102 protein-coding genes and 5 pseudogenes (2 of these 107 cut by a window edge) are annotated in these 115,343 nt (G+C 66.2%); 60 read left to right on the top strand and 47 right to left on the bottom strand.

Translation table 11 applies throughout. The annotated features are described in order from the left end of the window. From V9E98_05605 to V9E98_05570, 8 genes are all read right to left on the bottom strand, one after another. Nucleotides 1-1,350, bottom strand: partial view of a sugar-binding domain-containing protein gene (locus V9E98_05605; protein ID MEI2716458.1) — the 5' portion only. 432 nt of this gene lie to the left of the window's left edge; only the first 1,350 of its 1,782 coding nucleotides appear in the window; it begins with the start codon at nt 1,348-1,350; the stop codon falls past the left edge of the window. Between the two features lie 54 nt (nt 1,351-1,404). After that, a complete protein-coding gene (locus V9E98_05600) occupies nt 1,405-2,763 on the bottom strand; it encodes an MFS transporter (GenBank protein MEI2716457.1) in 1,359 nt (452 codons plus the stop codon). Nucleotides 2,764-3,104: 341 nt separating this feature from the next. After that, nucleotides 3,105-5,297 carry a catalase/peroxidase HPI gene (gene katG / locus V9E98_05595; protein MEI2716456.1) on the bottom strand — a complete coding sequence of 731 codons (2,193 nt, stop codon included), beginning with the start codon at nt 5,295-5,297 and terminating at the stop codon, nt 3,105-3,107. A 25-nt stretch (nt 5,298-5,322) separates the two neighbouring features. Continuing rightward, complete coding sequence (locus V9E98_05590) at nt 5,323-5,805, bottom strand: Fur family transcriptional regulator (protein ID MEI2716455.1); 483 nt, start codon at nt 5,803-5,805, stop codon at nt 5,323-5,325. 73 nt (nt 5,806-5,878) lie between these two features. Beyond that, on the bottom strand, nt 5,879-6,286 hold the full coding sequence (locus V9E98_05585) for a VOC family protein (GenBank protein MEI2716454.1): 408 nt from the start codon (nt 6,284-6,286) through the stop codon (nt 5,879-5,881). Between the two features lie 189 nt (nt 6,287-6,475). Continuing rightward, the gene (locus V9E98_05580; GenBank protein MEI2716453.1) at nt 6,476-7,132 is read right to left on the bottom strand and encodes a TetR/AcrR family transcriptional regulator; all 657 of its coding nucleotides are present in this window, start codon (nt 7,130-7,132) and stop codon (nt 6,476-6,478) included. A 175-nt stretch (nt 7,133-7,307) separates the two neighbouring features. Then, complete coding sequence (locus V9E98_05575) at nt 7,308-7,694, bottom strand: hypothetical protein (protein MEI2716452.1); 387 nt, start codon at nt 7,692-7,694, stop codon at nt 7,308-7,310. A gap of 63 nt (nt 7,695-7,757) precedes the next feature. Continuing rightward, the gene (locus V9E98_05570; GenBank protein MEI2716451.1) at nt 7,758-8,060 is read right to left on the bottom strand and encodes a hypothetical protein; all 303 of its coding nucleotides are present in this window, start codon (nt 8,058-8,060) and stop codon (nt 7,758-7,760) included. A 25-nt stretch (nt 8,061-8,085) separates the two neighbouring features. On the opposite strand from V9E98_05570, the gene V9E98_05565 reads away from it, so the two are divergent. The 4 genes and pseudogenes from V9E98_05565 (at nt 8,086) to V9E98_05550 (ending at nt 10,974) form a co-directional block, all read left to right on the top strand. Then, nucleotides 8,086-8,490 (top strand): hypothetical protein, encoded by a 405-nt coding sequence (locus tag V9E98_05565; protein ID MEI2716450.1) that lies wholly within the window; start codon nt 8,086-8,088, stop codon nt 8,488-8,490. A gap of 74 nt (nt 8,491-8,564) precedes the next feature. Further along, nucleotides 8,565-9,047 (top strand): fumarylacetoacetate hydrolase family protein, encoded by a 483-nt coding sequence (locus tag V9E98_05560; GenBank protein MEI2716449.1) that lies wholly within the window; start codon nt 8,565-8,567, stop codon nt 9,045-9,047. After that, the gene (locus tag V9E98_05555) at nt 9,032-9,439 is read left to right on the top strand and encodes a fumarylacetoacetate hydrolase family protein (protein MEI2716448.1); all 408 of its coding nucleotides are present in this window, start codon (nt 9,032-9,034) and stop codon (nt 9,437-9,439) included. Before V9E98_05560 ends, V9E98_05555 begins: the two co-directional genes overlap by 16 nt. After that, nucleotides 9,436-10,974, top strand: a pseudogene (locus V9E98_05550) (bifunctional 3-(3-hydroxy-phenyl)propionate/3-hydroxycinnamic acid hydroxylase). Before V9E98_05555 ends, V9E98_05550 begins: the two are co-directional and overlap by 4 nt. Before the next feature lie 224 nt (nt 10,975-11,198). Here V9E98_05550 and V9E98_05545 read toward each other — a convergent pair. Next, a complete protein-coding gene (locus V9E98_05545) occupies nt 11,199-13,028 on the bottom strand; it encodes an InlB B-repeat-containing protein (GenBank protein ID MEI2716447.1) in 1,830 nt (609 codons plus the stop codon). Nucleotides 13,029-13,050: 22 nt separating this feature from the next. Between V9E98_05545 and V9E98_05540 the strand changes: the two genes are divergently transcribed. After that, complete coding sequence (locus tag V9E98_05540) at nt 13,051-13,479, top strand: hypothetical protein (GenBank protein ID MEI2716446.1); 429 nt, start codon at nt 13,051-13,053, stop codon at nt 13,477-13,479. Nucleotides 13,480-13,777: 298 nt separating this feature from the next. Here the strand turns inward: V9E98_05540 and V9E98_05535 are convergent. The 4 genes and pseudogenes from V9E98_05535 to V9E98_05520 all read right to left on the bottom strand — a co-directional run bounded on the left by V9E98_05535 (nt 13,778) and on the right by V9E98_05520 (nt 18,823). Further along, nucleotides 13,778-15,326, bottom strand: a pseudogene (locus V9E98_05535) (amidohydrolase family protein). A gap of 240 nt (nt 15,327-15,566) precedes the next feature. Then, nucleotides 15,567-16,559: a hypothetical protein gene (locus tag V9E98_05530; protein MEI2716445.1), complete on the bottom strand. Its 993-nt coding sequence runs from the start codon at nt 16,557-16,559 to the stop codon at nt 15,567-15,569. 117 nt (nt 16,560-16,676) lie between these two features. Continuing rightward, nucleotides 16,677-18,401, bottom strand: a complete 1,725-nt coding sequence (locus V9E98_05525; protein MEI2716444.1) for an amidohydrolase family protein — start codon at nt 18,399-18,401, stop codon at nt 16,677-16,679. A gap of 11 nt (nt 18,402-18,412) precedes the next feature. Then, nucleotides 18,413-18,823 (bottom strand): metalloregulator ArsR/SmtB family transcription factor, encoded by a 411-nt coding sequence (locus tag V9E98_05520; GenBank protein ID MEI2716443.1) that lies wholly within the window; start codon nt 18,821-18,823, stop codon nt 18,413-18,415. 22 nt (nt 18,824-18,845) lie between these two features. On the opposite strand from V9E98_05520, the gene arsB reads away from it, so the two are divergent. From arsB to V9E98_05490, 6 genes and pseudogenes are all read left to right on the top strand, one after another. Continuing rightward, entirely contained in the window at nt 18,846-19,940 is a 1,095-nt protein-coding gene (arsB, locus tag V9E98_05515) for an ACR3 family arsenite efflux transporter (GenBank protein ID MEI2716442.1), read from the top strand. Further along, a complete protein-coding gene (locus tag V9E98_05510; protein MEI2716441.1) occupies nt 19,937-20,356 on the top strand; it encodes an arsenate reductase ArsC in 420 nt (139 codons plus the stop codon). The genes arsB and V9E98_05510 overlap by 4 nt, the downstream gene beginning before the upstream one ends. 40 nt (nt 20,357-20,396) lie before the next feature. Next, nucleotides 20,397-21,335, top strand: coding sequence for an arsenite methyltransferase (gene arsM / locus V9E98_05505; GenBank protein ID MEI2716440.1), 939 nt, complete (start codon nt 20,397-20,399; stop codon nt 21,333-21,335). Then, nucleotides 21,266-21,619: an arsenite efflux transporter metallochaperone ArsD gene (gene arsD, locus V9E98_05500; protein MEI2716439.1), complete on the top strand. Its 354-nt coding sequence runs from the start codon at nt 21,266-21,268 to the stop codon at nt 21,617-21,619. Before arsM ends, arsD begins: the two co-directional genes overlap by 70 nt. Next, nucleotides 21,610-22,431, top strand: a pseudogene (locus V9E98_05495) (TRC40/GET3/ArsA family transport-energizing ATPase). Before arsD ends, V9E98_05495 begins: the two are co-directional and overlap by 10 nt. 100 nt (nt 22,432-22,531) lie before the next feature. Beyond that, the gene (locus tag V9E98_05490) at nt 22,532-23,374 is read left to right on the top strand and encodes an ArsA-related P-loop ATPase (GenBank protein ID MEI2716438.1); all 843 of its coding nucleotides are present in this window, start codon (nt 22,532-22,534) and stop codon (nt 23,372-23,374) included. Nucleotides 23,375-23,506: 132 nt separating this feature from the next. Here the strand turns inward: V9E98_05490 and dnaB are convergent, their stop codons facing one another. Continuing rightward, nucleotides 23,507-27,097: a replicative DNA helicase gene (gene dnaB, locus V9E98_05485; GenBank protein MEI2716437.1), complete on the bottom strand. Its 3,591-nt coding sequence runs from the start codon at nt 27,095-27,097 to the stop codon at nt 23,507-23,509. A 741-nt stretch (nt 27,098-27,838) separates the two neighbouring features. Further along, nucleotides 27,839-29,347, bottom strand: a complete 1,509-nt coding sequence (locus tag V9E98_05480; GenBank protein MEI2716436.1) for a N,N-dimethylformamidase beta subunit family domain-containing protein — start codon at nt 29,345-29,347, stop codon at nt 27,839-27,841. A 38-nt stretch (nt 29,348-29,385) separates the two neighbouring features. Here V9E98_05480 and V9E98_05475 point away from each other — a divergent pair, with 38 nt between their 5' ends. The 3 genes from V9E98_05475 (at nt 29,386) to V9E98_05465 (ending at nt 31,420) form a co-directional block, all read left to right on the top strand. Next, nucleotides 29,386-29,871 carry a low molecular weight protein-tyrosine-phosphatase gene (locus tag V9E98_05475; GenBank protein MEI2716435.1) on the top strand — a complete coding sequence of 162 codons (486 nt, stop codon included), beginning with the start codon at nt 29,386-29,388 and terminating at the stop codon, nt 29,869-29,871. A 220-nt stretch (nt 29,872-30,091) separates the two neighbouring features. Further along, nucleotides 30,092-30,751, top strand: coding sequence for a fructosamine kinase family protein (locus tag V9E98_05470; protein ID MEI2716434.1), 660 nt, complete (start codon nt 30,092-30,094; stop codon nt 30,749-30,751). A gap of 30 nt (nt 30,752-30,781) precedes the next feature. Continuing rightward, a complete protein-coding gene (locus V9E98_05465; GenBank protein ID MEI2716433.1) occupies nt 30,782-31,420 on the top strand; it encodes a LysE family translocator in 639 nt (212 codons plus the stop codon). Nucleotides 31,421-31,590: 170 nt separating this feature from the next. Here V9E98_05465 and rplI read toward each other — a convergent pair. The 4 genes and pseudogenes from rplI to rpsF form a co-directional block, all read right to left on the bottom strand. Further along, nucleotides 31,591-32,038 (bottom strand): annotated as a pseudogene (rplI, locus tag V9E98_05460) (50S ribosomal protein L9). Between the two features lie 14 nt (nt 32,039-32,052). Next, complete coding sequence (gene rpsR / locus V9E98_05455) at nt 32,053-32,289, bottom strand: 30S ribosomal protein S18 (protein ID MEI2716432.1); 237 nt, start codon at nt 32,287-32,289, stop codon at nt 32,053-32,055. A gap of 149 nt (nt 32,290-32,438) precedes the next feature. After that, nucleotides 32,439-32,921, bottom strand: a complete 483-nt coding sequence (locus V9E98_05450) for a single-stranded DNA-binding protein (GenBank protein MEI2716431.1) — start codon at nt 32,919-32,921, stop codon at nt 32,439-32,441. Nucleotides 32,922-32,926: 5 nt separating this feature from the next. Next, the gene (gene rpsF, locus V9E98_05445; protein ID MEI2716430.1) at nt 32,927-33,223 is read right to left on the bottom strand and encodes a 30S ribosomal protein S6; all 297 of its coding nucleotides are present in this window, start codon (nt 33,221-33,223) and stop codon (nt 32,927-32,929) included. 327 nt (nt 33,224-33,550) lie between these two features. Here rpsF and V9E98_05440 point away from each other — a divergent pair, with 327 nt between their 5' ends. The 5 genes from V9E98_05440 (at nt 33,551) to V9E98_05420 (ending at nt 37,485) form a co-directional block, all read left to right on the top strand. Continuing rightward, a complete protein-coding gene (locus V9E98_05440) occupies nt 33,551-33,775 on the top strand; it encodes an endonuclease/exonuclease/phosphatase family protein (GenBank protein MEI2716429.1) in 225 nt (74 codons plus the stop codon). 13 nt (nt 33,776-33,788) lie between these two features. After that, the gene (locus tag V9E98_05435) at nt 33,789-34,331 is read left to right on the top strand and encodes an exodeoxyribonuclease III (GenBank protein ID MEI2716428.1); all 543 of its coding nucleotides are present in this window, start codon (nt 33,789-33,791) and stop codon (nt 34,329-34,331) included. Nucleotides 34,332-34,334: 3 nt separating this feature from the next. Further along, nucleotides 34,335-35,402 (top strand): hypothetical protein, encoded by a 1,068-nt coding sequence (locus tag V9E98_05430; GenBank protein MEI2716427.1) that lies wholly within the window; start codon nt 34,335-34,337, stop codon nt 35,400-35,402. 272 nt (nt 35,403-35,674) lie between these two features. Next, nucleotides 35,675-36,316: an amidohydrolase family protein gene (locus tag V9E98_05425; GenBank protein MEI2716426.1), complete on the top strand. Its 642-nt coding sequence runs from the start codon at nt 35,675-35,677 to the stop codon at nt 36,314-36,316. After that, nucleotides 36,217-37,485, top strand: a complete 1,269-nt coding sequence (locus V9E98_05420; protein MEI2716425.1) for an amidohydrolase family protein — start codon at nt 36,217-36,219, stop codon at nt 37,483-37,485. Before V9E98_05425 ends, V9E98_05420 begins: the two co-directional genes overlap by 100 nt. A 38-nt stretch (nt 37,486-37,523) precedes the next feature. Here V9E98_05420 and V9E98_05415 read toward each other — a convergent pair whose 3' ends face one another. From V9E98_05415 to V9E98_05405, 3 genes are read right to left on the bottom strand one after another with little or no spacing between them, the layout of a single operon-like run. Then, nucleotides 37,524-38,975, bottom strand: coding sequence for a glycosyltransferase 87 family protein (locus V9E98_05415; protein MEI2716424.1), 1,452 nt, complete (start codon nt 38,973-38,975; stop codon nt 37,524-37,526). Between the two features lie 45 nt (nt 38,976-39,020). Beyond that, complete coding sequence (locus V9E98_05410) at nt 39,021-41,159, bottom strand: transglycosylase domain-containing protein (GenBank protein ID MEI2716423.1); 2,139 nt, start codon at nt 41,157-41,159, stop codon at nt 39,021-39,023. Then, complete coding sequence (locus V9E98_05405) at nt 41,156-41,758, bottom strand: DUF5318 family protein (protein ID MEI2716422.1); 603 nt, start codon at nt 41,756-41,758, stop codon at nt 41,156-41,158. Before V9E98_05405 ends, V9E98_05410 begins: the two co-directional genes overlap by 4 nt. A 167-nt stretch (nt 41,759-41,925) precedes the next feature. On the opposite strand from V9E98_05405, the gene V9E98_05400 reads away from it, so the two are divergent. Beyond that, nucleotides 41,926-43,983, top strand: a complete 2,058-nt coding sequence (locus V9E98_05400) for a phosphotransferase (GenBank protein MEI2716421.1) — start codon at nt 41,926-41,928, stop codon at nt 43,981-43,983. Here the strand turns inward: V9E98_05400 and V9E98_05395 are convergent. Genes V9E98_05395 through V9E98_05375 form a run of 5 tightly spaced genes read right to left on the bottom strand, consistent with a single transcriptional unit; the run spans nt 43,962 to nt 49,928 of the window. Beyond that, a complete protein-coding gene (locus V9E98_05395) occupies nt 43,962-45,056 on the bottom strand; it encodes a family 1 glycosylhydrolase (GenBank protein MEI2716420.1) in 1,095 nt (364 codons plus the stop codon). The two genes, V9E98_05400 and V9E98_05395, sit on opposite strands and share 22 nt — an antisense overlap. Before the next feature lie 60 nt (nt 45,057-45,116). After that, nucleotides 45,117-46,517 carry an O-antigen ligase family protein gene (locus V9E98_05390; protein MEI2716419.1) on the bottom strand — a complete coding sequence of 467 codons (1,401 nt, stop codon included), beginning with the start codon at nt 46,515-46,517 and terminating at the stop codon, nt 45,117-45,119. Continuing rightward, nucleotides 46,514-47,611 (bottom strand): glycosyltransferase family 4 protein, encoded by a 1,098-nt coding sequence (locus V9E98_05385; GenBank protein MEI2716418.1) that lies wholly within the window; start codon nt 47,609-47,611, stop codon nt 46,514-46,516. The genes V9E98_05390 and V9E98_05385 overlap by 4 nt, the downstream gene beginning before the upstream one ends. Then, complete coding sequence (locus V9E98_05380) at nt 47,608-49,107, bottom strand: oligosaccharide flippase family protein (GenBank protein ID MEI2716417.1); 1,500 nt, start codon at nt 49,105-49,107, stop codon at nt 47,608-47,610. Before V9E98_05380 ends, V9E98_05385 begins: the two co-directional genes overlap by 4 nt. Nucleotides 49,108-49,109: 2 nt before the next feature. After that, nucleotides 49,110-49,928 carry a glycosyltransferase gene (locus V9E98_05375; GenBank protein MEI2716416.1) on the bottom strand — a complete coding sequence of 273 codons (819 nt, stop codon included), beginning with the start codon at nt 49,926-49,928 and terminating at the stop codon, nt 49,110-49,112. Nucleotides 49,929-50,104: 176 nt separating this feature from the next. Between V9E98_05375 and V9E98_05370 the strand changes: the two genes are divergently transcribed. After that, on the top strand, nt 50,105-52,303 hold the full coding sequence (locus V9E98_05370; protein MEI2716415.1) for a hypothetical protein: 2,199 nt from the start codon (nt 50,105-50,107) through the stop codon (nt 52,301-52,303). Nucleotides 52,304-52,395: 92 nt separating this feature from the next. Here the strand turns inward: V9E98_05370 and V9E98_05365 are convergent, their stop codons facing one another. Then, the gene (locus tag V9E98_05365) at nt 52,396-52,872 is read right to left on the bottom strand and encodes a YbaK/EbsC family protein (GenBank protein ID MEI2716414.1); all 477 of its coding nucleotides are present in this window, start codon (nt 52,870-52,872) and stop codon (nt 52,396-52,398) included. A gap of 448 nt (nt 52,873-53,320) precedes the next feature. Between V9E98_05365 and V9E98_05360 the strand changes: the two genes are divergently transcribed. Continuing rightward, nucleotides 53,321-54,871, top strand: a complete 1,551-nt coding sequence (locus tag V9E98_05360; GenBank protein ID MEI2716413.1) for a hypothetical protein — start codon at nt 53,321-53,323, stop codon at nt 54,869-54,871. Nucleotides 54,872-55,026: 155 nt separating this feature from the next. Here the strand turns inward: V9E98_05360 and V9E98_05355 are convergent, their stop codons facing one another. Together V9E98_05355 and V9E98_05350 are read right to left on the bottom strand one after the other, a co-directional pair. Beyond that, nucleotides 55,027-55,329: a helix-turn-helix domain-containing protein gene (locus V9E98_05355; protein MEI2716412.1), complete on the bottom strand. Its 303-nt coding sequence runs from the start codon at nt 55,327-55,329 to the stop codon at nt 55,027-55,029. Between the two features lie 81 nt (nt 55,330-55,410). Then, nucleotides 55,411-55,818 (bottom strand): PPOX class F420-dependent oxidoreductase, encoded by a 408-nt coding sequence (locus V9E98_05350; GenBank protein MEI2716411.1) that lies wholly within the window; start codon nt 55,816-55,818, stop codon nt 55,411-55,413. 128 nt (nt 55,819-55,946) lie between these two features. Here V9E98_05350 and V9E98_05345 point away from each other — a divergent pair, with 128 nt between their 5' ends. Together V9E98_05345 and V9E98_05340 are read left to right on the top strand one after the other, a co-directional pair. Then, on the top strand, nt 55,947-57,992 hold the full coding sequence (locus V9E98_05345; GenBank protein ID MEI2716410.1) for a fused MFS/spermidine synthase: 2,046 nt from the start codon (nt 55,947-55,949) through the stop codon (nt 57,990-57,992). 312 nt (nt 57,993-58,304) lie between these two features. Beyond that, on the top strand, nt 58,305-59,051 hold the full coding sequence (locus tag V9E98_05340) for a hypothetical protein (protein ID MEI2716409.1): 747 nt from the start codon (nt 58,305-58,307) through the stop codon (nt 59,049-59,051). A 111-nt stretch (nt 59,052-59,162) separates the two neighbouring features. On the opposite strand, the gene V9E98_05335 is transcribed toward V9E98_05340, so the two are convergent. Then, the gene (locus tag V9E98_05335) at nt 59,163-60,857 is read right to left on the bottom strand and encodes a glycerol-3-phosphate dehydrogenase/oxidase (protein ID MEI2716408.1); all 1,695 of its coding nucleotides are present in this window, start codon (nt 60,855-60,857) and stop codon (nt 59,163-59,165) included. Between the two features lie 716 nt (nt 60,858-61,573). Between V9E98_05335 and dnaK the strand changes: the two genes are divergently transcribed. The 5 genes from dnaK to clpB all read left to right on the top strand — a co-directional run bounded on the left by dnaK (nt 61,574) and on the right by clpB (nt 68,295). Then, the gene (dnaK, locus tag V9E98_05330; protein ID MEI2716407.1) at nt 61,574-63,403 is read left to right on the top strand and encodes a molecular chaperone DnaK; all 1,830 of its coding nucleotides are present in this window, start codon (nt 61,574-61,576) and stop codon (nt 63,401-63,403) included. After that, a complete protein-coding gene (gene grpE, locus V9E98_05325; GenBank protein ID MEI2716406.1) occupies nt 63,400-64,056 on the top strand; it encodes a nucleotide exchange factor GrpE in 657 nt (218 codons plus the stop codon). Before dnaK ends, grpE begins: the two co-directional genes overlap by 4 nt. A 62-nt stretch (nt 64,057-64,118) precedes the next feature. Beyond that, nucleotides 64,119-65,288, top strand: a complete 1,170-nt coding sequence (gene dnaJ / locus V9E98_05320; GenBank protein MEI2716405.1) for a molecular chaperone DnaJ — start codon at nt 64,119-64,121, stop codon at nt 65,286-65,288. Beyond that, complete coding sequence (locus V9E98_05315) at nt 65,288-65,695, top strand: helix-turn-helix transcriptional regulator (protein ID MEI2716404.1); 408 nt, start codon at nt 65,288-65,290, stop codon at nt 65,693-65,695. Before dnaJ ends, V9E98_05315 begins: the two co-directional genes overlap by 1 nt. A gap of 11 nt (nt 65,696-65,706) precedes the next feature. Then, nucleotides 65,707-68,295, top strand: coding sequence for an ATP-dependent chaperone ClpB (gene clpB / locus V9E98_05310; protein ID MEI2716403.1), 2,589 nt, complete (start codon nt 65,707-65,709; stop codon nt 68,293-68,295). 118 nt (nt 68,296-68,413) lie between these two features. On the opposite strand, the gene V9E98_05305 is transcribed toward clpB, so the two are convergent. Both V9E98_05305 and V9E98_05300 read right to left on the bottom strand, forming a co-directional pair. Next, nucleotides 68,414-69,034: a PadR family transcriptional regulator gene (locus tag V9E98_05305; protein MEI2716402.1), complete on the bottom strand. Its 621-nt coding sequence runs from the start codon at nt 69,032-69,034 to the stop codon at nt 68,414-68,416. 439 nt (nt 69,035-69,473) lie between these two features. Then, nucleotides 69,474-70,787: an FAD-dependent monooxygenase gene (locus V9E98_05300; GenBank protein MEI2716401.1), complete on the bottom strand. Its 1,314-nt coding sequence runs from the start codon at nt 70,785-70,787 to the stop codon at nt 69,474-69,476. Nucleotides 70,788-70,933: 146 nt separating this feature from the next. On the opposite strand from V9E98_05300, the gene V9E98_05295 reads away from it, so the two are divergent. Together V9E98_05295 and V9E98_05290 are read left to right on the top strand one after the other, a co-directional pair. Next, nucleotides 70,934-71,923: an SMP-30/gluconolactonase/LRE family protein gene (locus V9E98_05295; protein ID MEI2716400.1), complete on the top strand. Its 990-nt coding sequence runs from the start codon at nt 70,934-70,936 to the stop codon at nt 71,921-71,923. A gap of 257 nt (nt 71,924-72,180) precedes the next feature. Then, nucleotides 72,181-72,552 carry a hypothetical protein gene (locus tag V9E98_05290; protein MEI2716399.1) on the top strand — a complete coding sequence of 124 codons (372 nt, stop codon included), beginning with the start codon at nt 72,181-72,183 and terminating at the stop codon, nt 72,550-72,552. A gap of 161 nt (nt 72,553-72,713) precedes the next feature. Here the strand turns inward: V9E98_05290 and V9E98_05285 are convergent, their stop codons facing one another. From V9E98_05285 to V9E98_05275, 3 genes are all read right to left on the bottom strand, one after another. Continuing rightward, nucleotides 72,714-74,462 carry an IS1380 family transposase gene (locus V9E98_05285; protein ID MEI2716398.1) on the bottom strand — a complete coding sequence of 583 codons (1,749 nt, stop codon included), beginning with the start codon at nt 74,460-74,462 and terminating at the stop codon, nt 72,714-72,716. Next, a complete protein-coding gene (locus V9E98_05280) occupies nt 74,459-74,677 on the bottom strand; it encodes a heavy-metal-associated domain-containing protein (protein ID MEI2716397.1) in 219 nt (72 codons plus the stop codon). The genes V9E98_05285 and V9E98_05280 overlap by 4 nt, the downstream gene beginning before the upstream one ends. Before the next feature lie 298 nt (nt 74,678-74,975). Continuing rightward, the gene (locus V9E98_05275) at nt 74,976-76,274 is read right to left on the bottom strand and encodes an aminotransferase class I/II-fold pyridoxal phosphate-dependent enzyme (GenBank protein MEI2716396.1); all 1,299 of its coding nucleotides are present in this window, start codon (nt 76,272-76,274) and stop codon (nt 74,976-74,978) included. Nucleotides 76,275-76,521: 247 nt separating this feature from the next. Between V9E98_05275 and V9E98_05270 the strand changes: the two genes are divergently transcribed. From V9E98_05270 to V9E98_05255, 4 genes are all read left to right on the top strand, one after another. Next, nucleotides 76,522-77,409 (top strand): MaoC family dehydratase, encoded by an 888-nt coding sequence (locus tag V9E98_05270; GenBank protein MEI2716395.1) that lies wholly within the window; start codon nt 76,522-76,524, stop codon nt 77,407-77,409. Then, on the top strand, nt 77,393-77,557 hold the full coding sequence (locus V9E98_05265; protein MEI2716394.1) for a hypothetical protein: 165 nt from the start codon (nt 77,393-77,395) through the stop codon (nt 77,555-77,557). The genes V9E98_05270 and V9E98_05265 overlap by 17 nt, the downstream gene beginning before the upstream one ends. 116 nt (nt 77,558-77,673) lie before the next feature. Then, nucleotides 77,674-78,618, top strand: a complete 945-nt coding sequence (locus tag V9E98_05260) for a pyridoxal-phosphate dependent enzyme (protein ID MEI2716393.1) — start codon at nt 77,674-77,676, stop codon at nt 78,616-78,618. A 191-nt stretch (nt 78,619-78,809) separates the two neighbouring features. Continuing rightward, nucleotides 78,810-80,252: a DUF222 domain-containing protein gene (locus tag V9E98_05255; protein ID MEI2716392.1), complete on the top strand. Its 1,443-nt coding sequence runs from the start codon at nt 78,810-78,812 to the stop codon at nt 80,250-80,252. Nucleotides 80,253-80,398: 146 nt separating this feature from the next. Here the strand turns inward: V9E98_05255 and V9E98_05250 are convergent, their stop codons facing one another. Together V9E98_05250 and V9E98_05245 are read right to left on the bottom strand one after the other, a co-directional pair. Continuing rightward, nucleotides 80,399-80,959 carry a hypothetical protein gene (locus tag V9E98_05250; GenBank protein MEI2716391.1) on the bottom strand — a complete coding sequence of 187 codons (561 nt, stop codon included), beginning with the start codon at nt 80,957-80,959 and terminating at the stop codon, nt 80,399-80,401. A gap of 29 nt (nt 80,960-80,988) precedes the next feature. Further along, entirely contained in the window at nt 80,989-82,410 is a 1,422-nt protein-coding gene (locus V9E98_05245) for a sulfatase-like hydrolase/transferase (GenBank protein ID MEI2716390.1), read from the bottom strand. Nucleotides 82,411-82,578: 168 nt separating this feature from the next. Between V9E98_05245 and V9E98_05240 the strand changes: the two genes are divergently transcribed. Both V9E98_05240 and V9E98_05235 read left to right on the top strand, forming a co-directional pair. Beyond that, nucleotides 82,579-84,006, top strand: a complete 1,428-nt coding sequence (locus tag V9E98_05240; GenBank protein MEI2716389.1) for a hypothetical protein — start codon at nt 82,579-82,581, stop codon at nt 84,004-84,006. Nucleotides 84,007-84,368: 362 nt separating this feature from the next. After that, nucleotides 84,369-85,127: pseudogene (locus V9E98_05235) on the top strand (MFS transporter). 210 nt (nt 85,128-85,337) lie between these two features. On the opposite strand, the gene V9E98_05230 reads toward V9E98_05235, so the two are convergent. After that, complete coding sequence (locus V9E98_05230; GenBank protein ID MEI2716388.1) at nt 85,338-86,108, bottom strand: SDR family oxidoreductase; 771 nt, start codon at nt 86,106-86,108, stop codon at nt 85,338-85,340. 111 nt (nt 86,109-86,219) lie between these two features. On the opposite strand from V9E98_05230, the gene V9E98_05225 reads away from it, so the two are divergent. The 3 genes from V9E98_05225 to V9E98_05215 are packed head-to-tail and all read left to right on the top strand — an operon-like array spanning nt 86,220 to nt 89,630. Beyond that, entirely contained in the window at nt 86,220-88,001 is a 1,782-nt protein-coding gene (locus V9E98_05225; protein ID MEI2716387.1) for an acyl-CoA dehydrogenase family protein, read from the top strand. Further along, the gene (pyrE, locus tag V9E98_05220) at nt 87,998-88,561 is read left to right on the top strand and encodes an orotate phosphoribosyltransferase (protein ID MEI2716386.1); all 564 of its coding nucleotides are present in this window, start codon (nt 87,998-88,000) and stop codon (nt 88,559-88,561) included. The genes V9E98_05225 and pyrE overlap by 4 nt, the downstream gene beginning before the upstream one ends. A gap of 13 nt (nt 88,562-88,574) precedes the next feature. Beyond that, the gene (locus tag V9E98_05215) at nt 88,575-89,630 is read left to right on the top strand and encodes an NAD-dependent epimerase/dehydratase family protein (GenBank protein ID MEI2716385.1); all 1,056 of its coding nucleotides are present in this window, start codon (nt 88,575-88,577) and stop codon (nt 89,628-89,630) included. Here V9E98_05215 and V9E98_05210 read toward each other — a convergent pair. Continuing rightward, nucleotides 89,608-90,075, bottom strand: a complete 468-nt coding sequence (locus V9E98_05210) for a hypothetical protein (protein ID MEI2716384.1) — start codon at nt 90,073-90,075, stop codon at nt 89,608-89,610. The genes V9E98_05215 and V9E98_05210 overlap by 23 nt on opposite strands. Before the next feature lie 98 nt (nt 90,076-90,173). Next, a complete protein-coding gene (locus V9E98_05205) occupies nt 90,174-90,842 on the bottom strand; it encodes a VTT domain-containing protein (GenBank protein MEI2716383.1) in 669 nt (222 codons plus the stop codon). Between the two features lie 168 nt (nt 90,843-91,010). Here V9E98_05205 and V9E98_05200 point away from each other — a divergent pair, with 168 nt between their 5' ends. Together V9E98_05200 and V9E98_05195 are read left to right on the top strand one after the other, a co-directional pair. Continuing rightward, nucleotides 91,011-91,610 (top strand): TrmH family RNA methyltransferase, encoded by a 600-nt coding sequence (locus V9E98_05200; protein ID MEI2716382.1) that lies wholly within the window; start codon nt 91,011-91,013, stop codon nt 91,608-91,610. A gap of 78 nt (nt 91,611-91,688) precedes the next feature. Next, complete coding sequence (locus tag V9E98_05195; protein MEI2716381.1) at nt 91,689-93,032, top strand: FAD-dependent oxidoreductase; 1,344 nt, start codon at nt 91,689-91,691, stop codon at nt 93,030-93,032. A 45-nt stretch (nt 93,033-93,077) separates the two neighbouring features. Here the strand turns inward: V9E98_05195 and V9E98_05190 are convergent, their stop codons facing one another. Further along, nucleotides 93,078-94,124 (bottom strand): alpha/beta hydrolase, encoded by a 1,047-nt coding sequence (locus tag V9E98_05190; GenBank protein MEI2716380.1) that lies wholly within the window; start codon nt 94,122-94,124, stop codon nt 93,078-93,080. 160 nt (nt 94,125-94,284) lie between these two features. On the opposite strand from V9E98_05190, the gene fbaA reads away from it, so the two are divergent. Next, nucleotides 94,285-95,307, top strand: coding sequence for a class II fructose-bisphosphate aldolase (gene fbaA, locus V9E98_05185; protein ID MEI2716379.1), 1,023 nt, complete (start codon nt 94,285-94,287; stop codon nt 95,305-95,307). 138 nt (nt 95,308-95,445) lie between these two features. Here fbaA and V9E98_05180 read toward each other — a convergent pair whose 3' ends face one another. Continuing rightward, entirely contained in the window at nt 95,446-96,900 is a 1,455-nt protein-coding gene (locus tag V9E98_05180) for an NAD(P)/FAD-dependent oxidoreductase (protein ID MEI2716378.1), read from the bottom strand. A gap of 181 nt (nt 96,901-97,081) precedes the next feature. Between V9E98_05180 and V9E98_05175 the strand changes: the two genes are divergently transcribed. Together V9E98_05175 and V9E98_05170 are read left to right on the top strand one after the other, a co-directional pair. Beyond that, nucleotides 97,082-97,624: a hypothetical protein gene (locus V9E98_05175; protein ID MEI2716377.1), complete on the top strand. Its 543-nt coding sequence runs from the start codon at nt 97,082-97,084 to the stop codon at nt 97,622-97,624. Then, nucleotides 97,575-98,165, top strand: coding sequence for a polysaccharide deacetylase family protein (locus V9E98_05170; GenBank protein ID MEI2716376.1), 591 nt, complete (start codon nt 97,575-97,577; stop codon nt 98,163-98,165). Before V9E98_05175 ends, V9E98_05170 begins: the two co-directional genes overlap by 50 nt. Before the next feature lie 150 nt (nt 98,166-98,315). Here the strand turns inward: V9E98_05170 and V9E98_05165 are convergent, their stop codons facing one another. Further along, the gene (locus V9E98_05165; protein ID MEI2716375.1) at nt 98,316-98,543 is read right to left on the bottom strand and encodes a hypothetical protein; all 228 of its coding nucleotides are present in this window, start codon (nt 98,541-98,543) and stop codon (nt 98,316-98,318) included. On the opposite strand from V9E98_05165, the gene V9E98_05160 reads away from it, so the two are divergent. From V9E98_05160 to V9E98_05140, 5 genes are all read left to right on the top strand, one after another. Continuing rightward, nucleotides 98,542-99,141, top strand: coding sequence for a DUF2202 domain-containing protein (locus V9E98_05160; GenBank protein MEI2716374.1), 600 nt, complete (start codon nt 98,542-98,544; stop codon nt 99,139-99,141). The genes V9E98_05165 and V9E98_05160 overlap by 2 nt on opposite strands. Before the next feature lie 288 nt (nt 99,142-99,429). Continuing rightward, nucleotides 99,430-100,716 (top strand): adenylosuccinate synthase, encoded by a 1,287-nt coding sequence (locus V9E98_05155; protein ID MEI2716373.1) that lies wholly within the window; start codon nt 99,430-99,432, stop codon nt 100,714-100,716. Nucleotides 100,717-100,786: 70 nt separating this feature from the next. Continuing rightward, entirely contained in the window at nt 100,787-101,209 is a 423-nt protein-coding gene (locus tag V9E98_05150) for a pyridoxamine 5'-phosphate oxidase family protein (GenBank protein MEI2716372.1), read from the top strand. Continuing rightward, on the top strand, nt 101,206-102,459 hold the full coding sequence (gene purD, locus V9E98_05145; protein ID MEI2716371.1) for a phosphoribosylamine--glycine ligase: 1,254 nt from the start codon (nt 101,206-101,208) through the stop codon (nt 102,457-102,459). The genes V9E98_05150 and purD overlap by 4 nt, the downstream gene beginning before the upstream one ends. Nucleotides 102,460-102,461: 2 nt before the next feature. Then, nucleotides 102,462-103,178 carry an SHOCT domain-containing protein gene (locus tag V9E98_05140; GenBank protein ID MEI2716370.1) on the top strand — a complete coding sequence of 239 codons (717 nt, stop codon included), beginning with the start codon at nt 102,462-102,464 and terminating at the stop codon, nt 103,176-103,178. A 158-nt stretch (nt 103,179-103,336) separates the two neighbouring features. Here the strand turns inward: V9E98_05140 and V9E98_05135 are convergent, their stop codons facing one another. Then, nucleotides 103,337-104,434 carry a hypothetical protein gene (locus V9E98_05135; GenBank protein ID MEI2716369.1) on the bottom strand — a complete coding sequence of 366 codons (1,098 nt, stop codon included), beginning with the start codon at nt 104,432-104,434 and terminating at the stop codon, nt 103,337-103,339. A gap of 183 nt (nt 104,435-104,617) precedes the next feature. Between V9E98_05135 and purB the strand changes: the two genes are divergently transcribed. From purB to purQ, 4 genes are all read left to right on the top strand, one after another. Further along, the gene (purB, locus tag V9E98_05130; protein ID MEI2716368.1) at nt 104,618-106,045 is read left to right on the top strand and encodes an adenylosuccinate lyase; all 1,428 of its coding nucleotides are present in this window, start codon (nt 104,618-104,620) and stop codon (nt 106,043-106,045) included. Between the two features lie 2 nt (nt 106,046-106,047). Then, nucleotides 106,048-107,346 (top strand): phosphoribosylaminoimidazolesuccinocarboxamide synthase, encoded by a 1,299-nt coding sequence (locus V9E98_05125; GenBank protein MEI2716367.1) that lies wholly within the window; start codon nt 106,048-106,050, stop codon nt 107,344-107,346. Nucleotides 107,347-107,559: 213 nt separating this feature from the next. After that, complete coding sequence (gene purS / locus V9E98_05120) at nt 107,560-107,814, top strand: phosphoribosylformylglycinamidine synthase subunit PurS (protein ID MEI2716366.1); 255 nt, start codon at nt 107,560-107,562, stop codon at nt 107,812-107,814. Then, entirely contained in the window at nt 107,811-108,485 is a 675-nt protein-coding gene (gene purQ, locus V9E98_05115; protein ID MEI2716365.1) for a phosphoribosylformylglycinamidine synthase subunit PurQ, read from the top strand. The genes purS and purQ overlap by 4 nt, the downstream gene beginning before the upstream one ends. A 415-nt stretch (nt 108,486-108,900) precedes the next feature. On the opposite strand, the gene V9E98_05110 is transcribed toward purQ, so the two are convergent. After that, the gene (locus V9E98_05110) at nt 108,901-109,179 is read right to left on the bottom strand and encodes a hypothetical protein (GenBank protein MEI2716364.1); all 279 of its coding nucleotides are present in this window, start codon (nt 109,177-109,179) and stop codon (nt 108,901-108,903) included. 172 nt (nt 109,180-109,351) lie between these two features. Between V9E98_05110 and purL the strand changes: the two genes are divergently transcribed. The 3 genes from purL (at nt 109,352) to V9E98_05095 (ending at nt 112,680) form a co-directional block, all read left to right on the top strand. Further along, nucleotides 109,352-111,655 (top strand): phosphoribosylformylglycinamidine synthase subunit PurL, encoded by a 2,304-nt coding sequence (gene purL, locus V9E98_05105; protein ID MEI2716363.1) that lies wholly within the window; start codon nt 109,352-109,354, stop codon nt 111,653-111,655. 1 nt (nt 111,656) lies between these two features. Further along, on the top strand, nt 111,657-112,097 hold the full coding sequence (locus V9E98_05100) for an Rrf2 family transcriptional regulator (protein MEI2716362.1): 441 nt from the start codon (nt 111,657-111,659) through the stop codon (nt 112,095-112,097). A gap of 202 nt (nt 112,098-112,299) precedes the next feature. Then, nucleotides 112,300-112,680, top strand: a complete 381-nt coding sequence (locus V9E98_05095; protein MEI2716361.1) for an SHOCT domain-containing protein — start codon at nt 112,300-112,302, stop codon at nt 112,678-112,680. Between the two features lie 196 nt (nt 112,681-112,876). Here V9E98_05095 and V9E98_05090 read toward each other — a convergent pair whose 3' ends face one another. Further along, nucleotides 112,877-113,797, bottom strand: coding sequence for a sulfite exporter TauE/SafE family protein (locus V9E98_05090; GenBank protein MEI2716360.1), 921 nt, complete (start codon nt 113,795-113,797; stop codon nt 112,877-112,879). A 318-nt stretch (nt 113,798-114,115) separates the two neighbouring features. Here V9E98_05090 and V9E98_05085 point away from each other — a divergent pair, with 318 nt between their 5' ends. From V9E98_05085 to speB, 3 genes are all read left to right on the top strand, one after another. Further along, nucleotides 114,116-114,769, top strand: a complete 654-nt coding sequence (locus V9E98_05085) for a hypothetical protein (GenBank protein MEI2716359.1) — start codon at nt 114,116-114,118, stop codon at nt 114,767-114,769. Next, entirely contained in the window at nt 114,766-115,044 is a 279-nt protein-coding gene (locus V9E98_05080) for a sterol carrier family protein (protein ID MEI2716358.1), read from the top strand. Before V9E98_05085 ends, V9E98_05080 begins: the two co-directional genes overlap by 4 nt. A gap of 225 nt (nt 115,045-115,269) precedes the next feature. Then, a protein-coding gene (speB, locus tag V9E98_05075) for an agmatinase (protein ID MEI2716357.1) crosses the window boundary here: on the top strand, nt 115,270-115,343 show its 5' end (the start). Its footprint extends 1,018 nt past the window's final position; 74 of the gene's 1,092 nt are visible here — the first part of the coding sequence; the start codon lies at nt 115,270-115,272; the stop codon falls past the right edge of the window.

The following is a 115,343-nucleotide window of genomic DNA, read 5'->3' as shown; positions in this document are numbered from 1 at the left end:
CACGGCCACCTCGGCGGCGATCTCGGCGGCATCGAACTGACCCCAGCCTTCGTTGAACGGCACCCAGACTGCCAGACCCACGACGTTGTGCAGGTGCTGGATGGTTCCGCGCATTTCGGCGAGCCAATGCTCCCGACCGGCTGCATCGGTGCGGGCGAATGCGCGGTAGTGGGAGTCACTCATCCGCCAGGGAACGACAGCGGGAACCTGAACGGTCACCGGGGAGTAGCGGCCTCCGCCGTTGACCATGTCCTGCCACACGAGCATGCCGAGTCGATCGCAGTGGTAGTACCAGCGCAGCGGTTCGACCTTGATGTGCTTACGCAGCATGGTGAAACCGAGATCCTTCATCGTGGCGATGTCGTAAGCCATCGCCGCATCCGACGGTGGGGTCACCAGTCCATCGCTCCAGTAACCCTGGTCGAGGACCCCGACATGGAGGTAGGGCTCGCCGTTGAGAAGCAGTCGTGGCTGATCTCGACGATCCCGGCCGACACCGAAGGAACGCATCCCCGCGTAGCTGCTCACCGTGTCGTCACCGGCGCGGATTTCGAGGTCGTACAGGAAGGGATCCTCCGGCGACCAGGTACGGGCCGACGGGATCGGTAACCGAATCTCGTGACCACCGGCACCGAGACCGCGTGCGACTTCGCGGCTGTCCGCGGACACGACCACGGCGCACTCCGCGCTCCCCCCACGGAGGTGCACGGTGACCGCCAGCACCTCGGCCGCGAGGTCGGGGAGGATGTCCAGTCGATGCACATAGGTCGACGGGACAGCTTCGAGCCAGACGCTCTGCCAGATCCCCGAGTGCGGCGTGTACCAGATCCCCCCTGGGTCGAGGACCTGCTTGCCCCGCGAGAGCGGACCGGTGTCGGTCGGGTCACGCACCACGACACGCAAGACGTTGATGCCGTCGCGCACCGAGTCGGTCACATCGCAGGTGATGGGCAGGGACCCACCGACATGCTCGCCGCAAGGGACACCATTCACTTCGATGCGACACCACTGGTCGACAGCATCGAGGTGCAGCAGCACCCGATCGTCGGTCCGGGCGCGGAATCCCTCGGACAGCGTGAACGTGCGGCGGTACTGCAGCACCTCGTCCGGCTGCAGGATCCGCCCGACACCGGACAGTGGCGACTCCGGGGGGAACGGCACGATGATCTCGCCGTCGTAGGCGACGGGCTCATCTTCGGTGCCGCGGAACGCGTATTCCCACCGACCGTTGAGTGTGAGGTAGCTGTCGCGCACGAGTTGCGGGCGGGGGTACTCAGTCAGCGGGTGGTCGGGGTCGAGCTGCTCCCCCCAGGGGGTAAGCAGTTCAGCGAGGACGCGCGGCTTGCTCACGGATGTCTCGGGTCACCACCGACATCGGGTGTCTGGGGCTGGTCGGGACGGTACTCAACGCCTTCTCGTTGCCGCTTGCGCAGCGCGAGCACGGGGATCACCACGAGCAGCACGACGAATGCAGCCGCGAGGAAGATTCCAGGCGTGGGTACTTGCTTGATCTGTCCGAGCTCGACGTAGGTGGCATCGGCGTTCTTGATGACAGCCGCCCCGATCGCAGGCCCGATGACCATCGGGAGAGCGACGAAGAAGACCATGCGTAGGCCCTGCACGGTACCGACTCGATCCGGTGGCGTGTAGTCGCGGACCGACGCGGCGATGGCTGCCTGACTGAGCAGAAACCCACTCATCAGCACCAGGCCCGCTCCGATGAGTGGCACGAGGCCGCGCGCGAGGAAAGTCAGAACGAGCCCGGCGACGTAGATGCCCGCGGCCGGCAGCATGGCGTTGACCTTGCCGATGCGGTCGATCACCCGGCCGCCGAGGATGCCCGACCACAGAGGCGCCGATCAGTACGACCGCGAGAACCAGGGCGTAGGCGTCGATCTGCAGGTAGTTCTGGATGTAGATGAGCAGGTAGGGCAGGAAGATCTGCGAGGAGATGCCGACGATCGCCAAGGCGGCCAAGGCCACGTACAGGTCCGGGTCGGCGCGCACAGCACTGGGCCGCAGACCGTGCACCATCGCGCGCCACAGGGTGTCGTGCTGTACGGGTTCACCGGGTGCGTCGCGTACGAGCAGCCACGCGAGCCCTCCGGCGATGATCATCAGTAGTCCGGTGACGATGAAGAACAACCCCCAGTCGCCGTTCTTGGTCAGCCCGTCCAGGCCACCGAAAACGAGCAACATGGCGACGAGCGGCATGGCGGTGAGTACGGTCTCCACGCGGCCCCGGTTGCCTTCGTCGGTGACGTCGGTGACCCAGGCGTTGAAGGAGGCGTCGTTGGCACCGGCACCGAGGAAACTCATGATCGCGTCGATGACGATGACAGTCGTCGCCGCCGCGGCGGCCGCTGTGGCCACGGGGACGAAACCCGCGAGTGTCTCCACACTGGCGATGCCGAAGGTCATGGTCGACAGACCCCACAGCACGTAGCCCATGGCGATGAACACCCGGCGACGGCCCACCCGGTCGCTCCAGGCCCCGACGACAAAGGCAGCCGCGGTGGCGGAGATGGCACTGACGGCCACCATGGCGGCGATCACGGTGGGGTCGTCGGTGATGGTGTTGTAGACGAACAGGTTGAGGTACATGTTCTCGACGACCCAGGCGACTTGGCCCACGAGTCCGACAAGGACCAGCGCCCACCAGGTTCGCTTCTGAAGACCTGTCGGTTTCAGATGACTCGCCGTCGATGTTGCCACCGAACCACCCGGGTCGGCCGCGCTCGCTGACTGCTCCGCTTGCGCCATGACTCCTCCGGCCGTCGTCCTATTGGCACTGTAGTGCGGCCAGTGGTGGGACAGGTGGGAGGGAAGGCGGCGATCGTGCCGCACGGGATCCTCTCATCCCGCCGCATCCGGCGCGATAGGAGCAGCGGATGGCGGGATCACCGCGATACGGCGGCGAGGTCGGCGAAGACCATGGTGCGGATCCCCGTCGACACCGGGTTTGGGAGCCGTCGGCGGTCGGGATGACCGCCGGGAACCCAGGCGGAAGAGACGTCGGGCGGGTCAAGGTGACTGCCCAACACCCTGAGAAGAAACCGTCGGGCGGGTCAAGGTGACTGCCCGACCCGCCCGACGTTTCGGAATCAGGCCAGGTCGAACCGATCCAGGTTCATGACCTTGTTCCAGGCCGCGACGAAGTCGTTCACGAACTTCTCCTTGGCGTCGTCGCTGCCGTACACCTCGGACAGCGCGCGCAGTTCCGAGTTGGAACCGAACACGAGGTCGACCCGGCTGCCGGTCCACTTGAGTTCACCGGTCGCACGGTCGCGCCCCTCGAAGGTGAGTTCCTCGTCGGAGGTCGGTTCCCAGGTGGTTCCCATGTCCAGGACATTCACGAAGAAGTCGTTGGTCAGGGCCTCGGGTCGATCCGTGAAGACACCCAGCGACGAGCGGCCGGTGTTCGCGTTCAGGGCGCGCATGCCACCGACCAGCACCGTCATCTCGGGGGCGGTCAGCGTGAGCAACTTGGCCTTCTCGACGAGCAACGCCTCAGCCGTGGCCGTGTGGCCCTTACCCAGGTAGTTGCGAAAGCCGTCGTAAGTCGGCTCGAGCACGACAAAGGACTCGACGTCTGTCTGAGCCTGCGACGCATCGGTTCGACCGGGCGCGAAAGGCACCTGGATCTCGAATCCCGCGTTCTTGGCAGCAAGCTCAACGGCTGTGCAGCCGCCCAACACGATCAGGTCCGCCAGTGAGACCTTCTTACCGCCAGTCTGGGCGTCGTTGAACTCGGTCTGGATCCCTTCGAGCGTCCGCAGCACGGTCGCCAGCTCGGCCGGGTCGTTGACCTCCCAGCCGTTCTGCGGTTCCAGCCGGACCCGGGCGCCATTCGCGCCCCCCCGCTTGTCGGTGCCGCGGAAGGTCGCCGCCGAGGCCCAGGCTGTCGCCACCAGTTGGGACACGGACAGCCCGGACGAGTGGATCTTGTCCTTCAACGCAGTGATGTCCTGCGCGTCGACCAGTTCGTGGTCGACGGCAGGCACGGGGTCCTGCCAGATCAGTTCCTCGGACGGAACCTCGGGACCGAGGTAGCGCGACACCGGACCCATGTCGCGGTGGGTCAGCTTGAACCACGCCCGGGCGAATGCGTCCGCGAACTCCGCGGGATTCTCCAGGAACCGACGCGAGATCGGTTCGTAGATCGGGTCCATCCGCAACGCGAGGTCGGTCGTCAGCATCACGGGCGGGTGCTTCTTGCCGGGATCCTGCGGATCCGGCACGGCGTCCTGCGCGGCCGGGTCCGTGGGTATCCACTGCCACGCGCCCGCCGGGCTCTTCTCGAGATCCCAGTCGTAGCCGAAGAGGGTCTCGAAGTAGCTGTTGTCCCACGTGATGGGCGTGGGCGTCCAGGCGCCTTCGAGGCCACTGGTGATGGTGTCGTCTCCACTGCCAGTGCCGTAGCTGTTCTTCCAGCCCAGGCCCATCTGCTGCAGCGGGGCGGCCTCGGGTTCTGGGCCGACGTACTCCTCGGCATCTGCCGCGCCATGCGTCTTGCCGAACGTGTGGCCACCGGCGATCAGGGCGACGGTCTCTTCGTCGTTCATCGCCATGCGCGCGAAAGTCTCGCGGATGTCCCGGGCTGCGGCCAGCGCACTGGGGTTGCCGTCGGGACCTTCCGGGTTCACATAGATGAGACCCATCTGCACGGCAGCCAGTGGATTCTCAAGGTCGCGCTCACCGCTGTATCGCTGTGCCGCGAGCCATTCGGCCTCGGCACCCCAGTACGTGTCGTCGGGCTCGTAGACGTCGACGCGGCCGCCGCCGAAGCCGAAGGTCTCGAATCCCATCGACTCCAGCGCGACGTTACCGGCCAGGATCATCAGATCGGCCCACGAGATCTTGTTGCCGTACTTCTGCTTGATCGGCCACAGGAGCCGACGGGCCTTGTCGAGGTTGCCGTTGTCCGGCCAGCTGTTGAGCGGAGCGAAACGCTGCAGCCCGTTGCCGCCGCCGCCGCGACCGTCGCTGATGCGGTAGGTGCCGGCGCTGTGCCAAGCCATGCGGATGAACAGGGGGCCGTAGTGACCGTAGTCAGCGGGCCACCAGTCTTGCGACGAGGTCATGAGTTCGGTGAGATCGGCCTTCACAGCGTCGAGGTCGAGACTCTCGAATGCCTCGGCGTAGTCGAAGTCGGAGCCCATCGGGTCGCTGGCCGGCGGGTTGGTGTGGAGCAGCCTCAGATCCAGCTGGTTGGGCCACCAGTCACGGTTGGAGGTGCCCCCGCTGACCGCGCTGGCGCTGGTCACCGGACATTTGCTCTCGTCGGCCATAGTCATCTCTCCTTTGTGTGCAACACGGTTGTCAGGGTCGGGCCCTGGTTGTCGGGGTGGCGTTGGGGATTGGCTCTCGTCGGATTGTCCGCGCGGACTGTGTACGACGGCAGTCGGGGCACTGACCCCAGTACACGACCTCGGCTTCGTCGATCGTGTAGCCCTGATCGTCGGCTGCCGTGAGGCACGGCGCCGAGCCGACGGCACAGTCGATGTCGACGACCGACCCGCATTGCCGGCAGATCAGATGGTGGTGGTTGTCGCGCACGCGGTCTTCGAACAGTGCCGGTGAGCCCGCAGGTTGGATCCGGCGGACCAGCCCGGCGTCGGTGAGGGCGCCGAGCGCGTCGTAGACCGCTTGGCGTGAGATGGCACCGATCTCGCCGCGTGCGATCTCGGTGACAGCATCCGCGGTGAGGTGAGGGTGAGAGGAAACGGCCCGCAGGACGGCGATGCGCTGGGCGGTCACTTGGACGCCGTGCTGCCTCAGCACATCTGCGGGGGGTTCGACCATGACGCCCTCAGCCTAGGGAGCCGATCTTGACTGTGTCAATAATCAGACACGGTCAACTCCCCCGGTGACTCGGCTACTTCTTTCCCGCGATGTTGACCATCCAGGAGATGCCGAACTTGTCGATGCACATACCGAAGGAGTCTCCCCACGGGGCGACATTCAAGGGCATGAGCTCCTGGCCGGACGCGGACAGTGCCTCCCAGTAGCCGCGCAGAGCGGCATCGTCGTCACCGGACAGTGAGAGGGAGATGCTCGACCCCGGGGTGTGGTGCTGGTCGTTGGGGGTGTCGGCGGCCATCAGGGCCAGATCGCCCGAACGGATCATGCCGTGCATGACCTTCTCGCTCTCTTCTGGCGCGCCCATTCCCATGCTGGCGTAGGTGCTGATCTCGAGGTCGCCGCCGAAGACTTCGTGGTAGAACTCCAGCGCCTCCCGGGCATTGTCGCGAAATCCCAGATAGGGGTTGAGAAGGACGGCCATGGCTACTCCCGGGGATGAGCCGCACGCGGGTCGGCGTGCAGCAGTTCCGTCGAGATTAGTGGCGGCGATGCTCCGTTGGGAGTGCGTCGCCGACCTGTCACCCGTTCTCCCGCAGCCCGCCCTGGATCTCCCGCGGGCCACCTGGCTCGCCCCCGGGCGCTGGCCACTGGGATCGGAGCGGCCGGGACCTCAGGGGGCCGCGGCGATCGTGGGGAGTTCGGGCAGCGGCCGATGGGCGACTTCGTGGGCATCGTTGGCGGACAGGCCCAACATGCGCAGGAGTTGTTCGGCCAACTCGTCCGCGTCGTCCTCGGACAACTTGTCGGGCGCGTCCATCTGTACGGACACAAACGCGATCATGCAGCCGGCCGTGTTCACCAAGGCGACGTCCGTGCTCCCCACGTCGAATCGTCCCGTGGCCAGCCCCTGCTCGATGTCCCGTCGGGCGCGCGGGGCGAGACCGCTGTCGGACAACAGATACCGCGTTCCCGACACGGCGAGAATCTTCGCGACTGCCGGCTGATCGACCGCCAGGCGTGATGTCAGCCGCACGCCGATCGCATACCGTTCGGCCCAGTCGTCCGTGGACTCACTGGCGGCGTCGAGCTCGGCGCCGTAGGCATCGAGCACTTCACCCACCGCCGTGGCGAACAACTCGGACTTGGTGTCGAAGTAGTTGTAGAACGACCCGAATCCGATGTCGGCCTCATCGGTGATCTCCTGGATGCTGACGTCGGTGGTACCACGAGTCGCCAGGATGCGTTTGGCTGCATCGACCAGCGCCTGCCGGGTCCGGGCTTTGCGTCGGCCGACCCGAGTGTCGCGGGCGGGAGTCTGAACGGTCACGACCGGAACCTAACACATCAATGACGATGTCATCAGTTCTGAGGTGCCATCAGTTCACTGGCTCGTCCGCCTCCTTCACCTTCTAGACTGATGACATCATCATTATTGATGGAAGCCTTGACGATGGGTTCATCATGCTTGATACTCGCATCACCCCTGGGCATCACCGAGGGGATCACCGAGTGGTCGACAACACCGACGGAAGGCGCGAACCATGTGGCAGGCAGACGTCCAGACTGAACCGGGTGGCACCCACTCCGGTTTGCACAGCGAGAAGGGCGCCGAGTCGGGTGAGCACCCCGGCCGGTCCCGCAATCCGCTGATCAAGGTCACGGGTTTGGCGTGGCTGGAGTTCGAGAAGCCGGACCTGCAGCAAGCCGAGCTGTTCGCGCGTGACTTCGGGTTCGTCGTCCACCATCGCGACGAACGGAACCTGGTGCTGCGCGGCGCGCAGGCGGGGTCCGCCTGTGTCGTGGTCCGTAAGGCGCGGCGCAGCCGCTTCACCGGGTTGGCGCTCCAGACCGCCGACCTCTCGGACCTGGATCGTGTGGCTCGAACCCATGACCGCTCGGTGGAGCCGGCGCCCGATCCGGTCGGCGGCTCGATGGTCACGTTGGAAGATCCGTCAGGCCTTACTGTGCGAGTCGCCCATGGAAGTCACGACCTCGCCGAACTCCCCCGCCAGGCCCTGCAGACGTTCAATGTCGGCGGCCGCCACCCGCGGGTGAACGCCACTCAGCGTCCAGCCCGGGAGCCCGCCCGGGTGGAACGTCTCGGTCATCTCGCGATGTCGACCCGGGTCTTCCGTCAGGCCCTGGACTGGTACCTCGACAACTTCGGCATGATCGTCAGCGACTTCCAGTTCCTCGACGGGCAGCGCGATCGCGGCCCCGTGTTCGCGTTCATCCGATGTGACCAGGGGTCGCAACCCGAGCGATCACCACACTCTGGCCATGTTGCTGGCGCCGGAGGTCGGCTACGTGCACTCCGCCTTCGAGGTGGCCGACCTCGACACACTCGCAGCCGGCGGCGAGTACCTACGCGAGCAGGGCTGGACGAGGTCCTGGGGCGTCGGGCGACACATTCAGGGCAGCCAGATCTTCGACTACTGGCGCGACCCGGACAAGTTCCTCATCGAGCACTACACCGATGGTGACGTCTTCGACAACACCCTCGAACCAGGCTGGGCTCCGCTGCGGGCCAGCGGCCTGTCCCAGTGGGGACCGCCGCCCACCAAGGACTTCCTGGGCACCACGCCGAGTCCCGCTTTGGTGAAGAACGTGATCCAGGCATTGCGCGAGGACAACGACATCGATCCCGGCCGGATCCAGGGGCTGCTGAAAGGGCTGAACCGATGAGCCGTCAACATCCTGCGAGCCGACGATGTCCTGGTACGTGGAGCGTGAGGGTTCGGCGGTAAGGGTCGCGACAGATGCAGCGACCACGGCCGAGCTTCTGGCCGATCGCGGCGCCGTGGAACGCGCGGCCACGCGAGCCGCTGACCGACGACAGGCCCCGGGCCCAGGACTTGGCGCTGCAGTCGCCCGTCACAGCCCCCTGCCGGCTCGTGGCCCAGATGGTCAACTACCGCTCCCACGCCAGGGAGTCCGGTTTCGATCCGGCGCAGGTGCAGCCCACCTTCTTCCGCAAGGCGTCACACTCCATCAGCGGACCCACTGATCGGATCCGTCGTCCGAACCACGTGCGGCTGCTCGACTACGAGATCGAACTCGGGCTGGTGTTCGGCGCCCCACTCCCGGTCGGGACGACGGTCACGGCGGAGTCACTGCCCGACTACGTCGCCGGACTGGTCATCGCCAACGACGTTTCCGCACGGGACGTCCAACTGCAGCAAGGGACAGTTCTACGAGAGCAAGAGCTACCCGACGCTTCACCCCAGTGGGTCCGCGCCTAGTGCTGCTGGACGCGGCCGAGATGAGGCGGCTGGTCGATCTGCGGCTACAACTGTGGGTCAACGGTTCCTTGCGTCAGGACCGGACCGTGGCCGACATGATCGTCGAACCACCCGCTGCGCTGACCGCGTTGGCCCGGTTCCAGCCGATGCAGGCCGGTGACGTCCTGCTGACCGGAACTCCCGGCGGCACCGCACTGCAGGCGCCTCCCCACGTGGTGGAGCTGGTCGGCGCCCTCCTTCCCCCCGCAGTGAAGTGGAAGGTGTTCTTCGGGAAGCAGGAGAAGGTTCCGGAATACCTCCAAGCCGGTGATCTGATCACGGCGACCATCGCGACCGGTGACGATCGCATCAACCTCGGGTCGCAGGCGACGATTGTGGCGGGGGCATCATGAGCGCCCAGTACCGCGATGGCGAGGTTGTGTCCGTGCTGGTCGTCGGTGGCGGCCCCACCGGGGTGGTCGCGGCGACCACCCTCGCCCAGCGGGGGGTCGACGCCTTGGTGATCGATCGTTGGCCCGACATCTACCCGTTGCCTCGAGCCGTGCACCTCGACGATGAGATCTACCGCATCCTCCAGGGAATCGGAGCGGCGGACGCGTTCGGGCAGATCTCGGAGCCGCGTCAGGGCCTGCGGGTCGTCGATTCTCGGCTTCGCACCATGGCACAGTTCGACCGCACCCGATCGGTAGGGGATCACGGCTGGCCGCAGGCCAACTTCTTCGACCAGCCCGAACTCGAACGGGTCTTGCGCGACACTCTCGCTCGCTCGCCGGAGGCGCGTCTGGCGGGCCGAACCGAGTTGGTGTCGCTGACGCAGAACGAGACCGACGGCCCGGCGCCCGTGCGTGCAGTCGTCAAGGACCTCGATACCGGTGTCCACTCCACCATCTGGGCACATGCGGTGCTCGGCTGCGACGGCGCCAACAGCACGGTGCGGGACGCGATCGGCTCGTCGCTGTTGGACCTCGGATTCGAGGAGCGCTGGCTCGTGGTCGACGTAGTGTCCCCCGAGCCATTGGATGTGTGGAACGGCGTGGACCAAGTGTCGGATACCCGACGGCCGGCGACATTCATGCAGGTGGTTCCGGGCCGATACCGCTGGGAGTTCCGGCTCGACACTGCTGAACAGATCGACGACCTGATCGCCCCCGCCCGGCTGGCGGAGTTGATCCGACCCTGGACCAAAGATGTGCCGTTCGCGTCGTTGGAGGTGGTCCGCAAGGCGGAGTACACGTTCCGGGCTCGCATCGCTGACCGGTGGCAGGACGGCCGGGTGTTCCTCCTCGGGGATGCCGCCCACCTGACTCCCCCGTTCATCGGGCAAGGCTTGTGCGCTGCGATGCGTGATGTGTCGAACCTGACGTGGAAGATCGCTGCGGTGCTCCAGGGCCGGGCTCCGGAGGAACTCCTGGCCACTTACCAGTCCGAGCGAAGCGCCCCCGCCAAGGCGCTGATCGACAAGGCTGTGCGACTTGGTGTCGTGATGACCGGCGGTCCGAACGTCATGGGTCACGTCCGCCGGGTCGCACTCGCTGCCCTGTGCCGGATACCGGGAGCATCGACGAAGGTACTCGACAGCCCTCCGCCACCGTTGCCGACGGGACCGTTGGCTCGGCGTTCACGAGGTTCGTCGCTGCCGGGGACGCTGGTTCCGCAACCCTGGGTCGAGTGGCGGGGTGATCGGGTCCGTCTCGACGAGGTCCTCGGAAGCGGATTCGCCGTCCTGACCAACGCCGCAGTGGAGCCGGGACTCAGCGAGGTCGCGCGGCGTCTGTCGGCTCCGTTGATCGTGATCACTCCGGTGCCAGTGCCCGCCGCAGGGGTCGCCGGGGCCGACGTCGTGGTCTCGGACTCCGACGGGATCTTGTTGCCCTGGCTATCCCGGTCGGGTGCGAGTGCGGTGGTCGTCCGCCCGGACCGTGTCGTGATGGCCCAGTCCCCAGCGGGTGCCCGCGACCTCGATCCTTCGGCCCTGGGACTGGACCTGGTCGCCAACTGCGATGCCGGTGGGGGTGAGTTGATCGCGGCGACCGAGGTGACAGTGGTGACCGGCGCTGCCTCCGGAGGGGTCTGTCCAGCCGAGACCTTGCTCGCAGCCGCTCATCCCGCTCCTCGCGGGCGGATTGCCGCGATTCCGCCAAGCAGTGAGGCTTACCCGCCGGAAATGGCGACCTGCCGGCATTCGTCAGGTCGCCGGGTATCGGGTACCTGCTCCCTGAGGCGCGACCGTCCCGCTCTGGGGGTCGAGTGGGCCGCCCTCTTGATGCTCAGAGCCACCAGGCATACAGGGTCACGGCGCTGTCCGGCATCGGGAAGACGGCTCCCGGGGGGTAGCCGACGCCCGACCCGTCGGGAGCGGTGTTCCAGCCCCCGAACGTGAACCCAGCGCGAACGAGCGACCCGCTGTTGCCCGAGAACAGTCACCCCCGCACCGGGGGGGTAAGGGCTGGACGCATCGACCGGCACGGTCCCTCCGGTTGAGCCGTTCGCGTCGTAGGTGACCACGAAGGTCGGCACCCACATCGCGTACAGGGTCACGGCGCTGTCCGGCATCGGGAACGCCATGCCGGGCAGGAACGGTACGCCCGAACCATCAGCGGCGGTGTTCCACCCCGCAAAGATGAAGCCATCTCGAATCAGCAACCCGGAGTTGTCCAACACCGTCACCACAGCCCCCGCTGCATACGGACTTGACCCGTCCGTCGGTGCCGCGCCACCAGTCGACCCATTGCCGTCGTACGTCAGCGTGAACAGCGTTGGTCCGGGGGCTGGTGTTGGATTCGGAGTCACGGGGTCAGGTTGCGGCGCCGGAACTGGAGTCACGGGGTCAGGTTGCGGCGCGGGGGGCTCCGGGGCCGGAGCGGGCGCTGGAGCGGGGGGTTCCGGGGCCGGAGCGGGCGCTGGGCTGGGGGGCGAGGTGCCGGCAGGCGTCCCGATCGCTCCCACGAGCGCCGGACCGGCGTCAACGGCACCGCGCACGTCGACCCCTTCGACATAGGCGCCTTTGGCCGTCATGTTCGTGAGCTTGGCGTCGGACAACTGAACCCCGGCGAAATTGGCGTCACTGAAATCCGTGTCGGACAGGTCCTGCCTCGACAGATCTGCCGCCGCCAAGTCGCCACCGCCCTCGGAGAACGCCGCGATCAGAAGGGCGACGCCCTCACCCGCGGCGCCCGCCGCGGCTTCCTCGGACTTGGCGAACGCCTCGCGAGCCGGGTCCAGGGCACCACCCGCCAGAACGTCCCTCGCGGCAGTCGGGATGTCGTCAAGTTGGTCCAGTGACGCGATCCCGGCATCTTGCAGGTCTCGAAGCTCGACAACTGTCGCGGGATCGTGGTGGGCGACGGACGTCTTCTCGGCCAGGGCGTCGGCCAACGACTCCTTGACGTCTCGAGCCTCGCCCCGCAGAGCGCTCATCGAGTCCAGGGAATCAGCGAGGCTTTCCTGCAGGACGTCAAGACCTTCGAGTACATCCACGACGTCTTTGTGAACCCTCGCGACGGCGGCACTTGCGTCATCGGCCAGCGTCGGCGTGGACAAGTCCTCCGCCGACAACTTGTCCACCACACGGTCGATCTTCCGCAACTCGCACCTCTCTGGGGCTGAAGCGTTCCCGCCCGAGCCGCATGCGGCTTCAGCGGCCTTCTGCACCTCCACCTTGGCCCGGCCAACCGACTTCCCGAACGCATCCGTGACGGTTGCCCGCTGCTGGTCGGTGAGTGAGGTACTCGTCGCCTCACTCGCGAGCGTGGCCGCTTCATCCAGTGCCGCAGCCGTCGTGTCCACGTGTTCGGTGACTCTTGCGGACAGCTTCTGCGCAGCCGGGTTGCCGGTGGATTCGTTGAGTGCAGTCTTGAGATCGGTGGCGAGCCGTTGCACCGGTGCCTCCAATGCCTTGACCGACGCCTCCTTGGCCGGCGCCGCCACGGTCTGCCCGCCACCGGGGCTGAGGACTCGAGGGCCATCTGAGAGCCGCTGCATCGCGACCCCACCATGCTTCACGATGACCTCTGAGCTGCTCGCTGCTACGTGCGCCACACTCGAAGCCGGTACGGAGTGCGCGGTCGGTCGGCCGGCCGCTTCGGCCCTCGTATGTGAGCAGGTGTGTCGTCACGACGTCGGCGCGGGTGAACAGGCGGGCGCCTTTGCGGGCATGCTGCTGGCTGAACGACAGCACCACATCGACGGCACGGGACGCGATCCGGGCCTTGCCCGCCCCCAGGCTGATGGTCGGCGACTGTTTCCAGCCCGTGGGCCGATGTCGGCGACTCTGCTCGTAGAGCACTCGCGAGAAGTCGTCAGGGTCGTCGTTGAACGCCACCAGTCGAACGGTGAACCGGGCCTTTCCGTGGAGGTCGGCTGCCAGATGCCGACTCCAACGGATCTCGGCGCCCACCTGCCGCCAGCCGCGGCTCACGCTGACATCGCGTAGTGAGATCCCCGGCTTCTTCGCGGCTGATCCAGACCGGGTGGAGGACGATTGGCCCGCAACAGGCGCTTCACCCGAGGGAGCGACGGAGGCAATCGCGGACTGCGGGGCCACCACCGTGAGCGGCCCCAGCGCCAGGGCCGCGCACAAACCACCGGTGGCAGCCCAGCTTCTGCTCGTGAATCTCATGAGGACCTACCCGCAGGAATGGTGATTGTTCGGCCAGGCTAGGCCCGCTCGCGCCCGGATCAACTGCTCACCGCGGAATCCCCCGAATGGACGCCAAGCGCGCCAGCGTTGCTCAGCAGCTCTTCGGGGTGGTGGCGTGTTGATGCAGGTCCTGGTGCGGACTGGGGTCGATCTTCTCGATGTCCGAGAGGAATGCATCGGTGTCCACTTTGCGGCCGCCTGACCACGTTCCCAACACCGTGACGTGGTCCGTCAACGCCGCGGGATCGACACCGTAGGGGTCCGCCGACAGTTCGACGAAGTCAGCGAGTTTGCCGGCCTCGATCGATCCAAGGTCGTGGTCCCGACGCAAGTGGAACGCCGCATTGATGGTCACGCCTCTCAGGGCGTCATCAAGCGAAATCGCCTGATTCGCTCCGTGAAGTTGGCCGGACATCGTCCGGCGCGACGACATGCACTGCACGTCGAGCAGCGGTGTGACCGGAGAGACGGGACTGTCGGAGTGGAAGGACACGCGGCACCCGGCTTTGATGGCATCGGCGGCCGCCACCCATTGGCTGCCGATCTCGCTGGGGAACAGCGTCCCATCCAACAGATCCCCGAGATCCATGAACTGATAGGACGCCAGGGGCGTGGCCACACCCAGTTCGACCGCCCGCTGGAACTGGTCGGCACGCAGCCGCACTCCAGTGCTCCACCCGCCAGCGGTGATCGGTGCCCAGCAGGTGGTGCCGGGCGAGCGCCTCGGCGTAGGCGTCCAGAACCATGTCCACTGCCACATCCCCGTGCGCATGGGTGGCCATCTGCAGCCCCGACGCTGCGTGTTGGTCGAGGATCGCGTCGAACTGCTCGCGCGTGTAGTTCATCATCGCCGTGCCACCGACTCCCATCGGAATGTCGGCGTTACGAGTAGTCGCATTGTCGATGTAGGGGAACGACGCGGCCAGTGTGCCGATGAAGGTCGTTCCGTCCGACCACACCTTGATGCCGTTCTTCCAGAACCGGGTCGGCGGCACGTTCGACTTGAGGGGATCGCCACAAGTCGGGTCCGTCGATACCTGGTACACACCGACACGAATGGGAACGTGGGCCGACGAGAACAGCGCCTCGTAGGCCGGCAGAAGATTCGCCGCGTAAGAGTTCTCCGACGACGTCGTGACACCCGCTTGCGCCAACGTCCGGAACCACTTGGCCACCGAGAGCAGCGGGTTGGTGACGACCTTCTTCTGCACGCCGCTGACTGCCGCGACGACGGCCCCGGTCTCGTAGGCGCGGCCGTTGGATGTGCCATCGGCATTGCGTCCGAAGCGCGCAGCCGGTGGATCTGCGGGAGGCTTGCCATCGGTCCAGCCGTTCATGGTGATGACGGCGGAGTTGAAGTACGCCTCATGGCCCGAGATGTCGATGATGGCGGCCGGCCGGCTGGGGAAGTACGCATCGAGTTCCGTGTTGGTCAGTTGCGGGGCACCCTGACCCAGCCGGTCGAGCCCCCAGCACAGGACCGGCTCTCCCGCCGCAAGGGACTGGTCCAACTGGTGCCACAGCGCCTGGACGTCGGCGTAGGTGGCGTATCCCTGCGGGCGCGAGATCCAATGCGAGGGCTCCTCGGTGAAGACACCCGAGGGGATGGGGTGGCTGTGGGCCTCGATGAAGCCAGGCATCAGCACGGTGTCGCCCAGATCCGTGGGTGCGACCCCAGGAGCCGCTGACTGCACATGCGCCAGCGAGCCGACGGCGACGATCGTTCCTGCCGCCCTATCCACCGCCACCGCTTCGACTCTGGGGTTCGTCTCGTCCATGGTGATGATGGCTTGGGCTTTGAGAACAAGATCAGCGGGCATTCGGTTCCTTCCAGATTCTCAGAGCCTAGGAAGCAGGCGCCGCCGACGCGCGATCAAGGATCAGGCGGGCGCCAGAAGCGTTCGTAGGCGCCGATCGCCAGCAGCGACAGCAGCGCAGCGACGACCGTGTACCCGACGCGTTCCAGACTGGAGGTGACGGCCTGATCGGTCGGGGTTGTCCCGAGCAGGATCAGGTTGGTCAAGAAGAACGTATACAGCCAGTACGGTGAGCGGCCAATCATCGCCAAGGTCCCCAAGAAGGCTCCGACGACGAGGATCACCAGGATCCACTCGTTCGGCACCACGGTGGCCAGGACAGCGGCGACGCCAGGCCCCGGCGATCGTGCCCCAGACACGATGAAACGCACGTGACTCTGTCGCCCCGGGGCCGATCTGAAGGACCATGAACAGGGTCAGAACCAGCCAGACGCCGTGAGTGTCCTGCGCGAACGCCAAGACGTACAGCGTCGACAGGGACACCAACACCGTCATGATGATCGTGTACGCGACCGTGTCCTCTTTCGCGTTCTTGACGCTGAGGGGCACATCCTTGTCCGCCTTCAGCACTCGGACGGCGGCCACCGACCACAGCGCGCTGACCCCTGTCGCGAGCATCGCCGTGACGAGGAATCCCAGCCAACCGGTCTTGGCTGCGATCGCGCTGGTCTGCGGCTCGGGCAGCGTCATCAGGTAGATCATCCCCAACGGGATTTCGAAGAGGCCGCTGTACCGGCGCCACAGGGCGCCACCTCCCACGAACAGGCAGATGACCGCCATGAGACTGGCGCCGGCCACCGGAGCGGTGCCCACGGTCAAGGCCACCGGAGTGAGCAGTACGAACAGAGCCGATGCGATGAGCCCGACACGCACCCCACCGATCAATGTGTTCATGAGCCCGACCAGAACTCCGAAAAGGCACAGCGTGAACGACCCGCTGCCCAGGACCAGGGCCCCGACAACCAGCGGCGGGGCCACGGCCACGAGCAGCAGGACCATCCCTGACGTCATCCGTCGGATCACGTCAGAGCGGTGAGCGGAGGCGGTGGAGGCCATGGTCCGGAGTCTCCCGCACCACGGCAGTGGGTGTCCGATCCCTGCAGCGCGCCGCGGGATCCGCGCCCCGGCACCTCAGGGCCCGCGCCCCGCAATCAGGGCCCGCGCCGCGGCGAATCAGCAACTGTGGGTGGCGATGACGTCCCCGTGGTCGACCGGGTGGGATGCCGGATCGAGGCCTGTCACCTGCTGGACGAACTGATCGAGATCGATCCGCCTACCGGCCAGCCAGGTGCCGTGCACCGCAACCTGCTCGACCAGTTTTGTCGGATCGGCCTCGTAGGGATCGGTGGACAGTTCCACGAGATCCGCGTACTTGCCGACCGCGAGCGACCCGATCTCCTTCTCGCGGCGCAGACCATATGCGGCGTCGATGGTGTGCCCTCGCAGCGCCTTCTCGAGGTCGATGATCTGCTGCGGTCCGTGGACATGGCCGGTGACCGACCTGCGGGTCACCGCGCATTCGACATTGGCCAACGGGATGGGGGGACTCAGTGGACCGTCATTGTGAAACGAGATGCGCATCCCCGCCCGGACCGCGTCGCCGGTCGCTGCCCACTGTGAGCCGATGTCCGTGGCAAACAGTTGACCGTCCAGCAGATCCCCCCAGTAGATGACCTGATAGATCGCCGAAGACAGCACGACCCCCAATGAGTGAGCCCGCTGGAGTTGGTCCGCTCGGGCCGCCCCACAGTGATCGATGCGCCACCGGTGGTTCGTGCCGAGCAGGTGGTGCACAGCCAGGGCATGCTCGTACGCGTCCAGCATGATGTCGAGCGCTTCGTCACCGTTGATGTGGGTGACCACTTGCAGGCCCGTGGGGGCGAAATGGTCCAGGATCGGGTCGATCTGCTGCCTGGTCCAGTTCATGTTCGCTACCCCACCGGGTCCGATCGGGATGCCGGCCTGCTGCACCACAGCGCTGCTCGCGTAGGGAAACGAAGCGGCGAGGGTCCCGAGGAACGGGGAGCCGTCCGCCCACATCTTGACTCCCTGCTGCTGTAGCAGGGCCGTGGACAGGGAGGTGGCGACCGGGTCGTGGGCGTTCGGTCCGGTCATCGACCGGTAGACGCTGATGCGAATCGGCGCATCCGGGCGCGACAACAGGGCCTCGTAGGCGGGCAGCAGTGTGTCCGCGTACGCCATGTCCGACGTGGCGGTGATGCCGTTGGCAGCCATGAGCCGGACGAACGCTGCGGCCGACGCCAAGGGGTTGGCGATAACCCGTTGGAGTGTGGGCACAGCAACTGCAAGGATCGCCGCGGTCTCGTAGGCGATGCCGTTGGACGTGCCGTCGGGGTTACGGCCGAAGCGCGCACCCGGCGGATCGGCGGGAGGTTTGCCGTCAGGCCATCCGAGTTCATCGATGACCTTCGAGTTGAAGTACACGGCGTGTCCGGAGTTGTCGAGGACAACCGCAGAACGACCGGGGAAGTAGTCGTCCAGACTGGGTGCGGTGGGCGCCGCCACCCCCTGCGTGGGCCGGTCGAGCCCATAGAAGACGACCGGCGTGCCCGGGCTGGTCTCCTTGTCGATCGTGTGCCACAGTCCCGCGACGTCCGCGAAGGTCGGGTAGCCGTTGGATGGCGCGATCCAGTGCACCGGGTCCTGGGTGAGCAATCCCGCCAACACCGGATGGCTGTGGGCCTCGATGAAGCCTGGCATCAAGACGGTGCCGCCGAGATCGGTGACCGCGACCCCGGGGGCGTGTTCCCGGCACTGCGCCACTGTGCCCACCACGGTGATCAGCCCCGTGTCGCTGTCGAAGGCGATCGCCTCGGCTCGTGGGTGGGCGTCGTCCATCGTGATGATGGATGACGCGGTCAGGATGGTGTCGGTCATGTCGCGCACCTTCAGGCAAAGAGTTTCGCGAGTTCGCCGATCCGCGCTTCGTTGGCTCTGAACCACGCCCACTGGCCGCGTTGTTCGCGGGTGATGAGCCCCGCGTCGGTGAGCACCTTCAGGTGGTGGCTGACGGTGGGTTGCGAGAGCCCAATCGGTTCAGTGAGGTCACACGCGCAGCGCTCACCTGCTGAACGGATGAGCGCGAGTAACTGGAGTCGGGCGGGTTCCGCGACAGCCTTGAGGATCTTGGCGAGGTTCTCGGCATCGGCGCGGTCGATGGGCGTCGTGAGTCCGCTGGCGCAGCAGGCTGATACATCGACCGTGGAAGCCGTCGCGGCTGCGTTTGCCATCGTGAACGACCCCTTCCGAGCGGCGTATTGACTGCTGTAAATATAGGGGCGTACCGTGCGTATTGACAAGCATCGATGCGAGTGAGGGTCCATGAGCGCAAGCCAGCAGACCGACGTCCTGGAGACAGCGGTGTTGCAGCGTCTGTCCCTGCTGGACCGGTGGCTGCCTTTGTGGATTGGCGCGGCGATGGTCGCGGGCCTGCTCCTGGGAAGGCTGTGGCCCGGTGTCCAGGACGTCCTGGGGTCCGGAGAGATCGAGGGCACGAGCATCCCGATCGCGGTGGGTCTGCTGGCCATGATGTACCCGGTGTTGGCAAAGGTCCGCTACGAGGAGATCGGTCACATCACCGGCGACCGGAACCTGCTCGGCCTCTCACTGCTGTTGAACTGGATCATCGGACCGGCGCTGATGTTCATCCTCGCTTGGACCTTCCTCTCCGACCAGCCGGAGTTCCGCACTGGACTGATTGTCGTGGGGCTGGCCCGTTGCATCGCGATGGTGTTGATCTGGAACGACCTTGCCTGCGGAGACCGGGAGGCGGCAGCGCTGCTGGTGGCGATCAACTCGCTGTTCCAGATCGTCGCCTACAGCGCACTTGGCCTGTTCTATCTTCAGATCCTGCCTGGGTGGCTCGGCTGGCAGACCGCGGACGCCCAGTTCTCTACGTGGTCGATAACCAAAAGCGTCCTGATCTTCCTGGGGATTCCTCTCGTCGCCGGATACCTGACCCGCCGAGTCGGCATCGCCCGCAAGGGCAGCGCTTGGTACGACGACAAGTTCCTGCCCCGCATCTCACCGATTGCCCTGTACGGGCTGCTGTTCACCATCGTGGTCATGTTCGCCCTGCAGGGGCAACGCATCACTTCCGAACCGCTGGCGGTCATCCGGATCGCCATCCCCTTGTTGGTGTACTTCGCGATCATGTGGTTCACCGCGTTCTTCGCTTCGCGGGCCATCGGCTTGGACTATCCGAAGACCGCCACCATGGCGTTCACGGCAGCCGGAAACAACTTCGAGCTCGCCATCGCCGTCTGCATCGGCGTGTGGGGTGTCACCAGCGGGGAAGCCCTCGCCGGAACCATCGGCCCCCTGATCGAGGTGCCCGCCCTCGTCGCCCTTGTCTACGTCTCGCTGTGGCTACGCAACCGCCTGTTCACCCCCACCCCCCAGATGGAGAAAGCATGACCGCCAGCAAACCGTCCGTGTTGTTCGTCTGCGTCCACAACGCAGGCCGCTCCCAGATGGCCGCCGCCTACCTCACCCACCTGGCCGGTGACCGCGTCGAAGTTCGTTCCGCAGGGTCAGCACCCGCCGACACAGTCAACCCCGCAGTCGTTGAGGCTCTGGCGGAAGAAGGCATCGACATCTCCGCCGAGGTGCCGAAGGTACTCACGACCGAAGCGGTCAAAGAGTCCGACGTGGTGATCACCATGGGATGCGGCGATGCCTGCCCCATCTTCCCCGGCAAGCGATACGAGGACTGGAGCCTGCAGGATCCCGCCGGCCAAGGCGTTGCTGCCGTTCGCCCCATCCGCGACGAGATCCGCACCCGCGTCGAAACCCTGATCGCAGAGATCGCCCCTCCGGCAGCAACGTCATAGCCGTACCCCGTGGATAGCAACGCCCAGAAGGACAACACTCATGAATGACACCTCGGTAGAGCAGGTCCGTGAAACAGTGCGAGAGCGGTACGCCGCAGCCGCGCAATCGGCCACCTGCTGTTCGGCGCCGTTGGACGACTCACAGGTCTTCGGCGGGTCACAGTACGACGAGTCCGTGAAATCGCTACTCCCCGAAGAAGCGATCATCGCCTCGCTGGGCTGCGGCAACCCCACCGCTCTTGCCGACTTCAAGCCCGGCGAGACCGTCCTCGACCTGGGCTCGGGCGGGGGTATCGACGTACTGCTGTCAGCGCAACGCGTCGGCCCCACCGGCAAGGCCTACGGCCTGGACATGACCGACGAGATGCTGGACCTCGCCCGACGAAATCAGGCGAAGGCCGACATCTCCAACGTTGAGTTCCTGAAAGGACACATCGAGGACATCCCCCTGCCCGACAACTCCGTCGACGTGATCATCTCCAACTGCGTGATCAACCTGTCGGGGGACAAGAGTCGAGTCTTCACAGAAGCCTTCCGCGTGCTACGACCCGGAGGCCGCCTGGCCGTCTCCGACGTGGTGCTCAGCCGTCCCCTACCCGATGAACTCGCCAGCATCACCGCCCTGTGGACCGGCTGCATCAGCGGCGCCCTCACCGAGACCGACTGTGTCTCCGGGCTGACCGATGCCGGATTCACAGCAGTGTCGGTGGACCCGACGAAGGTCTTCGACCGGGCCGCCCTGGAGGGACTTGTGAACGACGTACCCGAATCCGAAGTGCCCGCAGGGTTGGACGTCAATGACGCGCTCACCAGCCTGGACGGTGTGATCCGATCAGCGGCCATCCGGGCGGTCAAGCCCGGGGGGAACCCCGGGCCGCAACGCCCGTCATTCGCGTCTACGAGCCTGCGTTGTGCTGCAACACCGGGGTATGCGGGCCGGACGTCGACGAAGCCTTGGTGGAGTTCACCGCTGACCTGAACGCGCTTCAAGGCCGCGGCGTTGACATCGAACGGCACAACCTCGCCAACAACCCCCTGGCATTCGCCTCCAGCGACACGGTAAAAGGGTTCCTGCAGGTCGCTGGATCAGCCGGATTACCCCTGACAACGGTCAACGGAGTAACTGTGCTCACGGGAACCTATCCCAGTCGCAGTGACCTCGAACGCTACGCCGAGATCGCAGCGACTCCCACCTCAAGCTCATTGACGCTGCTCAACGACTCAGAAGGTGACTCCTGCTGCGGCAGCGGCGGATGCTGCTAATGCGCTTCCTCACCAGCCCACCCCGCTACTTGTTCTTCACCGGCAAGGGTGGGGTGGGCAAGACCTCCATCGCCAGCGCCACCGCCGTGGCCCTCGCCACCCCGACATGCCGCGTCCTCCTGGTCAGCACCGACCCCGCATCGAACATCGCCCAGGTGTTCGGCGTCACCATCGGCAACACCATCACCCCAGTCCCCGAAGTACCGGGACTCGACGCGCTGGAAATCGACCCGGAGCAGGCGGCGGACGCCTACCGCAACAGCATCATCGACCCCGTCCGGGACCTGCTGCCCGCTCCTGAGATCGCGGCGATCACCGAACAACTGTCTGGCTCGTGCACCACGGAGGTCGCTGCCTTCAACGAGTTCACCGCCCTGCTGACCAACGATGCCGCCTACCAGCGGTACGACCACATCATCTTCGACACCGCCCCGACCGGTCATACCATCCGGCTGCTGCAACTTCCCGGCTCCTGGACCGGGTTCCTTGACGACGGCAAGGGAGACGCCTCCTGCCTGGGGCCCCTGGCTGGACTCGACCAACAACGCACCCAGTACGCCGAGGCAGTCGCCACCCTTCAAGACCTGAAGCAGACACGCCTCATCCTCGTCACGCGCGCCCAACCTTCAGCGCTGCAGGAACTGTCTCGCACCTACCGGGAACTCGCCGACATCGGGATCACCGCATCGAACGTCGTCGTCAACGCGATCCTCCCCGACAGCGTCGAATCCCCAGCCCTCGACCAGGCGATTCGCCGGCGGGAGCACCACGCATTGGCCGCGATGTCCGGGCATGTCGCCGACCTTCCCCGCGACCTGATCCCCCTGCGTCCAGACAACGTCGTCGGACTCCCCGCGCTCCGGGTTCTGCTCAGTGAAGACACCGTAACCGGCACCCCAGTCGAGCCCGTAGATGGCACTCCAGCGCTACCGCATGGGCAACCTCATCGACTCGCTGGAGCAGCAAGGCCACGGACTGATCATGTGTATGGGCAAGGGTGGGGTCGGCAAGACCACGGTTGCAGCCGCAATCGCGGTCGCCCTCGCCGCGCGCGGCCACGACGTTCACCTCACCACCACCGACCCTGCGGCCCACCTCACCGATGTGCTGCCCGACAGCGTCGAACACCTCCGGGTCACCCGCGTCGACCCCGAACAAGCCACCACCGAATACCGCCAACGCGTCATGGCCACCAAAGGCAAGAATCTCGACGCCGACGGCAAAGCCCACCTCGCAGAAGACCTCCTGTCCCCCTGTACCGAGGAGATCGCCGTATTCCAGCAGTTCTCCCGCATCGTCCTCGAAGGCCGACGCCGCTTCGTGGTGGTGGACACAGCGCCGACCGGCCACACACTCCTCCTCCTCGACACCGCAGGCGCCTACCACCGAGACATGGTTCGACAGGCAGGAGACAACCTGTCGTTGCACACCCCTTTGATGCTGCTGCAGGACCCCGACCTCACCAAGGTCCTCATCGTCACCACTCCAGAACCCACCCCCGTCACCGAAGCCGAGCACCTTCAGATTGACCTGCTTCGGGCCGGAATCCACCCTTGGGCCTGGATCATCAACAACTCGATCGCCGCGGCCAACCCAGAATCGCCACTGCTGCAGCAACGAGCCCACCAGGAACTCGGCCAATACCTGCGAATCACCGAACTGGCTCAACGCCTAGCAGCCATCCCCATGCTGCCCACCGAACCAGTTGGTGCGGACGCCCTCACCGCACTGTCAGGCGACCCAGCCCACACATAACGAACCCGAGTCCTGGACGCCGCTCACGTCCAAGCGCCCCCAGACACTCCCCGTAGTGAGTGTCTACCTGAGCATTCAGTGAGCGCCTCGGTTTGAGATTTGAGCATCTGACATGAGATCCGACAACAGTGCCTACTCGCGAGCCATATCAACAAAACGGCTGTAGTGGCCTTGGAAGGCAACGGTGATCGTGTCAGTAGGGCCGTTGCGATGCTTCGCGACGATGAGGTCGGCCTCGCCGAGGCGACTGCTGTCCTTGTCGTAGGCATCTTCGCGGTGGATGAGGACCACCATGTCGGCATCCTGTTCGAGGCTGTTGTGCACGGCGACGCCATCGGCGATGAAGTTGTGACTGCCCAACACGGTGGCGTCGAAGACGTCCTGCCAGCCGATGTACTCGATGTCCGTGACCTCGTCCCACAGAATGTCGTTGGTGGCCACCAACTCCATCTCCTCGGAGTCGAAGACCCGCGCCAGCCGCTGCAGATGCCGCGCCTGTGAGTCGGGCAGGGTGACGTCCTCTGCGTAGCGGTCGACGAGCTCGGGGTCCATCTCGGGGTGAACGATGCGTTCGTCGATCGCCACTGTCGCGAACTGCTGCTCGAGCCCGGTCAGGTCGGCACCGGCGAGTACCTCACGAACCTCGCGCCACAGTTCTTTGGTCGCGTCGTTGGACGGGCCATTGGCTGGGTCGGAGGAATGGCCGCGGGGTTGCGCCTCCAGCGCGCCGAGGAACTCAGCCGCCGGCCGAGCCAAGAGGCCGATACCGCCGATCCGGCGCAGGAAGACCTTCTGGTCAGCGGGGTCATCGATCAGGACACGGAACACGAGGCCATCGGCCACGGACAGCGGCGTGACTCCGGCAGCGAGGCCGAACCGCAGAAGCAGCCGACTGACGTCTTCGGCGAGGCGCCGCGAGCCGGTCACGAACTGAACGACACCCCTTCCGCCCGCGGGATGGCGGGCAATGACGCCGCCGGCCGCCCACAGGTGGCGCAGGAAGATCGCAACCTGGCCCTTGGGGGCGGCGAACACCGGAGCCGGAACAACGGTGTCCGCGGCGGCGGGCAGCATCTGGTCGCGCCACTCACGCACCGGGTCCTCGTGGGAATCGGTGGGAGGAGACAGGTGGAGCGCAGAGATCCGATGATCGTCCGAACGGCCCGCTCGCACGCCGAATCGGCGCTGGACGGCGTCAGCCACGATGGCGATGTTGGTGGCACTGGCGCTGCGGTACTCGATATCTGCAGCTGTCCGGATGGATCCACTGCCGAGTAGATGTCCGAGCAGGATCAGCTCATCGGTGTCCATGGGAGTGGTCGTGCGGGGGGCGGGCACATGACGCACGGTGCCGATGCGTGTACCCGGTACCAGTTCGGCGACGTCGGTCCAGCCGGAATGTGTCAGTAGCGGGTGGTTGGCGGTGGCCTCGACGGTGCGGCCGGTGGCGGTGTGAATGCGGTACACCTCTCGGTGTCCCGTCGGGAAGACATGGGTCATGGTGCGCGGGCGATAACGCAAGGAGTCGTCCAGAGCCCACACGGGGATGTCCCGCGCCCCGGTGCGATACAACTCGCCCAAGGTGACCTCAGCTCCGGTGTCGGCGCGCATGACGCGAGTGGCAGCAGTGAGGCACCCGGATTCGCGCAGGTCGGACAGCATCGGCTTCTTGTCGTTGCGGGTCTCGGGTCCGCGGTTCAACTGACTGATCGCGATGACCGGGACTTCGAGTTCCTTGGCCAGGAGCTTCAACGAGCGCGAGAACTCGCTGACTTCCTGCTGGCGGGATTCGACTTTCTTGCCGGAGGACATCAACTGCATGTAGTCGACGATCACGAGGCGCAGGTCGTGGCGCTGCTTGAGTCGGCGGCACTTCGCCCGAATCTCGGTCATGGTCATGTTGGGCGAGTCGTCCACGAATAGCGGTGCCTCGTGCAGAACGCCTTGGCGGCTGGCGATCTTGCGCCATTCCGGATCATGCATCTTGCCCGACCGCATGTTGTGCAAGGGCACCTGCGCTTCGGCGCTGAGCAACCGCATCACGATCTCGTTGCGGCTCATCTCGAGGCTGAAGATGACACTGGCCAGACCGTGCTTGACGGAGGCCGAACGCGCGATGTCCAGGCCCAATGTCGAGTTGTGGGTGGGGACCATGGCTCGGCCGGCCAGGAAGAGATGCGAGTCATTGTCGACTTCGATGCACCTCACGGGCACAGACGTTACGGGACTGATCGCGGTCATGAAGCGCTGTTGTGCAGGTCCGTGGGCATAGCGGCCCCATCGCTCCTTGTGGAGCAGATCCTTGCGGTGCAGCATGAAGACCGGCTCGTCACAGGTGAAGGTGAGCAGGACGGTCGGTTGTGCCTGGCCACCCCGACCCGGCCCGGTGGTGACGGCTGCCGAGATTCCGAGAGTGGCCAGCAGTTCATGTAGGTCGGTGGCCATGGGCCGCGAACCGACCGGGATCTCGATGGTGCCTGATTCGTCGACATCGCCGGCGACATCGAGCAGTCCGGCCAGCAGTTCGCGGCGTTGCCTCAGTGAGGCACGCAGGTAACTGCGGGGGACGAAACCCCGGATGGACACGCCGGCGCGCTCGGCCCGGCCACTGACCTCGTCCAGATTGGTGTTGCGGCCCTCCAGCCACATGTCAATCTCGGGGTCGAGCCGGAAGTCGGGGTTGTCTCCGGCCGCCAACCACACTCCGAGGGCGTAGGGGTCGATGGGAAGATCACGCGGCGGCAGGTCGAGCCCGGTGACACCTGGCAACAACGGCAGGTCAGCGCCGTCGCAGCGGTTCAACCACGCCCCGAGTTCGCGAGTGGTGCGTACCAGCGCGCGGCCCCCCGCGGACAGGGTGACCTGCCACTGGTGATCAGCGTCCGCGACGACGGATGAGCCATCGGAGAACTCCACCCGGAAACAGTCTCGGTCGGTCATCGTGTCGGTGGCTGCGATCACCGTGGTGGGGCGGCCGTCGGGGCCCAGGACGCGATCACCGACAGCGAGATCCTCCATGACGGTCCAGCCGTCAGGGGTGGGGATGGCCGTGTCGAGCGCGAGTGCCTTGCCGATGGCGGGTCGCGCGGCCACGATGATCAACTGCCCGGCGTGCAGACCGTTGGTGAGCCGGTCAAGGTCGATGAAGCCGGTCGGTACCCCGACCATCTCGCCCCCCCGCGAGGCGATTGCTTCGATCTCGGTGACGGCGCCGTCCATGATGTCGGCGAGCGGCAGAAAGTCCTCGGCGGTGCGCAGGCTGGTGACGTCGAAGACCTCGGCCTGGGCCCGGTCGACGACCATGTCCACGTCGCCCTCACCGGCATACGCCCACTGGGTGATTCGAGTCCCGGCATCGACGAGACGGCGCCGCACGGCGGTGTCGCGCACGATCTCGGCGTAGTAGCCGGCGTTCGCGGCGGTCGGGACCGAGGCGACGAGCGTGTGGAGGTAGGTGGCGCCGCCGATCCGGTTCAGATCGCCGGACTCGGTGAGCCAGTGCGCCACGGTGATCGCATCAGCGGGTTCGCCGCGCGTGAACAGGTCGGTGATGGCCGCGAAGATGATCTGGTGCGCCGGGCGGTAGAAGTCCGCCTGGCGGATTATCTCGACGACATCCGCGACGGCATCCTTGCTCAGCAACATGCCACCCAGGACGGACTGTTCGGCGGCGATGTCTTGCGGCGGGGTGCGGTCCGAGGGCGCCTGGGTGACGACTGGCATGTCGGACGGTGGGGGCGGGTACTCCGCAATGGTCATCGTCGCCACCTTCCCGTCGTCGCCCGTCGTCGCCCGTCGTCCCACGTCGTCGTCCCGGCCGAACCGCTTCGCCGACGCTGATCTGCCTGATCAGCGGACTGCCGTTGCCTTGGTCGGCCTTGTGTGGAACTACCTGTACCGGAGCGGTCCGACAGTCCCGCCGGCTCGGCGGGGGCGGCGGCGGTTGTCCCACCCGTGCCGCCGCCGCCCACCGGCGGTAGCCCCCCACCAACGTGGCCCGTCTGCGATGCCCCCTCCAGGTCGACACCGCCGAGTCACCGGCCTGTTCCACACCCCTGCGAACCAGGCGTGACCGACGCTAGGTGCGAGGTGAAGCACTGTCCATCGTGATAATCCGCCACCTGTGGATAGTGATGTGGACAGCGTGAGTAGTCGTCGTCCACAGATGTGTGGATTGCCTGGGGAAATAGCTGTGATCTGAATCACGACACACCCTCTGACCAGGGAATCCTTGATCCACGGCCTGTGGATCACCAAGTAATCCTGGCGGTGAACCGCCCCACTGACTCGGATGGACGAATTGTGAACAAGTGAATCCCCGCATTACGTCAAGCACCAACCGCAGGCCTCGTTCCGGTCCGTCGTCAGCCCCGGGAGAGGTCCGAGTCGGGCTGGATCATCGTCAGCGCCGGGTGCGGCACCGAGTCAGGCGGGAACATGGTCAGCGCAGGATTCGACGCTGGGTCAGGCGGCGCCGGTCGTGTTCGTCGTCGGCAGATCGAACTGCTTGATGTTGCCGTTGGCGGGGTGGCCCTCCCCCATGGGTCCGCGCATCATCTCGAGCAACAGATTGGACGTCACCTTCTCGGCGAACTGGGTCGTCGGCCCGGGGGCGCCACCGCGCAGGGCCCGCAGGACCCACCCCATCGTCCCGACGGCGAACACGCCGGCACCGGAATCGGTGCTGTAGTAGGTCGAGTTGCTGACGGTCGACACACCACCGCAGTCGGTCGGACTGTTGGCCACGATCTGCAGGTTCTTGGGCGTGCCCGGCAGGGGGTAGGCGCGGTCGACCTCGATGTCCACCAAGCCCGAGTACGTGCGCGAGGTGTCTGCGCCATCGAAGAGGAAGAATCCGCGATCGGCGATCGTGTACTCCCCTGTGGCTGGGAAGCACTCGTAGTCCATGCCGACCAGCGACCGCTCGGCCTCGGCGCCCGGGTCGTCGCGGAACCGAGCCGTCGACTGATCACCGGACTCGGGGTCCTCGGCGGCCGACTTGTACACGACCTCCAGCGGTAGGTCTTGCGGACCCTTCTCGACCCGCACCCGCCAGTACATCGTGTTGGCGCCCAGGAAGGCCAGGTCGGCGCCGGCATCACGGGCGCGGGTCACCGCATCGCGCTCCGGACGGGTCCAGTACTCGTTGTGCCCCAACGACACGACACCTTCGGCGCCTCGCAACGGTTCCTCCGCACCATCGGCGAGGTCCGTGGCTGCGACGTAGGACACGGGAATCCCGAGCCGCTCGGCCAACACCACGACCGGATGCTCATAGCCGAGGTACTTGCCCGTCCCGGAGCCGTTCAGGTAGGGCCGCGAGAACGACACCGCCCGCGACCGGTCAGCGAAACCCCCCGGACCGGTGTACGCGGACCGTCCTCCCCACATGTTGTACGCCTGCCACGTGAGGTCACTCATGATGAAGACGATGCGACCTTGCGCGTCTGGTGAGCGCACCACCAAGGGGACGAGCCACTCCGCGCCGTTGTCCCCCACCAACCGCAGTAGATACATGCCCGGGATCCAGTCTGCCGTCTCGATGTCCACAGACGGTTGCCACTGCGCGTATGGCGTCGAGGTCGCCGCGATGAAGCCCTCGCCCGTCTGGCTCTGACCCCGCTGGGCGCCGGATTCCCACACCTTGCGGGCTTTGTCGCCGGAATACCAGCCGACCCGATAGGCCGTCACGTCGTAACGGTCGGCCGTGGTGGAGACGAAGAGTTGGACCCGTTCGCCCGGATCGATCGATGACCTGTCGGCATACGCGGACAGGGCATCGGGGTCATCGGCCCGCCGGATCGCCTGCCGCCAGGAGGGGTCGCCCGGCCGGTTGTTCTCGACCACCACCGGGTTCTCGGGCTGATCGGCCATGGTCGTCGCGTCGACCGGCGGTGTCTCGGGGGCCGGGGTTCCTCCGCATGCGGTCAAGGTCAGCGCGGCACAGGTGAGCAGGACGGTGGTACGCAGCACCTCCAGATTGTCGCCCACTGCAGGGGTACGGTCGGACGGTGCCCTACCTGATCACCGCTGTCTGTCTCGGAAACATCTGCCGATCGCCGATGGCCGAAGCTGTCCTGCGGCGCCGGTTCGACGACGCGGGTCTGGGTGCGGACGTCGTGGTCGACTCCGCGGGAACCGGCGGCTGGCACGTCGGAGCCGATGCCGACCCACGGGCGCTCGCGACGCTGGCGGCCGCAGGCTACGACCTCCGCCACAGCGCCCGCCGATTCCAGCCCGAATGGCTCGAGCGTTCGGACCTCGTCCTGGCCATGGACCGGGACAACTACGACGCCCTGCTCGAACTCGCCGAGCGGCACGACGTGCCGATCGAACACGTGCGCATGCTGCGCTCGTTCGATCCCGAAGCATCGGCGAACGCCGATGTCCCTGACCCGTACTACGGCGGAGCTGACGGATTCCACGATGTGCTCGCGATGATCGAGCGCGCCGCCGACGGCGTCGTACAGTTCGTGGCCGCTGAACTTCGGTCATGACCGAAGGGCCCGACCTCGCGACCTTGGGCGTGCGGGCGCGAAGTGTGCGGCCCATCGGCGGTGGTGACACCTGCCGAGCCTGGCGGGCCGAACTGGTCGACGGATCATCGGCGTTCGTCGAAACGAACTCCCGCCGGCGCCGTCGGGATGGCGGAGGTGGAGGCTGCCGGGCTGACCTGGTTGGCGCGCTCCGGGGCCGCGACACCGCGAGGTCCTCGCCGTGGGACCCGACGTGCTGGTGCTGCGCTGGGTGGATGCCTCGAGTCCCTCGCGAGCCGCGGCGGCCGCGTGTGGGCAGATGCTCGCCAGGCTGCACCAGACCACCGCCCCCACATTCGGAGTCGCCCCACCAGGGGCGGGCAACCCGGCGTTCGGGTGGGTCGGCAAGGTACGGGTGCCTTTCGGTGAACACGAGTCCTGGCCCGAGCACTACGTACACGACCGGTTGCAGCCCGCCCTGGCAGCGGCCACCGCGAACGGTGGGGTGGACTCGCGGATGACCGCCGCGATCGACGACCTGTGCGACGCCTTGCTGCGTCACCCCGAGGTGGCCGGACCGGCTCTCGCGCCAGCACCGATCCACGGTGACCTGTGGTCGGGCAATGTCATGTGGCAGTCCGAGGGGACGCTCCTCATCGACCCGGCGGCCTGCGGCGGCCACCCGGAGACGGACCTGGCCATGCTGCACCTGTTCGGGGCTCCGCACTTGGAAGGCATCATCGCCTCGTACTCGGCCACGCGACCCCTGCCCTCGGACTGGGTCCGGCGCATTCCGCTACACCAGGTGTTCCCACTGCTGGTGCATGCAGCGATGTTCGGACTCGGGTATGGCGAGCAGGCGGCGCAAGCAGCCCGCGCTGCCGTCGCGGTCCGTTCCTGATCGGCAACTCAGCCCGCTACGGTCGAGCTCGTGGATACCACTCAGATGTGGCTGTTCCTCGGCGCTGCGTTGACGCTTGTTGCCATCCCAGGGCCCGGGGTCCTCTACGTGGTGGCGCGCAGCGTCGACCAAGGGCGAACGGCCGGCTTGGTATCGGTGCTCGGGGTCGGGATCGGGAACTTCTGTCAGGTCCTGTTGGCTGCGGTGGGACTGGCTGCCGTGGTCGCCGCCTCGGCCACCGCCTTCGACATCATCCGCATCGCGGGCGGCTGCTATCTGATCTGGTTGGGTATCGCGCGACTGCGCAGCCGACCTGAGTGGCAGGATCAGATCGCGACCCGGGTCCCGCATCGCCGGATCCTCATGCAAGGTGTCTGGGTCGCTGCGCTGAATCCGAAGACGGCGTTGTTCTTCGTCGCCTTTCTGCCACAGTTCATCGATGCCGAGTCCGGAGCCGTCGGGATCCAGATCCTGATTCTCGGCACCATCTTCGTGCTGCTGGCCCTGATCGGTGACTCGCTCTACGCCCTCTTGGCCGGAACGATCGCCCAGAAACTCTCGGTACGCGGAACGGGGCCCGCATGGGCATCGGGTTCTCGATACGTCGCCGCTGGCGTCTACTTCGTCCTCGGTCTACTGGCGCTCTTCGGGACCCGACGTCCGGCCTGACCCCCATCGGGCCTCCGCCCGCCCGCGAACTGAAGAGGCCCAGCACCTGGCGCGGGAGCGCCACAAACCGGTGCGGAGCGCGCGCTCCGTTGAGGAGCCGCTTCTGCGCCAGCGCTGACCAGTTGCGCCACGCACCGACCGACGTCGCTCAGGAACGAACTGCCGCGGACTCAAGCAGAGATGACCGACACAGTGACGGTCGCGCTGACCTCGGGATGAAGGACCACCGTGACTTGATGCTCCCCGATGTGCTTGATCGGGTGATCGATCTGCAACCGCTGGCGATCGAGATCGGGGCCACCGGCTGCCTTGATCGCCTGAGCGATGTCCTTCGCGCTGACCGATCCGAACAGCTGCCCGGTGTCCCCGGCCTTGGCGGGCACGGTCACGGACAACGCCTCGAGTTCGGTCTTGAGTTCGTCTGGCGTGACCGAGATCGCGCACCTCCCGTACTTCGCGCGAGCGCTTGATCTGCGCGATCTGCTTCTCGGCTCCACGGGTCCACGCGATCGCGTGGCCCTGCGGCACGAGGTAGTTGCGTCCGTATCCGTCCTTGACCTCGACGACGTCACCGGGGGAGCCGAGGTTGGAAATCTCACGAGTCAGGATCAGTTTCATGATTCCGTCTCCTGTCAGCGGGCGGTCGAGGTGTAGGGGAGCAGCGCCATCTCGCGGGCGTTCTTGACGGCCGTCGCGATCTCTCGCTGGTGCTGGCTGCAGTTGCCGGTGACCCGGCGGGCCCGGATCTTGCCACGATCGGAGATGAACTTGCGCAACAGCGACGTGTCCTTGTAGTCGATGTAGGGGGCTTTCTCCGAGCAGAACTGGCACGGCTTCTTGCGCACGGGGCGCACAATCTGCTTCGTCATTGGTGTTCTCCTGTCAGCCCGGCACACAGGGCCGGGAAGTTGGGAACCTGAGGGGGGTCAGGTTGAGTGGGGGTTGGGTCCTCGGTCGGACGACTACGGTCGGACGAGGACAGGTCGGTCGGACGCGAGTCGGTCAGAAGGGGGGTCGGTCAGAAGGGGTCAGAGGGGGGAGTGTCGGATGCGGGAGCGGACGCCCACGGGTCATCGGCTGCTGCGCCGAAGCCTCCCCCACCGCTGTTGCCACCGCTGGAGAATCCGCCCTCACGGGAAATGCGGTTGACCTTGGCGGTCGCGTTGCGCAGTGCCGGGCCGACATCGTCGACCTCGACCTCGAACACGGTGCGCTTCTCGCCCTCACGCGTCTCATAGGAACGCTGCTTGAGCCGTCCGGTGACGATCACCCGCATGCCCTTGCTGAGGGATTCCGCGACGTTCTCGGCGTATTGGCGCCACACGTTGCACGTCAAGAACAGCGAGTCGCCGTCCTTCCACTCGTTGGCGTTCTTGTCGAAGAACCGAGGAGTCGAAGCGATTCGGAACGACGCGACCGCCGCACCGGAGGGCGTGAACCGCAGTTCCGGGTCGGCAACCATGTTGCCGACAACAGTGATGGTGGTATCTCCAGCTGCCATGTTCCCTACTTCGCTTCCGGGCGGACGACTTTGGTGCGCAGCACCGATTCGTTGAGGCTGAGTTGACGGTCGAGTTCCTTGACAGCGTCCGGGGTGCACGTCACGTCGAGCACCGCGTAGATGCCGTCGGACTGCTTGTTGATCTCGTAGGCCATGCGGCGCCGGCCCCAGACATCGATGTTGGCCACCTCGCCCCCACCGTGACGGATCACGTTCAAGAACGTGTCGAGAGTGGGCTGCACGGTGCGCTCCTCCAGATCGGGAGCGAGGATCACCATGACCTCGTATTTGCGCGCGTTCACACCTGCCTCCTTCGGACTCGGACGGCCATGGACGTTCCATGGCAGGAGGGTCTCTGCGCCTCCCCGACCGACGCCAGCCGGTGGAACCGGTGCTGATGCCCGGCGGGAAGTTTCCCCAGGGTAGCCGCTGCCCCCCGCTGCGCGGAAATCACGTTCCCAGCGGAGGACGTCCGGCGCCCAGGAGTGCATCACCTTTCGGTATCGGACTCGCCCCTCCCCCGACGGCGGAGCTCGCGCACAGCCGGACGTCATCCCGCCACCGGGTGCCGCGCTCCCGCCGGATACGGCGACATCGGGGAAATGCCGGGCCGACGTAGACTCCCTCAGGTGCGCATCGCCACCTGGAACATCAACTCCGTGAACCGCCGACTGGAGCACCTCACCACCTGGATGGCCAGCGCCCAACCGGACGTGCTGTGCATCCAGGAGACCAAGTGCGCCACCGCAGACTTCCCCGATCTCGTGTTCTCCGGACTCGGGTACGAGTCGGTGGCATTGGGTTCCGGAGCGTGGAACGGTGTGGCCATCGTGAGTCGCGTCGGGTCTGACTGATGTCCGGGACAACTTGGCGGAGCAGCCCGAATGGGAGGGCAAGATCGAACCCCGGGCCATCGCCGCGACCTGCGGTGGGCTGCGGATTTGGAGTCTGTACATCCCGAACGGTCGCACGGTCGACCACGAGCACTACCAATACAAACTCCGCTGGCTGGGGGCCCTGAACGAGACTGCCCGCGCCGAGATGACCGCTCACCGCGACCTGGCTCTCATGGGGGACTTCAACGTCGCCCCCACCGACTCCGATGTCTACGACATCGAGGCTTTCCGCGACAGCACTCATGTGACCGAGCAGGAACGCGCTGGACTCAAACTGCTCGAGGCCGGCGGGCTCACCGAGATCGAGCCTCGCCCGCTGAAGTACGAGCATGCGTTCACTTTCTGGGACTACCGGCAGTTGGCGTTTCCCAAGAACCGAGGCATGCGCATCGACCTCGTCTACGCCACCCCTGCGGTCGCCCAACGTGTGACCGACGCCTACTCCGACCGGGAAGCGCGCAAAGGCAAATCCGCGTCGGACCACGCACCCGTCGTCGTCGACCTGTCCGACTGAGCCATGGCACTGTCCGTCCGGACCATCAGCGCGGCCGAACACCGCGTCTACATCGCTTCTCAGCCCAGCGTTCCTCTGGAACAGACACCGGGCTGGGGTCGAGGGTTCGTCGCCGCCCGCACTGAGTCCGTCGGGTGGTTCGACGGGGAGACCCTCATCGGAGCCGGACTCTTCCGCTACCGAGGTCTGCCGCGGCTGCCGATGCGGTCGGTGGCGGTGTTCGAGTCCGGCCCGGACATCGACTGGACGGGGCGGCGTCGGCCCCGGTATTCCCTGTCCAACTGGTTGGACCCGCTCGTCGACCACCTCCGGGAACGCGGCGTATTCACTGCCCGCGTGAACCCGGTGGTGGCGTCCCGCGAGTGGTGGGGGTTCGATCCCTCCGAACGAGCGGCGGGCAAGGAACTCGTTCTGCACCGGCCCACCGACCCGATGCAGGATTCCCGCCTCGTCGCAGACCGCCTGGCCACCGCGCGATGGCGCAGGATGACCACCGCACCGGAGACCTTCCTCGCCGAAGTGGTCCTCACCCGCCGTCCAAGTCCCGGTGAGCCCGGGACCGACTCGCAGGCACTGGCGGCGGGGTACACCGTGCGACCCGGCACTGTCGATGACCTGGCCGCCGTCCACTCCGCGATCACCGCCGCCCACGGTGGCCTGAGCCTTCCCGGTCTCAAGGACCTGACCCAACGTTGGCGGGGACTGGCGGGCGACGATTTCGCCGGGGTGTCGCTGCTGGTCGTCGAGCGCGACGGCGCTGTCGCCTACGGGGGGCTGTACGCGACAGTCGGAGACCGCGCGTGGGATCTATCCACACCACTGCCGCTGCCCGACGCCGATCAAGCAGTGGTACAGATGCTGCGTAATCAGATCATGTCCCGCAGCAGGACCCGTGGCGCTCGCACACTCGCGGTCCCCACCATCACGGCCGAGCGACGGGCTCCCGTGCGTTCACCGGCACCGGGATGGCCACCCGTGCACCTGGCCCAACTGATGGGAACCTGGCACTTCCCGGTGAGGGCAACTTGGCATGGGGTCCTGGCACCGGTGGTCGACCGCATCATGCTCTGAGCCGGATCCACCGGTCCTTCGGCTACTGCGCGCCACCGAGGACCAGTGATCAGGGTTCGGCGAAGTGGCCTGCGAAGGAGAGCGGCTCGGGTGGAGCCCGCTTGCAGGAGGGAGCCCTCTCGCCGGGGACTCCTTTCGCTTGCGATCGCTAGAATCGGGCATGTGACGTGGACCAGCCCGTCACTGCTTCCAAGGGGATGAGGCTTCCGGGGAATGAAGCTTCCAAGGGGATGGATGAACTTCCAGGGAATGAATCAGATCCGGGGGAATTGATGAAAATGTGGAAACGCATTGCCCTCGCTGTCGCAGTCGTCATCGTCTTGGGCCTTGTGGGTTTCGCGGTGTCGCTGCGATCGGACTACCAGCGCCAGGCTGAGACGATCTACTTCAACGGCAACGTCCTCACCATGGACGACTCCCTGCCTCGTGCCCAGGCAGTGCTGGTCCGCGACGGCCGGGTCATATCCGTGGGTGACTCGGAGTCGATACTGCGACAGCAGACTCCCGATACGGTCCTCGTCGATCTCGACGGGAAGACGATGATGCCCGGATTCATCGACGCCCACAGTCACGTCGACATCTCCGCATTCCTGCACAGCATGATCGACTTGTCCGGGTTCACGCACAAACGGAACTCAGACGTGTGGGCCACACTCAAGGCAGCAGTGCCTGACTACGAGAAGGGTGAGTGGATCGCCGGTCGGGGCCTGGATCCCATCCTCACCACTGATCTCCGCACTCCGACTCGGAAGAAGCTGGATCGCATCGCCCCGGACAACCCTCTGGTGATCTTGTCCCAGACACTGCACAACTACTGGGCCAATTCCGCCGCGCTCGAGGCCGCGGGCATCACCGACGACACCCGGACCCTTCGGATGCCAGCTACTACGGTCGGGACAAGGCCGGCCGTCTGAACGGCGAGATCGTGGAACAGGCCGCATTCGAGCCGATCAAGCAGGCCTATCTGGACGCGACTCCGAAGAAGGAGCTACTGGCCAGCTTCGCGGAAACCATGCGCCAGTACGCAGCCAACGGCAACACGACCGTGGTCAGCGCCGGGCTGACATCGGATCAGAAGGTGATGTTCTGGCTCGAGCAGAACCTCTCCGCAGAGCAGCCCATCCTGCTCGGTCAACTCCTGAACCGGGTGGGGTTGTTCCCCAGCCGGGAGCCCTTCCCGCGGCACTACATCTACGTTCGACCGGAGATGACGGAACTGCTCCCGGATAACCCTGACAACGGCGACGACTCGTTCCGCGTCCTAGGCGTGAAGCTGTGGTACGACGGCTCGCCGTACGTCGGGTCGGCGTACCTCTCGGAGCCGTACAAGAAGTCGGAACTGACGCTCGAGGACATGGATCTCGAACCGGGTCACACGGGTGAGCCCCTCATCTCGGTTCCCGAACTGACGGCAGCAATCGAGAAGTACAACGCCGCGGGCTGGCAGTTGATCGTGCACGCCCAGGGGGATCAGGCCCTGGACGACGTCGCCCGCGCTTTCGAGTCGGCCGGTCGGCAACTCGACCTTCACCCCTACCGCGACAGGATCGAGCACGGAGTCCTGATGCGCCCCAAACAGCTCATGCGGATGTGGGACCTCGGAGTCTCCCCGAGTTTCCACATCAATCACCTCTACTACTACGGCGAAGCATTGGAAGACTCGATCCTGGGTCGCCAGCGCACTGACATGGCGCTACCAGTGCGATCGGCCGGCTTGGCCGGTATCCCCTACAGCTTGCACGCGGACCAACCCATGTTCGAGAGCAAACCCTTCCACCTGATGTACACAGCCATCACCCGCAGGTCAGCGCAGGGGAGTAGATACGGAAGTGATGAGTCGATTGCAGTGCCCGAAGCCCTGCGGGCGATGACCATCGATGCGGCCTGGCAGATCCGAGCTGAGGACAAGCTGGGTTCCATCAGCCCCGGCAAGTACGCCGACCTCGTCGTCCTCGACCGCGATCCACTCCGGACGCCCATGCCGCAGTTCCGTGACATCACGGTCCTGCGGACCATCGTCAATGGCAACGAGGTGGATCTCAGCGGGTCGGCGGACAGCCCAACTGCATCTCCCGCACACTGACTGCCCCACCGGCACGTTGGGCTCAGCAACAGAACTGGTCAGGGCTTCGCAACCGAGCCCGCGGCGGGGACCGCCGCGACCGGGTCCGCCGGCGTGGGGGGCCGGCCCCAGTCGGGGACACCATCGAGCACTCCTCCGCCCGGATCATCGCTGTGCTCGGGGACTCCGTCGGAACGCACGGGGTCGTGACTGGGCCACACAATGTCGCGAACCACGAGCCCAGCGAACAGCACCGTGGCCCCGATGTGCACCATGATGGCTGCCGCGTACCACTGCTCGGGCAGTCCTTTGTTCTCGCCGGACAGCCCGACGAGGTACCACCACACCGAGACGAAATAGACGGCCTCGGCCAACTGCCACCAGATGACATCGCGCCACCGCGGTCGGGCAAGAATGGCCAGTGGGAGCAGCCACAGCACGAACTGCGGCGAGTAGACCTTGTTCGTCACCAGGAACGCGGCCACCACAAGGAATGAGACCTGAGCGATACGGGGGCGTCGCGGCGCGAGCAGGATCAAAGCACCCAGAGCGGCGCACAGAATAAGGAACGCCGCCGTTGCGACGTTGTTCAGGACCTCCGCGGAAACGCCGAATCCGGCTGTCTGCAAGGCCAACCACAAGGACCCGAAATCCTGGCCGCGCTCCGCCGAGAACGTGAAGAAGTACGACCAGCCATCGAATCCCTTCACCATGACGGGCACGTTGACCGCGAGCCACGCGGCGATCGTCGCGGCCAACGTGATGGCGAAGTCCCGCAGCCGCCACCCTCGCAGGCACAACAGGAACAGTGGTCCGAGCAGAAGCAGGGGATAGAACTTGGCCGCGACGGCGAGCCCCAGCGCGATGCCGGCCCAGGCCGGATGCCGACGCGACCAGGCGAGCAGGAACAGGGCAGTCAGCGCGACCGCGGGCCAATCCCAGTTGACCAAAGACGCCAGGAGCATCGCCGGCGCAGCGGCCAACATGAGCCCGTCCCAGACCCGACCCCGAACGGTGAGCGCGGTGGCGACCAACGCCGTGAGGAAGAAGGCGAACAAAGCGATCGCATTGACGACGTAGAACACCGTGGCATCCGGTGCGCCGCCGGTGAGCAGCCGGGTGACTGCTGCCAACACCCACAGCAGGCCTCCGATCAGGACCGGGTACTCCAGAGGGTGCCCGGACGTCGGCCATTCCAGGTAAGGGACCATTCCGTCGGCCAGACCGCGCAACGAGTACAGCACCGGGATGTCCGAGTAGCACAGCGCCTCATAGCGGTCCGGATCCAACCAACCGTTGCTGATACAGGGGTAGGTGCGCAGAAACCCGAGCCAGAAAACGGCGCTGCCCACGATGACGATGATCCGCAACGGGGTCCAGAGGCCGCCACCCGCGCTATGGCTGCCCGCCGGCCCACCCAGGATCTCGGCACCGGCCGCCATGGCGGGATCGGACCGGGTGGGGGCGACGGTCGGGATCCCTTCGGGTCCACTACCCGGCACCGACTTCACGGGAGGACTCTACGCGGTCGGGTGATGCGGGAGGTGGTGACGGGTTCAGTCGGGGATACGCCGACGGAACTGTTGTGTTTGCCCGTTCTGTGGCGGAACGGCTGGCTGCTCGGCTCCTTGACGTGGAAGCCCCGGATCAACGGGAGCTTCCTGCTCCGGAACGGCAAGACCTCCGGTCCCGGTCGGTTCGGGGGTGGTGGTGGGAGTGGATGTCGCCGAGGACGGTCCACTGGGTGTCGGCGTACCCGTGGGTGCCGACGGCTCCCACGTCGGGGCAGTCGTGGGTGCGGGGGCGGTGGTCGTGGGCATGTCGCTGCCGGGTTCGGTGAAGTACTCGATCGGTTCGTCGGCCAATGCCGCAGACGCGAAGTCCGCCCAGATGGCGGCCGGGAACGATCCGCCCGTGATCGAGTAGTTGCCGCCGGTGCCGTCCAGACTGACTGGGCGGCCCTTCTTGTCGGCCTTGGTCATCATCACGGCCGCCGACATCTGCGGCGTGTATCCCACGAACCACGCGGACTTGCTGTCATCGGTGGTTCCGGTCTTGCCCGCGACGGGTCGCCCGACCCACGAAGCCCGCGTTGCGGTGCCGCTGTTGACAACCGACTGCAAGGCGTAGTTCACGGTGTCCATCGTGTCCTCGTCGAAGACCCGATCACCCTTCTCGTCGGACCGATACGCGATCTCACCGGTATTGCGGGTGATCTCCTTCAAGATGGTCGGCTCGTGATGCACGCCTCGGGCGGCGAAGGTGGCGAAAGAGCTGGCCATGTCGATGGGACGCGGCGACGGGGAGCCGAGCACGAACGTGAGGTTCTTCTCGACCCCGGGGGTGTCCTTCGGCAGCCCGGCCCGCTCGGCGGCGTCGATGGTGTCGTTGACCCCGACTTCGCTCTCGAGTTGCACATAGGCGGTGTTGATCGAGTTTGTCGTGGCGGTGAGCAGGCTGACGGGCCCGAAGGACGAGTTGCCGAAGTTCTCCAGCGTGTAACCGTCGACAGTCGCCGGAGAACTACCGTTCAAGACCGTGTCGAGCGTGTAGCCCTTCTCGATGGCCGCAGCCAAGCCGAAGGCCTTGAAAGTCGAACCACCCTGGGCGTGGGCCTGAAGCGCGTTGTCGAGCTGATCGTCGAGGTAGTCCTCACCACCGTAGATGGCCATGATCCGACCACTGTCCGGCTCGACGGCAACGAGCCCGATCCGCACTCCGCGGGTGTCGTACTGCGGCCCGCCGCTCTGCACGGCGGCAACGGCGGCCTCTTGGGCGTCCTTCTTGATGGACGTGGTGATGGTCAGACCGCCACCGTCGATCTCGGCCTCGCTCCAACCCTTCTCGACCATCTCGCGCTTGACAGCTTCGAGGATGTATCCGTTCTGGCCCGCCAGTTGGTTGCTCTTGTCCTGCTTCTTGAACTTGGGAAATGTGATGTCGGCTCGTTCGGCGGGCGTGAGCCACCCCTTTTCCACCATGCCGTCCAAGACGTAGTTCCAGCGTTCCGTCAGGCGATCTTCGAACAAGGACGGTTCGTAGTTGCCCGGTGATTGGACCAGTCCGGCGAGCGCGGCGCCCTCGGAGACTGTCAGCTCATCCGCCGACTTCCGGTAGTAGGCCTCCGCAGCTGCCTCGATTCCGTAGGCGCCCCGACCGAAGTAGATCGTGTTGAGGTAGTTCTCGAGGATCTCGTCCTTGGATTCAATGGTCTCCAGTTTGACGGCCAGGATCAGTTCGTTGGCCTTGCGCAGGACGTTCTGGTCCTGGGTCAGGTAGGCGTTCTTGACATATTGCTGCGTGATCGTCGAGCCGCCTTGGGTGCTGCCGCCCGTGAAGTTGTTCCACACGGCCCGGCCGATCGCCTCGGGCGAGAACCCGCCATGGTCATAGAACGTCCGGTCCTCGGCGGCAAGCATCGCGTACTGCACATCTTCGGGGACATCGGACAGCGGCACGCTCGTGCGCCGGACATCGCCGATGCGACCGACTTCGGTCTTGCCGTCGGCGTACATGACTTTGGTGGTCTCGGCGATCGCGACATCGTTCGGCTGCGGGACCGGGAGCACGTAGACGGCGAGGACGAACAGGCCGACGCCGATCAGCGCCACGGTGACCAATCCCCCCAGGACCAACTTCCATGACGGGATCAGCCTGCCGACACCGGTCCGTCCCGACCGTGGGTAGTCGATCACGTGTTTCCTCTCCTGCCCGCGCCTGTGCGCGGGGTTCCATCGCCCCTGCCCGCGCCTGTGCGCGGGGTTCCATCGCCCCTGCCCGCGCCTGTGCGCGGGGTTCCATCGCCCCTGCCCGCGCCTGTGCGCGGGCACCCATCACCGAGGACGTACGAAAGCACCAAGTGGTTCCAGTGACAGCGGCGGCACACTTCCACGATGTACACGCGGAAGGCGCCGTACTCGTACGCCAACGTCTTCAGTTCTTCTGTTGCGCGGACCCGTCCGGACAGTTCGCCCATCTCGGCGCCGAACGTGTACGTCAGCTGCGTCAGATCCGGACGCTGACACACGGGACACGGACGACCCGCGGGTTCACCGTGGTACTTGGCAGTCCGCAGCAACATAGGGTCTGCGTCGCAGAGGTCATCCCGCAATCCGTTGCGCATCAAACCCCGCAGGGCCGCACGGCGCTGCATGACATAGTTCACAACTTGGCGCGGCCGAGTCGGATCGGCGACGTTCTCGGGCTCGGGAAGGGGCTCAGGTCGGGCCTTGGTGGGCCCCCTGGAGACCACGCGGCTGCCCCGTGGGGTGGAGTTCTGCCGCGGGGAAGCCATGCCTTCGAGGGTACGGTCGGCCCCTCGTTCCCGCCCAGTAACGCCCAGCGGCTGTTACCCAGCCGAGACTCCTTGAAATGGCGATCGCGCCACGAATCGAGAAGCGGGCTCTGGACTGACAACAGCGTGGTCTCGCGTGCCACCATGAGCGAGACGGAGGTGTTCGGATGACCCGGGTCGACTACGAGACCTCCGTTCCGGCCCTTCTCTTGATGATCGGCGATCACGCCTGGGATTACGGTGCCCTGGCGACGGTCCGGACTCTGGGTCGCGTGGGTATCGCGGTGTACGTCGCGCTGCGCGACACCGACCATCCTGTGACGTCTTCCAAGTACGTCACAGGTGTCGTGGAGTGGTCGACGACTGGCGAGGAACCGGAAGACGAACTGGTCGCCGGAATCCGACGGGCCTGCGCGACGGTCGGCCGAGCGGCTGTCGCGATCGCGGGCGACGATGAGTCCGCTGTGCTGCTGGCCCGACGACGCGCCGACCTCGATGACGTCTTGCTGCTGCCCACCGTCGCACCCGATCTGCCCGACCGGCTCGCTGACAAGGCTGCGTTGGCAGCACTGTGTCAGAGCCTCGGGACCCCGGCTCCGCGCACCATCGCGCCGACGACGAGCGACGAGGTGCGCGCGTTCGCCAAGACCGCGCCCTTCCCTCTCGTCGTGAAGAACCCGGAACCGTTCACTCGGCTGGTCGCACGCGCCGTCCCTGCGACGACCAAGGTGGAGACGGAGGCCGAACTGGACAGCTTGTTGACCGACTGGACTCCGGGCAGGCCTTTGGTGATTCAGGAGTTCATCCCTCAGGCCACCAGCCAGGACTGGTACGTCGCAGCCACACTGACGGACGACCATGTCCCCGCTGTCGCGTTCTCCGGGCTCAAACTGCGCGCCTACCCGGATGCGACCGGCGTCGGGACCCTGTCGGAGTCGCGGTACAACTCCGCCTTGGTGGACATCGCACAGGACTTCTGCCAGAAGGTCGGGTACGCGGGTGTGTGCGACATGGACTGGCGCTTCGACGAACGCGACGGCCAGTTCAAGTTGCTCGACTTCAACCCGCGCCGGGGGGCGCAGTTTCGGACATTTCGCTCGACTGCCGACATCGATGTCGTCCGAGCGCTCCACCTGGTGCTGACCGGGAGATCGGTCCCGCCCGGCCGCCAGGTCGACGGCGTCCGCCACGTCGTTGGAGTCCTCGACCAGAAGGCCTACCTGGCGCAGCGGGGCACCCCCACCACGACCGGGCACGGTCCCGTTCAGGCCTGGGGGAGTGAACGAGCATGGTGGGCTGCCGACGATCCCTCGCCATGGTTTACCTTCGTGCGCCAACTGGGGCCAGTGCGCCGCATCGTCGGCACCGGATCGCCCGAGTCGGCCGCACCGGCGGCTTCCGAGGAGTGGCGTTCACTGGTGCTCCGGGAACCCCCGCCGATTCCCCTCGATAAGCCCGGTCCTCCCCGCCCCATGAAACGCTGGCGGGCCCAGACGGCTGACCACGCCCGCCCCGTGCTGGTGACGGTCGCGCAGAATCAGTCCGCGGCGATCCAGTTGGCACACGAGTCCGCGGCGTGTTCGTGGGCCGCAGACAGTGGGGTTCCGGTGCCGCAACTGGTCGGGCAGGGTCCTGGCTGGCTGATCGCTGAGTTCATCGACAGTCGATCTCCCGAGGGACCCGACTACGTTGCCGCCTCTTTGGCGGCCGCGCAGCAGATCCGGTCCGCGACCACACCGCCGCCGGCCTCGGTGTCCACCTGGAAGGGGAGCCGCCGCAGCATGCCCCAGCGCGTGATCCGGGCGCTGATCGGCCGGCTGCCGATGCGGGAGTTCCGCCAGGTCCGATCCGAAGCAGCGCTGCTACCCGCGGATGCCCTCGTCCACGGCGACTTCAGCAACGCCAACGTGATGCACGCCGCAACGGGAGTGCGGGTCATCGACTGGGAGTTCGTCGGTAACGGAACCTTGGGGACGGATGAGGTACGCCTGTGGTCCACGCTGGAGCACCGCTCCGACCGTGACCTGCTGCTGGAGTCGTTCCTTGCTACCGTCTCGCCGGAGCGTCTGCCGGGCATCGGCCTGTTGATCCATTGGCTCGCCCTACGGCAGTTGGCTGAGAACTTGGCTGCTCCTCGGAAGCATCAGAATCCAGCAAACATCGCGTTGGCGCACACGACGCTGGCTGAGGCGAGGAAGTGGCGTCAGCTGCTGGAAGCGAGGTAGGCGCCGGCGGCTTTCAACGCCCGGGTGGCGGATCCGTCCGGCAGGACCAGGCCGTATCCGGCACGCTTCGGGTCGGAACTGTCGGCGCGGTCCGTGTACCAGTACATGCGCTCCACGAAAGGCATGGACGTGCGGACATGAGCAAGGGACCGCACCAGGTAGGCGGCTTGACGTTTGGGGGTGACTCCCCGCTTCCAGTGAGGGATTCCGGGGCGGTTGGGGCTGGCGCGCCACCCGAACTCGGTGAACCAGATGGAGCGTGACTCGTGGCCTGCCTGACGCATCGCGGCGTACAACTTGGGGACCCGTCCCATCCGGTACATCGAACCGTTGTCGGGTAGTTCGGGGGCTTCGTCGGAGACCCCCTGGTAGGGGTGCACACCCATGACGTCATACGTGGTTCCACCGGCGGCGAACACCTTCTTGACCCAGGTGACGTCGACGTACTGGGTCCCGCCGAACACGACGGTGGCCGCGGGATCCACACTCTTGATGCCGGCATGTGCTGACCGCAGGACCTGTGCGTAGGTGCTCGGGGACGCGCCTCGCATGAAGTCGTTGTGGTTGGGCTCGTTCCAGATCTCCCACGCGTCGACCCGATCGCCGTACCGCTTGACCATCGCGGCGGTGAAGTCCTGCCACGCGGTGAGTGCAGTCGGGGTGCTGGGCGGGACCCGCTCATCATCGGATCCGGTGGCCCAGGATGGTGCCATCCACAGCGTCACCAGAGGACGCAGACCGTGGACCTCGGCCGCGGCGATAGCCGCCTCCACCTGGCTGGTCCCCCACTCATCGAAGGCGCCCGGGCCGTCGGGTTGCAGCATCCGCCACGACACGTCGATGCGAACCGTGCTGGCCCCGTTGCTGTGTAATGCATCGAGGACCGTGGCCCGCTCGGAATCGTCGTAGTCGCCCCAGGTCCCGTGGAACTGAACCCCGAACTCAGGGCCCGAACCCGTCACGGCACCAACAGCCTGAGAGGTGGTCTGAGGCACCATCAACAGTGCGAGCGCGACGGCAAACGCCACCACCACGGCCCCCAACCGCGACATGGTGAAACTGCCCGTACCCATATTTCAGGCATCGGAATGCCAAAGCCCCTACTTGAGCGTTGACGGCGATCTATCGGCATCTCAGGGCGAATTGCCCGATCTATTGCTCTGTTCGAGTGATCGAGGGTCACCCGTCTGGAGTATGTCGGGAGGGTTCACGGCAGCACGGCGCAGAATCTCACCGGCAGCGACTGCCACACCGATCGTGAACCACAGTGTCGTACGCATGAGTGCGTTGCGAAGCGGCGAGTCGACCATGCCCGACACCATGATGGCGCTCAGCGCCGCGATGGTTCCTACCAGCACGGCGGCGACCCAATCGTTCTCACTGGGCCATCCCATCCCCTTGCGCCCCATGACGACAGGCAGCATCGGGACACACGTCACCACCACCACCGCCATGATGGCCAGCATCGCTGCCACGCCGAAGAGTCCCTGTTCGGCGGCGACTGTGAGCACAGTGTTGTGGGCGTGCAATCCTCCTACGGTCTGTTCCAGTGATCTGCTGGTAGAGCCTTCGAGGGGGTAGGCGTTCGGGCCAACTCCGAACCATGGGAAAGCGCCGAACTGGCGCACCCCCTCGGCCACGATGGCCGGCCGATCATCGGCCGGGTTCGACGCCGGGTTCATGATCGAGTTGAACCGGCTGACGACCAGTTCGACCGCTGGGTCCGATGGCGCGACCGCGGCGTAGGCGGTCAGGGCGAGTCCGCCCGCCAGTGCTCCGCCCAGGACAGGCTTGCGGGCCCGTGGGTCGATCACGACCAAGACGATCAGCCCGGCGATAGCGCCCACCCACGCGCCCCGTGAGTACGACTGGATCAGACCGGTGGCCGTGGCCACGGCAGCAGCGAGTGCGACCCAGCGCAGCCAGCCCTTTCCCCTGACGAGCACCGCGATGGCAACCAGAAGCATCATCATGCAGTACACGCCGTACTCGTTCGGCTGGCCGAACACCGACGTTGCCCGGCCCACGATCACGGCCCCCCCGTAGGCGGCGGATACCTCGCCCTCCTGCGCCGGTGTGGGGGCCTTGATGAACGGCCCGACGACGACAATGGCGATAGCGCTGATGAGCCAGGCATAGATGATGGGGCGCAAGCGCTCACTGCTGTCGGCGATACCGGGAACGGACAGCGCCAAGAGCCCGGAAACGATCAGCCAGAGACCGAAGAGTGCCGCATCGGCGCGGTAGGGCGACAGGGCGATCGAGAGCAGGACAGTGACGGTCCAGAACAGGATGGCGCCGCTGAGCGCGATCGGGGGGAACGGTTGTTTCCCGGCACTCCACCGCGACCCGATCATGACCGCGATCACGCCGATCGCGACGACGGTGATGACCTGGGCTGCCCCGATGTAGAGCAGACCCACCGGCGACGCGAGGCACAAGCCCACGACCGCCCACTCGGGACGCTCCAGCAGCACGGCACCGATGGCCAGCGCCAGAACCCCGGCGATCAGGAGAGGAAGCAGCGTTGTCACGCGACCAGCTCCTCGATCACCGCGATCATCGCCGCGGCGACCTCGTTGTCGCCGGGATGCTGCTCAGCGGCCCTTCTGCCTGCCTCTCCCATCCGCCGGCGCAGGACGGGGTCACTCAGTTCCCGCAGTGCTGCTGCTGTGGCGGTGGGATCGGACTGGGGGACCACAACTCCGGCGGGGCCGTCGGGTGTCGTGAGTCGGGAGGCGATGGGCCCCGTACCGGCCATGATCACGGGGATGCCCGCGAGCATTGCCTCCATGCCGACGATCCCGAAGCCCTCCCGATCCGGAGCGTTGCGCTCCGGACTGGGACGGGTTTGCACAGTGAGCGCCGCGACCGCGGTCAGCGTTCTGCCGGCCTCAGGAACCTGGCCGGTGAACGTGACTCGTTCACTCAGCCCCAGGTCGGCGGCCAGGGCTTCCAGGCGGCTGCGCTCTCCGGGTGCGGCCGCATCCTCCCCGCCGATGACCAGGAGTTGCCAATCCGGAGCCGAAGTCAGAGCTTCGATGGCGACATCGACTCCCTTGTACGGGACCAGTCTCGTGATCATGGCAACCGTAGGGCGACCCGGAATCCACCCATGCTCCTGCAGGATTCGGCTCGCGTCGCCGTTGGGCAGCGGGGCAGGTGGTCGGGGTGGCTCGATGATCACGAGGTCCGATCGGCGGGTGGGAGCCCCGACCTCCTGTGCCGTGCTGACGACGGCGGTGACCGCGCGGCCCAGCGGTCGAGCCAACCAGCGGTCGAAGGAATGGTCGTGCTTGACCCATATGGCGGGGAGTCGCAGCCACCGCGCCGCAGGCAGCGCGGCCAGTTGAGCCTTGGCGCCGTTGCCGACGATGACCTGTGGCGGAGCGGCGGCGAGCAGGCGGCGGATCCGCAGGCTGGACGAGAACAACTGCCCCGGCGACGCCCCGGTGGGGACCACATCGACCGGGATTCCGCGGTCACGGAGTTCCGCGACGAACGGGCCATCCTGCAGGACGACGAACCGCCACCTGATCCGGGGGCCGCCGTGATCCACCACGCCAAGGATCCACTGCTCGGATCCGCCCATTGTCGCGAAGGCGGAGACCACAGCCACTCGCGTCATGCTGCCTCCTCACGTTCGCGGCGGACCAAAGCCAGCACCCCGGTCACGGCAGCGGGGTCGACCAGTCGCCCGACTACGAACCACACCAATACGTACACGAGCCCCGCCAGCGGCGCCGCCACAATGACGGGACCGACCAACAGCAGGACCGGAACCATGGCAGCACCGGCGATGGGCAAATGGATGAGCGGGCGCCACAAGGAGATCCCCGCGAATGCTTTCCAGACAGTCACCAACAGAACGGCACCCTGGGCGAGCAGGGTCACCATCGTGGCGAATGCCGCTCCGGCCGCACCGTAGATGGGGATCAACCACACGTTCAGCCCGACATTGACGATCAGCGCAGTCACGGAACCGACCAACACGGTCACGTTGTGACCGCGCGCGATGACGGCGGAGCCCGACAAGTACTGCACGGTGTACGGGATCAGCGCCACGCCCAACCAGGCCGTCGCGGCTTCGGCGCCTTGTTCGTAGTCGGATCCGAAGATCAACGCGGCCACCGCACCCCCGCTGAGGATCAGCACAACCACGTAGGGCGTCATGACCGAAAGGGCCGACGCGACTGCTGTCTCGTAGGTGCGCCGAGCCCGGCGGACAACCGTGGCGGAGGCGATCTCCGGTGTGGCGACCCGAGCGACCGACCAGACGATGAACAAGACCGTCTCGAACATCTTGTACGCGACGGCGTAGTACCCGACCTCCGCGACGGAACCCAGGCTGCCCAGCATGACGGTGTCGATGCGGAACACCGCCATGTTCACGATCGTGAAGATCCCCAGCACCTTCGACTCTTTGAGGAGCCACTTCATGTCGTGCCACGAGAGGTTGCCCCACTTGATCGGCGCGCCCATCCGAGTGGCGACCCCCAGGATCCATACGACCCCCAGGATGGTTCCCACGCAGTACGCGGCAGAGAACGCCAGCAGGCCGCCACCGGCGAGCAATGCCGCCACGGCCAAGGTCGCAGTGAGCAGCCGCTGGATGACCAGGTGTTTGGAGAACATCGCGAGTTTGCGATAGGCGGCCGCAGCCGCGCGTACGGAGTCGTTCACCGTGTCGACGAGGCAGGCCACCGTCACGAGGAACATGACCGCCGGGGTGCTCTCCGGGTCGTTCCACGTAACGGCCATGACGACAGCGAGGGCGACCGCACCCATCACCACCCGCATGGCCAGGATGTTCGCCAAGATCACCGGGACCCGAGCTGGGTCCTTGCTCCCGTCGCGGACCTGAATGATGTCGAAGCCCCACACCACGAAGGAGTTCGCCAGCATTCCGATGGCGAAGGCCCACGAGAAGACACCGAAGTCATCGACCCCCAGCTCGCGGGCCGCGAGAGCGAACATGACGAATGAGGCGCCCTTGCCCGCCATCTCCGCGATCGCCAAGGCCCCCGCTGCTTTCGCGGACGACTTGGCCGTGGCTGGCGCTATGGGGACCTCCGGGGATCCCGCGTCGTCGGGTTTCCGCGGTGGGTCGACTTGCTTGGACACCGTCAGCGATCCCGCCGGTTCCGGAACGACTTGATCCGCAGGGCGGTCTCGTAGGGCAACGCCAGCAGGAGTCGGGTCCGCAGGATGCCGCGTCGGGCGGCCCAGGATCCGTCACTGTTGTGGCGCTGAATCGCCAACCGCGAACGCAACTGCTCATCTCGGCCGGCCAGAGACAAGCTGCGGGGATCGAGTTCGTAATCGATGAGTGGTTCTGGGATGTTGGCAACCCTGCCCGCTTTGGCCATCTCCCAGAACAGGGCGTAGTCCTCGGCCCGTGGATAACGGGTGGGGTAGAGCCCGGTGATCCGCAGGATCGAGGTGCGGAACATGACGGAAGGGTGCATGAAGGCGCTGTTCTTGCGCAGGTAGGCGAGGATGTCTTCGTGGTCGGCAGGTAGCGGCAGCACGAACTGCTCGACACCTTCGAGATCCACGTAGACGGCTCGTGTACCGACCAGCACAACATCGGGATTCTGGTCGAGGAACCGCAACTGGCGGGCGATCCGTCCCGGATGGTTGCGGTCGCCGCAGTCGAGGCGGGCGACGAACTCGTAACCGGCTTCTTGGATCCACCTCAGCCCCGCGTTCAGAGCGCCCTCGATGCCCTGGTTCGAGTCGAGCCTCAGAACGTACAAGCGGCCCTGAACATGGCAATGCCCACGAGCACCGTCCTCGTCCAGGGGTTCCTCGGTACTGCCGTCATCCACCACCAGGACGTCGCACGGCTCGTCGGGACGGATCGATTCCAGCGACCGCTCCAGCCCCGCCGGGTTCTCGAAGTAGGGGATGAGAACCACCACTCGCTGTCGTAGTTCGGTCACAGGTATGAGCCTAGTGTCCGAGCGGGAAGTGCCTGGCCCCTTCGCGCCCGGCAGCGGCGATCTGCGGCGTTGTCTTCCTCGCGAGTAGTCCCACTACTCACTCGTCATCCGCTCAGCATGGAGCGGGTCAACCCTGTTGGTACCGACATCTGCTGCCAGGCAGTAGCCTGCCGAGCGTGAGTCACCCGAACCCGACCGGCTTGGCTGGTGTTCTGATCGCGATACGGCAGCACTGGATCGCCGCACTTGTCGGCGCCCTTGTGGTGCTGGTCCCGGCCGGTGTCATCATCGTGACTCAGCAGAAGGAGTACCAGTCGGAGTCCGTGGTCGGGCTGGTCCCGACGAGATCGATGTCGGACACTTTCCTGCGAACGGTCGCCTCTCAGATTCCGACTTACCTGCTTTCCCCCGAGGTGACACAGCGTGTGGGACAGAAGGCGGGCTTGTCCGCCAAGGACGTCGAGCGGGCGGTGTCGATCGAGATTCCCAGCGCCACGCTGAACCTGACGACGACTGCCACTGCCGACGATCCCGAGACTGCCGCTCTGCTCGCGAACGAGATGGCCACTCAAACACTCCAGGACACGACGTACAAGGAGTACTTCGTGCCCAAGCTGCTCTCGCCCGCCGTACCGCCAGAGAATCCCAGTGGCTTCAGTCGCGCGCTGCTGCTGGCTCTGGCAGTCGTTGTGGCAGCGGTCGTGGCCGCGGTGGCTGCCCTGCTGGCCCGGGACCTTTCGTCGGGCCGCTCGGACTCACCTGACACCGACATCAAGGGCGCCGTCCAGATGTCGTGCACCCAGAACGGCGACGGGTTCGACCCCATCGAGCATCGCCCGACCATGCAACTGTCGGACAAGCAGGCTCTGTGGATCCTCGCAGTCGGTCAGCCGATGATCCTGGGTGCCCCGCATCCGGGGGAGACCCTGACCGTGAACACCGACGGGGACTTCGAACCCGCCGGGACCGACTTCGCCTACTCGTACCAGTGGCAGGCGAATGGCGCTGACATCACAGGAGCGACGGACAAGACGTACGTGCCCACCACCGGTGACCTGGGCAAGCAGGTGACGGTCAAGGTCACGGCCTCGTTCCCGGGGCTGGACTCGGACACGGCAACCTCGCGCCCGGTGACGATCAGCGACATCAAGAACACCGTCGCACCGTCGATCTCAGGCACCCCGGCCGTCGGGGCCACGTTGACCGTCGATCCCGGTCAGTACGTTCCGACGCCCGACACGATCACCTACCAATGGCTGGCGGAAGGTCAGCCGATCCCAGGGGCCACCGGCACGACGTATACGCCCACCTCTGACCAGCGGGGGAAGCGTTTGAGCGCCGAGTTGGTGGTGTCCAAGGCGGGTTACATCCCACTGACCCTGTTCACGGCTGAGACAGCTGCTGTCGGCGACGGTGTCCTGAGTGTCACCGGCAAGCCAGGGATCACCGGGCAGGCCATCGCGGGGGAGACGCTCACCGCTGATGTCAGCGGTGTCACGTTCACCCCGACGCCGCACGCGGTCACGTACCAGTGGTATCGCGACGGGCAGCCGATTCCGCATGCGGACAACGCCACCTATGTCCTTGGCGATGCTGACGCCGGGACCCGGCTTACGGTGTCCGCGTGGGGTCACCTCACCGGCTACGCGGACGTCGAGTCGGCGCAGTCGGACCCGACCGCAATCGTCGAGCGGGGCATCATTCAGGTGCTCTCGGTGCCGCAGATCAAGTACTACAACCCTGACGACCAGTCGTTGACGCCGATCCCCGGTGGCGATGCGCGGTACGGGAACATCCTTGAGGTCGACCTGTCCGATGTGTTCAGCATCTGGCCGAACGATCCGGACGTCGTCTGGTACCGCCAGTCCGCCGGCGCGCAGTCCGCGGCTGCGGTCACGCCCATCAATGGGGCCACCGGTCTGCGTTACACACTGCAGCCGGAGGACATCGGTTCGACCATCTTCGCGAAGGTCACAACGACCAATCCCGGCTACGTGGAGGCGACGGCCACGTCCGACTCGGTGATGGGCGACAAGGGCCTGCGCAAGGCGTCCAGCAAGCCGAAGATCACCGGCAAGAAGCGTCAGGGTGCCAAGCTGAAGTCGACGACCGGTCGTTTCACGCCGAGCGGCACGATGACGTACCAGTGGTACCGCGGCACCAAGAAGATCCGAGGAGCGACGGGACGCAAGTACACGACGCGCAAAGCCGATGTCGGTAAGCGACTCAAGATCGTGGCAACGATCCCCGCGTCCAGCACCTATGAGGCTGCCTCGATCAGTTCAGTTCAGACCAAGAAGATCAAGCCCAAGGCCAAGAAGTCCAAGGCAGGCCCCAAATCGAAGCCGGGGCCGAAGAAACCCGGTCGCGGCTGACCTGTTCTCGGATGGCCTGTTCTTGGATGCCTGTTCTCGGGTGAGTTGTTCTCGGATGACTCGCGAGCCTCGACCTGACGCGATGGCGCGGGTCAAGGCTCCACGGGGGTGACGGTTGCGCCGGTCACTCGGACCAAATCGGAGAAGGTCAGAGGGAACACGGTGTGGGCATGGCCGGCCGCAGCCCACACCTTGGGGTAGTCGGACAGGACGACGTCCACGTAGGTCGGTAGTGGTTCGGGGTGGCCCACCGGGGCCACGCCGCCGATGACCTGTCCTGTGGACTGTCGTACCGTCTCGGCCGGGGCTCGCCGCAGGGTGCCGCCCAGACGCCCCCCGAGCCAGGCGGTGTCGACTCTGTGTCGACCGGAAGTGAGCACCAGGATGGGTTGATCATCCAAGGTGAAGATCAGGGAATTGGCGATCGCCCCGACCTCGGTCCCCAGCGCATCCGCCGCTGCTTGTGCGGTCGTGGCGGCGTCGTCGAGCCACGTGACCCGGATATCCAGTCCCTTCGATTCCAGGTCCGCGACCACACGATCGACGGAAGGGTGGTTGCGATCAACCATGTTCTCTCTCCTCGTCCTCCGCGGTCTCTCCTCGTCCTCCGCGGTCCGGGTCTGATCGGCTGGGTCTGGGGTCTGCTGCGGCTGGGTTGGGCGGGTTGGGCGGGTTGCGCATGGTGTCAACGGGGAACTCCCGCAGGCTCACGCCCGCTGTGTAGGCGATCGTAGCCATGTCGGATGGCCAGGGTCGGATGGCCAGGGTCGGATGGCCAGGGTCGGATGGCCAGGGGTGGATGGCGGTGAAGGCGACGCCCGGCCTTGGGGCCTGCGACTGCGGTCGAGACCGACTTCGGTTGAGACCGACTCCAGTTGAGAGGGACGTTTGCGACGAATCGCCCGCACCGACGCATTCACCCTGGTGGTGGGCGGGGTGGTGGCTCACACTCGGGGGGTCGCGGAAGCAAGCCCGGATGCGCCGATCCTCGGTTCAGTCGGTCACGAGGAGGACTACATGCGAACATCCAGCAAGGCGGTAGGCGCGGTGGTGCTGTCCGTGGCCAGTGGGGTGGCAGCCGGCGCGCTGGTGGGGTTGCCGGCGGCGGAGTCGGCACCTGCTGCGTCGAGTGACGGTGCGCCGGACCACCTGTGGTCGTTGACGGCACGCAACGGATCGCTGACCGGCAAGGACGAAGCCGACATGCGGCTGAAGCTGGTCGGGGTGAGTAGGGCGGTGGGCAGGTATGCCGATCGACCCTCCCGCGATCCCAGTCATGTCACGATCGGGCATTTCTTGAGGGAGTGGGAAACCCGGTTCGCCTTCGCGCCGCCGAATGCGGTGGTGACGTATCAGGTGGAGCGGTCAGCGGCGCCGAGGCAGGTGCAGGTCGTGCTGTCCCGGCCTCGTTACGACAAGTCGTCGGACACGATGCGGTTCGCCGCCGAGCGGATCCACCGCACTGTCGATGATCTGCCCGACCGCACCGGTCAGAGCACGTCGCGACCGCAGAGCACCGTAGCGCGCACCGGTCCGGTCAGTGTGATGATCGATGACAGCGGCGAAGCCCCCGACCCGGTGCCACCCGAGGGTGACAGCCCGCCGGTCGCTCCGACCCAGAAGAATCCTCCGGCAGGGTCGATCATGCCCAACTTCCGGCGCGGCGGCAGCGTTGCCGCTGCAGCGAGCGAGTTCGCGGTCACCATCGACTCTGTTCCTGCCAAGGTGGTCTCCGGGGAGCCTTTCGTCGTCGAGGGTCACACCAGCGGGTTCAGTCCCGGCAACTGGATCAATGTGTGGATCAAAGGGGCGAACGGTGCGGAGTTGGACGCCGGCGGGGTCATCGACAGTGACGACAACCGGTTCACCGTCACCACCCGGCTGATCGGACAGGGGCCGGTGCAGTTGCAGGTCTCCGCCGGGGTGTGGCCCGAAGAGCAATGGTCGGAAAGCGTCAGCCTCAACGTCACCGAACCATCGTTGCTCGGTTCCGCAGCCGCGGCCTACCGCGACGTCCGCGGCGGCACCGTCATCCAGGCCATCGCCACCGACATCCCTGACCGCAGTGGCCTCACGGTTGTCGAGGCATTCCTGTTCCCGATCGGGCAGCCGTCCGCCAAGGTGGTGCAACCGTCCCTGCGCAGCGGACCTCAAGACACCTGGCTGTACGAAACCCGGTTCGCCACCAGCGCCGCTGACGGACCCCTCAACCAGGTCACCCCCGGCAGTGAAGTGCAGTTCAGCACCCAGAAGACCTGCTACAAGTGGATGTATCGGGGTCTGGTGAGGCAACCGTGGGTCGAGGTCTCCTGCCCGGCACCGCGTCCTGTTCCCGATGTGATGGGCATGACGGGAGCGGAGGCCGCGGCAGCCATCGAGAAGGCCGGGTTCACAGTGAACACCTGGCGGGCGAGTTGGGACGGTAGTTGCTACAAGATCAACTTTCGGGCGGATGCTCCGAAGGTCTGGGGTACCGACAAGCGGGTCATCGACCAGATCCCACGGCCCGCCGAACGGATCACTGAGGCCAAGGACATCTACATTCGTTGTGACTCCCGCTGGACCTGACCCTCGATCCTCGGGTCACTGCGCCACATCAGTGCGCCTTCATCGCGGCGTTGGCGGCAGCGAGGATGGGAAGGTCGCCCGGTGTGAGGGGGGGCTGGTGTGAGGGGGGCTGGTGTGAGGGGGCCGGTGTGAGGGGGATGAGGGGGGGTGGAACCTCACCGATCCTCGGCGAGGAAAACGCTCAGAATCTCTCCCACAGTGTGTTCGGATTCGACCGGGTGCCGGAACGCCTGATCGGGGTGAATCCTGTAGGTGTTGCGGCGCCCGACGCGGGTGGCAGTCACGTAGCCGGCCTGACTGAGGTCCGACAGGATCGCCTGGGTCGCTCGTTCGGTGATCCCGATCTCGGCGGCGATATCGCGCACCCGGGCATCGGGATTGCGCGACACGAAGACCAGCACGTGGCCGTGGTTCGTGAAGAAGGTCCACTGCCGTTGCGCTGTCGGTGAAGTAGTCATCAGGTCTAGTCATACCGGAATCCGAGTGCCGGAACCACTTGGCGCACAGCATCCCGCGGATCACACCGGAAGTGGTCCTGCTCAAGCGGCGAGGGAGATCCTGATCCCCACCCGGCTGGACTTCGCCGGGCGGCCGCGGACCGAGGCCACGCGGGTGCGCACGAACTCCATCGCCCCGAAGGCCTTCGCCTGCCACCCGTACTTGCTGTTGATCAGGGCCTCGACTCGAGCGCTCTCTGTCTCGTCGAGCAGTTCGGCGGTGCCGTCGACCGACGTACCCTGAACCCTGCCCCGCATGTCGCAGGGAGCCAGCATGACGCGGGAGAAGTTCCGCAGTCGCTTCGCCTTGCCCGAGGATGCCTCGGTGATGACGTACAGATGATCACCGTCGCGGGCGACCCAGACCGGGGTGGCCACCGCGGTCCCGTTGCGGCGGAAGGTCGTCAGGGAGATGTAGTCCTCGCGCTCGAAGTCGTCGATGTGTCCCACGCGACCATCTTAGGAACTCCTTACAGTCGCAGTTGCCGCCGGACACGGCGGTGCCCCACGCAGGACCAACCGACCGGCGCCAGGTAGCGGGTCAGTGCCCCCCGGTCGCGCGCGACTACGATTCCACGGTGATCGTCTCCCCTCGCCTGCGGCTTGTGGTCGCCAGTTGCCTGATGCTGCTGCTCGAGCTCGCGTTGATCCGCTGGCTGGGGTCGAACGTGCTGCACCTGTCGTACTTCAGCAACGTTGTACTGCTCGCCTCGTTCCTCGGGATCGGGCTCGGATTCCTGCGCGCCCGCAAAGGCGGCAAACGACCCGTGTTCTTCCTGCCCGTCCTGGCCGGGCTGTTGCTCATCGTCACCCTGGTCCCGGTCGGAGTCGAACGGGAAAGTTCGGACCTGATCTTCTTCACCGCGGTCACCACCAGTGGGCCACCGCCCTACATCGTGCTACCGGTGATCTTCGCGCTCGTGGCGATCATCCTGACCGGGATCGGGATGCTGGTGGCCGAGCCCTTCTTCGATCTCCCCCGCCTGGATGCGTACCGCTACGACCTGATCGGTTCGCTCATCGGCATCGCCGGGTTCACGCTGCTCAGCTTCCTCGGAGCCGCTCCGATCGTGTGGGGTGTCGCAGTCGTTGTGATGGCTTTGGCACTACTGCTGCCCAAACCATCTGCGCTGGCCTACGCGAGTGCGATCGTCGTTGTCCTGGTGCTGGCGGCGGAGTCGTTCCTCAGCGGTGCCATCTGGTCGCCGTACTACAAGATCGAGACCCAATCGCTGGGTACCCCGGTCAACCCGGTCACCACCGTGATCGCCAACGGGGTTCCGCATCAGGCAGTCTGGGACGCGGAGAAGAAGGCCGCAGCCGAACCGTTCTACACGCTGCCTTATGACCGCAGTCTGCGTGACGGGCCCGGGCGGATGCTGATCATCGGCGCAGGCACTGGCACGGACGTCGCCCTGGCGCTGTCCCGCGGGGCAGAGAGTGTGGTGGCCGTCGAGATCGACCCGAAGATCAGGGGGATCGGGAGTACCGCCAACCCCAATCGGCCGTTCGATGACCCGCGGGTCACGACCTACATCACCGACGGCCGTGAATGGCTGCAGAACACCGACGACAAGTACGACACCGTGCTGTTGGCGCTTCCCGATTCGCTCACCTTGGTGGCGGGGGCATCACAACTGCGGCTGGAGTCCTACCTGTTCACGCTGCAGTCGATGGAGCGGGTTCGTGATGTGCTCACCGACGATGGCGTGTTCGCGATGTACAACTACTACCGCGACCCCTGGCTCGTGGGGCGGCTCGCCCGGACGATGGAGCAAGCCTTCGGACATGCGCCGTGTGTGGACCTGAACAGTGAGCAGATCAGCGCATCGCTCTTGATCGCCAAGGACCCTGCCTTGCAGGACTGCGCGAGCGTCGAAGCGACTGCGGCTCTGCTGGCGTCGGCCCCGGAGCCCGCAACGGACAACTGGCCGTTCCTGTACCTCAAAGAACCGACCATCCCCGGTATGTACGTCGCGGTCCTCGTCATGATCCTCGTGCTGAGCGGCCTGGCGGTGATGTTCTCCGGTGGGGGACTGCGCGGCGGTCGAAGGTACATCGACCTGTTCCTGCTGGGGGCCGCATTCCTGCTGCTGGAGACCCGGGCCATCACCATGTTCGCTTTGCTGTTCGGTACCACCTGGCTTGTCAACGCGATCGTGTTCGCCGGGATCCTGGTTGCGGTACTGCTGGCTGTGGAGTTCACGCGCTGGTTCAACCGGGTCAGCGCGCGCGGCCGCGTCCCCCTGCCGATTGCCTACACCGTCCTGTTGGGGTCGATCGCCCTGGTGTGGTTCATTCCACCCGCCGCACTGTTGTCGCTGCCCACCCCCGTGCGACTGGTCGCGGCCATCGCCTTGACGTTCCTCCCCGTGTTCACGGCCAACGTGATCTTCGCCTCGCGCTTCGACGAGAGCGCGGAACCCACCACCGCGTTCGGCATGAACTTGCTCGGAGCCATGGTGGGCGGATGTCTGGAGTACATAGCGCTGCTCACCGGTTACCAGGCGCTGCTGATCATTGCCGCGGTCCTTTACGTGGGGGCGTTGGTGTTGCGTCCCCGCACGGTCCATGGGGCGTCCTCCGGGACCGCGCCGCCAGTTGGTGCCCAGACCACCTCCTGAGCGGCAGCCGCTGGGTCCTCGTCGGGAAGCTGGGTCCTCGTCGGGAAGAGGGTCCCGGTCGAGAGGTGGTTCTCCGATCGGGCGGTGTTCCTGATCGGACAGTGGTTCGCCGTTGCACTGGACCGGTCTGACCAGTCGATATCACCCGCAGTAGCCCGTCGCCGGTGGCTGCACTCAGGCTGCCCTTCGCCGGGCGGCGACGCAGGGGCTGACGCAGTCGCCCGGTGACGGCACAGAGGCGGCCCAGTCCCCGATGGCGACACGGTGGTGGGCAGGTGCTATCCATGAAGTGAGCACTCGGGAGGGAGCCGCGTGAGTATTCGCACTGCATCGGCGATCGGTCTGGCTGTCGTGGTGGGGGCGGGGCTGGGGATCCCGTCGTCGGGTCAGGCGGGAAACCACCAGCAACTCACCCGAGCGCAACTCCTGCAAGTGGGGCTGCACGTGTCGGACCTTCCAGCATCGCTGCGCACGGGTGAGAAGGGTCGGACCTCCGTGATCCGTGCCGGCCGTACTGCCGACGGACCGGACATCTGCCTGAAGAAGTCCGTCGACATCGCCCGAGGGCCTGACCCTCGCCGCCATGTCGTATCCGTGATCCCTGTCGACGGGGATGCGCAGCAGTTGAGCATCACAGCAACGCGCAGTGACATCTACCAGTACCGGTCCCAGCGACGCGCGGCTGCGGCCTTCGACAAGATCCGGCAGAAGGCGCGCAAGTCATGCCGGTACAACGAGAAGGTCACCATGAACACCGGCGGCATCAAGTTGACCGCCGACGCCAAAGGGGTGGTGGGTTCCACCAGCCGCCTGGACGGGGTTCGTGGGATGACGGTGCTGTTCCGGGCCCGGGCCGAGGCGGCGCTGCCCCCGCTGTTCGATGCGTCGGCGCTGGCTGACCGGTACAGCGCCTACCACCTGGCGGGAGGCACCATCGTGCGGGTTTCCTATGCACAGGCCGAGGCCGTCGAAGGCAAGGCCTCGCTCAACAACAAGCGCAAGAAGTACGTGCGGCAGACCGCAGTCACGATCGCCCGGCGGGTGCTGCAGTTGTCCTGATCCGCGCCCTGGACGTCACAGGGAGCAGGGACCAGCCGGCTCGGCGCGAGCGAGTCGATGCTTGAGTTGGGACCCGCCATCGTCCGGACTCCACTGGACCGTGACCGGAACTCAACCCCTCGTGGGAACGACGACGTCACCCTCGGGAGCCGGGTTGGACCCCGTGGGTGCGCGCAGCGCTTCGTACTCAGCGCGGCGTTCGGGAGTGAAGTACTCGTCGTAGCGCTTCTGCGCGTCGTCACCGAACAACAACCGACAGGCCTCGAGGAGGCCCTTCGCGCCTTCCATCTCATCGTGGGACAGCACCAGCGCGATCTTCGAGCGGCGGCGCAGGAAGTCGTCGAGTTTGGTGACCATCTCCGTCTGCGCGGCATAGAAGAGCTCCACCCGTACGTAGTCGGCGCCTTCGATGATGTCGTCGGCCATGGTGGGGTCGTCGCGGATGGCTTCGAGCATGGCGAACGAGCGCAGTCCGTACCGGCGCCACAAACGGGTTGACAGCGTTTCGAACGCCGAGCGTTTGCGCAGTTGGTCCAAACCCATCAGTCGCGCCTGCCGGAAGAACTCTTCCCTGGTGGCTTTGGGCGGTTCGCCGTACCAGGAGTGTTTGTCCTTGCTCAACTGCACCCCGAGCTCGATGACTTCGTTGCAGACCTCGTGCCCGACGTTCACACAGTCGGTCAGCTTGCCGCCGAAGATCGAGATCCAGTTGCTGTTGCGATCGACCTCGAGCGCGTGTTTGCGGGACAGGGACGTCCAGTCCTCGTTCTCCGCGTCACCGCCCGCGGCTTCGACGACGAGGGGCCGGACCCCGGACCGTGAGGAGATGATGTCAGCGGGAGTCAGCGGCTGCTCCAGTGAGAGTCGCTCGTTGATCTGGGCGAGTAGGAAGTCGCGGTCCTCGTCGTTGACCTGGGTCTCGGGTGCGGTCACACGTTCGTCCGTCGTGCCGATCACGGATCGAGGTCCCATGGGGATCACGTAGAACAACCGCTGGGTGTCGTCGAAGAAGGCCAGAACCCGCTCGCTCTTCGCGATCCGGGGCACGATCAGATGAATGCCCTTCGAAAACACGATCTTGTGCTCGGTTCGGATCTCATGAGCCCGATTCACTTCGTCCACGTACGGCCCGGCCGCGTTGATGACGACCTTCGCCTGACACGTATATCGGGCCCCGGTATCCGTGTCCCGCAAAGACGCGTGCCACATTCCGTCCCGCAATTCCGCGTTGTCGAGCTCGACGTAGTTGGCGCAGACAGCGCCCGAGTTCAGCGCGGACCGGATGAATCCGAACACGAACCGAGAGTCGTTGTCGACGATGTAGGCGTCGGAGTACTCGATCCCACCGAGCAGGTTGTCGACCCGGACAACCGGCTCCTTCTTCTTGATCCGTTCCGTGGTCAGCACCTTGGGAGGTTTGGTGAATCCGTTGCCGATGACCCAGTAGGCGGTGGCACCGAGCCCGGCGAACGCGGGCTTGTAGGGGGAGTTGGTGTCCAGAGCCGCCATGAAGCGGATCTCCTTGAGGTTGGCGGGATACGCCTTGATCAGGTGATTGCGGGACACACACAGATCTCGGACAAGTTTGATCTCGTAGTTCTCCAGGTACTTGAAGCCGCCCCACACGAGGTTCGACGACTGCATCGACGTGAATCCCGCGAAGTCGTCACGGTCGATCACCGCGACTCGAGCGCCGCGCGAGGCCAGTGAAGCGGCCGATACCGCGCCGTTGATGCCGCCGCCCACCACGAGGACATCGAAGGTCCCGCCGTTGAGTTTCCTTATGTTGCTGTCACGCAGTCCCATACTTCGAAACTAGGGAATCGCTGCCGACGACGCTCGCCCGGGGTGCCCCCGGCCCCGCTCGCGACGGGGATCCCTCGATCCCGCCCGCGGATCCCTGCGCCCGCCGATCCCTGTGCCGCCGAATTCCCTCATCCCGCCGAACCCCCTGATCCCGCCGAATACGGCGAGGTGACGGCATCGGTTGGCGGGCTCGCGTCATTCTGTGCGCGAGGTCAGGGCGCGAGGTCAGGGCGCGAGGTCAGGGCGCGAGGTCAGGGCACGAGGTCAGGGCACGAGGTCAGGGCACTCTGTGCACTAGGTCTGGGCGAAAGGCCATGGGGGCGACTCCGCCGACGAGAAGGCGCCGACGAGAAGGCGCCGACGCGAAGGCGCGAAGGCGAGAAGGTGCGAAGGCGAGAAGAAGGCACCGCAGAGACGGGAGCGGCAGCATGTGAGGGAGATCACTTGAGTCGAGCCGGCTCAAGTATGGTGAATCAGGAATGGACAGGGATCTGCTTCCGTTGCACCATATGTCATGCGCCGAACGTCTCCGACTTCCCGAACTCGCCTCCGTGGCGGCTCGCAGGGGGGAACGGCCGGCCACCGAAGCCCCATCAACCGATCGAGCCCCATCAACCGATCGAGCCCCATCAACCGATCAAGCACCAAGGCCGATCAAGACCAAGAGGCCGATGAAGCCCGAACAACCGAAGAATCAGAACAACTAAGGAGAATCCATGAGCCGTCCCGTTGGGATCGACCTCGGCACCACCAACTCGGTCGTCGCCGTCCTCGAAGGTGGCGAACCGACCGTGATCGCCAACTCCGAGGGAGCTCGCACCACGCCGTCAGTCGTAGCCTTCGCCAAGAACGGCGAGGTCCTGGTCGGCGAAGTCGCCAAGCGCCAAGCGGTCCAGAACTCGGACCGCACTATCCGCTCCGTGAAGCGCCACATGGGCACCACGTGGAGCACCGACATCGACGACAAGAAATACAACGCGCAGGAGATCAGCGCCCGCGTGCTGCAGAAGCTCAAGCGCGATGCCGAGTCCTTCCTGGGCGAGCCCGTCACGGACGCCGTGATCACCGTGCCCGCCTACTTCAACGATGCTCAGCGCCAGTCCACCAAGGAGGCCGGCGAGATTGCGGGTCTGAACGTCCTGCGCATCATCAACGAGCCCACCGCCGCGGCGTTGGCCTACGGCCTGAACAAGGGCGATCAGGAGCAGACCATCCTCGTGTTCGACCTCGGTGGTGGCACCTTCGACGTCTCGTTGCTCGAGATCGGCGACGGCGTCGTCGAGGTCAAGGCGACCAGTGGTGACAACCACCTCGGGGGCGACGACTGGGATCAGAAGGTCGTTGACTGGTTGGTGGGGCAGTTCAAGAACGCCCATGGCATCGACCTGACCAAGGACAAGATGGCCATGCAGCGGCTGCGCGAAGCCGCCGAGAAGGCCAAGATCGAGCTGTCGTCATCGACGCAGACCTCGATCAACCTTCCCTACATCACGGTCGACGCCGACAAGAACCCGCTGTTCTTGGACGAGACCCTCACCCGGGCCCAGTTCGAGAAATTGACGTCGGATCTGCTCGATCGCACCAAGGCCCCTTTCCAGCAAGTACTCAAGGACGCGGGCGTCGACCTCAAGAGCATCGACCATGTCGTGCTCGTGGGCGGCTCGACCCGCATGCCCGCCGTATCGGCACTCGTCAAGGAAGAGACCGGCAAGGAGCCCAACAAGGGCGTCAACCCGGACGAGGTCGTCGCCATCGGTGCGGCGCTGCAGGCCGGCGTGCTCAAGGGTGAGGTCAAGGATGTCCTGCTGCTCGATGTGACCCCGCTGTCGCTGGGAATCGAGACCAAGGGCGGCATCATGACCAAGCTCATCGAGCGCAACACCACCATCCCGACCAAGAAGTCCGAGGTCTTCACCACCGCTGAGAACAATCAGCCCTCCGTGCTGATCCAGGTCTTCCAGGGCGAGCGCGAGATGGCGGCCTTCAACAAGCGGCTTGGGACGTTCGAACTGACCGGTTTGCCGCCGGCGCCGCAGGGTGTCCCGCAGATCGAGGTCACCTTCGACATCGACGCCAATGGCATCGTCAACGTGTCCGCCAAGGACACCGGCACGGGCAAGGAACAGTCGATGACGATCACCGGTGGTTCCGCCCTGTCCAAGGAGGAGATCGACCGGATGACCCGGGACGCGGAGGAGCACGCTGAGGAGGACCGCAAGCGCCGTGAAGAGGCCGAGGTCCGCAACAGCGCCGACACCTTGGTGCACCAGACGGAGAAGTTCCTGGCCGAGAACACCGACAAGATCCCCGAAGACGCCAAGTCCAACGTCGAGGGTCCGCTGGACGAGCTCAAGAAGGCTCTGCAGGGTAGCGACGTCGAGGCAATCAAGGCCGGTGTGGAGAAGGTCGCCACGGCGAGCCAGGCCCTCGGTGCATCCATGTACGCGCAGGCTCAAGCGGATCAGCAGCAAGCTGACACCGGTGGCGGCGACGGCGAGGACGATGTCGTCGAGGCCGAGATCGTCGACGAGGAAGACAACAAGTGACGAACTCACCGTTCGGGTCGGTTCCCCGGCAGGATTCTGCCGGGGAACCCCCGCGCGACCCTCGCGCGGACGAGGGCGGCGAGACGAGCGGCGGCGAGACGAGCGGAGTGGTGTTCCGCGACAAGCGGCGCATCGACCCGGAGACGTTCGAGCCGCGCCAGACCCCAGATGCTGCCCCCCACGCGGATGATCCCCGCGACCCCGATGCAGGAGCTGGTCAGCACCCGCTCGTGGCCGAATCCGAGCGCGTGGCGGAGTTGACCGCGGACCTTCAGCGGCTGTCTGCCGAATACGCCAACTACCGCAAGCGCGTCGAACGCGACCGTGAAGCTCAGCGGGAGTTGTCCATCTCGGTGGTCATGAACGACCTCCTGCCGGTCCTCGACGATGTCAGTCGGGCGCGGGAACACGGCGAACTCGAGGGCGCGCTCAAGGCTGTGGGCGAGGCCGTCGAGACTGTCACCGCCAAGTACGGCGTCGAGGCGTTCGGAGCGCCAGGGGAGCTGTTTGACCCCAACGTGCACGAGGCCATGACGTCGGTCACGAGCCCAGAGGTGACCGAACCCACGGTGACTGCGGTCTATCAGGTCGGTTACCGCATGAAGGACCGCGTCCTTCGACCCGCCCGGGTCGGGGTGACTGACGCGGAATGACACACGAGCATGGGACCAGAGCAACGAAGGCATGGGACCAGAGCAACGAAGGGAGGTGACCGATGACGCAGCAGGACTGGGTGAACCGCGACTTCTACAAGGCCCTGGGGGTGTCGAAGGACGCCTCCGCGGCCGACATCAAGAAGGCCTATCGCAAACTCGCGCGGGATCTTCACCCCGACAAGAACCCCGACGATAAGAAGGCCGAGGACCGCTTCAAGGAAGTCTCCGAGGCCTACTCGGTTCTGGGGGACGAGGACAAGCGCAAGGAATACGACGAGACCCGCGCGATGTTCGCTGGCGGCGGGGGATTCCGATTCCCCGGAGCGAGCGGCAGCGGCGGGCCCAACCTCAGCGACCTATTCGGTGGCGGCTCAGGCTCGGGCAACCTCGGCGACCTGTTCGGTGGCTTGTTCAATCGTGGAGGTGCGGGCGGACCCACTCCGGGAGCACAGCGTGGCCGCCGAGGAGCTGACGTCGAGTCGGAGGTGTCGTTGTCTTTCGATGACGCCCTCAACGGGGTCACCATCCCGCTACGGCTGACCGGTGACGCTCCCTGTCCCGTCTGCCACGGCACCGGGGCCAAGTCCGGCACCGTTCCGCGCATCTGCCCGACCTGCGAAGGCTCCGGCCATTTCGCGCGCAACGCAGGCGGGTTCGCCTTCACCGAGCCGTGTCCCGAATGCCGCGGTCGCGGTCTCGTCGTCGACGACCCCTGCACGACCTGTCACGGGTCGGGCCGCGGTACCACCACGCGCACCGTGCAGACTCGCATCCCGTCAGGCGTCAAGGACGGCCAACGCATCCGGTTGGCCGGCAAGGGCGCCCCGGGAGAGAACGGGGGCCCGGCGGGTGACCTGTACGTGGTCGTCCATGTACTGCCTCACGCCGCGTTCGGGCGCTCGGGCGACAACGTCACCGTGACAGTGCCGATCACCTTTGCGGAAGCTGCGCTCGGTGCCCAGGTGCCGGTGCCGGTTCCGGGTGGCCGTACCGTGACCGTCAAGATTCCCGCCGGCACCGCGAACGGCCGCACTTTCCGAGTGCGTGGCCGCGGTGTCCGCCGCCGCGACGGGACCAATGGTGACCTGCTCGCCTCCGTCGAAGTCATCGTGCCCAAGGAACTGTCCGATCAGGCGCGCGAAGCGCTGTCCGCCTACTCCGAGGTGGCGGCGACCGGCGACCCGCGCCAGACCCTGATGAAGGCAGCCGGTGTGGCAGGTGGGTCGTGATGGCCGACCTGCGTCGTGACCAGGCGCGGGGCGACCACACGCTCGACGGCCCCGCGCCGGCGGACCCGGCCATGGGCCCCGGTGCTGATGAGCCGGTGTATGTCATTTCGGTGGCGGCGGGGTTGTCCGGCCTGCATCCGCAGACACTGCGCCAGTACGACCGGCTCGGGCTCGTGTCCCCCGCCCGAACCTCCGGGCGCAACCGGTTGTACTCGCTGCGCGACATCATGCGCCTGCGTCAGATCCAACGTATGACCGACAGCGGGATCAACCTGTCCGGGATCCTGCGGATCCTGGAACTCGAAAACGAAGTGGCGATGCTGCGTGAGCGGATCGCCGACATCACCAGCGACCAGAACTCGCGCGCTCTCGTGGTCTGGCGACCCGACCGCCGCAGACGCGCCTGAAGGAGACCGGAATGGACCTGAACTTCACGACCAAGAGTCAAGAGGCACTGTCGGCCGCCGTCCGAGACGCCGCAGCCCATGGCAATGCACACGTCGAACCCGCACACCTGCTCAAGGCCCTGATCAATCAAGACGAGGGCATTGCGATCGCCCTGCTCCAAGGGCTCGGGGTCGACATCATCGACCTGCGCGCGGCGACCGACCAGGCAGTCAACTCGATCCCCTCTGCCACCGGTTCGTCCGTGTCCGCACCTCAGCTGAGCAACGAGTCCTACCGAGTGCTCAACGACGCCCAAGCGCTGGCGTCGGAACGCGGTGACGAGTACATCTCGACCGAACACATCCTGATCGCCTTGGCGCAGTCACCGGCGGTCGGCGGGCTGCTCGCGGAACGCGGCGCCACCCCGGCTGCGCTCCTGGACGCCTTGGCCAATGTGCGGGGCTCCGGACGCATCACCAATGCCGACCCGGAGAGCACGTTCCAGGCCCTGGAGAAATACGGGCAGGACCTGACCGCACTGGCCCGCGACGGCAAGATCGATCCCGTCATCGGGCGTGACCACGAGATTCGCCGCGTCGTCCAAGTCCTGTCCCGCCGCACCAAGAACAACCCGGTGCTCATCGGGGAACCCGGCGTCGGCAAGACCGCAGTCGTCGAGGGGCTCGCACAGCGCATCGTGGCCGGCGACGTACCGGAATCCCTTCGCGGCAAGAAGCTCGTCGCGCTCGACCTGGGCGCTATGGTCGCGGGCGCCAAGTACCGCGGGGAGTTCGAGGAGCGACTCAAGGCCGTCCTCGAGGAGATCAAGGAATCCGACGGGCAGATCGTCACGTTCATCGACGAACTGCACACAGTGGTCGGCGCCGGCGCCACCGGCGACAGCGCCATGGATGCCGGAAACATGCTCAAGCCCATGCTGGCGCGCGGCGAGTTGCGCATGGTCGGCGCCACCACTCTCGACGAGTACCGCGAACACATCGAGAAAGACCCCGCCTTGGAGCGGCGGTTCCAGCAGGTGCTCGTCGATGAACCCAGCGTCGAGGACACCATCGCGATCTTGCGTGGCATCAAGGAGAAGTACGAGGCGCACCACAAGGTGGCCATCGCCGATCAGGCCCTGGTGGCAGCGGCCGCACTGTCGGATCGCTACATCACCTCTCGCTTCCTGCCCGACAAGGCCATCGATCTCGTCGACGAAGCCGCATCGCGACTGCGCATGGAGATCGACTCCGCCCCGGTGGAGATCGACAGTCTTCAGCGTGCCGTCGATCGGCTGCACATGGAGGAGATGGCGCTCGCCAAGGAGACTGACGAGGCCTCCAAAGAGCGGCTGGACCGGCTCAGCGCCGATCTGGCCGACAAGGAAGAGAAACTGCGCGGCCTGCGGGCCCAGTGGGAGCAGGAGAAGTCCGGACTCGATCTGATCGGTGAGCTGAAGATCAGGATCGACGAACTGCGTACTGTCGCCGAGAAGGCCCAACGCGACGGCGACTTCGAACAGGCGTCACGAATCCTGTACGCCGAGATTCCCGCGCTGGAGGCCAACCTGAGCGAAGCGGTCGCCAAGAACACCGATCGGGTGGGCGGGATGGTGGCGGAAGAAGTCACCGCTGACGACATCGCCGAGGTTGTCGCCGCGTGGACGGGCATCCCCGCGGGACGCATGCTCGAGGGCGAGACCCAGAAACTGCTGCACATGGAGGATGAGCTCGGTCAGCGCGTCATCGGGCAAAGAGAAGCCGTGCGCGAGGTGTCGGACGCGGTGCGGCGCAGTCGTGCCGGGATCGCCGACCCGAACCGGCCCACCGGTTCGTTCCTGTTTCTCGGCCCGACCGGCGTCGGCAAGACGGAGTTGGCCAAGGCGCTTGCCGAGTTCCTGTTCGACGACGAGCGGGCGATGACCCGGATCGACATGAGCGAGTACGGAGAGAAGCACTCGGTAGCCCGCCTCGTCGGTGCGCCGCCCGGATACATCGGCTACGAGGAAGGTGGCCAGCTCACGGAGGCCGTGCGGCGCCGCCCCTACACCGTCGTCCTGCTCGATGAGGTCGAAAAGGCGCATCCCGAGGTGTTCGACATCCTGCTTCAGGTGCTCGACGACGGACGGCTGACCGACGGCCAGGGCCGCACAGTGGATTTCCGCAACGCCATCTTGATTCTGACCTCCAACCTGGGCAGTCAGTACCTTGTGGATCAGTCCATGTCGCTCGCCAAACGCCAAGAACTCGTCATGGATGTCGTGCGGCAGTCGTTCAAGCCGGAGTTCTTGAACCGGCTCGATGACACGGTCATGTTCGAGCCGCTGAACACCGAGGAACTCACCCACATCGTGGGGCTGCAGTTGCAGGCGCTGCAGGATCGGCTGTCCGACCGCAGGCTCACGCTCGAAGTCACTCAGGCGGCAAAGGATTGGCTGGCGCTCAACGGATTCGATCCGGCTTACGGCGCCCGGCCTCTGCGCCGGCTCGTGCAGTCGGCGGTCGGTGATCAACTGGCCAAGGCGATCTTGTCGGGGGAGGTCCGCGACGGTGACACGGTGTTGGTCGACGTGGCCGGAGATGAGTTGGACTCGCTGTCGGTGACGCGCAAACCGGACTGATCCGGCGGGCAGGCGAGCCTGTTCGCATCGGCCGTCCATCGGCGGCAGGCGAATCGGGGATGACCAGCGGGCCCCCACCTTCCCAGGCGGGGCCCCGCTGGTGCACAGCGCCGGTCGGCTACTCAGCCAGTCGGGAGTAGATGGCCTTGCGAGCCTGAGTCAGTGCCTGGGTGGCGGCCTCGATGAGGGCCGGGTCATCGAGGAGGGACACTTGTCGCACCGCAGCCGCCAGTTGCTGGGCCTGCGACCAGAGGTCCGAGCGGGCGTCGGATCCGGCGCCTGGCTGCCAGGGTTGGCCCCAGGTGGCCGATTCGTCGTCGACCAGTTGTCGTCCGGAATCGGTCAGCGTGAAGACACGTCGACCGTCCTGTTCGCTGGGTGCCACCAGTCCTTCGCGCGCAAGACGTTTCAAAACGGGGTAGACGGAGCCCGGTGAGGGCTGCCAAGAACCCTCACTGCGGTCAGCGATCTCGGTGATGATGTCGTAGCCGTGGCGAGGTTGCTCTGCCAGAAGCAGCAGAATGGCGGCCCGGACATCACCTCGGTCCCGGCGACTGCGGGGCGGACCCCACGGCCCGCGCGGTCCGCGCGGTCCGCGGCCATGGCGCCCCCGATGGCCGCGGGGACCCCGGCCGCCCTCGTCGGGCGGTGGTCCGGCGTTTCCGCCGCGACCGTGAGAGCCGGTCTGCCAGCCCCAAGGATGTTGGTGCAGAGGATGAGTCATTTCTTCGTTCTCCATATTCCGTGATTCCGTGATTCCGGGATTCCGTGATTCCGTGATTCCGGGATTCATTCACGTGAGTCGTACTTCGGCCACGTGAGCCGTCCCCAATCTTGTGAGTCAGGTTCGGCTGATCACTCATAACTTCGATAACAGTCACGATATATCGCAATATTCCGCCAGGTCTATCCCCCGGCACGGAACTACCGAATATCGAACACAGCGGGCCAGGGGCCACAGGGAGCGGGGCAAGGGGGCCGCCAGCGTCAGCGCAGCCGGGCGCCCGCGGGTCAACGCGTGACTTCGTGACCAGGTGAGGACCAGATGAGGAGGTCGCAGGTGAGCAGGGCGGACCCGCCGGAGACCGAGAGGCGCGGCAGCCGACCCATGTCGAAGCTCAGCGCCGCAACTCCCGCGGAATCTCGATCAGGAGTCCGATCAGGGCAGTTCGTTCCGATCAGCCCGGCAGTTGCCACGCGGCGCGCAGTTGGCGGGTCAGCACGGCCGAGGGAGTGAGCCGCAGGGTTTCGTCCCTGACTCGACACAGGAGCGGGTTGTGCCACTGCCCGATCGCGCCGAGGCGGCGGGCCATGTGCACGGTGCGATTCGCGCGGGGTGCGCGGATGCGTTCGTAGGCGCGCAGCGCTTCGGGGTTGGGCCCCAGCCGCTGAACGCAGTTCGCCAGCACCAGGGCATCCTCGACGGCCTGACAGGCGCCTTGGCCGAGGTTGGGGGTCATTGCGTGGGCGGCATCACCCAGAAGTGAGATGTGGCCCCGCCCCCACTGGCGGATGGGGTCACGATCGGCGATGTCGGTGCGCAGGACAGTGGTCGGATCGGTTGCGGCGATGGTGTCCCGGACTTCCGCTGGGAAGGAGTCGAACCGATCGCCGATCGGAGTCGACCCTCCGGCCGGCCCGTTGGCGACCGCGAACCAGTAGGTTCGGTTGCCGTCGATCCCGCACCCGCCGAACCGCAGCCCCTGACCCCAGAACTCCCCCGCCCAATCAGCGGGAAACGCTGACGCCGATGTGACCCCGCGCCAGCAGTAGTAGCCGGAGTATCGCGGCTCCCCGTCGTTGTGCAGGAGCCTCCGGACGGTTGAGCGCAGCCCGTCGGCACCTATCACCAGTTGGGCGGACACGTGGGCGCCCGAGTCCAATGCGACTCCGGCATCGTTGGCGGACGTGACCTGTGCACCGAGCGTGATGCAGTCCCCCACCTCGTCCATCAAGGCGCCATGCAGAGTCGCGCGGTGCAATCCGAGGGCCTGGGCCCCGACCCGTGTCAGCAGCCGCGCGGCCGAGTCCCGGTCGATCTCGCTCAGGACACGACCCGTCGCATCTCTGATGGACGCCGCCTGCAGTGGTTGCCCCGCTTTCTTTACTGCGTCCCCCAACCCCATGCGCGCCAGAGCCGTGACAGCGTTCGGCTGGATGGTCAGGCCGGCACCGACAGGCATGATCTGCTTGGCCTGCTCCATGACCCGAACGGAGAAACCCGCTCGGTGCAACGCTGCTGCTGCGGTGAGTCCACCGATCCCGGCGCCGACAATCACCACATCTGCGCCGTGGCCCTGCCGGCCGAGGGGCTTGGAGTGCCTGTCCTGGGGCTGTGTGTGCCCGTCCTCGGACTTCGAGTGCCTGCCCCCGGACTTCGAGTGCCTGCCCCCGGAACTCGAGTCTGAGTGCGCGAGACGCCGCTCGGTGGAGACGGGACGGGTCGTCTGGGGATGGGTCGTCTGGGGATGGGTCGTCTCAGGGTCAGTCACACAGGGAGCGTAGTGTCCCGGGTGCGACGTTCCGCGTCCGATACGCATCGTCCCCGTGCTCGCGGCAGTGACCAGGGCGGTCAGGGTCACGCGAAGGATCGGCAGATCAGGGACTAGGTTGAACAGAAGCCCCGGAAGGAACAACCATGCTCGGCAGACCCCAGGTCCGACCCCATTCATGGCACCCCACACCGGCGCCCAAGGGTCCGACTGCCAGTCCGCTGCCGATCGCCCAGCGTCTGCGGGTGCCCGGCACCGGACCGGAGGACACACTCGTCATTGACGATCGGATCTACACGGGGCTGGATGATGGCCGTATCCTGAGCGTCTCGCTGGATGGACGTCGGATCGACATCGTGACCGACACGTCCGGTCGCCCGTTGGGACTCGAGCGGCACCCTGACGGGCGCATCGTCGTCTGCGATGCGGAACAGGGTCTGTTGCTGGTCGATCCCGCCTCCGGGGCCATCCAGACCCTGGTGCCCCGTGGTCAGCATGACCTGCACATCTGCAATAACGCGGCCGTCACCGCGGACGGCACGATCTACTTCTCCGACTCCACCCAGAGGTTCGATCTGGGTCATTACAACGCCGACCTGATCGAGCACTCCGGGACCGGTCGCCTGTTGCGACGCGCACCGGATGGCTCCGTCGACGTCCTTGCGACTGGCCTGCAGTTCGCCAACGGTGTCGCGCTGTCGTCCGATGAGTCGTTCGTCGTCGTCGCCCAGACCGGCAGTTATGAACTCACCCGCGTGTGGCTGACTGGAGATCGGGCCGGCCAGGCCGCCACTTTCGGCGACATCCTCGGGGGATTCCCTGACAACCTCTCCACCGGGACCGACGGGCTTATCTGGGTCGCCATGGCCAGCGCTCGCAAGGCCCTGCTCGACCGGACTGCGGGGCTCCCCTGGGTTCGCGCAGCGGTCTGGGCACTTCCAGAGGTGCTGCATCCCAAACCCGACCGCATCGTCTGGGTGAAGGCGTTGGATGCCGAGGGACAGGTGGTGCACGACCTGTTCGGAACTGACAACGACTTCTTCATGGTCACGGGGGTGCGCGAGGTCGACGGTCGGCTGTACCTGGGCAGCCTGGCCACGAACTGCATGGGTGTGGCGGACGTGCCGGTGACCTGAACCCACTGCCGGTGCGGATCCCCGGCTCCGCTGCTCGTGCCTAACCCGTCGTCGCCCCCGAAGTCGCCCCGGCAGTCGCCCCAGTCGCCCCGGAATCGAGGGCCGGCGTCGGTCAGGATGAAGTCCAGGAGCTGCTCAGCGTCAGATCCTTCCAGCACAAGTCCGTCGGTTTGGACTCGATTCGTCAGCATGGCCTGCATTCGCAGGTGGTCATGCCCGGAAGGTCCGTACGGCACCAGACCGCAGTAGAAGAAGTCGTGATCTCGCAGGACCTCGACAATTTCGTTCAACTGATGCGGTTGTGCGGTGTGCAGATCGATGTCGCAGTACACGACCGCAGCCCGGCTTTGCCCGGCAGCACGGACGGCATCCACAAGTGCGGTGGCAGACGCTGCGCCGTTCGCGGGAACGATCAGCCGCGCTGTTCCCGGGAGGTCCCCGATCTGGTCGTCCCTGCGCTCAACGGCGCGACGCGAAACGGGATGCTCAGGGCCGAGGTCGGTGACGGCGCGTGTCCGGGTCGACTCGGCGGGCGTCGCGGTGGCAGTCCCGGCCGGATCGCCGTGGCCGTGGGCGAGGTGGAGTCGCTCGTAAGTGCCGCTGAGTACCTCGGCGTAGCGGCCGGGTAGCGAGACCTCCCGTGGGGCGTCCCGCAGTATCAGGTACTCCGCGAGCAGCGCGGACCGAGGATGGTCTTCGAAGGGTGCGGCGCCGAGCAACAGGGCGGTGGTGGTGAAGCCCCAGTGGGCAGCCATCCGTTGGGTACGAGCGTGGTGGGTGACCGGTCGGATCAAGGCAGCGGGCAGGTCGCGGATACGGGCGCGGCCGGCAATGGCCTCGGCGAGGTCGGCGGTAATTCCAGGTTGAACGCGATCGCGGCGGCGACCAGCCACGCGGCGTTGGCGGTGAACTTCCCGGAGGGCAGGTGGGCCAGGGCGGAGTTCTTCAGGTCGGCGATGACTTGTTCGATGATCGCGTGACCACGGTGCTGCGCTTCGGCGGTGATCAGGTCAGCGGGGTTGTCGGTGAAGATCGCGTGGTAGCGATACAGCGGGAACAGGGGGTCCTGGCCGGCCAGTTTCGCGCGGTTCAACTCGGGGATGCGGCGCACGATCAACCGCGCAGACACCTGCTGTGCCTTGGGTTTGGAGGTGAACGCCGCATATGAGATCTCGGCGACCTCGGCTGCGGACACCAGTTCCTCGGTGTCAGGGTCCGGGATGGCTTGCGGGTAGGTGATCCGGGTCCAGGCCGCGTCGTCGATCGCCGCGATCGCTCGGCGCACGTTGGGATTCATCCCGATCCCGGTCGAGAATCGAGCCCCCGCTTTGCTGATGGCGGCGATGATGGCCGCGGAACAGTACGCCGAGTCCGAACGCACCAGGATCGGACCGCTTGCTCCGCAGCGTCGCGCGGTGGCGATGGTGTCGCGGATCATCCGCACCCCACCGGCGGCGCTGTTCCTGGAGCCGCGACGCAGGCGGGTGGCCGCGATCACCGGAGCGGCCTGGTCGGTGCTGATCGTGGCCAACTGCGCATTCAACCCCCGCACTTTCGTATACCCGAACTGCGACCCTTGCTTGCGGGCACCGAACACCGGTTTGACGGTGTCGTCGATATCGATCACACACCCCGACCCGATGCCCGGCAGCACGGGTGTCGCTTGCGCCAACCCGATCAAGGTGCGCGAGGCGACCGCGTCCAGTTGGCGCACATGTCCAAAGGTGAACCCGCGCAGGAACGTCCCGATCGTCGACGGCGCCTTGATCAGACCCCGGTAGGCGGCAGCAACAGCCAAGGCACCGATCTCCCCGGCCCCCTCCGGATCCTCGAGCAGGAGGGCGTTGTGGCCGATGATCTCGCCGGTGGGGCTGCCACCGAGACCGGCGTTCTCAGTTTCGAAAACAGCAACGACGGCGAGTAGTCGTTCCTCCGCGATCCGCTGGGCGATCCACTCAGGTCGGTAGAAGCCCCGATGCGCGTAGTCATGCCCGTAGCACTCGTAGATCAGACTGGCGATCTGCTCCGCATCGGTGATCACGGCATCGCGTACCACCAGCCGATCGCGCAACCGTTCGCGGCGATCGGGTGCAGTGACGCGTTCGGGCTGGAGCCGGGGCGCAGGTGCCGTGGGACGAAATCCCGGCAGGTCCACCACTGCGGTCAGTTCGTTCCCGGCCGCGCCGAGATTGATCTGCCGGAGGCCACGGGTGAGGTCGACCAGGGGCCTCAGTGAATCCGGAGCGGCGGACCCCCCGAACTCGGCAGCGGGACGTCCGTCGTCCACGACGGTGACCAGGATCCCGTTGTCGCCGGCCGCTACGTCGAGCAGCACCACCCCGCCGTCATCCGGGTAAGCCCGCTCGGTGGTCCATCGGAGGATCAACCGCGCGACCTCACACACCCGATCGACCTGACCAGGAGCCGCACCCCGGACTCGGGCAAATGCCCCCGCGGCTTGGACCGCGACCTCCCGGTCGGCGGGAGACGTACCGATCTCCACCCGGATCCCGTCCACGGCGCGACGGGTGTCGGTCACCCCACCAACTCGTAGCCCGCCTCGGCGACGGCGGCTTTGACCTGATCGGGGCCGATCTCGGTGTCGCTGGTCACGGTGACGGTCGACGTCCCCTCCGGCTGCAGGTCGACGACGACCTGCGTCACGCCCGAGATCGCCGACACCTCGTTCGTCACGGCGGCCTGGCAATGGCCACAGGTCATGCCCGCCACCCGATACTCCTGGATCACACTCATGGAATCTCCCTCATCTGTTGCTCCGGAGCCGTCTGCTCTTCTCCGGGGCGGTCCATTCTTCTCCGGGGCGGTCCCTTCTTGTCCGAGGCGGTCCGTTCTTCTCTGGAGGGTGGTTCTTCTCTGGAGGGTGGTGTCGGCCGGAGAAGTGCCTCTCGTGGGAAACCTGCCCGCGAACGAGCCCGCTGCCCCCATGATCCTCCCGCGCGAGCCTCAGGAATTATCAGGAGACGCAGGAGTCTCGATGGTGGGCCGCAGCGAAGACATCGTTCCCGATCGTCGCTGTCCCGGTGCCCCGCCCTCACGTGAGCCTCGCCTGCCGTCTGCGCGAAAGCGCTACCTCGAGCCGGGTGATGGCCTCGCGCAGTGTGCCCGGTTCCTTGCAGAACGCCCAGCGGACGAATGGCTCCGCTTGCGGGTGGTCACTGAGCGCCGACATGGGGATGGCGACGACACCCGCATGCTGTGGGATCCACTCGCAGAACTCGCTCCCGGAGTTGAAACTCGGGCCCGTTACGTCGGTGGAGGGGGAACCGGTCACGTGGGGGGAGGGGGAGCCGGTCACGTGGGGGGAGGGGGAGCCGGTCACGTCGGGGGAGGGGGAACCGGTCACGTCAGTGGAGATGAAGTACGTTCCTTGGGTGGTCAGGACCCGCATCCCCAGGTTCGCGAGTCCGGTGGCCAGCAGATCCCGCCGGGCGGCGAGGGAGGTGCGGAACTCCGTGAAGTACTGATCGGGCAAGGTCAGACCTTCGGCAATCGCCCACTGGAAAGGTCCGCTCGAGACGTAGGACAGGTGCTGCCGGACAACCTTGACGGCATCGATGAGTCGGCGTGGACCGGTCGCCCAGCCAACCTTCCAGCCCGTGAACGAGAAGGACTTGCCACCCGACCCAATAGTGACGGTCCGCTCCCACATTCCGGGGAGGGTCGCGATCGGAACGTGTTCGTTGTCGTCGAACCACAGGTGCTCGTATGCCTCATCGGCGATCACGAGGAGGTCGTGCTCGCAGGCGACCCGAGCCACGGCCTCGAGTTCGGCCCGGGTGAAAACGATGCCCGTCGGATTGTGCGGGGAGTTCAGCAGCAGCAGTCGAGTGCGGGGAGTGATTGCCGCGGCGAGGGCCGCCGGATCGGGGCGCAGGTCCGGCCCCGAAAGCGGCACGGTGACCCGAGTGGCCCCGGCGAGGGCGATGTCTGCCGGGTAGAGGTCGAAGTACGGGTCGAACATGACGACCTCATCACCGGGTTCGGTCAGCGCCAACACAGAAGCAGCGATGGCTCCCGACGCGCCGGTCGCCACCACAACATCGGTCTGCCAGTCGAGTTCCAGGCCATAGCGGCGTTTCTGGTGCGATGCGATGGCACGACGCAGTTCGGGCAGCCCGTGTGCCGGAGGGTACTGGTTGCCGCGGCCGTCTCGGATGGCCTCGATCGCCGCCTGTTTGACCACCTCGGGGCCATCGTCATCGGGGAACCCCTGTCCTAGATTGACGGCCCCGAGTCGGGTCGCGAGCGCCGACATCTCGCCAAAGATCGTTCGTGAGTACGGCCGCATCCGCTCGACCAGGGCGGTGGGTTCTGGGGACTCATGCGGCATGGGCGTCATGCTGCCCTGGGAACCTGGCGCGACACCACCGCTTTCGCGGCCTTCTGCCCTCACACTCCCCAACCTGCGCCAGCACTTCCGCTGCCGCAAACGTCGATCCATTCCGCCGGCCCGTCCCGGAAGTGCTCGCCGACCCGACGCCGGGCGTCTCGGAACTCCGGCCGCGTAGCTCCTGGCTCACGCCGGTCGAGCCTCCTGGGGCGGCGGCGCGATGAACCCCCGCGATAGATTCGAGTCCATGAGCAAGACGAACCCGGGCAACTTCTTCGAGGACTTCGCGGTCGGCCAGGTCATCGACCACGCGACCCCCCGCACCGTCACGGAGGGCGATCGGGCGGTCTACGGCGCTCTGTATCCGACGCGGTTCGCGATCCCCTCGTCGGCGTCATTCGCGGCATCGGTTGGCCTGAAACCGCACCCGGTCGAGGACCTGATCGGGTTTCACATCGCCTTCGGTAAGACCGTGCCCGACATCTCGCTCAACGCCGTGGCGAATCTGGGTTACGCGGAATGCCGGTTCGTCCGCCCGGTGATCCCCGGCGACACGTTGCGCACAACGTCGACGGTCATCGGACTGAAGCAGAACTCCAACGGCAAGAGCGGTGTCGTTTACGTGCGCTCGGTTGCGACGAACCAGCGTGGCGAAGTCGCCATCGAGTGGGCCCGCTGGGTCATGGTGCACAAGCGCGACCAGTCGGTTCCCGCTCCCGACACGGTGATCCCCGAGCTCGCGCCCTTCGTGGATCCGGCGGATCTCGTGATCCCGGAGGGACTGGACTTCACGGACTACGACTTCGAAGCAGCCGGAGAGCCTCATCGGTTCGGCGACTACGACATCGGGGAGCGGATCGACCATGTCGACGGAGTCACCCTGACCGACCCGGAGCACATGATGGCCACGCGACTGTGGCAGAACACCGCGAAGGTGCACTTCAATACGCAAGCCCGGCCGGACGGTCGGCGACTCGTCTACGGGGGGCACGTCATCTCGCTGGCGCGGGCGCTGTCGTTCAACGGCTTGGCGAATGCGCAGTTGGTCGCGGCGATCAACGCAGGCGCCCACACCGCCCCTGCGTTCGCCGGAGGACACCATCTATGCCTGGTCCGAGGTGCTCGACAAGGCTGACACCGCTGCCCCCGGAGTTGGTGCCCTGCGCCTGCGCCTGGTCGCCACTCGCGACCGAGACGAGTCCATGACGCTTCGCGGCGAGGACGGCAAGTACGCTCCCGGGGTGCTGCTCGATCTGGATGTGTGGGCGCTGATTCCGCACTGACGTTTGGGGCCCTACCGGAGCGGACCTTGCCTCCGCCCGGGACAAGGTTCTTGGGGACCGGGTTGTCGTCGGGTTCGCCCCCCGGCGCCGCACGTGCCGGGCCTATTCTGACGGTCGTGACGTCAGTGCCCCGGCCCCGTAATCGCCTGTTGGCCGATCCGACTCCGCTCTATCGGCTCGAGCGGCTGTCCCGCGCGATCGACCGGGAGATCTGGATCAAGCGGGACGATCTCACTCCAGTAGCCATGGGCGGCAACAAGGTCCGCAAACTCGAGTACTTGCTCGACGAGGCGGATGATCGCGATGCCGATGTGCTGGTCACGGTTGGCGCAGCGCAGTCCAATCATGCCCGCGCGGTTGCCGCGGTCGCTGCGATGACAGGTCGCGAGGCACGGCTGATCCTCGCGGGTCACCCGGGAGCAACGCCGACCGGGAATCTGCTGCTCGATGAGATGTGGAATGCGCGACTGGAGTTCGTGTCGTCCGGTGGTTGGCCCGCATGCCTGCGGCGAGCCGAGGAGTTGGCGGCGGAACTTGCAGCAGCGGGTCGGCGACCCTTTGTGATACCCGTCGGTGGGTCGACGGTGACGGGTGCGTTGGGCTACGCCCGCGCGTATGACGAACTGCTCGAGCAGGGGGTCACGGGAACATTGGTGTGCGCGTCGGGCAGCGGGGGCACCCATGGGGGTCTTCTCGCCGGGCACGCGTTGACGTCCACGGGACCAGAGGTCGTTGCGGTGCAGGTCTCACAGACAGCGCAGTATCTGTCGGACATGGCCGCGGACCTGGCCGAGGGAGTGGTCCACCGACTGGCGGCGACTCCCGAACGGTCGGCTGTCGTCACAGTGCTGGACGGCTACTTGGGGCAGCGGTACGGCCTCGCCACGGACGGCGGCAGGAGGGCGCAGGCCCTGCTGATGCAGACCGAGGGAGTCGTGCTCGACGAGGTCTACACCGCGAAGGCCTTCGCCGCTGTCCTGGCCGCGGACGAACGCATCCCCGCGGGTCCGGTGACCTTCATTCACACCGGCGGGGGGCCGTCCGTTTTCGCCCGCGAGTAGCCGAGACCTCGCCCGGATACACCGATCCTTCGGTGACTGCTCCTTCGGTGACTGCGCGCCACTATCGGGGCTCCCTGGCGGTGTTGCAGCTGTTCCAGCCGGACTACTTGCGGAGCCGGATGTTCTGCCGGTGGGGCCGTTCCCGGAAGGTGAGACGTGCATCACTGTCACCTTCCCAAGAGATCGAACATATGTTCGAATCAGACATGGGGATGCACGCAACACAGCCACCGGGTTCTGGCTCCGATCCTGGTGATGATTCAGATTCCACCGGCCTTCCGCTGGCGGACCTCCTGACCGCAGATGCCGCGAACTGCCCGCCACGGGTGCGGCACCTGGTGGAACTCCTGGCTGAGATCTGCCAGGAGCCGCTGGTGGGCGGCTTGGTGTCCGGGGCCGCCCTCGCGGACCGACTGGCGGTGTTGGCTCGGGCCCGCCTCGTTCTCGATGCTGAGATCGGCCGCACGCTGGCGGCTGCGGAGCGTGGGGGCGTGTTGCCCTTCACTCCTGGAACGTTTCTGCAGCGCGAAGCCCACTGGTCCGGCTCGGCTGCGGGTGCCACGGTCGCGGCCTCCCGTCTGGCCGATCGTCACCGGGACCTCGCGCAGTTATGGCAGTCCGGGCGGGTCCCCAGCGAGTCCCTCGCTGTCATCGCGCGGGAGTTGAAAGGCCTTCCAGTCGCGGTCGAGCAGAAGTTCCTCGCCGCTTGTCTCCCGCAACTCCCCCAGATCTCAGTCGCCGGCGTCCGGGTTCTCACCCGGCGTTTCCTGGACCTGCTCCACCCCGACGACCGCGACGCACAGGAGCAGACTGACTGGGAACGGCGAACGCTCACCGTTACCAAGCACGGCGGAATGGCCATGTTGCACGGGGAGTTCCCGGATCTGGAGGGCGAGGCGATTCTCGCAGCGCTCGATGCGCTGGCGGATTCCTTGCGCGTCGAAAACGACCACCGCCACAACGGGCAACGTCGCGCCGATGCGCTCATCACGTTGGTGAATCGCGCCGCATCCTACGGTGATGTCCCCGCCACGCGGAGTGGATTGCCGGTGGCCACCACGATCACAGTCGGAATCAGCGAAGCCGATCGGGTGGCTGCCGGCCAGTCCCGATCGGGCATCCGGGACCTTGCCCAAGACGTCGCGGACGGTATCGATCCTGGTGCACTGGCCGTCTCCGGTGGCGGCAATCCGCTCACCCTGGGTGACGCGGCGGTCCGTTTCGCGCTGTGCACCGGGGAGCACACGGGGGTCGTCATCGATGACGGTGTCAGCTCGGGCGGGTCGATCTCCCGAGCCCTCGGCATCACCCAAGTTCAGCCGCTGGCGATAGGACGGAAGTTACGACTGGCTACCCCCGCACAACGCACTGCCCTGGCGCTGCGAGACCGGGGCTGTGTCATGTGCGGCAGGCCTCCTAGCGAATGCCAGACGCATCACCTCACGGACTGGAGTGCCGGCGGGAGGACGGACGTGGATCAGCTGGTGCTGCTTTGCTGGGTGCATCACAGAGAGGTCGACCTCAACAGATGGACGATCTGCCGAAACCCCGAAACCGACCCGTATGAACCGCGCTGGCTCATTACGCCCGTGCCCCGGCATCAATGGCGCCGACGACGACCCCACGCAGCGTGAACTCGGCCCGCTACGTGTCAGGTGCCCGGCCGGCAGGGCCGAGCTGTAGCACCCAGCCCACGTCACACGAACAGCAGCCCACGGCACTCGAAGGGCAGCCCACGGCACTCGAAGGGCAGCCCACGGCACTCGAAGAGCAGCCCACATCACACGAAGAGCAGCATGTACCCGCTCTGGTAGATGTAGAAGAACGGCACTCCGCCGTCGTACAGCACAGTGAAGAACACGGTGGCCAGGCCGCCGACGAACACCGCTGCCAGACGCCAGGTGACCGGTCGTCCCTCGCTCCTGCCCTGCCGCAACGACCATGCCCGCCACAGACTCTCACCGAGCGCCGCCACGGCGCATTGAGCAGCGATGGCGGCGATGGTCATCGGATTGACGCCGTAGTAGGCAGCCTGCCCCAGCGGGAAGTAGCCGGACGCCCCGATCGCGGCGACCACCCCATACGCGAGAGGTCCCGACAGCAGTGCAAGCGCCAGAATCGGACGGGATGCGCGCCGGCTCCGCAGCGGACCCCACACGACGATCACGGCCACGAACATGCCGAAGCCACGCAGCAGCACACCGAGATTCATGAGCAGCGCGTACGCACCACCGAGTCGGTCGGGGTGGCCCGCGAAGGAACCCACGAACACCGAAGCAAGGACCACGAGGATCGCGGGCACCAGGGCAACTGCCGTCACCCCAGCACCGGTCGCGCTCATCTCGGGGTGTGGGCGCGCCGAGACGGCCGTCACACCACACCGCCGTGCTCGACCCGGTGGCGCAGTTCCGTCAGCCGCCGCGCCATTTCGGCGGTCTTCATCGGGTTCTCGGAGGCGAGGTCATGCTGGGTGCGGGGGTCGGCGACGATGTCGAACAGTTGCGGCGCGGGGCCGGTCTCGTACTCGACGTACAGCCAGCGGTCGTCCCGGACCGCCTGCAGACCCGGGACGTGGTACGGATAGTCGGGGAAGTACTCGTACATGAACTCGTCGCGCACCGAGTCCTCATCGCCGGTCAAGACGTCTGCCACCGACTGACCCTGAGCATCGGGCAGGGGATCCGCCCCAGCCCAGTCGAGCAGGGTGGGTGCCAGATCCGCATTCAGGATCATGGCGTCGGTGGTGCCCGGCTCAATCCCCGGGCCGGCTGCGATGAAGGGCACTCGGGTGTTCTCCTCGTACGCCCAGCGCTTACCGGTCAGCACATGCTCGCCCCAGGAGTAGCCGTTGTCACTGGTGTAGACGACGTATGTGTCCGACAGATCGACATCGTCGATGATGCGTCCGACCTGGTCGTCGAGGCCCAGCAGCGTCTCGTTGTAACGGCGGTACAGGCTGCGCAGGTCGCCGAGGGTGCCCTCCCAGATGTTCTGGTCCATCAGGGACTGGAACGCGAAGGACTCCTCGGGCAGGTCCGACAGGTCCGCCTCGTCCAGTGCACCGGCGAACTTCTCGGGCGGGATGAAGCGATGGTGAACGGCCTTGTGGGCGAGCCACAACGCGTACGGCTTGCCCGATGGTCGTGTGTCGATCCATTCCAGGGCCAGATCAGTGAGGTCCTGCGTGATGTAGGTGCCCGGTCGTTCGGTCATCACCCCGTTGATGAGCAGGGGGCAGTCGATGTACTGCCCCTGACCCTCCTCGGCGGTGAAGGTGATGAAGGTATCGACCCCACGCAGGTCCGGCAACTGACCCGGCATGTGCCATTTGCCGATGAAAGCGCAGTCGTAACCGGCGGCCATGAGCGGTTCGAAGAAGGTCTCGGTGTCCGGGTTCCAGGCTGTCAGGTTGTTCTGCACCCCGTGGTTGCGCGCGTACTGGCCGGACAAGAACGTTCCGCGCGACGGACTGCACAGTGCCGTGGTCACGAACGCGTTCCTGCCCACCATCCCCTGGCTCGCCAGTCGGTCGAGGTTGGGGGTACTCAGGAAGGGTGGGTGATCCGGGTGGTAGCTCACATGGTCCCAGCGGTGATCGTCGCTCACGATCACAACGAAGTTGGGCTTGGCTCCCTGTGCGGCAGCGGGATCGACGGGAACGGGGACCGGGCGCCCGCCCACCTCGCTGGTGTCGGCGCATGCCCCTAAACCCGTGGCCCCGGCAGCGCCGATCAGGCCCGCCATGAACGCCCGCCGTGACGGCCGCGGCGGCGGTCCGGCGATTGGGGTCACCGCACCAGCGTAGTTGTCAGTGGACTGCGGATGTCGACGTCGGATGGGGACGTGGGATGGGGACGTGGGATGGGGGCGTGGGATGGGGTGGGTGGGGGCGTGGGAGGTCGACGGGGGATGTGAGTGAAGGCAGAGGCGTGGGTACCGGCTGCGGTCTACCCTTTGGGGATGCGCCGACGCCTGCTCCCCGGACTCGTGGTCAGCGGGGCACTGGCTGCGGCGGCACTCGCGCCGGCCACGTCCCAGGCCACTCCCGCTGCGGGTCCAGCGTCGACCGCCGCGGCTGACGAGACCGGCGGTGTCACACAGGCGACGTGCTTCTGGTTCGGTCCCATGGGGATGCAGTTCCCGTCCAGCAACCTGGCCTACCCCGACGAAGGGGCGCTGTACTGGGGTGCGCGCTTTCGTCTTCCGCCTGGTTCGGTGCTGAGGCTCGAAGGGCGCTATCCCCACGCCAGGTACATGTCGATGAACTCATACGGCAGGGTCGACGGGGTGGAGCATGCCGCGGTCGCTGCCCTCGAGGACAAGGACATCGAACCGAACCGGGGGAGCACGAACCCCTACCGTGTCGGTGCCGACCGATATCCCCAGAATCGCTCCTACACGATCACCGTCCCCGCCGAGGATCTGGGCCGACGCGGACCGAACTTCCTCGATGTCCCCAGCACCAACGACGGGGCCGTGCAGGAACTGATCTACCGGGTCTACCTTCCCGATCGTGGCCGGGACCGCGGCGTTCGCTCGTTGCCTCGACCGGTGCTTACGTTGGCCGATGGCCGGATGCTGCGTGGTGACGATCTGTGCGCGACGATCAATGACCCCCAGCGGTACTTCACCTTCCAGACGATGCCCGCGGCTCTATACGCCGCCCTGGTCAACACACCGGGTGGTGATCCGACCACCAACTCGGCGTTCAGTCCGGCGCGCTGGGAGAAGTTCTTCAACACTCCGTTGGCCCTGTCCATCTTCTACGTCGGAACGGATCTGGCCGAGCGGCGACTGCAGGATCTCGCGATCGGTGTGGCTGGTGGCTACTACGACAACAGGTCGGTCAACTATGCGGTCGCGCCGATCAACGCGTCCTTTGGTGATGTCCTGGTGTTGCGCGGCAAGCTGCCCACCACGCCGCGCACGGGGCCGCGGGTTCGCACTATGGGTGCCGGACAGATGAGGTACTGGTCCATCTGCCAATCCACCAGCCCGGTGGAAACCAGCACGATCGACTGTCTCGCCGATGAACAGGTCCGCAAGGTGCTCGACAAGGACCGCCGCTACACAGTTGTCGTCAGCCGCCGCGAGGATCGCCCCACCAACGCACGGCCGGCCTGCAACGTCGCCTGGTTGAACTGGGGGGACCAGTGGGACACCCTGGGCCGGCGCAGCGGGACATTGCTCCTGCGCAACCTCGCGTCCGATCCGTCTTTCGACCGGTCGTTGCAGAAGGTGGGTCTGGACGACATCGACGTGCTCGGTCTGCGTAACCGTCCCGAACAGCGGGTCATGGGCGCCTACCAACCCACGGGCGAGTACGTCAGCACTGCGCAGTTCGAGCGCGGGGGCTGCACTCGCGGCGGCGTTCGCGGACTGGGGTGACACAGCCCAGCGTCATCGACATCCGGCGCGGCCGGGTTGCTGTCAGCGCTCTGTTCTTCTGCCAGGGGTTCGCGTTCGCCGCGCTCATCACGCGCATTCCCGCGATCCAGGAAGCTTTCGCGCTGAGCGAGGGGGCACTGGCGGGACTCTTGGCGCTTGTCCCGATCCTCGCTGGAGTGGGAAGTGTGGTGGCCGGGCACCTGGCGGTCCGGTACCACAGCGCCGTGGTCCTGCGCGTCTGCGGGTTGCTGGTCAGCGCAAGTCTGGTTCTGGTCGGGGCTGCCACGACGGTGGCCTCGTTCCCCTTGCTGCTCGCGGCGTTGGTGCTGCTGGGCTTCGGGCTTGGATCTGTGGACGCCGCGATGAACATGCAGGGCATCGCGGTCCAGGCTCTGTCGGGGCGCACCGTGATGGCGTCGTTCCACGCCTGGTGGAGTCTGGCCACCATCCTTGGGGCGGTCGCTGCATCGGTTGCCGCCGGGACATCTTTGCCCCTCGTCGGTTTCATGGTGATCATCGCTGCGGTGCTGATCCCCCTGCAACTGCTGGCGGGCCCTCGACTGGTGCACGAGCGGATCGCGGATCTTCCCGGAGCCGATCCGCTGCAATCCGGGGCTGTTCCCTGGCGCCCCCTTCTGGTGTTCGGGACTGCTGTGGTGATCGCCTTCGTGGTCGATTCGTCGGTGTCGAATTGGTCGGCGGTCGACCTGGTGTCGGTATTGGGTGCATCGGAGTCCGTGGCCGCACTGGCGTATGCCGCGTACGCGGTCACCATGCTGGCCGGGAGGGTTGTCACGGACCGAGTGGTGACGCGCATCGGTGCCCCGCCCGTGATCCGCGCAGCCTCGCTCACGACGGCCCTCGGTCTGGTCGGAGTGGCGCTGGCCCCCGATCCGGGGTGGGCGATCGCCGCCTTCGCCGTCGTCGGGCTGGGGATCAGCCCGATCCTGCCGCTGGCCTTCGTGGCTGCCTCTCGACACGATCCGGGGCACACGGGCGTGGCCGTCGCCCGAGTGAACGTCGGCAACTACATCGGTTTCGTCCTGGGGGCCCCCTTGGTGGGCCTCATCGGGGAGTTCTCGTCGTTGCGGGTCGGCTTCGGGGTCTTGGCCGTTGTGGCCCTCGGAATCTTGTTCACCGCGCCTTCGTTCACTGGGGCCTTCGGTCACGGGCCCTTCGTGTCACGGGGCCTTCGGTCACGGGTGGGTCGCTCGGGGACTGAAGCCGCAGCTCAACCGCGACCCTGTGTCGCCCGAGTGCCAACTGACGGATCATCGCAGTTCGGGCCTGCGGCACCGCTATCTCACCGATCGGGTCTCACTGATTGCGGGTCACCGTGGGTGGCGCCGAGGCGGTCGACCGCCGGCGACCCGGCGTACCAGCGGCCGCGGCAGGTACTGGGTTGCGAGGCTCAGCACCTTGTACTGGTTGCCGGGAACGCTGACGAGGTGGCCCCGGTCGGCGTCGTCGAGGGCCTGTCGCACGACCTGATCGACGGTCAGCCACATCCAGGACGGGACCCCTGCCATGTCCATGTCGGCTCGCTGGTGGAACTCCGTGTGGACGAATCCCGGACACAAAGCAGTCGCCGTGACGCCCGTCCCCGACAGTTCGTTGGCCAGCCCCTCCGTGAATACGGTGACCCACGACTTGGCGGCGCTGTAGGTGCTCCCCGTGATCCATCCCGCAACACTGCTGACGTTGATCAAGGTCCCCGAGCCCCGCTCGACCATCCCGGGCAGCGCCGCATGGGACAAACGCATGACCGCAGTCACCAACACGTCCAAGAGTTGCTGCTCGGCGTCGATGTCACCGCCGATGAAGCCCTGCTTGACGCCGAACCCGGCGTTGTTCACCAGTACGTCGACCGGTCGATCGGGGGAGGCGGCCCGGTCTGCTACGTGATCGACGTCGGCGCGAACCGACAGGTCGGCCGAAACCGTCTCGACACCCACGCCGTAGGTCGCAGTGATACGGGCGGCTACCTCGGCCAGCCGCTCCTGGGTGCGGGCCACGATCACCAGATCGTGTCCCCGGGCGGCAAGGGCGTCGGCGAACCCGAGTCCCAATCCGGCAGTCGCTCCAGTGATGAGTGCGGTCATGAGTCAACCTTGTCCTATCAGGAGCCCAGCCGCTGCCGATCTGCCGGGCCGGGGGCCGCCGGGTGGCCCGGATGATCTTCGCTTACCCTTCTCGATAACGATCGGAGGGCGATGTCACTGCTTTTCAACCCCCGCACCTACGACCCCAGCGGGTTCGACGAGTCCACGCAACGCCAACTCCTGGCTCTCATCGATTTCTTTGAGACCAAGGGATTGGCCCGGAACAAGGCCGAGTACTACTCCGGTGAGTGGTACGACGACTTCCTCGCCCTCGTCGCCGAGCACAACATCTTCTCGACCTTCGCCACCCCGGCGGAGGTGGGCACCCTCATCGATGACGACGATGCCCGCTGGGACCTGGCCCGGATCAACGATCTCAACGAAATCCTCGGCTTCTACTCGCTGTCCCACTGGTATGCGTGGCAGGTGTCAGTGCTCGGGCTCGGGCCGGTATGGCTGAGCGCGAACGATACCGCCCGCAAGCAGGTTGCGCAGATGCTCGCCGACGGCTCGATCTTCGGGTTCGGATTGTCCGAACGAGATCACGGCGCCGACATCTACTCCACGGACATGATCCTCACCCGTTCGCAGACCGGATGGACCGCCGAAGGCGGCAAGTGGTACATCGGCAACGGCAACGTCGCGGGTCGCCTCAGCGTCTTCGGTAAGTTCGCCGACGACGACCCGGAGCATCCCGGGGAGTACGTCTTCTTCCTGGTCGATACGCAGCACGATTCCTACGAGCTGATCAAGAACGTGGTCGCGGGTCAGATGTTCGTGTCCGCATTCAACCTTCATGACTACCCCGTCACCGCTGACGACATCCTGCACGTCGGCAAGCCGGCGTGGGATGCGGCCCTGGCCACCGTCAACGTCGGCAAGGTGAATCTGGGCTGGGCCAGCATCGGCATCAGTGAGCACGCGTTCTTCGAGGCGATCACTCACGCCAACAACCGCATCCTGTACGGCAACCGGGTCACCGACTTCCCGCATGTCCGGCGGATGCTCGCCGACGCCTATGCCCGCCTCGTCGCGATGAAGGTCTACGCGGCTCGTTCGGCCGACTACTTCCGGTCGGCCTCCGCAGACGACCGGCGCTTCCTGCTGTTCAACCCCATCATGAAAGCCAAGGTCACCAGCGAGGGTGAACGGGTCATCGACCTGCTGTGGGACGTCATCGCAGCCCGCGGATTCGAACAGGACACGTACTTCTCGCGGGCCGCCACCGACATCCGCGCGCTGCCCAAACTCGAAGGAACGGTGCACGTCAACATCGCATTGGTGCTGAAGTTCCTGCCGATGTACCTCGGGGCTGCGCATGGCGGGGCTCAAAAGTACCCGGGTGTCGCTGTCCGCCAGGACTCGGCCGACGACGCGTATCTGTTCCATCAGGGACCGGCCAAGGGATTGAGCAAGATCGGATTCGCCGACTGGCGCCCGGCGCTCGACCGGTTCGGGCACTTGCCCAATGTCGCGGTGTTCCGCGAGCAGATCGACGCGTTCACGCAGCTGGTCATGACGGCGCCTCCCACCGAAGCGCAGCAGAAGGACCTCGACTACCTCCAGGTTCTCGGTCAGTTGTTCACACAGGTCGTGTACGCGCAACTGATCTGCGAATCGGCCGCCCTGGCCATGGACGCGGGCCAGACCCGCAGCGGATCGGTCAGTGACATCAGTGATCTCACTGAGGCCCACATCGACCGGATCTTCGCGGTCTTCGTGCAGGACATGGCCGAGCAGGCGGTCGCGTTGAACGGGCAGCCATCGGCGACCGACGCTCAGCGCACCGCCGCACTCGCGATCATCAAACATCCGGTGATCGATCCGGTGGCCGAAACTGAGTTCGTCGCTGAGGTGCTGTCCTATGACGGCACCTACGAGATGAAGCCGTGAGCGCTCACGAGAATCTCGCGAGCGACGACGCCCGCGCCGAGTTGCTCGCCGGCATCAAGAACAAGGCGGTCGTCCACGGCAAGGTGATCTTGTCCAGTGGGCAGGAGGCCGAGTACTACGTCGACCTGCGCCGAATCACGCTGGATGGGTCGACGGCTCCACTGGTCGGTGAGGTGATGCTCGACCTCACCGCGGACTGGGACTACGACGCAGTCGGTGGGCTCACGCTGGGAGCTGATCCCGTCGCGACCGCCATGATGCACGCTGCCGCTCGACGAGGGAGGCAGCTGGATGCTTTCGTCGTGCGCAAAGAGTCGAAACAGCATGGGCTGCATCGGCGCATCGAGGGTCCTGACGTGTCCGGGCGCCGGGTACTCGCCGTCGAGGACACGTCCACCACGGGAGGATCGGTGTTGACAGCTGTCGAGGCGCTGCGCGAGGCAGGGGCCGAGGTGGTCGGGGTCGCGGTGATCGTCGAACGAGGCGCAGCCCCCACAGTCGGCGCGGCCGGCTTGGAGTATCGCGCTGCCTTCCATCTCGACGATCTCGGTCTGGCCTAGCGAACTCGCGACGGTGGGTCGATCCGTAACTCGCGCGCGCGGTGAGATCGCGGCCCGACTGCTCGTCCTGGGTGGCACTGCCTTCGTCGGTCGCGCGGTCGTCCAGGTGGCGCTGGCTTCCGGCTACCGCGTAACCACCTTGAACCGCGGGGTCTCGCGGTCTGATCTCCCCGGGGTGGAACGCTTGCGGGCAGACCGCGACGATCCCGACGCCATGCGCAGAGCCCTCGACGGCAGAGTGTTCGACGGAGTGATCGACGTGTCGGGCTTGGCGCCCGCCCAGGTTCAACCCGTCGTCGATGAACTCCATGACCGAACTCCGCACTACACCTTCGTGTCCACAGTCAGTACCTACGCTGAGGGCGCGTATCAGATCCCACCGGGACAGGCCATCAGCGAGGACTTCGACGCTCTTGCCGGTGACCCGGATGACACCAGTGCACCGGACATGGGGCGCTACGGCGAGCAGAAGCGGGGCTGTGAACTGGCAGTACTGAATCAGTTGGGTCCCGACCGGGTGCTGATTGCCCGCCCGGGGCCGGTCCTCGGTCCTGACGACAATGTCCACCGCATCCCCTATTGGCTGGGTCGGATGGCAGCCGGTGGGGACGTGATCGCGCCCGGTCATGCAGGGCGGATGTTCCAGTTCGTGGATGTCCGAGATCTGGCGAAGTGGCTCGTGACGGCGACATCGGCGCAATTGTGCGGGACGTACAACGTGGTCAATCCTCCCACCAGGGACACCTGGGGGGATTGGCTGCACGAATGCGGTCGGGTGACAGGGTCGGTCGCAACAGTTCATTGGATCGATGACCAGAGCCTCATGCGACACGGACTCAATACAGGGTTCGACCTGCCCCTGTGGTTCGGGACTGATCTTCCTGGTTTCGATGATCGTCTGATCCGGGACACGGGATTTCGCGGTCGCCCGCTGGCGCAGACAGTCGAGGATTCCTGGGAATGGCTCCGGACCCATCCCCATCCCCCAGCTGGCACCCGACCACCACCGTTGTCGCGTGAAGCTGAACTGAGGATCCTCTCCGCGATCAGGGAGGATCCAGAACGGTGATGTTGACAGCCGCCTGACCGTCTTGGGTCAGGACGGTCAGTTGCACCCGCACATCGCCCTTCGTCCAGGCGCTCACCCCACCGATCGGGCCCTCACCGAATCCGCTGTCAAGGGTGAAGCCATTCGCCCGGAGGTCGTCGCTCAACGCTTGGTAGACGGCATCGGGGTCGCCGTCGCCTTGGTAGGTGGCGCTCCAGGTCGGGCCCTCCGGTGAGTTGAGTCGAATCGCATTGACCAGCGGCAGGCCTTGCGGGGTCGGAACATCGGTCGGCCAGTCTTCCGGCAGTGAGGTTCCCGGCGCGGGTTCGATTCCGGGAGCCGAGGACTCGATGACGGGCAAGGTGGCCGGCTCAGGTCCTGCGCATCCCGTCAGCAGGGCGACGGCCGCGACCCCGGAAGCGAACAGGGTCGAGGCGAGTGGCCGGAGGCTTCGGTGACGGTGCATAGGTTCAGCCTGCCCGCTGCGCCCGGACCTGTCAGGCACTCACACGGTCCAGCGCACCTGACTGGCGTCCCTGACCTGCCGTGCGGATGGGGTTCCGTTCAGACGGTGGGGTCTGACGCTTTGCTCGTGGCGCTATTGGCGCGGCGGGAGCGGATGAGTTCCCACAGGATCGGAATGGCGGAGACGAACACCACGGTCAGGAGCATGATCTCCAGGTTGTTCTGGACGAACGGGATGTTGCCGAGGAAGTAGCCCGCCAGGGTCACGCCGGCTGCCCAGATCGTCCCCCCGACGGCGCTGTAGGCGACGAAGGTCCGGTAATCCATCCTGGCGACGCCGGCGATGGCGGTGATGAAGGTACGCACAATGGGCACGAACCGGGCCAGGATGATGGCTCGGGGTCCGTATTTCTCGAAGAACCCGTGCGCCTGATCGACGTACTCCTTCTTGAACAGTTTGGAGTCCTTGCGCTCGAACAACGGCGGCCCGGCCTTGGCGCCGATCCAGTACCCCGTCACGTTCCCCAGGATCGCCGCCGCGGTCAGGATGACGACCGCCAGCCAGATGTTCACGGGGATCGACCCTTGCGCGATGAGCAGTCCCACCACGAACAGCAGGCTGTCACCCGGCAGGAAGAAACCGATCAGCAGACCGCATTCGGCGAAGATGATCAGCACCGCGCCCCAGAACGCGTACGGCCCGAGCGCCGCCAGGATGTATTCGGCATTGAGCCAGTCCGGGAGCAGAGCGGGAACTTGGGTCAACACGTGAGAAGGGTAACCGCCCGCACTCGGGGACAAACGTTGCCTCGGTCACCTCGGCGGGTCCAGCGGAGCACTCGGCATGGCTGAAGCCGCCGGAAGACGACGCCGGAAGAAGACGCCGGAAGAAGACGCCGAAACTGGTGTAGTGCGATTCGGGCTAGCCTCTTCGCCATGACGGGAGTCGGAGTGGGGCCGTGTCCGCGACCCTGGCCCGATGATCCGCGCCTGGACCCGGAGTTGCTGGCCAACGGGGATGCCCGCAACGTGGTCGACCGCTACCGGTACTGGACGGTGGATGCCATCGTCGCTGACTTGGACACCCGACGATTCGGTTTCCATGTTGCGATCGAGAATCTCCAACACGACTTCAACATCGGGTCGATCGTGCGGACGGCGAACGCGTTCCAGGCAGCCGAGGTTCATATCGTCGGTCGGCGCAGGTGGAACCGTCGCGGAGCGATGGTCACCGATCGCTACCAGCACATCCGCCACCACCCCGATCCGGCGGCGCTGGGCCTCTACGCCTCGGCTCGCGACCTGCCGATCATCGGCCTCGACAACGTGTCCGGCTCACTACCGTTGGAGCACCAGGCGCTGCCATACCGGTGCATCCTGCTGTTCGGTCAGGAAGGTGGGGGGTTGTCCGAGGATGCACGGTCCCGGTGTTCGGTGACATTGGCGATCGCCCAGTTCGGCTCGACGCGGTCGATCAACGTCGGGGCGGCTGCAGCGATCGCCATGCACTCTTGGATCAGGCAGCATGCTGGCTGAGCGGCGCTTCCAAGGAGCGCTTCCCTGGGGGAGGAAATGGATGAACATGTGGGGCGAGGAAATGAGGGCCGTGCGGTGATGAAGATCGTGGTCGTGGGCGGTGACGCCGCGGGTATGACGGCGGCGAGTCAGGCGAAGCGACTGCTGCGTGACGAAGCGTCGATCACGGTGATCGAGCAGCAGCAGTGGACGTCGTATTCCGCGTGTGGAATCCCCTATTGGATCGCCGGCGACACCGACGGCCCCGAGGAGTTGGTCGCCCGCTCCCCAGAGCAACATCGAGCCAACGGAATCGACGTGCGAACGGGCATGCTCGCCACCCGGCTGGACCCTGCCTCCTCCTGTGTCACCGCCGAGCCGGTAGCCGGCGGTCCGGCGCAGACCTTTGACTTCGACCACTTGGTCATCGCCACCGGTGCTCGGCCGGTGACACCGCCGATCCCAGGATTCGAGTTGGCTCAACGGGTGCATACGCTCAGCGACGGGCAGGCCGCGATCGATGCGCTCGAGGGCCGACACCCGCGGCGTGCCGTGGTCATGGGTGCGGGCTACGTAGGTCTCGAGATGGCCGAGGCCGCAGTGAGCCGGGGCTTGCACACCACCGTGGTGGACGCGGCTCCCGAGCCCATGATGACCCTCGACCCCGACATGGGTGAGCGGGTGCGGCGACTCATGGTCGAACGGGGCGTGACCATGCGGATGTCCGAGCCGGTCACCGCCATCGAGTCCGGCCCCGACGGTCTGGTCGCCCTGGTCAGGACCTCCGGCGGGGAGTATCCCGCCGACATCGTGTTCGCTGGCCTGGGGGTGCGCCCGCGCACGGAACTCGCGGCCGAGGCAGGTTTGGCGCTGGGAGGCCACGGGGGTCTGCTCACTGATCCCCAGCAGCGCGTTCTGGGATGCGACAACATCTGGGCCGGAGGCGATTGCACCGAGGTCGTCAATCGACTCACCGGGTCGCGGATGTGCGTACCGCTGGGAACCCACGCGAACAAGCAGGGTCGCGTGATCGGACTGAACCTCGCGGGCCGCGACGCGCAATTCCCCGGCGTCCTGGGAACCGCGATCACCAAATTCGCCGACGTCGAGATCAGTCGGACGGGACTCGGAGAGTCCGACCCGGCGGCGGTCGACCTGGTCGCGGCCACGGTGGAGACCGGGACCCGCGCGGGTTACATGCCCGGGGATTCTCCGATGTGGGTGAAGATGACCGCTGCGCGGGGCAGTGGACTGCTGCGTGGCGCACAGATCGTGGGGGGTCCCGGGGCCGGCAAGCGCATCGACGCCGTGGCGACCGCGTTATGGGCGGGAATGACGGTGGCAGAAGTCGTGCAGTTGGACTTGGCCTACGCCCCACCGTTCTCGCCCGTGTGGGATCCAGTCCAGATTGCCGCCAGAGCGCTGTTGTCCCGACTCGACTGACGTACGGAGTGGGTCCTGGCGAGGACCATCAGCGGGTCCGCGCCTTCACACCGCTGCGCGGCTCAACTCACCCATCTGGCGCCCGATCGCGATCGCTCGGGCCAGGCCTCCCGGGAGGACCCCCATACTGGCGAAGCCGTGGATCTGGTCGCCGAAGCAGCGATACCCGACCGCAGTTCCAGCGGAACGTAACCGGTCCGCGTAGGCAGCACCCTCATCCCGTAATGGATCGAACCCGGCTGTCCACACCAGGGCGGGAGGAAGATCGCGCAGATCGTCGGCCAACAGGGGCGAGACCCACACGTTGTTCCAGTCGTCGGGGTCCGGGACGTACTGATGTCGGTACCAGTGCATGTCCGCGCGGCTCAGGTAGAAGCCGTCGGCGAAGAGATCGATGGAAGGTGACTGCAGCCGCAGATCTGTCCCCGGATACAGAAGGCCCTGCGCCACCGGGCCGGCCTCGCCGGAATCGCGCATCGCGATGCTGACGACGGCGGCGAGATTGCCGCCGGCGCTGTCGCCCATCACCGCAACCGCGCCCGGGATGCCATCGGTGGCAGCCGTGTCCCGCAGGTCCTTGAATGCCGCGAGGCAGTCGTGGACGGCTGCCGGGAACGGGTGCTCGGGCGCCAGGCGGTAGTCGACGGACACCACCGTGCATCCGCTTGCGATGGCGACCACCCGACACAGCGCATCGTGGGTGTCGAGGTCCCCAACGACCCAGCCACCCCCGTGCAGATACATGATCGTCGGGCTGAGGGAGGCGTCCGCGTCCCACGGCTGGTAGCGCCTGGCGGACAACCGCCCCTCAGCGCCCGCGACGGTCATGTCCGTGACATTCACCCGTCTCGCCCGAGGCATGGCGATGCGCGCCGAGTCCCGGATCTCCCGGCGCCGGGTCGCCACATCGGCCTCGTCGTCCGTGATCAAGCCCAGCCGTTGTCCGAGCACCAGCATCGCGTGGGTCGCGGGTTGGAGCGGCTCGCCGTCCACCACGACCGGGCCACCGAACAAGCGGGTGAGCAGAGTGGGCGGCAGGCTCAGGGTGGCGGCGAATGCACTCCCTGTGATGTCGTGTTCGAAAGTGGCCATGCCCGATACCTTGCCATCTGCCCCTCGGGCACGCCCGGCTGAGTCATCCAGGGAACGGAGCTCAGCCGGGGTGTGTCGGGCGCGTTCGATGACGAGTCGGGACGCATCACCGGAAGGGGCGTGGAAGGATGCAAAGGAATCGAACCGACAAGGAGAAATGATGCCCGTCGCCACACCCGAGGTCTACGCCGAGATGCTCAACCGGGCCAAGGCCGGCCAGTTCGCCTACCCCGCGATCAACTGCACGTCGTCGGGGACCGTCATCGCCGCGCTGGAAGGGTTCACCCAGGCCGGCAGCGACGGCATCATTCAGTTCTCCTGGGGTGGGGCACAGTTCGCGTCCGGGCAAAGCGTCAAGGACATGGTCACCGGCGCAGTGGCCCTGGCCGAGTTCACCAATGTCGTGGCCAAGAACTACCCGGTCAACGTCGCGCTGCACACCGACCACTGCCCCGAGCAGCACCTCGACTCCTACATCCGTCCCCTGATCGAGATCTCCACGGAGCGGGTGGCCGCGGGCCAACTGCCCCTGTTCCAGTCGCACATGTGGGACGGCTCGGCGATCCCGCTGGGCAAGAATCTGGACATCGCCGAGGAACTGCTCGAGAAGTGCCACAAGGCCAACATCATCCTCGAGATCGAAATCGGAGTCGTCGGGGGTGAAGAGGACGGCATCGAGGCCAAACACGACGCCAAGCTGTACTCCACGCCCGAGGACGGGCTCGCCACCGCCGAGAAGCTCGGTCTGGGAGAACGTGGCCGGTACATGGTTGCTGCCACGTTCGGGAACGTTCACGGTGTGTACAAGCCGGGTAACGTCGTCCTGCAGCCCAAGATGCTCGACGACATCCAGAAGGCGGTCGGCGAGAAGTACGGGGTCACCAAACCGTTCGACCTCGTGTTCCACGGTGGATCCGGATCGCTGCTCGAAGAGATCCGCGAAGCGCTGGACTACGGCGTCGTGAAGATGAACGTGGACACCGACACCCAGTACGCGTACACGCGTCCTGTCGCAGATCACATGTTCAAGAACTACGACGGCGTCCTCAAGATCGACGGCGAGGTCGGCAACAAGAAGCAGTACGACCCTCGAGCCTGGGGCAAGGCCGCCGAGACCGGTATGGCGTCGCGGGTCGTGCGCGCGTGCGAGGACCTGCGCAGCGCGGGCACCAAGATGGAGTGACGACTGCGCAGTCTCAGCACAGGGGCGGGATGGCTTCGGCCGTCCCGCCCTTCCGGTGTCCGGTGTCTCTGAGCGCAGTAGAGATCCGTGGTTGTGCGTGCCGGTTGGTCACGTGTGCGGGTTGGTCGTGAGTGCTCGTCAACGGCGAGTGTGGCGGTAGGCATGCGAGGGTGACCGCCGGGTCAGCCACCAGTAGCGAGGCGTGCCGGAACTCCAGTTGTTGGTGATCCGACCGGCTTCGTCCTTGTACCAGCTGTGGTCGACGCTGCCCCATACAGTGCGCGCGAGGTCGGCCTGAAGGCGAGTGTTGAACTCCTCGAATACGTCTGCGCGGACCTCGATTTCATCGCCGTGGTGCATCCCCTGGAGACAGGTCACGATGTGACGCGCCTGGCACTCCAACATGAACAGGATCGAGTTGTGACCCAAGTTCGTGTTCGGGCCGTACATGATGAACAAGTTCGGGTACCCGGGCAGGCTCAGACCCAGAAACGCCCGCGCCCCGTCCCGCCAGTCGTTACCGAGCCGACGGCCTTCGCGGCCGATGATGTCCATGGGAGCCAGAAACTCGGTGGACCGGAAGCCCGTCGCCCACACGACGACGTCCAGCGGGATCGAACGGCCGTCACTCAGCTGGACCCCCTCAGGTGTCAGGCGATCGATCGGGGTGGTGACCAGGTCGACGTCGGCCCGCATCAGGGCCGGGTAGTAGTCATCAGCCGACAACACCCGGCGGGCTCCGACCGGATAGTCGGGGGTCAACTGCCGGCGTAGGTCGGGGTCGGTGACCTTGTCGTTCAAGTGCCGGTGCAGCATCCGCTCTGCGAGACGGACGAACGCGCGTCGTCCCCGCAGCGTGGGGAATCGAGCTTCGTAGTTGGCCCAGATCCACGTTCGATAGACGCGGGCCATGCCGGGAATCGATGCGAACGCGCGCTGCTCCCACTCGCGATAGGGCCGGTCACCGCGCGGCAAGATCCAGTTGGCGCTGCGTTGGAAGACGGTCAGGTGCTGCGTGTCGTCGGCTATCGCCGGTACCACCTGAACGGCGCTCGCGGCGGTCCCGACCACACCCACTCGCCGGCCATGCAGGTCGAGGTCGGCGGGCCACTGTGCGGAGTGGAACGTCCGGCCAGGGAAGGATTCGAGCCCCGGGATCTCCGGGGTCGCGGGATGGTGCAACTGCCCCACAGCGCTCACGAGGATGTCCGCCCGGATGGTGCGCCCGTCGGCGACGGTCACGACCCATTGCCGTGTCTCCTCGTCCCAGATCGCGCCCTCCACCGCGATGCCGAACCGGATGTGGTCCACGACGCCGGAGTCCTCGGCCACTTCGGTCATGTACTGCAGGATCTCCGCCTGCGGTGCCCACTTGCGGCTCCAATCCGCCTTGGGCGCGAAGGAGTACTGGTACATGTGGCTGGGAACGTCGCAGGCTGCTCCGGGGTATGTGTTCTCCCGCCAGGTGCCGCCGAGCGACTGCGCCTTCTCCAGGATGGTGAAAGATCGGATCCCCGCCCGGCGCAACAGGAACCCGAGGCCGATACCGCCGAATCCGGCCCCGATGATCAGAACGGAGGGCGGGCGGGACATGGGATCACCGTAGTGTCCACCTGCTGTTGTGTGTCACTACCGGGCGCACTGGCGGTGATACAGGCGCGGAGATCAACGGACGTGTCGGCCGACGCCGTCGGGATGGATCGAAACCCGACTGTGACGAGCGGGCCGCGACGAATCCGCACCGGCGAGGCGCCGCGTGAGTCATCGTTGGTGTATGACCACCCGCACCGCGATTCTGGCGTGCGGCGTCGCGCTGGCGCTTGCCGCCGGACCCGCACAGGCTTCCGGGGACCACCACCGAAATGGCGATCGCCGTGAACCCGCGCAGGCACCTGTGGAGTTCACCGACGGCACCGCTCGCTGGCTCGTCTCCCTGCCGCGCGCCACGTCCGCGCGTTGGTTGGCTCGGAACCGGCCCTGCTTGACCATCGACTCGGGATCCGGTGGAGCACGCAACGTGTGCGTCAAAGGTCGCAAAGAAGCCCGGGTGACCCGCCCGGACGGCACGGCCTATTCCGTCCCGATCCGCGCCCGAGAACAGCCCGCGGGCTGGCGCATCACCCTGCGCCAGGCGGATCTGCAGCCCGAACCGGGGACATCATCGGTGACCTCTGAATGCCCCGACGGCGGTTGCGAGTCTGTGTCCGGGCAGGTGTCAGTCCCCCACCTGCGGGTGGCCTCGTGCACGGCACGCCGACCCTTGGTTCGTGCACGACGGCCCGGACGTCGGCAGAGCCGTCGCCCTGACCTTCGATGACGGTCCCGGTCCCGAAACCCATCCGGTGCTGCGGATTCTGCGCCGGTACGACACCGTCGCCACGTTCTTCCAACTCGGCATCATGGTCGAGCAGGAACCCGGAGTGCTGCGCACGATCACGCGGGCGGGGCATGCCATCGGCAACCACAGTTTCAACCATCCCGTATTGCACGCTGGTGACCGCAAGGAACTCACGCGCACGAACAAGGCCATCGTTGCCGCGGGAGCGCCGCGGCCCTGTCTGTTCCGCGCTCCCTACGGTGAGAACCCCCCCGACGTGGTCGCCATGGCCCGCGCGGCGAAGATGGTGACCGTCAACTGGAACACCGACCCCGGTGACTGGCGTGGTCTCAGTGCCGACCAGATCGTCGCGACGACACTGGCCCAGGTCCGTCCGGGCTCGATCGTGGTCCTGCACGACGGGGTGTCCCACCCCGCGACGGTGCAGGCCCTGCCGCGCCTCATCACAGAACTGCAGCAGCGGGGTTACCGCATGTTGACGGTGCCCGAACTGCTGCGCCTGCCGGTCACTTACCGCTGACCTGTCGACGTGTCGACGTGTCGACGTGCTGACCTGTTGACCGCCCACGCTCGCTGATCAGCGGACAGTTGCCCGCAGGCCCGGGTCAAGTGGGGCGGGTGCGTGGTGGGTGGTGTTGGGTCTCGCTCACAGCTGATTCCCAGGTTCCCTTCAGGTACCCCCAGGGGTATTGGCGCACGCTGTGATCAGAGCGCTCGAACGAGCGTCGTGAAGAGGGTGAAACGCCATGAGGATGACAGGACCCAGCACGAAGACACGGCTGATGACAACGAAGAGGCTGATGAACACGAAGCGGCCGATAAACACGAAGCTGCCGATGAACACGAAGCGGCCGATGAACACGAAGCGGCCCACGAGAAGCACGGTTGCGATCGCCATGACGACGGGGCTGCTGGTGATGGGGGGAACAGTGGGGTGCGCCAGCGCCGCTACCCCCCCGACCGCATCACCCGGCACGGTCGCGGGGGCCGCGCAGGGCGGCCCCGGTCACGGGCAACGGATGGGCATGAATCGCGGCGACGCGGTCGGCGTCACCGGAGCAGCGCGACTGTCCGCTTCGGAGAAGCAGGAACTTCAGTACCTGACCGAGGAAGAGAAGGTCGCGCACGACCTCTATGCCCTCGCCTACGACACATATGGCTTACGGATCTTCGCCAACATCGCGGCCTCGGAGACCCGTCACCAGCAATCGCTCCAGCGCGTGCTGGATGCGTACGGTCTCAGTGATCCCACCGCGGGCCAGCCGGCGGGTTCGTTCACGGATCCCGATCTGCAGGCGCTGTACGACTCTCTCAGTGCGCAGGTGCTGCAGTCGCAGGAGGCCGCACTCGACGTCGGAGTGGCGGTGGAGAAGGCGGACATCAGTGACCTCACGCGGGCCAAGAGCGGAATGCCGCGTGAGGTCAAACGGGTGATCGGACACCTGGTCACCGCGAGCGAGCAGCATTTGCGGGCGTTCTCGATGTGGAGCAACTGAATCGGGAGCAAGGACCTGACTGATCACCCGTCGTCCACCGGCCTTCGACTGTGTGAGTGGCGTCCGGCGTCGGTGTCGGTGTCGGTGTCGGCGTCGGCGTCGGTATCAGTGGCGGTGTCGGCGTCGGGCGTTGTTCGCGTGCCGGTGCCGGGATGAGGCGTTGGGACGAGGTGCCGTCGCAAGGCCGGTGGGCCACTTCGGCCACGGTCCGAGGGCTGCTGAGATACCCTCACTTCCGGTCAACAGTGCGTTTCGAGGTGGGACGCCCGCCGCCAGGATCGAGGACTCATGCCGGCAATCGTGCTCGTCGGCGCCCAGTGGGGCGACGAGGGCAAAGGCAAAGCCACCGATCTGCTCGGAAGTCGAGTCGACTACGTCGTGCGTTATCAGGGCGGGAACAACGCCGGGCACACGGTCGTCATCGGTGATCAGTCCTTTGCCCTGCATCTGCTACCCAGCGGCATCCTGACCCCCCGCTGCACACCCGTCATCGGAAACGGCGTCGTCGTCGATCCTGCCGTCCTGATGGACGAGCTCGCCGGGCTCAATGCCAGGGGCGTGGACACCTCGCGTCTGCTGATCAGCCCCGACGCCCACCTGATCACCCCCTACCACGTGACGCTGGACAAGGTCACCGAGCGATTCCTGGGCAAGGCGCGCATCGGAACCACCGGCCGTGGAATCGGGCCCGCTTATGCGGACAAGGTGAACCGGTTGGGGGTTCGCGTTCAAGATCTGTTCGACGCCAACATCCTGCGCCAGAAGGTCGAAGGCGCTTTGCAGCTGAAGAACCAGATCCTGGTGAAGATCTACAACCGACGCGAGATCGTTGGCGACGAGATCGTCGATTCCCTGCTGGCGTATGCGGATCAGTTGCGCCCCATGGTCACCGATACCAGCAGGGTGTTGAACGATGCACTCGACCGGGGCGAGGTGGTCTTGCTCGAAGGCGGTCAGGGGACGCTGCTCGATGTCGATCACGGCACCTATCCGTTCGTGACGTCCTCCAACCCGACCGCCGGTGGCGCCTGCACCGGCTCCGGGATCGGACCCACTCGGATCTCGCGTGTGGTGGGAATCCTGAAGGCGTACACGACGCGAGTGGGATCGGGACCGTTCCCCACCGAGCTGCACGACGCCGACGGCGACCGGCTGCGCACCGTCGGCGGTGAGCGAGGCGTCACCACCGGCCGCGACCGCCGCTGTGGCTGGTTCGACGTGCCCATCGCGCGGTTCGCGGGCCGGGTCAACGGTCTCACCGACTTCTTCTTGACCAAACTGGACGTGCTCACCGGATGGGAGAAGATCCCCGTGTGCGTGGCCTACGAGGTCGACGGTCAACGCGTGGACGATCTCCCGATGACCCAGACTGACTTCCACCACGCCACCCCGATCTACGAGATGCTGCCGGGGTGGGCGGAGGACATCTCCGCTGCCCGCGAGGTTTCGGACCTGCCCGCCAACGCCCGCGCGTATGTGCGGTTCATCGAAGACGCCGCCGGTGTCCCCGTCAGCGCCATCGGCGTCGGGCAGGACCGGGTGGCGACCATCTCGATCCGCGACCTCATCGACTGACGCGGCAGCCACCCACCCGGACCAGTGGGTCGGCAGGAACCAGGTACCCAAGGTCTGCCACCATCTGACCATGGACACCGACCCTCGCAATGGCATGGAGTTGCTCACCGACGACCAGAACTGGGAACTGCTGGCGACCAGCGTGGTGGGTCGGCTCGCGGTCGCACCGGGTGGCCGCCCGGACATCTTCCCGGTGAATTACGTGACCCGGTCCCGCACTGTGGTCTTCCGGACGGCGGAGGGCTCGAAACTGTCCTCACTCGCCGTCAACCAGGCCGTGGCCTTCGAGGTGGATGGCTACGACGCTGACACCAACGAGGCCTGGAGCGTCGTTCTCACCGGGACCGCCCGACTCGTCTCCTCGGAGGACGAGTCCGTGATGATGGAGGAACTTCCGCTGTTCCCGTGGAACACCACGCCCAAGTACCACTTCGTGGAAATCACCCCCGCGCAGATCACCGGCCGCCGGTTCGTGGCCGAAGGTCGCCGGTGAAGGTTCTGGTCATCGGCTCCGGCGCCCGGGAGCACGCGCTGGTCAAGAGCCTGCTGGCCGATCCCGGGGTGACCGAGGTCGTGTGCGCGCCCGGCAACGCCGGTGTCGCGCTGGACTGCACCACCTTGTCGGTGGACATCGCAGACGCCACAGCGATCGCGGACCTCGCGGAACGACTGGCGCCCGACCTTGTCGTCATCGGCCCCGAACTCCCCTTGGTCAACGGCGCTGCCGACGCGGTTCGCGAGCGTGGCATCTCGTGCTTCGGTCCCTCCGCCGCAGCCGCTCAACTCGAGGGCAGCAAGGCCTTCGCAAAGGACGTCATGGCTGCTGCCGGGGTCCCGACCGCGAACAGTGTGGTGTGCGCGGACCTCGCGCAGGTCGAGTCGGCACTGGACCGCTTCGCAGCGCCGTACGTCGTCAAGGATGATGGTCTCGCTGCCGGGAAGGGAGTCGTCGTCACTGACGACCGGGCGCAGGCCCTCAGCCACGCCCGCGAGTGCCTGGGACGCGGGGCCCAGATCGTGATCGAGGAGTTCCTGTCCGGACCCGAGGTGTCGCTTTTCGTCATCACCGACGGCGTGAACGCGGTGCCGTTGCTGGCCGCCCAGGATCACAAGCGCGTCGGTGACGGCGACACTGGAGCGAACACCGGCGGCATGGGGGCCTACACGCCACTGGACTGGGCTCCTGCCGACCTCGTCGAACGGATCATGGACGACGTTGCCCGGCCGACCCTGGCGGAGATGTCCCGCCGGGGGACCCCCTTCGCCGGGGTTCTCTACTGCGGACTGGCTTTGACGCCTGCGGGCCTGCGGGTCGTGGAGTTCAACGCCCGATTCGGGGATCCCGAGATCCAGGCCGTCCTTCGCCTCCTCGACTCACCGCTGGGCACAGTGTTGGTGGCAGCCGCCGACGGCGCCCTCGACTCGCTCCCGCCCTTGCGGTGGCGATCGGGCTCGGCGGTCTGCGTGGTCATTGCCGCGCACGGGTACCCCGGGGATGTGATCACCGGCGACGACATCGTCGGCATCGACCGGGCCGACAACGTCCCCGGCGTGCAGGTGGTGCACGCCGGCACCCAGAACCGGGACGGTCGCGTCGTGACGGCGGGGGGGCGGGTGCTGTCCGTCACGGCCGTCGGTGACGACCTTGCTCAGGCGTTGCAGCGCGCCTACCAGGGAGTCGCCCTCATCGAGATCCGCGGGGCCCACCACCGCACCGACATCGGTCGTCGAGCTGGAGTCTGACCGTGGCGATCCTCCCTGCGCGGATCCCCTTCGTACGCATCATCATCGCCCTGCTGAGTCTGGCCGTGGTCGCGGCGGCCCTCACCATCCTCTTCCTGGGGATGCGCTCAGTGATGGCGATCGGCGGCTACTGCGCCAGCGGCGGTCCGTACGTCATTGCGCAGAAGTGTCCGGACGGAGCCTGGCTGATTCCGGTGGGGATCATCGTCGGCCTGATCGCGGCATTCGGTTACGCCATGGCCGCCGCCGCACTTCCCGGCCCGCGGTTGTGGCCGCTGCTGTGGCCGGCGCTGTTTCTCTCGCTCGGCTGGAACTTCCTCGAGTTCGGGTTGAACCCTCCGATCGGCTCCGGGGTCGCCTGGGGCTGGCTCGTCTGCGCCATCGCGTTCTTCGTGATGGGAGCAGCTCCGCTGGCCTTCGTGTTGTCCCGGGCCGGTCTCCGGGCAGTGTTCTGGGCCGACGCACCGTCCGAAGTCCCGGTCGACCCCTACCGCGGTGTGGGGTATCCGGCGCGCTCCCGACCGGCGAGCTCCCCGAGTCAAAGCGGTGGGCGCGCCATCGCTGCACCACGGGCGGGACAGGCGCCGGACCCCGCATCGTCCGAGAAGTCCGATGACATCTCCGAGGCCTTGGAACGGCTGACCCGGTTGCACGATCACGGATCACTGACCGACGCGGAGTTCACCGCCGCGAAACAGAGACTGCTGGAGGATGGGTAGTGGACAACAGCAACACCACGAAGTCCGTCATGTTGGTCCTCAGCTTGTTGGCTGTGGTCGTCGGCATCTGGATGGGGCTCTGGCTGGTCGGCGCCGCGACTTCCTGATGGGCTCAGCCCGCGCGGTCGAGTGACACCGACGAGAGGGATGCCGGCTAGTCAATCGACGGTGCGATGGATCATCGTCGGGGGTCGCTCCACAGGCAGCGGGGGAGTCCGCTCCCCGGACCATGGAGCCGGGACCGCGTCGATATGTGCGCACAGGTGGTACGCAGGTGCCTCATAGAAACTGCGCCACTCCCGGAACACCAACCAGGCTTCTTCTCCCGTGCGTTCGCAGGGGAATCCGGCGGCAGTCAACCGTTCCACGGCCTGGTAGAACTCCTCAGCCGGCAAGGTGACATCGTCCGGATCCGCCTCGGCGAGGGCCGGGTCCTCCCACCCCTTGAAGCCCACGTTCTCGGCGAGGTCGTTGAAGCACACCATGCCCTGTCGCAACATCATGCGCGCGGCTCCCTGCGGTTGTCCGGGGGCCACCGCCAACTGCAACGCCGCCGCATCCATGGCGGCCAAGAGCGCGACCGCCCAGTTGCGCCGCGACTTCGTGGACCGCAGGGCGATCAGGATCGGATACGACGAATGAGACTCGGAGACGTCCGCCGCCCAGTGCTCCCACTCGTCCCAGAACGCCGGGAGTTGGTCGATGTTGCCGAGCAGCGCCTGTCGCGCCAGCACTTCGGGCCCCCAGTTCGGTTCGCTCGCGCGAGCGTGCATGACGGTGACCATACGTTCGCGACGGTTGTACGCCGCGTACAGCGCCGGCAGGAAGCCGATCAACAGGCCGATGACGACCGGCCCCGTCGCTGCGGCGATGAAGTCCACGAACGACAACTGGACGCGGCCGCTCCACGCGAATCCGAGGGTCAGCAGGCTCGAACCTGACTCGAGGAACGCGTCGCCGAACTGCAGATCACCGGGAACCATCAACAACAGGGTGAACCCGAGGTGGAACAGGAAGATCCACGTGAACAGCAACACGATGATGAGCAACGGCGCCGCCGGCGCGAGGACGCTGTCACGGGTGCGGTAGGTGCGGGTGCGGCGGGCGACGAAGCGAAAGCCGCCGAGCACGACTAACGTGATGCCCGCGCTGATCCGGGAACTCACACCGCGGGGCACGATCAGTGTGCGGATCACGCTGTCCGCACTGACCCCGCAGATTGCGATACCCGCAACGAGGTACACGAGCGGTGGCATGCGCTCACGCTATCGGTCGCGCTGCGCTGACACCGGTGAGTTGGTGGGCTCGGCCGGAGCCTGGCTGCGCCCTGCCGAATCGCACGCGACCACCGGACCGAGGGATCAGCGGCCGCGGACCCGCACGGTTCGGCTCAGCGCTGGATGCCGGGCTGGGATGGCCGGGCTGGAATGATAGGCAGTGTGACTGCCCCCGACATCGCCAACGTCCTCGCCGAGCGGTACGCCTCCGACACCATCACTGCCCTGTGGTCCCCACAGCACAAGATCGGTCTGGAACGGCGGCTGTGGCTCGCGGTGCTGCAGGCTCAGGCGGAGTTGGGTGTTTCAGTCCCCGATGGCGCGCTGGCCGACTACCGCACTCATGTCGACGACGTGGATCTGGCATCGATCGCCGAGCGGGAGCGCGTCACCAAACACGACGTCAAGGCGCGGATCGAGGAGTTCAACGCGCTCGCCGGTCATGAGCAGATCCACAAGGGAATGACCAGCCGCGACCTCACCGAGAACGTCGAGCAGATGCAGGTACGCGAATCGTTGCGGGTCATCCGGGACAAGGCGGTGGCCGCGCTCGTGATGCTCGGCGATCTGGCGACGCGGTATCGGGACCTGGCCATGGCCGGCCGCTCACACAACGTCGCCGCGCAGATGACGACGCTCGGCAAGCGGTTCGCATCGGCCGCCGACGAACTGCTCATCGCGGTCCAGCGCGTCGAGGAACTCATCGCTCGCTATCCGCTGCGTGGCATCAAAGGTCCGATGGGCACAGCCCAGGACATGCTCGATCTGCTCGATCAGGACCGGGACGCACTTCATCAACTCGAGCGGCGGGTTGCCCTGCACCTGGGCTTCGAGCACGTGCTCGACTCCGTGGGGCAGGTCTACCCGAGGTCGCTCGATGCCGACGTCGTAGCCGCCGTCACCCAACTCGCGGCAGGACCGTCGAGCCTGGCGCTCACGGTCCGCCTCATGGCGGGACATGAACTCGCCACCGAGGGTTTCCAACCGGGACAAGTCGGCTCGTCGGCCATGCCTCACAAGATGAACGCGCGCTCGTGTGAGCGGATCAACGGATTCATGGTCCTCCTGCGCGGCTACAACACGATGGCGGCGGACCTCGCCGGGGGCCAGTGGAACGAGGGCGACGTCTCCTGTTCCGTGGTCCGCCGTGTCATGCTGCCCGACACGTTCTTCGCGATCGACGGCTTGTTCGAGACCTTCCTGACCGTGTTGCGGGACTTCGGCGCATTCCCCGCGGTGATCGGCGAGGAACGAGATCGCTACCTGCCGTTCCTGGCGACCACGAAGGTTCTCATGGCAGCGGTGCGCAACGGGGTGGGGCGCGAGACCGCGCATGAGGCCGTCAAGGACAACGCAGTCGCGGTGGCGCTGGCGATGCGGGAGACCGGCGCGGCCAACGACCTCATCGATCGGCTGGCGGCCGATCCCCGGCTCGGTCTCACGCGGGACGATCTCGAGAAGACGTTGTCCGACCCCCTCACCTTCACCGGCGCCGCCGGTGAACAGGTGGACGCAGTCGTCGCGCACGTGGCGCAGCGGGCGCAGGAGTATCCGGCGGCGGCCGGCTACCGGCCCGGGGACATCCTCTAACCATGGGATTCCCGATGGCGCAGGGCATGCGCACCTTGGAGTTGGGGTCACCCGGGCCCATGCGCGAACACCTGAACTCGTTGGTCCTGGCCGGACGCAAGGTCGCGTGTTTCGGGTTGATGGCCGAGTACCGAGAAGAAGGCGAAGCGCCGGAATGGCTCGGGGAACGCCTGGCCCTGGTCGACGATGACGGTCGGTGGATCGCCACTGTCGAGGTCACCGACACAGCCGAGCCGACCTGGGGCACGGTGACCTGGGCCCAAGCCGAAGCCGAAGGTGAAGGGTTCTCCTCGCTGGCGGACTGGCGGCACGGGCACCGGGAGTTCTGGGAGTCAGAGGGTCGCGACATCGCCGCCGACACGGAACTGACGTGGACCCGATTTCGGGTCGTCGATCCGCGGCCGCTGCTGCCGCCCCGCCCGACAGCCGGCGACCTGGGACTGCCCGAGGGCTATGAGCACGTGTACTCGGGCAAGGTCCGCGACCTGTTCCGCACCCCGGATGGTGACCTCCTCGTCGTCGCAAGTGACCGCATCAGCGCGTATGACTGGGTCCTGCCGACGCTTATCCCGGACAAGGGGGCCATCCTCACCCGGATGAGCCTGTGGTGGTTCGACCGGCTGGCCGATCTCGTCCCGAATCATGTCGTCAGCGCTGATGCACCGGGCCGGGTCGGAGCTCGCGGTGTCGTCTGCCGGGACCTGGCCATGCTGCCGGTGGAGTGCGTCGTGCGCGGATACCTGACCGGGTCCGGACTCGCGGACTACCGTGCCACGGGAAGGGTGTGTGGGATCGGATTGCCGGGCGGCCTGCTCGACGGATCCCGACTCCCCGAGCCCATCTTCACCCCGGCCACCAAGGCCGCCATCGGTGACCACGACGAGAACGTGGACTTCCAGCACGTCGTCAGGGTCGTCGGCGGACCCACGGCCGACGAGTTGCGCACGGCGTCGATTGCCGCGTACTCGCGTGCGGAGGCGATCTCCCGCGAGCGCGGCATCATCCTGGCCGACACCAAGTTCGAGTTCGGCCGGATCGACGGCGAGGGAGATCTGATCCTCGCCGATGAAGCCCTCACCCCCGACTCCTCGCGGTACTGGCCAGTCGCGGGATGGCAGCCCGGCCACTCGCAACCCTCATTCGACAAGCAGTTCGTGCGGGATTGGCTGTCATCGCCGGAGTCCGGCTGGGACCGATCCGGACCCGAGCCTCCGCCGCCGTTGCCGCCCGACATCGTCGATCGCACCCGCGACAAATACCTCGACGCCTACCTGCGGATCACCGGACGGCCATTTCCTTGATCCCCGCCGACCCCCGCCGACCCCCCGCCGACCCCCCCGCCGACCCGCCGCCGACCCTCCGGACCGGCGTCGGTTCTCGGTCTGGGTCGGCGGATAGCATGGGGTTCCGTCAACACCGCCGGGCGGCACAATCCCGCTGTTCCGACAACCCGCTGATCGGACATCCGCTGATCGGACATCCGCTGATCGGACAATCCGCTGCAAGGAGAAACCGTGGCCCGAGTCGTCGTGGACGTCATGCTGAAGCCCGAGATCCTCGACCCTCAGGGTCGGGCTGTGCAAGGGGCACTGGCTCGCCTGGGACTCACCGGGGTGTCCGACGTCCGGCAGGGCAAGCGTTTCGAAATCACGCTGGACGGTGACCTCGATCCTGAGCGTGAGACCCTCCTCGCGAAACTGTCCGAGGAGTTGCTGGCCAACCCGGTCATCGAGGACTTCACGCTGCGAGTCGAGGCCGACGTCCGATGACCAGGATCGGGGTCATCACCTTCCCGGGATCTCTCGACGATCGCGACTCCCTGCGCGCGATCGAGGCAGCGGGGGGAACGCCAGTCCCGCTGTGGCACGCGGATACGACGTTGGGTGAGATTGACGCGGTCGTGGTCCCCGGTGGGTTCTCCTACGGCGACTACCTGCGTTGTGGCGCGATCGCGCGGTTCGCGCCGATCATGACCGATGTCATCCATCACGCCAACGACGGACTGCCCGTACTCGGCATCTGCAACGGGTTCCAGATCTTGTGCGAAACCCACCTTCTGCCCGGTGCGCTGACCCGTAACGAGTCTTTGCACTACGTCTGCCGTGACCAGTCACTGAGAGTCGAGAACGCCCACACCGCCTGGACTGGCGGATACGAGGCGGGGCAGGACATCGTCCTCCCCGTCAAACACGGCGAAGGTCGATACATCGCCGATGAGGCCACCCTGGACATGCTCGACGGTGAAGGTCTCGTCGTGGTGCGGTACACCGGGTCGAACCCGAACGGGTCCTTCCGCGACATCGCAGGGATCACGAATGAGCGCGGCAACGTCGTCGGCCTCATGCCGCACCCCGAGCACGCGGTCGAGGACTTGACCGGCACACCGGGCACCGACGGTCTCGGCTTCTTCACGTCGGTCCTGCACAGTCTGGTCGGTTAGCCCGTCGGTATTCCGTACGCCTTTGCCCGGCGTTGCATCGCTCTTGCGCTGATTCACTCTTGCCCTGATTCACCCCCTGGTCGCCTGATCTGGCCGCCACGTTCGAGGGAGGCTGTAGGACCGGTGACTCCGAGCACGGGTACGCCATCTCCTTGTTCGCGTGGTCCCGTGGTTTGTTGGGGTGGCGGGCGGGAATCGATGCCGGAAACGGGCCGCGGCGCACCATCAACCCGCGCACCCGCTGACGGCAACCCGCGCACCCGCTGACGGCAACCCGCGCACCGGCCTACGGCAAGTACCCGGTAGGGGCTCCTTGACCGCGCTGCGAAGGGGCCGGTGACCATGAAAAAGCGGTCGACCGCGGTACCTCGGATCCGGGGCACCGCGGGCGACCGCTTGGTCAACGACTCATGCGTCAGGAGGCAGCGCCGGAGCCGCCACCTGATCCTGGGATCATCGACTTGATCTTGTCGATGAGTTCCTGCTGGTCGCCGGGGGCCATGTTGGCCCACTGCTCCTGCAGAGCCTGACCGGCAGCTGTGACCTTCTGACTGAAATCGGTGGCTGCTTGGGTGGCCACTCCCTGGAACTGCTGGACCGCGTCGGTGAGCTGCTGCTTCTGCTCATCCGTCAAGGACGAGGCCTTCGACTGCAGGTCCGCCAGCGCGGCCTGGAGCTGAGACAAATCCGCCATGGGTTCCTCTTCTGTCGGCGGCACCGACGCTTGCCGGGCCGTGTGGATCGTTCGGGACAGGTCTACCGCACCTTGTCGGTCGTTGCTCGTCGGTCGTTGCTCGGCGATCGCCCCCTACCCGGTCGCCTGGCACTTCGCCCATAGACTGGCACCCTCGCCAGAAGGAGCGTGGATGACGCTGGACACGGTCGCTACCGCCGCTGCCGCCCCCGATACCGAGCAGCCGTTCGCCGAACTGGGCCTGAAACCCGACGAATACGAGCGCATCCGTCAAATCCTGGGTCGACGGCCCACCTCGAGTGAACTCGCCATGTACTCGGTGATGTGGAGTGAACACTGCTCGTACAAGTCCAGCAAGGTCCATCTGCGCCAGTTCGGCGAGAAGGCTCCCGAGTCCGACGCGCTGTTGGTGGGCATCGGTGAGAACGCCGGCGTGGTGGATATCGGCGACGGATGGGCCGTCACGTTCAAAGTCGAGAGCCACAACCATCCTTCCTACGTCGAGCCGTATCAGGGTGCCGCGACGGGGGTGGGCGGCATCGTGCGCGACATCATCTCGATGGGGGCACGCCCCCTGGCTGTCATGGATCCGCTGCGATTCGGCGCTCCCGACCACCCCGACACCAAGCGGGTCCTGCCAGGTGTCGTCGCGGGCATCGGGGGTTACGGCAACTGCCTGGGACTGCCCAACATCGGTGGCGAAGTCGTGTTCGACTCCTGCTACCAGGGCAACCCCCTGGTCAACGCCTTGTGTGTCGGGGCCATGAAACATGAGGACATCCACCTGGCCAGCGCTCGCGGGGTGGGCAACCTGGTCGTTCTCTACGGCGCGCGAACCGGGGGTGACGGGATCGGCGGGGTGTCGGTCCTGGCCAGTGAGACGTTCGACGACACGGGACCGGCCAAACGCCCCAGCGTGCAGGTGGGCGACCCCTTCATGGAGAAACTACTCATCGAGTGCACGCTGGAAGTGCTCGGCGCCGGGCTGGTCGAAGGGATCCAGGACCTTGGCGGCGCGGGTATCTCGTGCGCCACCAGTGAACTCGCCAGCAACGGCGACGGCGGTATGCACGTCTGGCTCGATCGGGTACCACTGCGTGACGCGACGCTCAGCCCGGAGGAAATCCTCATGAGCGAGTCGCAGGAGCGCATGTGTGCGGTGGTAACCCCGGGACACCGCGATGCTTTCCTGGAGATCTGCGCCCGGTGGGATGTCGAGGCTGTCGTCATCGGGGAGGTCACCGACAGCGGACGGCTCACCATCGACTGGCACGGTGAGCGCATCGTGGATGTTCCGCCCCGCACCGTCGCACACGAAGGCCCCATCTACGAACGGCCCTTTGCTCGACCTGATTCCTTGGACTCCGTTCAGGCGAACGGTCCCCAGGGGTTGCCGCGACCGGCCACCACCGCTGAGTTGGCGCAGACCTTCACCCAACTTCTCGGGTCCGCGAACCTGGGCAGCAAGGCGTGGATCACCGACCAGTACGACCGCTATGTGCGGGGCAACACCGTCCTCGCGCAGCCCGAGGACTCGGGCATGATCCGCATCGATGAGATCACCGGCCGCGGCGTCGCGTTGTCCACCGACTGCAATGGCCGGTTCGCCGCCCTCGATCCCTACGTCGGCGCTCAACTGGCGTTCGCCGAGGCCTACCGCAATGTCGCCACGACCGGGGCGGTGCCACTGGCCGTCACCAACTGCCTCAACTTCGGATCCCCGGAGGAGCCGGCGGTCATGTGGCAGTTCGCCGAAGCGGTGCGCGGCCTCGCCGACGCCTGTCAGACCATGGGAACGCCCGTGACCGGCGGCAACGTGTCGTTCTACAACTCCACCGGCGACACGGCCATCCACCCCACTCCAGTGGTGGGAGTGTTGGGGGTCATCGACGACGTCGAGCGCCGCACGCCCCAGGGCTGGGCGGCGGACGGTGAGGCGATCTACCTGCTGGGGACGACACTCGACGAGTTCGGGGGGTCCGAGTGGGCGCACGTCGTGCACGACCATCTCGGTGGGTTGCCCCCACGTGTCGACCTCGACCGCGAACGTGTGCTCGCCGAGGTCCTGGTTGCCGGCAGTCGAGACGGCATGGTCAGTGCTGCCCACGACGTATCCGACGGGGGCGTGGCTATCGCGCTCGCCGAGATGGCGATACGCAGCGGAGTGGGGGCCAGGACTTGGGTACCCGACGGTATGGACCCCTTCGTCCACCTCTTCAGCGAGTCAGCGGGCCGCGCCCTGGTGGTCATCCCGCGCAGTGAAGAGCAACGGTTCACCGCGATGTGTGCAGCCCGCGAACTGCCCGCGCAACGTATCGGAGTCGTGGACAGCGGGTTGGGATCCGACGCCGGGCATCCGGGCGAACAGGTGTTGGTGGTTGCCCTCCCAGGCGATGACGATCTGGTTCTCCCGCTGGTGCAGTTGCGCGCAGCGCACGACGCATTACTGCCGGACCTGTTCGGCTCCCAGGACTGACATGCGCGTCAGCGGACGGATCGACTTCGCGATCAGGGCAGCGGTGGAGTTGGCGTCACGCGCGGGCACGGTTCGACTGGAGGACATCGCGCAAGCGCAGAGCCTGCCCACGGAGTACGTCCGTTCGGCCATGCGTGATCTGCGTCGTTCCGGAATCGTCGGCAGCAGACGAGGTCACGACGGTGGCTACTACCTGATCCGCGATCCCTCCGACGTGACGCTGGCAGACATCATCCGCGCGGTCGACGGTCCACTGACCGAGGTGCGGGGCGAACGCCCCGACCGCGTCACCTACACGGGGGCAGCGGCTCCATTGAAAGACGTGTGGCTGGCTCTGCGGGTCAATGAACGACGCATCCTCGAATCGGTCAGCGTGGCCGACATCGTCACGGGGCAACTGCCGAACGCTGTCACCGAGGCGCTGGCGACCATCGACACCTGAGAATGCGCCGATCCTCGCCGCACTTACCGGCCGGTGAGTCGGCGTTTGTGGACTCAGTCGGGGCCCGCGATCGTGGAGTTGAGTGGGTCGTCGACACCCGACGCGTCATCGCAGGCACAATGAGGGGCGTTACGGAGACTGAAGCTGCCGGAGCTGACGGGGCCCGGAAAAGACTGACGGAGCCCAGAAAGAAGGAGTCTGAGTGGAAACCCTAGGAAGTGTCCTCTACACCACGCTGTGGATCTTCGCGTTGATCTGCTACCTGATGGTGCTGTTCTACATCTTGTCCGACATGTTCAGCGATCACGAGTTGTCCGGGTGGTGGAAGGCCGTGTGGATCGTGTTCCTGATCTTCTTGCCGTTCCTCACTGCGCTGGTCTACTTGATCGCCCGGGGCAAGGGAATGCAGCAACGGGCCCAGCGGCGCTTCGAGCAGATGAAGCAGGCGCAAGACAGTTACATCAAGCAGGTCGCGGCTCAGTCCGACCCGGCGGAGCAGATCGCCAAGGCCAAGCAGCTGCATGATCAGGGTGTGATCGACGATCAGGAGTTCGCGAAGCTCAAAGAGCAGGCGCTCGCCTGATCACGGCTTCGATGGAACTCGAGTGTCGGGCCGGATCCCAGCGGGGTCCGGCCCGACATCGTTACTGACCACGGTTCGGCGTCGCGGCTCCGCGTCCGACCACGGTCCGGTACGCCGGGTGGATCGCCGCCTGACACGCCGTTGGGCACGAGCCCTGGGGACGTGTGGGCTGGCCACCAGGTCGCCACGCCGGCGGTCAGCGGGCGGCTGATTCCTCCAGATCGGCGGGGATCTCGGTATCCGCCTGCGTGATCCGGCCCGCCATCTCGCGACGATGAGCGGTCACTGCGATGGACGTGCCCGCGACGATCAGCAGTCCGACGACTGAGGCTGCGACAAGTCCGGGGACACCGAACAGTTTGGCGATGATGGCCCAGTTCGAGATCAGCACCATTGTCCCGACCATCACTCCCAACAGCGTGCGGGGAGCGCGGTGCGCGAGGCGCGCGGCGATGGGGGCGGTGATGGCGCCACCGGCGACCAGACCGATCACTGCGACCCACGGGATACCGGACTCACCGGCGCCCACGAGGAAGCCCATTGACGCGGCAACGGCCACGATGAACTCTGCGGTGTTGACCGTCCCGACGACCCGGTGTGGGGCGTGCTTGGTGATCGTCATCAAGGACGGCGTCGCCACCGGACCCCAGCCCCCGCCACCGGTTGCGTCCACGAAACCACCGATCAGGCCCACCGGCCACAGGTGCCGGGTGCGGGCGTTGATGGCGGGGATGAGGTTCTTGCCGAACCCGAACCGCAGGATGATGATCACGCCCATCAGGAGGAGGATCAGGGCCATCCAGATGCGGGCGCCGTCCATGGCGATGTTGGTCAGCACGACTGCTCCCAGGAAGGCGCCGACCGCGCCCGGGACCGCGATCACGAGCAGGACACGCTTGTCCACGTTGCCTGCATGCCAGTGGCTGATACCGGACACGAAGGTCGTACCGACCTTGGCGGCGTGAGTACCGGCCGACGCGGCAACAGCCGAATAGCCGAGCACCGTCAGCAACGTGGCCGACGTGATCCCGAAGCCCATGCCCAAGGTCCCGTCAACGAACTGCGCGGCGGCGCCGACGACACCGAAAATGACGACGGTGAGGATGTCGAAGTCCACAGTTGGCCCTTCTCGCTAATAGTACTAAGTCACTATTGTTAGCCGTCTAGATACGGAATGGCAACCCGACCTGCGCAAACAGGCGTCCGGCAGTCGTCGCGAAGGCCGCGGTCACGAATGGGAACTCCTCTCCGGCGGGCTGGGAGGTGGGGTCGCTGAAATGGGTTTCCCCAGAAGTTGAAGTGGGTCCCCGGGGAGGGCTGAGGTGGGCCTGTGGGGACGGCTGAGGTGGGCCTCCGGGTAAGGGTGAAGTGGTTCTCCTGGAGTGCGTGTCCTGGGGAGACGGTGTCCTGGGGTGAGTGTCCTAAAGTGAGCGTCATGGTGACGGTTCATGCGCCGCCGCGGTCCGTGCCGACCGCTCCCGTTCTGCGTCGCCGCAGCCCGCTCGATCCGCCCCCGGGCAGTTGGGCAGTGGTGGGGGTCGGTGCCCATGGTCGCGAGGTGCTCTCAGCGCTCGACCGGTCCGGGATCCCCGCCGTCGGCTACGAGGCGGCCGCGGGTCCGGAGGGATCTCCAGTGCGTTGGGGACACAAGGTCATCGCCATCGAGGAGATCGACGACATCGACTCGCTGGCGGTCACGAGCCGGGCCGCGGGCGAGATCACGACCGATTACTACTCCGGTGTCGTCATCTGCGTCGGCGCCTATGACGACTGGGAGTTCATCGACCCCGAGACGTTGAACGTCTGCGCCGAGGGTCCCGTCCTGGCGCACCGCATGTTCACGCCGCGTCACCCGGCGATCATCGTGTCCGGACCCGACAGCGACCCCGGCCTGGAGCATCAAGCGCAACTGATCGCCGCTTTCGCGGGCGCCCTGCGCGATCACCCTCGCACCGCACTGAGCTTCCACCGCCGCGCCTGTGCCCGGCTGTTGCCCGGCTGGCCCCGGGTGACAACGGATCCGGCCGCGGGCCGGGACTACGAAGAAGTGCTCGCTGAGGACCTCGCGCAGTTGCGCGGTGCCCCGTGAGCGAGCGCCAGCAGGTCGCTGACGTTCTTGATCGTCTCGCGCGGGTGGCCCCCGGGCGCAGTGTCGAGCTGCGGATCCCCCCGTACGGTGCGATCCAGTTGATCGCGGGCCCGGTGCATCGACGTGGCACCCCGAAGGCCACGGTCGAGATGGCGCCGACCGTGCTGTTGGCCTTGGCCGCCGGGACCTTGACCTGGTCGGCGGCGATCGCCGATGGCGCTGTGCTGGCCAGTGGTGAGCGTGCCGACCTGAGCCATCTGTTCCCGTTGGGGTGAACGTCGCCGACCATCCCGGGCCCGAGTGGGAAGTACGTTGCCTTTTCCCGCCAGGCAGGGCCCTGAGGCGTCGTTCCCCCGAAGAGCCCCACCTATTCGCTCATCACCTCGCCGGGTCGCTCATCACCCCCGCCGGGTCGGCATCACCGCGCCGGGCGGTTCATCGCTTGCGAACGAGAGACAAACGCCCCAGGACTCCACACTCAGGGCACTAGGCTGACCGGCGTGTCCCGCTATGGCTCGCAGTTCGGTCCCGACCTGACCTTCCTCGGGGTCCCTGCCTGTACGTGGGATGAGCC

Source organism: Candidatus Nanopelagicales bacterium, assembly GCA_037045355.1.
Classification (GTDB): Bacteria; Actinomycetota; Actinomycetes; order S36-B12.
Note: the sequence above shows the minus strand (reverse complement) of the source record. Positions and strands in the feature narration are given on the sequence as shown.

Bases quoted from the DNA above. Each gene is read 5' to 3' on its own strand.
- V9E98_05405 (MEI2716422.1), bottom strand. From the start codon at position 41,758: ATGGCTTCCCCGCGGCAGAACTCCACCCCACGGGGCAGCCGCGTGGTC.
- V9E98_05160 (MEI2716374.1), top strand. From the start codon at position 98,542: ATGACGACGGGGCTGCTGGTGATGGGGGGAACAGTGGGGTGCGCCAGC.
- V9E98_05385 (MEI2716418.1), bottom strand. From the start codon at position 47,611: ATGACGCGAGTGGCTGTGGTCTCCGCCTTCGCGACAATGGGCGGATCC.
- V9E98_05315 (MEI2716404.1), top strand. From the start codon at position 65,288: ATGGCCGACCTGCGTCGTGACCAGGCGCGGGGCGACCACACGCTCGAC.
- V9E98_05575 (MEI2716452.1), bottom strand. From the start codon at position 7,694: ATGGGTTCGAGCCACACGATCCAGGTCCGAGAGGTCGGCGGTCTGGAG.
- V9E98_05565 (MEI2716450.1), top strand. From the start codon at position 8,086: ATGTTGCTGGCGCCGGAGGTCGGCTACGTGCACTCCGCCTTCGAGGTG.
- arsM (MEI2716440.1), top strand. From the start codon at position 20,397: ATGAATGACACCTCGGTAGAGCAGGTCCGTGAAACAGTGCGAGAGCGG.
- V9E98_05600 (MEI2716457.1), bottom strand. From the start codon at position 2,763: ATGGCGCAAGCGGAGCAGTCAGCGAGCGCGGCCGACCCGGGTGGTTCG.
- V9E98_05200 (MEI2716382.1), top strand. From the start codon at position 91,011: ATGACGGGAGTCGGAGTGGGGCCGTGTCCGCGACCCTGGCCCGATGAT.
- dnaK (MEI2716407.1), top strand. From the start codon at position 61,574: ATGAGCCGTCCCGTTGGGATCGACCTCGGCACCACCAACTCGGTCGTC.
- V9E98_05255 (MEI2716392.1), top strand. From the start codon at position 78,810: ATGTTCGAATCAGACATGGGGATGCACGCAACACAGCCACCGGGTTCT.
- V9E98_05560 (MEI2716449.1), top strand. From the start codon at position 8,565: ATGCAGCGACCACGGCCGAGCTTCTGGCCGATCGCGGCGCCGTGGAAC.
- katG (MEI2716456.1), bottom strand. From the start codon at position 5,297: ATGACTATGGCCGACGAGAGCAAATGTCCGGTGACCAGCGCCAGCGCG.
- V9E98_05395 (MEI2716420.1), bottom strand. From the start codon at position 45,056: ATGGGTACGGGCAGTTTCACCATGTCGCGGTTGGGGGCCGTGGTGGTG.
- V9E98_05135 (MEI2716369.1), bottom strand. From the start codon at position 104,434: ATGCCACCGCTCGTGTACCTCGTTGCGGGTATCGCAATCTGCGGGGTC.
- V9E98_05280 (MEI2716397.1), bottom strand. From the start codon at position 74,677: ATGAGTGTGATCCAGGAGTATCGGGTGGCGGGCATGACCTGTGGCCAT.
- V9E98_05540 (MEI2716446.1), top strand. From the start codon at position 13,051: ATGACCTCTGAGCTGCTCGCTGCTACGTGCGCCACACTCGAAGCCGGT.
- purQ (MEI2716365.1), top strand. From the start codon at position 107,811: ATGACCAGGATCGGGGTCATCACCTTCCCGGGATCTCTCGACGATCGC.
- V9E98_05510 (MEI2716441.1), top strand. From the start codon at position 19,937: ATGACCGCCAGCAAACCGTCCGTGTTGTTCGTCTGCGTCCACAACGCA.
- V9E98_05585 (MEI2716454.1), bottom strand. From the start codon at position 6,286: ATGGCCGTCCTTCTCAACCCCTATCTGGGATTTCGCGACAATGCCCGG.
- V9E98_05430 (MEI2716427.1), top strand. From the start codon at position 34,335: ATGGCACTGTCCGTCCGGACCATCAGCGCGGCCGAACACCGCGTCTAC.
- V9E98_05360 (MEI2716413.1), top strand. From the start codon at position 53,321: ATGCGAACATCCAGCAAGGCGGTAGGCGCGGTGGTGCTGTCCGTGGCC.
- V9E98_05545 (MEI2716447.1), bottom strand. From the start codon at position 13,028: ATGCAGCGGCTCTCAGATGGCCCTCGAGTCCTCAGCCCCGGTGGCGGG.
- V9E98_05275 (MEI2716396.1), bottom strand. From the start codon at position 76,274: ATGCCGCATGAGTCCCCAGAACCCACCGCCCTGGTCGAGCGGATGCGG.
- V9E98_05295 (MEI2716400.1), top strand. From the start codon at position 70,934: ATGCTCGGCAGACCCCAGGTCCGACCCCATTCATGGCACCCCACACCG.
- V9E98_05365 (MEI2716414.1), bottom strand. From the start codon at position 52,872: ATGGTTGATCGCAACCACCCTTCCGTCGATCGTGTGGTCGCGGACCTG.
- V9E98_05110 (MEI2716364.1), bottom strand. From the start codon at position 109,179: ATGGCGGATTTGTCTCAGCTCCAGGCCGCGCTGGCGGACCTGCAGTCG.
- V9E98_05155 (MEI2716373.1), top strand. From the start codon at position 99,430: ATGCCGGCAATCGTGCTCGTCGGCGCCCAGTGGGGCGACGAGGGCAAA.
- clpB (MEI2716403.1), top strand. From the start codon at position 65,707: ATGGACCTGAACTTCACGACCAAGAGTCAAGAGGCACTGTCGGCCGCC.
- V9E98_05125 (MEI2716367.1), top strand. From the start codon at position 106,048: ATGGGATTCCCGATGGCGCAGGGCATGCGCACCTTGGAGTTGGGGTCA.
- rpsR (MEI2716432.1), bottom strand. From the start codon at position 32,289: ATGACGAAGCAGATTGTGCGCCCCGTGCGCAAGAAGCCGTGCCAGTTC.
- V9E98_05525 (MEI2716444.1), bottom strand. From the start codon at position 18,401: ATGACCGACACCATCCTGACCGCGTCATCCATCATCACGATGGACGAC.
- V9E98_05425 (MEI2716426.1), top strand. From the start codon at position 35,675: ATGAAAATGTGGAAACGCATTGCCCTCGCTGTCGCAGTCGTCATCGTC.
- V9E98_05355 (MEI2716412.1), bottom strand. From the start codon at position 55,329: ATGACTACTTCACCGACAGCGCAACGGCAGTGGACCTTCTTCACGAAC.
- V9E98_05195 (MEI2716381.1), top strand. From the start codon at position 91,689: ATGAAGATCGTGGTCGTGGGCGGTGACGCCGCGGGTATGACGGCGGCG.
- V9E98_05230 (MEI2716388.1), bottom strand. From the start codon at position 86,108: ATGACCGCACTCATCACTGGAGCGACTGCCGGATTGGGACTCGGGTTC.
- V9E98_05225 (MEI2716387.1), top strand. From the start codon at position 86,220: ATGTCACTGCTTTTCAACCCCCGCACCTACGACCCCAGCGGGTTCGAC.
- V9E98_05165 (MEI2716375.1), bottom strand. From the start codon at position 98,543: ATGGCGATCGCAACCGTGCTTCTCGTGGGCCGCTTCGTGTTCATCGGC.
- V9E98_05490 (MEI2716438.1), top strand. From the start codon at position 22,532: ATGGCACTCCAGCGCTACCGCATGGGCAACCTCATCGACTCGCTGGAG.
- V9E98_05085 (MEI2716359.1), top strand. From the start codon at position 114,116: ATGGTGACGGTTCATGCGCCGCCGCGGTCCGTGCCGACCGCTCCCGTT.
- V9E98_05305 (MEI2716402.1), bottom strand. From the start codon at position 69,034: ATGGAGAACGAAGAAATGACTCATCCTCTGCACCAACATCCTTGGGGC.
- V9E98_05190 (MEI2716380.1), bottom strand. From the start codon at position 94,124: ATGGCCACTTTCGAACACGACATCACAGGGAGTGCATTCGCCGCCACC.
- V9E98_05100 (MEI2716362.1), top strand. From the start codon at position 111,657: ATGCGCGTCAGCGGACGGATCGACTTCGCGATCAGGGCAGCGGTGGAG.
- V9E98_05210 (MEI2716384.1), bottom strand. From the start codon at position 90,075: ATGCACCGTCACCGAAGCCTCCGGCCACTCGCCTCGACCCTGTTCGCT.
- arsB (MEI2716442.1), top strand. From the start codon at position 18,846: ATGAGCGCAAGCCAGCAGACCGACGTCCTGGAGACAGCGGTGTTGCAG.
- V9E98_05175 (MEI2716377.1), top strand. From the start codon at position 97,082: ATGACCACCCGCACCGCGATTCTGGCGTGCGGCGTCGCGCTGGCGCTT.
- V9E98_05400 (MEI2716421.1), top strand. From the start codon at position 41,926: ATGACCCGGGTCGACTACGAGACCTCCGTTCCGGCCCTTCTCTTGATG.
- V9E98_05270 (MEI2716395.1), top strand. From the start codon at position 76,522: ATGAGCAAGACGAACCCGGGCAACTTCTTCGAGGACTTCGCGGTCGGC.
- V9E98_05590 (MEI2716455.1), bottom strand. From the start codon at position 5,805: ATGGTCGAACCCCCCGCAGATGTGCTGAGGCAGCACGGCGTCCAAGTG.
- V9E98_05250 (MEI2716391.1), bottom strand. From the start codon at position 80,959: ATGAGCGCGACCGGTGCTGGGGTGACGGCAGTTGCCCTGGTGCCCGCG.
- V9E98_05335 (MEI2716408.1), bottom strand. From the start codon at position 60,857: ATGGGACTGCGTGACAGCAACATAAGGAAACTCAACGGCGGGACCTTC.
- V9E98_05530 (MEI2716445.1), bottom strand. From the start codon at position 16,559: ATGGCCTCCACCGCCTCCGCTCACCGCTCTGACGTGATCCGACGGATG.
- dnaJ (MEI2716405.1), top strand. From the start codon at position 64,119: ATGACGCAGCAGGACTGGGTGAACCGCGACTTCTACAAGGCCCTGGGG.
- fbaA (MEI2716379.1), top strand. From the start codon at position 94,285: ATGCCCGTCGCCACACCCGAGGTCTACGCCGAGATGCTCAACCGGGCC.
- V9E98_05150 (MEI2716372.1), top strand. From the start codon at position 100,787: ATGGACACCGACCCTCGCAATGGCATGGAGTTGCTCACCGACGACCAG.
- V9E98_05180 (MEI2716378.1), bottom strand. From the start codon at position 96,900: ATGTCCCGCCCGCCCTCCGTTCTGATCATCGGGGCCGGATTCGGCGGT.
- V9E98_05450 (MEI2716431.1), bottom strand. From the start codon at position 32,921: ATGGCAGCTGGAGATACCACCATCACTGTTGTCGGCAACATGGTTGCC.
- purL (MEI2716363.1), top strand. From the start codon at position 109,352: ATGACGCTGGACACGGTCGCTACCGCCGCTGCCGCCCCCGATACCGAG.
- V9E98_05240 (MEI2716389.1), top strand. From the start codon at position 82,579: ATGCGCCGACGCCTGCTCCCCGGACTCGTGGTCAGCGGGGCACTGGCT.
- dnaB (MEI2716437.1), bottom strand. From the start codon at position 27,097: ATGCCAGTCGTCACCCAGGCGCCCTCGGACCGCACCCCGCCGCAAGAC.